Annotated in this window: 96 protein-coding genes (1 of these 96 cut by a window edge); 46 read left to right on the plus strand and 50 right to left on the minus strand. The window is 71.5% G+C overall.

The window, feature by feature from the left end; translation table 11 throughout:
* From fxsT to ABZU32_RS16130, 4 genes are all read right to left on the minus strand, one after another.
* A partial coding sequence (fxsT, locus tag ABZU32_RS16115; RefSeq protein WP_354922644.1) for an FxSxx-COOH system tetratricopeptide repeat protein occupies positions 1-2,376 on the minus strand: 2,376 nt, incomplete at its 3' end.
* Positions 2,377-2,421: 45 nt separating this feature from the next.
* On the minus strand, positions 2,422-2,895 hold the full coding sequence (locus ABZU32_RS16120) for a toll/interleukin-1 receptor domain-containing protein (RefSeq protein ID WP_354922647.1): 474 nt from the start codon (positions 2,893-2,895) through the stop codon (positions 2,422-2,424).
* A gap of 212 nt (positions 2,896-3,107) precedes the next feature.
* Positions 3,108-3,311 carry a DUF397 domain-containing protein gene (locus tag ABZU32_RS16125; protein ID WP_354922650.1) on the minus strand — a complete coding sequence of 68 codons (204 nt, stop codon included), beginning with the start codon at positions 3,309-3,311 and terminating at the stop codon, positions 3,108-3,110.
* A 10-nt stretch (positions 3,312-3,321) separates the two neighbouring features.
* Positions 3,322-4,173 carry a helix-turn-helix transcriptional regulator gene (locus ABZU32_RS16130; protein ID WP_354922653.1) on the minus strand — a complete coding sequence of 284 codons (852 nt, stop codon included), beginning with the start codon at positions 4,171-4,173 and terminating at the stop codon, positions 3,322-3,324.
* 335 nt (positions 4,174-4,508) lie between these two features.
* On the opposite strand from ABZU32_RS16130, the gene ABZU32_RS16135 reads away from it, so the two are divergent.
* Positions 4,509-5,426, plus strand: coding sequence for an ATP-binding protein (locus tag ABZU32_RS16135; RefSeq protein WP_354922656.1), 918 nt, complete (start codon positions 4,509-4,511; stop codon positions 5,424-5,426).
* Between the two features lie 27 nt (positions 5,427-5,453).
* On the opposite strand, the gene ABZU32_RS16140 is transcribed toward ABZU32_RS16135, so the two are convergent.
* From ABZU32_RS16140 to hppD, 3 genes are all read right to left on the minus strand, one after another.
* Complete coding sequence (locus tag ABZU32_RS16140) at positions 5,454-6,890, minus strand: M1 family metallopeptidase (RefSeq protein ID WP_354922659.1); 1,437 nt, start codon at positions 6,888-6,890, stop codon at positions 5,454-5,456.
* Between the two features lie 32 nt (positions 6,891-6,922).
* Positions 6,923-7,513 carry an RDD family protein gene (locus ABZU32_RS16145; protein WP_354922662.1) on the minus strand — a complete coding sequence of 197 codons (591 nt, stop codon included), beginning with the start codon at positions 7,511-7,513 and terminating at the stop codon, positions 6,923-6,925.
* Positions 7,514-7,756: 243 nt separating this feature from the next.
* Positions 7,757-8,857, minus strand: coding sequence for a 4-hydroxyphenylpyruvate dioxygenase (hppD, locus tag ABZU32_RS16150; RefSeq protein WP_354922665.1), 1,101 nt, complete (start codon positions 8,855-8,857; stop codon positions 7,757-7,759).
* 102 nt (positions 8,858-8,959) lie between these two features.
* Between hppD and ABZU32_RS16155 the strand changes: the two genes are divergently transcribed.
* From ABZU32_RS16155 to ABZU32_RS16165, 3 genes are all read left to right on the plus strand, one after another.
* Positions 8,960-9,439 carry an Lrp/AsnC family transcriptional regulator gene (locus ABZU32_RS16155; RefSeq protein ID WP_354840009.1) on the plus strand — a complete coding sequence of 160 codons (480 nt, stop codon included), beginning with the start codon at positions 8,960-8,962 and terminating at the stop codon, positions 9,437-9,439.
* A gap of 159 nt (positions 9,440-9,598) precedes the next feature.
* On the plus strand, positions 9,599-11,740 hold the full coding sequence (locus ABZU32_RS16160) for a transglycosylase domain-containing protein (protein ID WP_354922668.1): 2,142 nt from the start codon (positions 9,599-9,601) through the stop codon (positions 11,738-11,740).
* Between the two features lie 307 nt (positions 11,741-12,047).
* Positions 12,048-12,656 (plus strand): hypothetical protein, encoded by a 609-nt coding sequence (locus ABZU32_RS16165; protein ID WP_354922671.1) that lies wholly within the window; start codon positions 12,048-12,050, stop codon positions 12,654-12,656.
* 234 nt (positions 12,657-12,890) lie between these two features.
* On the opposite strand, the gene ABZU32_RS16170 is transcribed toward ABZU32_RS16165, so the two are convergent.
* The 4 genes from ABZU32_RS16170 to ABZU32_RS16185 form a co-directional block, all read right to left on the minus strand.
* On the minus strand, positions 12,891-13,247 hold the full coding sequence (locus ABZU32_RS16170; protein ID WP_354922674.1) for a hypothetical protein: 357 nt from the start codon (positions 13,245-13,247) through the stop codon (positions 12,891-12,893).
* A 133-nt stretch (positions 13,248-13,380) separates the two neighbouring features.
* Complete coding sequence (locus ABZU32_RS16175) at positions 13,381-13,731, minus strand: hypothetical protein (RefSeq protein WP_354922677.1); 351 nt, start codon at positions 13,729-13,731, stop codon at positions 13,381-13,383.
* Positions 13,732-13,988: 257 nt separating this feature from the next.
* A complete protein-coding gene (locus ABZU32_RS16180) occupies positions 13,989-15,953 on the minus strand; it encodes a thioredoxin domain-containing protein (RefSeq protein WP_354922680.1) in 1,965 nt (654 codons plus the stop codon).
* A 253-nt stretch (positions 15,954-16,206) separates the two neighbouring features.
* Positions 16,207-17,217, minus strand: a complete 1,011-nt coding sequence (locus ABZU32_RS16185; RefSeq protein WP_354922683.1) for a helix-turn-helix domain-containing protein — start codon at positions 17,215-17,217, stop codon at positions 16,207-16,209.
* A 383-nt stretch (positions 17,218-17,600) separates the two neighbouring features.
* Here ABZU32_RS16185 and ABZU32_RS16190 point away from each other — a divergent pair, with 383 nt between their 5' ends.
* Complete coding sequence (locus ABZU32_RS16190) at positions 17,601-18,542, plus strand: hypothetical protein (RefSeq protein WP_354922686.1); 942 nt, start codon at positions 17,601-17,603, stop codon at positions 18,540-18,542.
* Positions 18,543-18,555: 13 nt separating this feature from the next.
* On the opposite strand, the gene ABZU32_RS16195 is transcribed toward ABZU32_RS16190, so the two are convergent.
* From ABZU32_RS16195 to ABZU32_RS16210, 4 genes are all read right to left on the minus strand, one after another.
* Positions 18,556-19,029, minus strand: a complete 474-nt coding sequence (locus ABZU32_RS16195; protein ID WP_354922689.1) for a deaminase — start codon at positions 19,027-19,029, stop codon at positions 18,556-18,558.
* Positions 19,022-19,711, minus strand: coding sequence for a dihydrofolate reductase family protein (locus ABZU32_RS16200; protein ID WP_354922692.1), 690 nt, complete (start codon positions 19,709-19,711; stop codon positions 19,022-19,024). The genes ABZU32_RS16195 and ABZU32_RS16200 overlap by 8 nt, the downstream gene beginning before the upstream one ends.
* Positions 19,712-20,058: 347 nt before the next feature.
* Entirely contained in the window at positions 20,059-24,408 is a 4,350-nt protein-coding gene (locus tag ABZU32_RS16205) for a cation-translocating P-type ATPase (protein WP_354922695.1), read from the minus strand.
* A gap of 162 nt (positions 24,409-24,570) precedes the next feature.
* The gene (locus ABZU32_RS16210) at positions 24,571-25,020 is read right to left on the minus strand and encodes a hypothetical protein (RefSeq protein WP_354922698.1); all 450 of its coding nucleotides are present in this window, start codon (positions 25,018-25,020) and stop codon (positions 24,571-24,573) included.
* A 332-nt stretch (positions 25,021-25,352) separates the two neighbouring features.
* Here ABZU32_RS16210 and ABZU32_RS16215 point away from each other — a divergent pair, with 332 nt between their 5' ends.
* Positions 25,353-26,498 (plus strand): hypothetical protein, encoded by a 1,146-nt coding sequence (locus ABZU32_RS16215; RefSeq protein ID WP_354922701.1) that lies wholly within the window; start codon positions 25,353-25,355, stop codon positions 26,496-26,498.
* Between the two features lie 18 nt (positions 26,499-26,516).
* Here ABZU32_RS16215 and ABZU32_RS16220 read toward each other — a convergent pair whose 3' ends face one another.
* Positions 26,517-26,855 carry a GNAT family N-acetyltransferase gene (locus tag ABZU32_RS16220; protein WP_354922704.1) on the minus strand — a complete coding sequence of 113 codons (339 nt, stop codon included), beginning with the start codon at positions 26,853-26,855 and terminating at the stop codon, positions 26,517-26,519.
* 149 nt (positions 26,856-27,004) lie between these two features.
* Here ABZU32_RS16220 and ABZU32_RS16225 point away from each other — a divergent pair, with 149 nt between their 5' ends.
* A complete protein-coding gene (locus ABZU32_RS16225) occupies positions 27,005-28,111 on the plus strand; it encodes an RNA-guided endonuclease TnpB family protein (RefSeq protein ID WP_354922707.1) in 1,107 nt (368 codons plus the stop codon).
* A 152-nt stretch (positions 28,112-28,263) separates the two neighbouring features.
* On the opposite strand, the gene ABZU32_RS16230 is transcribed toward ABZU32_RS16225, so the two are convergent.
* Positions 28,264-28,497, minus strand: a complete 234-nt coding sequence (locus ABZU32_RS16230) for a hypothetical protein (RefSeq protein ID WP_354922710.1) — start codon at positions 28,495-28,497, stop codon at positions 28,264-28,266.
* Between the two features lie 178 nt (positions 28,498-28,675).
* Positions 28,676-29,560, minus strand: a complete 885-nt coding sequence (gene mca, locus ABZU32_RS16235) for a mycothiol conjugate amidase Mca (protein WP_354922713.1) — start codon at positions 29,558-29,560, stop codon at positions 28,676-28,678.
* A 132-nt stretch (positions 29,561-29,692) separates the two neighbouring features.
* Here mca and ABZU32_RS16240 point away from each other — a divergent pair, with 132 nt between their 5' ends.
* The 3 genes from ABZU32_RS16240 (at position 29,693) to ABZU32_RS16250 (ending at position 32,683) form a co-directional block, all read left to right on the plus strand.
* Complete coding sequence (locus tag ABZU32_RS16240; protein ID WP_354922720.1) at positions 29,693-30,124, plus strand: DUF4307 domain-containing protein; 432 nt, start codon at positions 29,693-29,695, stop codon at positions 30,122-30,124.
* An 89-nt stretch (positions 30,125-30,213) separates the two neighbouring features.
* A complete protein-coding gene (gene greA, locus ABZU32_RS16245; RefSeq protein ID WP_354840072.1) occupies positions 30,214-30,714 on the plus strand; it encodes a transcription elongation factor GreA in 501 nt (166 codons plus the stop codon).
* Between the two features lie 463 nt (positions 30,715-31,177).
* The gene (locus ABZU32_RS16250) at positions 31,178-32,683 is read left to right on the plus strand and encodes a C40 family peptidase (protein WP_354922723.1); all 1,506 of its coding nucleotides are present in this window, start codon (positions 31,178-31,180) and stop codon (positions 32,681-32,683) included.
* Positions 32,684-32,690: 7 nt separating this feature from the next.
* On the opposite strand, the gene ABZU32_RS16255 is transcribed toward ABZU32_RS16250, so the two are convergent.
* From ABZU32_RS16255 to ABZU32_RS16265, 3 genes are all read right to left on the minus strand, one after another.
* The gene (locus ABZU32_RS16255) at positions 32,691-33,062 is read right to left on the minus strand and encodes a hypothetical protein (RefSeq protein WP_354922726.1); all 372 of its coding nucleotides are present in this window, start codon (positions 33,060-33,062) and stop codon (positions 32,691-32,693) included.
* A 26-nt stretch (positions 33,063-33,088) separates the two neighbouring features.
* Positions 33,089-33,322, minus strand: coding sequence for a hypothetical protein (locus ABZU32_RS16260; RefSeq protein ID WP_354922729.1), 234 nt, complete (start codon positions 33,320-33,322; stop codon positions 33,089-33,091).
* Between the two features lie 185 nt (positions 33,323-33,507).
* Entirely contained in the window at positions 33,508-34,323 is an 816-nt protein-coding gene (locus ABZU32_RS16265) for a nuclear transport factor 2 family protein (protein ID WP_354922732.1), read from the minus strand.
* A 103-nt stretch (positions 34,324-34,426) separates the two neighbouring features.
* Between ABZU32_RS16265 and ABZU32_RS16270 the strand changes: the two genes are divergently transcribed.
* Positions 34,427-35,038, plus strand: a complete 612-nt coding sequence (locus tag ABZU32_RS16270) for a helix-turn-helix domain-containing protein (protein ID WP_354922735.1) — start codon at positions 34,427-34,429, stop codon at positions 35,036-35,038.
* 205 nt (positions 35,039-35,243) lie between these two features.
* A complete protein-coding gene (locus ABZU32_RS16275; RefSeq protein WP_354922738.1) occupies positions 35,244-36,683 on the plus strand; it encodes a hypothetical protein in 1,440 nt (479 codons plus the stop codon).
* 102 nt (positions 36,684-36,785) lie between these two features.
* Here the strand turns inward: ABZU32_RS16275 and ABZU32_RS16280 are convergent, their stop codons facing one another.
* The gene (locus tag ABZU32_RS16280) at positions 36,786-36,986 is read right to left on the minus strand and encodes a DUF397 domain-containing protein (RefSeq protein ID WP_354922741.1); all 201 of its coding nucleotides are present in this window, start codon (positions 36,984-36,986) and stop codon (positions 36,786-36,788) included.
* Positions 36,968-37,780: a helix-turn-helix transcriptional regulator gene (locus ABZU32_RS16285; protein WP_354922744.1), complete on the minus strand. Its 813-nt coding sequence runs from the start codon at positions 37,778-37,780 to the stop codon at positions 36,968-36,970. Before ABZU32_RS16285 ends, ABZU32_RS16280 begins: the two co-directional genes overlap by 19 nt.
* A 287-nt stretch (positions 37,781-38,067) precedes the next feature.
* Here ABZU32_RS16285 and ABZU32_RS16290 point away from each other — a divergent pair, with 287 nt between their 5' ends.
* Complete coding sequence (locus ABZU32_RS16290; protein ID WP_354922747.1) at positions 38,068-38,496, plus strand: ATP-binding protein; 429 nt, start codon at positions 38,068-38,070, stop codon at positions 38,494-38,496.
* Positions 38,497-38,562: 66 nt separating this feature from the next.
* On the opposite strand, the gene ABZU32_RS16295 is transcribed toward ABZU32_RS16290, so the two are convergent.
* On the minus strand, positions 38,563-39,174 hold the full coding sequence (locus tag ABZU32_RS16295) for a TetR family transcriptional regulator (RefSeq protein ID WP_354922750.1): 612 nt from the start codon (positions 39,172-39,174) through the stop codon (positions 38,563-38,565).
* A 1,082-nt stretch (positions 39,175-40,256) separates the two neighbouring features.
* Here ABZU32_RS16295 and ABZU32_RS16300 point away from each other — a divergent pair.
* From ABZU32_RS16300 to ABZU32_RS16315, 4 genes are all read left to right on the plus strand, one after another.
* Positions 40,257-40,778, plus strand: a complete 522-nt coding sequence (locus tag ABZU32_RS16300) for a hypothetical protein (RefSeq protein WP_354840099.1) — start codon at positions 40,257-40,259, stop codon at positions 40,776-40,778.
* Between the two features lie 386 nt (positions 40,779-41,164).
* Positions 41,165-42,949, plus strand: a complete 1,785-nt coding sequence (locus ABZU32_RS16305) for a phosphoenolpyruvate carboxykinase (GTP) (RefSeq protein ID WP_354922987.1) — start codon at positions 41,165-41,167, stop codon at positions 42,947-42,949.
* A 274-nt stretch (positions 42,950-43,223) separates the two neighbouring features.
* Entirely contained in the window at positions 43,224-43,985 is a 762-nt protein-coding gene (locus ABZU32_RS16310) for an isoprenyl transferase (protein WP_354840102.1), read from the plus strand.
* A gap of 311 nt (positions 43,986-44,296) precedes the next feature.
* Positions 44,297-45,565 carry a PhoH family protein gene (locus ABZU32_RS16315; RefSeq protein WP_354840629.1) on the plus strand — a complete coding sequence of 423 codons (1,269 nt, stop codon included), beginning with the start codon at positions 44,297-44,299 and terminating at the stop codon, positions 45,563-45,565.
* Between the two features lie 45 nt (positions 45,566-45,610).
* Here the strand turns inward: ABZU32_RS16315 and ABZU32_RS16320 are convergent, their stop codons facing one another.
* From ABZU32_RS16320 to ABZU32_RS16330, 3 genes are read right to left on the minus strand one after another with little or no spacing between them, the layout of a single operon-like run.
* The gene (locus ABZU32_RS16320) at positions 45,611-46,165 is read right to left on the minus strand and encodes a hypothetical protein (protein ID WP_354840105.1); all 555 of its coding nucleotides are present in this window, start codon (positions 46,163-46,165) and stop codon (positions 45,611-45,613) included.
* Complete coding sequence (locus tag ABZU32_RS16325; RefSeq protein WP_354840108.1) at positions 46,162-47,601, minus strand: HAMP domain-containing sensor histidine kinase; 1,440 nt, start codon at positions 47,599-47,601, stop codon at positions 46,162-46,164. The genes ABZU32_RS16320 and ABZU32_RS16325 overlap by 4 nt, the downstream gene beginning before the upstream one ends.
* Positions 47,598-48,272 carry a response regulator transcription factor gene (locus ABZU32_RS16330; RefSeq protein WP_354840111.1) on the minus strand — a complete coding sequence of 225 codons (675 nt, stop codon included), beginning with the start codon at positions 48,270-48,272 and terminating at the stop codon, positions 47,598-47,600. Before ABZU32_RS16330 ends, ABZU32_RS16325 begins: the two co-directional genes overlap by 4 nt.
* A 402-nt stretch (positions 48,273-48,674) precedes the next feature.
* Here ABZU32_RS16330 and ABZU32_RS16335 point away from each other — a divergent pair, with 402 nt between their 5' ends.
* On the plus strand, positions 48,675-49,394 hold the full coding sequence (locus ABZU32_RS16335; protein WP_354922753.1) for a lytic transglycosylase domain-containing protein: 720 nt from the start codon (positions 48,675-48,677) through the stop codon (positions 49,392-49,394).
* A gap of 222 nt (positions 49,395-49,616) precedes the next feature.
* Positions 49,617-51,617: a glycosyltransferase family 2 protein gene (locus ABZU32_RS16340; RefSeq protein ID WP_354922756.1), complete on the plus strand. Its 2,001-nt coding sequence runs from the start codon at positions 49,617-49,619 to the stop codon at positions 51,615-51,617.
* Here ABZU32_RS16340 and ABZU32_RS16345 read toward each other — a convergent pair.
* Positions 51,590-52,462: a helix-turn-helix transcriptional regulator gene (locus ABZU32_RS16345; protein ID WP_354840119.1), complete on the minus strand. Its 873-nt coding sequence runs from the start codon at positions 52,460-52,462 to the stop codon at positions 51,590-51,592. The genes ABZU32_RS16340 and ABZU32_RS16345 overlap by 28 nt on opposite strands.
* A 224-nt stretch (positions 52,463-52,686) precedes the next feature.
* Between ABZU32_RS16345 and ABZU32_RS16350 the strand changes: the two genes are divergently transcribed.
* Entirely contained in the window at positions 52,687-53,553 is an 867-nt protein-coding gene (locus ABZU32_RS16350; RefSeq protein ID WP_354922759.1) for an oxidoreductase, read from the plus strand.
* A 110-nt stretch (positions 53,554-53,663) separates the two neighbouring features.
* Here the strand turns inward: ABZU32_RS16350 and ABZU32_RS16355 are convergent, their stop codons facing one another.
* The 5 genes from ABZU32_RS16355 to ABZU32_RS16375 form a co-directional block, all read right to left on the minus strand.
* Positions 53,664-54,779 carry a winged helix DNA-binding domain-containing protein gene (locus tag ABZU32_RS16355; RefSeq protein ID WP_354922762.1) on the minus strand — a complete coding sequence of 372 codons (1,116 nt, stop codon included), beginning with the start codon at positions 54,777-54,779 and terminating at the stop codon, positions 53,664-53,666.
* A 313-nt stretch (positions 54,780-55,092) separates the two neighbouring features.
* On the minus strand, positions 55,093-56,529 hold the full coding sequence (locus ABZU32_RS16360; protein ID WP_354922765.1) for a class II fumarate hydratase: 1,437 nt from the start codon (positions 56,527-56,529) through the stop codon (positions 55,093-55,095).
* 15 nt (positions 56,530-56,544) lie between these two features.
* Positions 56,545-59,241, minus strand: coding sequence for a serine/threonine-protein kinase (locus ABZU32_RS16365; protein ID WP_354922768.1), 2,697 nt, complete (start codon positions 59,239-59,241; stop codon positions 56,545-56,547).
* A 42-nt stretch (positions 59,242-59,283) separates the two neighbouring features.
* Positions 59,284-60,636, minus strand: coding sequence for a protein kinase (locus ABZU32_RS16370; RefSeq protein WP_354922771.1), 1,353 nt, complete (start codon positions 60,634-60,636; stop codon positions 59,284-59,286).
* Positions 60,637-60,671: 35 nt separating this feature from the next.
* Positions 60,672-62,327: a fumarate hydratase gene (locus ABZU32_RS16375; RefSeq protein WP_354922774.1), complete on the minus strand. Its 1,656-nt coding sequence runs from the start codon at positions 62,325-62,327 to the stop codon at positions 60,672-60,674.
* Between the two features lie 250 nt (positions 62,328-62,577).
* On the opposite strand from ABZU32_RS16375, the gene ABZU32_RS16380 reads away from it, so the two are divergent.
* The 7 genes from ABZU32_RS16380 (at position 62,578) to iolD (ending at position 69,694) form a co-directional block, all read left to right on the plus strand.
* A complete protein-coding gene (locus ABZU32_RS16380; RefSeq protein WP_354922777.1) occupies positions 62,578-62,898 on the plus strand; it encodes a hypothetical protein in 321 nt (106 codons plus the stop codon).
* Positions 62,899-63,109: 211 nt separating this feature from the next.
* Complete coding sequence (locus ABZU32_RS16385; RefSeq protein ID WP_354922780.1) at positions 63,110-64,102, plus strand: Gfo/Idh/MocA family oxidoreductase; 993 nt, start codon at positions 63,110-63,112, stop codon at positions 64,100-64,102.
* Positions 64,099-65,022 carry a TIM barrel protein gene (locus ABZU32_RS16390; RefSeq protein ID WP_354922783.1) on the plus strand — a complete coding sequence of 308 codons (924 nt, stop codon included), beginning with the start codon at positions 64,099-64,101 and terminating at the stop codon, positions 65,020-65,022. Before ABZU32_RS16385 ends, ABZU32_RS16390 begins: the two co-directional genes overlap by 4 nt.
* 104 nt (positions 65,023-65,126) lie before the next feature.
* On the plus strand, positions 65,127-66,110 hold the full coding sequence (gene iolC, locus ABZU32_RS16395) for a 5-dehydro-2-deoxygluconokinase (RefSeq protein ID WP_354922990.1): 984 nt from the start codon (positions 65,127-65,129) through the stop codon (positions 66,108-66,110).
* Positions 66,103-66,984, plus strand: coding sequence for a deoxyribose-phosphate aldolase (locus ABZU32_RS16400; protein ID WP_354922785.1), 882 nt, complete (start codon positions 66,103-66,105; stop codon positions 66,982-66,984). Before iolC ends, ABZU32_RS16400 begins: the two co-directional genes overlap by 8 nt.
* On the plus strand, positions 66,984-67,856 hold the full coding sequence (iolB, locus tag ABZU32_RS16405; RefSeq protein ID WP_354922788.1) for a 5-deoxy-glucuronate isomerase: 873 nt from the start codon (positions 66,984-66,986) through the stop codon (positions 67,854-67,856). Before ABZU32_RS16400 ends, iolB begins: the two co-directional genes overlap by 1 nt.
* Positions 67,853-69,694, plus strand: a complete 1,842-nt coding sequence (gene iolD, locus ABZU32_RS16410) for a 3D-(3,5/4)-trihydroxycyclohexane-1,2-dione acylhydrolase (decyclizing) (RefSeq protein ID WP_354922791.1) — start codon at positions 67,853-67,855, stop codon at positions 69,692-69,694. Before iolB ends, iolD begins: the two co-directional genes overlap by 4 nt.
* Positions 69,695-70,223: 529 nt before the next feature.
* On the opposite strand, the gene ABZU32_RS16415 is transcribed toward iolD, so the two are convergent.
* Both ABZU32_RS16415 and ABZU32_RS16420 read right to left on the minus strand, forming a co-directional pair.
* Positions 70,224-71,588, minus strand: a complete 1,365-nt coding sequence (locus tag ABZU32_RS16415) for an MFS transporter (RefSeq protein WP_354922794.1) — start codon at positions 71,586-71,588, stop codon at positions 70,224-70,226.
* Between the two features lie 95 nt (positions 71,589-71,683).
* Positions 71,684-72,085: a hypothetical protein gene (locus ABZU32_RS16420; RefSeq protein ID WP_354840159.1), complete on the minus strand. Its 402-nt coding sequence runs from the start codon at positions 72,083-72,085 to the stop codon at positions 71,684-71,686.
* A 192-nt stretch (positions 72,086-72,277) separates the two neighbouring features.
* Between ABZU32_RS16420 and ABZU32_RS16425 the strand changes: the two genes are divergently transcribed.
* The gene (locus tag ABZU32_RS16425; protein WP_354922797.1) at positions 72,278-72,973 is read left to right on the plus strand and encodes a DUF1707 domain-containing protein; all 696 of its coding nucleotides are present in this window, start codon (positions 72,278-72,280) and stop codon (positions 72,971-72,973) included.
* Between the two features lie 44 nt (positions 72,974-73,017).
* On the opposite strand, the gene glpX is transcribed toward ABZU32_RS16425, so the two are convergent.
* A complete protein-coding gene (gene glpX / locus ABZU32_RS16430) occupies positions 73,018-74,052 on the minus strand; it encodes a class II fructose-bisphosphatase (RefSeq protein WP_354922800.1) in 1,035 nt (344 codons plus the stop codon).
* Between the two features lie 154 nt (positions 74,053-74,206).
* Here glpX and ABZU32_RS16435 point away from each other — a divergent pair, with 154 nt between their 5' ends.
* Positions 74,207-74,803, plus strand: coding sequence for a TetR/AcrR family transcriptional regulator (locus tag ABZU32_RS16435; protein WP_354922802.1), 597 nt, complete (start codon positions 74,207-74,209; stop codon positions 74,801-74,803).
* 58 nt (positions 74,804-74,861) lie between these two features.
* Positions 74,862-75,404, plus strand: coding sequence for a DUF4245 domain-containing protein (locus ABZU32_RS16440; protein ID WP_354922805.1), 543 nt, complete (start codon positions 74,862-74,864; stop codon positions 75,402-75,404).
* A 129-nt stretch (positions 75,405-75,533) separates the two neighbouring features.
* On the opposite strand, the gene ABZU32_RS16445 is transcribed toward ABZU32_RS16440, so the two are convergent.
* From ABZU32_RS16445 to ABZU32_RS16455, 3 genes are read right to left on the minus strand one after another with little or no spacing between them, the layout of a single operon-like run.
* Positions 75,534-75,779: an exodeoxyribonuclease VII small subunit gene (locus tag ABZU32_RS16445; RefSeq protein ID WP_354922808.1), complete on the minus strand. Its 246-nt coding sequence runs from the start codon at positions 75,777-75,779 to the stop codon at positions 75,534-75,536.
* A 37-nt stretch (positions 75,780-75,816) separates the two neighbouring features.
* On the minus strand, positions 75,817-77,028 hold the full coding sequence (gene xseA / locus ABZU32_RS16450) for an exodeoxyribonuclease VII large subunit (protein ID WP_354922811.1): 1,212 nt from the start codon (positions 77,026-77,028) through the stop codon (positions 75,817-75,819).
* A 26-nt stretch (positions 77,029-77,054) separates the two neighbouring features.
* On the minus strand, positions 77,055-78,251 hold the full coding sequence (locus tag ABZU32_RS16455) for a hypothetical protein (RefSeq protein ID WP_354922814.1): 1,197 nt from the start codon (positions 78,249-78,251) through the stop codon (positions 77,055-77,057).
* 187 nt (positions 78,252-78,438) lie between these two features.
* Between ABZU32_RS16455 and ABZU32_RS16460 the strand changes: the two genes are divergently transcribed.
* Positions 78,439-79,413 (plus strand): 4-hydroxy-3-methylbut-2-enyl diphosphate reductase, encoded by a 975-nt coding sequence (locus ABZU32_RS16460; protein WP_354840181.1) that lies wholly within the window; start codon positions 78,439-78,441, stop codon positions 79,411-79,413.
* A gap of 28 nt (positions 79,414-79,441) precedes the next feature.
* Here the strand turns inward: ABZU32_RS16460 and ABZU32_RS16465 are convergent, their stop codons facing one another.
* The 3 genes from ABZU32_RS16465 to ABZU32_RS16475 all read right to left on the minus strand — a co-directional run bounded on the left by ABZU32_RS16465 (position 79,442) and on the right by ABZU32_RS16475 (position 82,042).
* Entirely contained in the window at positions 79,442-79,975 is a 534-nt protein-coding gene (locus ABZU32_RS16465) for a hypothetical protein (RefSeq protein ID WP_354922817.1), read from the minus strand.
* 2 nt (positions 79,976-79,977) lie between these two features.
* Entirely contained in the window at positions 79,978-80,517 is a 540-nt protein-coding gene (locus tag ABZU32_RS16470; RefSeq protein ID WP_354922820.1) for a DUF6542 domain-containing protein, read from the minus strand.
* A gap of 112 nt (positions 80,518-80,629) precedes the next feature.
* Positions 80,630-82,042: a DNA recombination protein RmuC gene (locus ABZU32_RS16475; RefSeq protein WP_354922822.1), complete on the minus strand. Its 1,413-nt coding sequence runs from the start codon at positions 82,040-82,042 to the stop codon at positions 80,630-80,632.
* A gap of 73 nt (positions 82,043-82,115) precedes the next feature.
* Here ABZU32_RS16475 and ychF point away from each other — a divergent pair, with 73 nt between their 5' ends.
* Complete coding sequence (gene ychF, locus ABZU32_RS16480; RefSeq protein ID WP_354922826.1) at positions 82,116-83,192, plus strand: redox-regulated ATPase YchF; 1,077 nt, start codon at positions 82,116-82,118, stop codon at positions 83,190-83,192.
* Here ychF and ABZU32_RS16485 read toward each other — a convergent pair whose 3' ends face one another.
* Positions 83,193-84,782, minus strand: coding sequence for a protein kinase (locus ABZU32_RS16485; RefSeq protein WP_354922829.1), 1,590 nt, complete (start codon positions 84,780-84,782; stop codon positions 83,193-83,195).
* An 835-nt stretch (positions 84,783-85,617) separates the two neighbouring features.
* On the opposite strand from ABZU32_RS16485, the gene ABZU32_RS16490 reads away from it, so the two are divergent.
* From ABZU32_RS16490 to ABZU32_RS16540, 11 genes are all read left to right on the plus strand, one after another.
* Positions 85,618-86,439 (plus strand): conjugal transfer protein, encoded by an 822-nt coding sequence (locus tag ABZU32_RS16490; protein WP_354922992.1) that lies wholly within the window; start codon positions 85,618-85,620, stop codon positions 86,437-86,439.
* A 144-nt stretch (positions 86,440-86,583) separates the two neighbouring features.
* On the plus strand, positions 86,584-86,832 hold the full coding sequence (locus ABZU32_RS16495) for a hypothetical protein (RefSeq protein WP_354840636.1): 249 nt from the start codon (positions 86,584-86,586) through the stop codon (positions 86,830-86,832).
* Between the two features lie 38 nt (positions 86,833-86,870).
* Entirely contained in the window at positions 86,871-90,335 is a 3,465-nt protein-coding gene (locus tag ABZU32_RS16500; RefSeq protein WP_354922832.1) for a TcpE family conjugal transfer membrane protein, read from the plus strand.
* A 78-nt stretch (positions 90,336-90,413) separates the two neighbouring features.
* A complete protein-coding gene (locus tag ABZU32_RS16505; protein ID WP_354922834.1) occupies positions 90,414-92,897 on the plus strand; it encodes an ATP-binding protein in 2,484 nt (827 codons plus the stop codon).
* A complete protein-coding gene (locus ABZU32_RS16510) occupies positions 92,894-95,623 on the plus strand; it encodes a hypothetical protein (RefSeq protein ID WP_354922837.1) in 2,730 nt (909 codons plus the stop codon). Before ABZU32_RS16505 ends, ABZU32_RS16510 begins: the two co-directional genes overlap by 4 nt.
* Before the next feature lie 2 nt (positions 95,624-95,625).
* A complete protein-coding gene (locus ABZU32_RS16515) occupies positions 95,626-96,306 on the plus strand; it encodes a hypothetical protein (protein WP_354840205.1) in 681 nt (226 codons plus the stop codon).
* Positions 96,303-97,397 (plus strand): bifunctional lytic transglycosylase/C40 family peptidase, encoded by a 1,095-nt coding sequence (locus ABZU32_RS16520; protein ID WP_354922840.1) that lies wholly within the window; start codon positions 96,303-96,305, stop codon positions 97,395-97,397. The genes ABZU32_RS16515 and ABZU32_RS16520 overlap by 4 nt, the downstream gene beginning before the upstream one ends.
* Positions 97,398-97,955: 558 nt before the next feature.
* Positions 97,956-98,912 carry a hypothetical protein gene (locus ABZU32_RS16525; RefSeq protein ID WP_354922843.1) on the plus strand — a complete coding sequence of 319 codons (957 nt, stop codon included), beginning with the start codon at positions 97,956-97,958 and terminating at the stop codon, positions 98,910-98,912.
* 63 nt (positions 98,913-98,975) lie between these two features.
* A complete protein-coding gene (locus ABZU32_RS16530; RefSeq protein WP_354922846.1) occupies positions 98,976-99,365 on the plus strand; it encodes a (deoxy)nucleoside triphosphate pyrophosphohydrolase in 390 nt (129 codons plus the stop codon).
* Positions 99,366-99,474: 109 nt separating this feature from the next.
* The gene (locus ABZU32_RS16535; protein ID WP_354922849.1) at positions 99,475-102,000 is read left to right on the plus strand and encodes a hypothetical protein; all 2,526 of its coding nucleotides are present in this window, start codon (positions 99,475-99,477) and stop codon (positions 101,998-102,000) included.
* Positions 102,001-102,083: 83 nt separating this feature from the next.
* Positions 102,084-103,358: a hypothetical protein gene (locus ABZU32_RS16540; RefSeq protein ID WP_354922852.1), complete on the plus strand. Its 1,275-nt coding sequence runs from the start codon at positions 102,084-102,086 to the stop codon at positions 103,356-103,358.
* Between the two features lie 520 nt (positions 103,359-103,878).
* On the opposite strand, the gene ABZU32_RS16545 is transcribed toward ABZU32_RS16540, so the two are convergent.
* From ABZU32_RS16545 to ABZU32_RS16575, 7 genes are all read right to left on the minus strand, one after another.
* Positions 103,879-104,661: a succinate dehydrogenase/fumarate reductase iron-sulfur subunit gene (locus ABZU32_RS16545; RefSeq protein ID WP_354922855.1), complete on the minus strand. Its 783-nt coding sequence runs from the start codon at positions 104,659-104,661 to the stop codon at positions 103,879-103,881.
* Complete coding sequence (locus ABZU32_RS16550) at positions 104,661-106,568, minus strand: fumarate reductase/succinate dehydrogenase flavoprotein subunit (protein WP_354922858.1); 1,908 nt, start codon at positions 106,566-106,568, stop codon at positions 104,661-104,663. The genes ABZU32_RS16545 and ABZU32_RS16550 overlap by 1 nt, the downstream gene beginning before the upstream one ends.
* A 9-nt stretch (positions 106,569-106,577) precedes the next feature.
* Positions 106,578-107,393, minus strand: coding sequence for a hypothetical protein (locus ABZU32_RS16555; protein ID WP_354922861.1), 816 nt, complete (start codon positions 107,391-107,393; stop codon positions 106,578-106,580).
* Between the two features lie 234 nt (positions 107,394-107,627).
* Positions 107,628-108,077 carry a response regulator gene (locus ABZU32_RS16560; RefSeq protein ID WP_354922864.1) on the minus strand — a complete coding sequence of 150 codons (450 nt, stop codon included), beginning with the start codon at positions 108,075-108,077 and terminating at the stop codon, positions 107,628-107,630.
* Positions 108,070-109,647 carry an ATP-binding protein gene (locus tag ABZU32_RS16565; protein WP_354922867.1) on the minus strand — a complete coding sequence of 526 codons (1,578 nt, stop codon included), beginning with the start codon at positions 109,645-109,647 and terminating at the stop codon, positions 108,070-108,072. The genes ABZU32_RS16560 and ABZU32_RS16565 overlap by 8 nt, the downstream gene beginning before the upstream one ends.
* Positions 109,644-110,843, minus strand: a complete 1,200-nt coding sequence (locus ABZU32_RS16570; protein WP_354922870.1) for a SpoIIE family protein phosphatase — start codon at positions 110,841-110,843, stop codon at positions 109,644-109,646. The genes ABZU32_RS16565 and ABZU32_RS16570 overlap by 4 nt, the downstream gene beginning before the upstream one ends.
* 152 nt (positions 110,844-110,995) lie before the next feature.
* Positions 110,996-111,934 carry a LysR substrate-binding domain-containing protein gene (locus ABZU32_RS16575; RefSeq protein ID WP_354922872.1) on the minus strand — a complete coding sequence of 313 codons (939 nt, stop codon included), beginning with the start codon at positions 111,932-111,934 and terminating at the stop codon, positions 110,996-110,998.
* A gap of 188 nt (positions 111,935-112,122) precedes the next feature.
* On the opposite strand from ABZU32_RS16575, the gene ABZU32_RS16580 reads away from it, so the two are divergent.
* The 3 genes in view from ABZU32_RS16580 to ABZU32_RS16590 are tightly spaced (at most 55 nt apart) and all read left to right on the plus strand, a layout consistent with a single transcriptional unit that may run on beyond the window.
* Positions 112,123-112,899 (plus strand): succinate dehydrogenase cytochrome b subunit, encoded by a 777-nt coding sequence (locus ABZU32_RS16580; RefSeq protein ID WP_354922875.1) that lies wholly within the window; start codon positions 112,123-112,125, stop codon positions 112,897-112,899.
* Positions 112,896-114,821, plus strand: coding sequence for a fumarate reductase/succinate dehydrogenase flavoprotein subunit (locus tag ABZU32_RS16585; RefSeq protein ID WP_354922878.1), 1,926 nt, complete (start codon positions 112,896-112,898; stop codon positions 114,819-114,821). Before ABZU32_RS16580 ends, ABZU32_RS16585 begins: the two co-directional genes overlap by 4 nt.
* A gap of 55 nt (positions 114,822-114,876) precedes the next feature.
* A protein-coding gene (locus ABZU32_RS16590) for a succinate dehydrogenase/fumarate reductase iron-sulfur subunit (protein WP_354840264.1) crosses the window boundary here: on the plus strand, positions 114,877-115,343 show its 5' portion. It continues 271 nt past the right edge of the window; the window shows 467 of its 738 coding nt (coding positions 1-467); its start codon is at positions 114,877-114,879; its stop codon lies off the right edge, out of view.

Genomic DNA, 115,343 nt, shown 5'->3' on the forward strand with positions numbered 1-115,343 from the left:
GGTGTGTGGGTGTTCGTCGCCGAGGAGTCGGCGGTAGGCGTCGAGTACCTGTTCTGTCATGGTTTGGGCGTGGTCGTATTTGCCTTGTGCGTGGAGGGTGGTGGCGAGGCTGGCGGTCGCGTTGAGGGTGTGTGGGTGTTCGTCGCCGAGGAGTCGGCGGTAGGCGTCGAGTACCTGTTCTGTCATGGTTTGGGCGTGGTCGTATTTGCCTTGTGCGTGGAGAGTGGTTGCGAGGTTGCCAATCGCTGTGAGGGTGTCGAGGTGTTCGGCGCCGAGGACACGGCGACGTACTTCCAGCACCCGCTCCTCCAGGATGCGAGCGCGTCGGTACTGTCCGGCGCTACGGAGGAGAGTCGCCTGGTAGGCCGAAGCGGTGACGGTTTCGAGGTCCTCCGCGCCGAGGACCGAGGTGAACATCTCGACGAGCCGATCCTGCAATTGAGTGGCCTCTGTCCAGTGACCTTGGACATATAGGGCCTCAACGAAATCTCGGCCGGCGCGCAGGGTGTCCACGTCGTCCTCGCCGAGCCTTCGGATTCTGGCCTGATAGACCTCCTCCTGGGCCTGCCGCGCCCCGTGATGATGGCCTTGGCTCAGCAGGATCAGCCCTTGGGTGTTGCGGCAGCGAAGATATTCAAGGGCGTCGGTGGGAAGCTGCTTGGCCGACGTTAGCGCGTCCTCGACGACCGCAGCCGCCCGGTCCGACCTTCCCCGGGTCAGGAGATAGCGCGCGACCCGGTCTAGCAGGTCGATGGTTTCCGTGATGTCGATGTGGAGCCGTCGGGCGTGTTGTGCGCTTGAGAGAGCGTGGGCGAGCAGCGGTTCGCAGGTCGGCCACGACGCGGGATCACGTACCTCACTGGGAAACGCGGTGCTCATTGTCGCGAGCGTGAACCCTGCCCAGCGCGACTCGTCCGCGGCGAGTTCGGCGCGAGTGACGGCCTGCACCATGCGATGGATCGACATGAGGCCGTCACCGGTCTTGGCCAGGGAGTACTCCCGGAGGGCCTGAGTGGCCTCGGTGCGGCGGAACGGGTCGGTCAACGCCTCGGCCAGCTCGGTAGGCATGCCTGGTACCGGAACGAGCCGGTCCAGCGGAATCGCTTCGGCCCCAAGGAATGCGGCGAGGCGAAACAGGGCTACGGCGGCCGGGGATCGGTCGGCCAGGCGGTCGAAGGACACTCGCCATGTGGACGCGATCGTCGCTTGGTGGCTGCTGGTTCGTCCCTGCGTGAACAGTTCCGGCGACTGCTTGTGGAGTTGGTCGAGGTAGTCCGTGGCGGACATTCCGTCGGCGATGACGCTCGCCGCCTGTGCCAGCGCCAGCGGCAGACAGCCCAGGGCCTCCGCCAAGTCCCGTGCCGTGTCGGCGCTCGATATCCCTCCCCAGTGCCGCAGATATTCCACCGCGGCGGGGACGGGGAGGACGTCGAGGTGCCGGAGTTCCGCATGGGGCCATTCCGGCCGCCGGGAGGTGATGAGCACATGCCCTGTATGCTTCTCAGGAAGCAGTGGTAGGAGCTCGGCGGGATCCTCCGCGTTGTCGAAGATCAGCAGCCAGTTCTTGCGGCGGCGCAGTGTCTGGCGAAGCGCCGCTATCGCCTGGTCGTCCTTCTCAAACGGCAGGCCCAGTTCGGTGGCGAGTTCGGCGTAGTCTCCCCGCAAAGTGGCCGGGTCCTCGGCCCGCACCCACCACACCAGGTCGTACGCGACGCCGTGCCGAAAGGCGTATTCGACGGCGACCTGGGTCTTACCCAGCCCACCCAGGCCGATGATCGCCTGGACGGCGGAGGTCGGGCGGTTCGCCCGCAGGGCACGGTACAGATCGGCCAGCGTGTCATCGCGTCCGATGAAACGCGGATCCGGACGGTGCCCGCGAAGTTCGTACACCTCGTGCTCGGTACCAGGAAATCGAACCCGCTTCGCGGACCTGTTGGGGAAGCCATCTCGTGCGACCCGCTCCGCGCGCTCGGCCACCCCGGCCAGCAGTCGGCGCCGGGCCTCTTCCTCGTCGTCCACGCTGCACAGGTCGATCGGCACGAGCGCCGCTATCGTCGGCGGGATGTCGTCGTCGCCCTCGTCCACCCGGATGGGGATCAGGGCTCGTTCCTTGCCCTGGAGGCCTTTGTACTGGGCGGCGGTACGGGCGGCCACCTCCGTGTCATGCTCGGCGGACATGACGTAGAGGGTGTGGCGGCAGGTGGACAGCGCCTCATCGATCTTGTCGAGGCGGTTGTCCCCGGGCCGGATGTCCCACGCCTTGAGGATCACCCCGTATCCGGCGCTTTCCAGTTCAGCCGCGATCCACTCCGCCCACTGCACGTCGGTGTCCGCGTGACTGACGAAGAACTCCGCGGTGTATTCGGTATCCGACACAGAATCTCCTCGGCTCCGCCGTCTGACCTGCTTCTACCGGGTGGATCAAGGGGCCGAAGCGCCAGGGAATCGCGGGTCACGAGGTACTCGGCTCACCGTGTCGGCGACGCCGGTCAGCAGCCGATCGCGGGCCTCGTTCTCCGCTACGCCTACTAGGTCGATGTAGACCAACGGTCCGAGCAATGGGGCGACGTCACATTCGGCGACCCTCACCGGAATGAACCGCCGAGGTTCACCGAGCAACGTCTGGCGATAGGCCGCCGTCCACTCCGCTCGGGTGAAGAGAGAAGCGAGATAGTTGGGCGAGAGCACACCCAGAGTGCGCCGACAGGTCGCCAGAGCGTGGTCCATCTCTGCCATGAAGTTATCGCCAGGGCGGAAATCCCATGCCTGAATGGTAATGGTGTACCCGGCGGTCTCAAGTGCTCCGGCGATCCACGTCGCCCAGCCCTCATCCTTCCCGTTGTAAGTGATGAAGAAGTCCTTCGACCGGCTCACAACCGGACCGTTCTCCGCCATGGTGCCTTCCGCTGACGCTGGGATGGTACGCACAACTCTACGCAACATGCCAGCACGCAACGTACCAATGCCGATGAGGTGGGCGAGATGTCCCATAATGCAGTCCGGATTCCGGATTAAGTGACTGTCGGAAGCCTTGATCAGCCCCTACTGCGCGTCGGTGAGGGCAGAGATCCATGCTCCGCCTATCTCGCCTGGCCCACCCCTGAACGCTACGGGGTGGCGAACCGGCCGGTCTTCGTGTCACTGATGAAAGCTCGCCACTCGGCGACGTTGAATCGCAGCACTGGTCCGCCGGGGTTCTTGCTGTCCCGGACGGCTGTTCCGCCCTCGGGAAGAAGCGCCACTTCCACGCAGTTGTCGTTCGACGTGCTCCGAGAACTCTTGTGCCAGGCGAGCGGGGCGCTGCGGTCCACTGTTTCGCCTCTATTCCTGTTGTAGTCGCTCGTGAAGTTCCGACAGGTACCGTACTGACTCGCCAGGTGGCAATGCCGACGCCTGTGCCTGGCTGAAGGTGAGGGTGTAGCGCTGGATCTCCTCGGGGGTCTCCAGCCAGAGACTGTCGGTCAACGTAGCCAGATGGATCAGGCTCGGATCGTCGGGGGACGGGAAATCCAGGATAACGAATGGGCCGTCCAGCGCGGAGTGAGCGCCCACAGAGTTCGGCAACACCTGGATGGTGATGTTGGGTTGTCGTGCCAGCTCCAGCAGGTGGCGTACCTGGTCGCGCATGACATCACGACCGCCGATCATTTTCAGGAGTGCCGCCTCGTCGATGACCGCTACCAGTGTGGGCGGGTCCTGGCGCCTGAGGATCTCCTGCCGCGTGAGTCTGGCTTGGACGTGCCGCTCAAAGACTGTTTCGTGTAGCACCTGCCCACCTCGGAAGATCGCCATCATGTAGTCCGCGGTCTGGAGCAGGCCGGGGATGACCACGGCCTCATAGGTTCGGATCATGGATGAGCCGGCCTCGAAGTCGGGGAGCGAAGTCCGGAAGACGTCCTGATAGTCGGCCCACCAACCCCGCTGGCGTGACTCGCGGGCCAGAGCGAGCAGTGCATCTCGCCGACGCTCGTCCGTCACTCCGTAGAGATCCAGCAGTCCTCGAATGTCGTGCGGAGCGGGCCGCTTCCATTCGTCGCGTTCCATCCGCGTGATCTTCGAGGGGTCCCAGTCCAACTGCTTGGCCACCTCTGCTGCGGTGAGCCCGGATTCGACACGAAGCTGTCGTAGGGCGGCGGAAAGCCGTCGCCGCTTGACGGTAGGGCTGTTGGACATGGTTCTCCCGGCGTATGGCGACGAATGGAATGTGAAGCTCTAATCGGTCAATTGCCCGTAACTTAAATTACGTCTTGCAAGTTGAGGGCTGCGCCTTCACTATGGTCGCACGACTCGTCGCAAAGAGTGAACGTGTTGTGACGGCAATCCGGGCGGCGTTCATCCAGTGGTGGTGCATTGCGACCACTTTGGGTGTTGTGTTGCTTTGCTGCGAGAGCGTTGAAAGTCACAGTGAATGTCTGAATTGCCAATCTGACTCAAACGCGTAATACGCGAACCGAAATGTCCGGTAGCACAAGCGCGAGCCCCGAGCTGAGCCGGAAAGGAGTGATGGTTTGACCAGGTACGGACACCAGGTGCGGCAGAAGGGGCGTCATCGGCAGGGGGCGGGGTTCGAGCAGGTCGTCCGGCGGCAGTGGGATCTGGCGGAACGAGCCGCCGCCCACCAGTTGGACCTGTTGGAGCCCGGATGGACGGTCCTGTACGGCGTGGGTACGCGCCGCTTCTACGCCCTCGCCACCTGGCCTGCCCCTGAGGCGGTGATCGTTCAGGCGCGGGACACGGACGAACTGCGTCGGCTGATGCGCGAAGCCGAACAGATCACGTGGCTGGGCGGCGAAGCCGGCGTTTCCTCGCTCGTGGCCGACCGCTCCAGTCGGACGACTCGCCCACCGCTGCAAACGTCACGCACTCGGCAAGGAGCCTTGATGCCAGAGACGCCTCACGGTCTTCGCACCGTCTGCTGGGACCTGCCGCACGATCTGTCGATGGTCGGCAAGGTCCGTCGCATCGTCGTCGACACCCTGAACGCCTGGGACCTTCGGGATCTCGCGGATGACATCGTTCTGGTCGTCAGTGAATTGCTGGCGAACGCGGTGACCTACGGAGAGGCCCCGATCCGGCTCTCCTTGTGGGCCGTGCCGGGAGAGTTCTGCGTCCGCGTTACCGATCACGGCCCCGACCGGCCGCGTCACCTGGACCTTGGCCTCGATGCCCTCCACGGACGCGGCCTCGCCATCGTCGCCGCCCTCGCACACGATCACGGCATCACTCCGCTCGCCGGTCGCCACGGCAAGACCGTCTGGGCCCGCTGGAGGCTCGAACTCAGAAACGCCGAGATCACCGCCGGCGACTCGTCCGCCGAGCGGCTGATCGTTCGTGACCTGCCGTTCGTCGGGTTGCTTGAGGCGGAGCCCGATTTCGCGGAACGCTCGGAAGAGAATCTCTCCGTGGAGGACGATCACTCTTTGTGATCGATACACGAGGCCGCCGACCGGCGGCTACTGGAGGGTGGGGCGGGTGGGTTTGTAGAGCCAGGCGTCGAAGAGGCTGGTGAGGGGCTTGCCGCTGAGTTTTTCGGCGAGGGTGACGAAGTCGGCGGTGGTGACGCCGCCGTAGCGGTGCTCGTCGGTCCAGGTGCGCAGGAGCTTGAAGAAGGTCTCGTCGCCGATCTGGCGGCGCAGGGCCTGCAGGGTCATGGCGCCGCGGACGTAGACCGAGTTGTTGAACAGGTCATCGCGCTGGGCGGCGCCCGGGGGGTACTTCCACATCGGCGCTTCCTTGGCCGAGTAGTAGTCCTGGAAGGTCTTGTCGGCGGTGGTGCCGCCGTTGTGCTCGCTCCACAGCCACTCGGCGTAGGTGGCGAAGCCCTCGTTCAGCCACAGGTCCTTCCACCGGGTGATGCTCAGGCTGTCGCCGAACCACTGGTGGGCCAGTTCGTGGGCGATGATGCCCTGGTCGGGCTGGAAGCCGCCGTACATGGGCTTGGTCTGGTTCTCCAGCGCGTAGCCGGCCGAGAAGTCGTCGATGACCCCGCCGGTCGAGGAGAACGGGTAGGGCCCGAACACCGTGGACCAGTAGTCGGTGACCTTGCCCGAGGTCTTGAACAGGAAGCCGAGGTCGTCGCGGAAGGCCGGGTCGGTGGCGGCGTACACCGGGATGCCGCCGGGCGAGCGGCCGGTCTTGACGTCGAACTTGCCGAGCGTGATCGTCGCCAGGTAGCTCGCCATCGGGTGCGTCTCGCTCCAGGAGAAGCTGGAGCGCCCGCCCGAGGTGACCGGGGCGCCGCGCATCTCGCCGTTGGCGACGACCGTGATGCCGCTCGGCACCGTGACGTCGAAGTCGTAGGTCGCCTTGTCGGCGGGGTGGTCGTTGCACGGGAACCAGGTCCTGGCGCCGTTGGGCTCGCTGGTGACGAACGCGCCGTCCTTGGTGGGGATGAAGCCGTAGGTGCCCAGGTTGGAGGAGTTGCGGACGGGGTCGGGCCGGCCGCCGTAGTCGACGGCGACCGTGAACACCGCGCCCTTGGCCAGCATGGCGGCCGGGTCGATGACCAGTTCGTCGCCCTTGCGGGTGAAGGTGGCGGGCCGTCCGTCCACGCTGACCTTGTGGACGGTGAAGCCGTGCAGGTCGAGGTCGAAGCGGGACAGACCCTGCGTGGCGCGGGCCCTGACCTCCGCGGTGCCCGAGAGGTTCTTCACCGCCGGGTCGTAGGAGAGCCGCAGCCCGTAGTGCTCGACGTCGTAGCCGCCGTTGCCGTCGGTGGGGAAGTCGGCGTCGCCGATGCCGGCCGCGCCGATCGTGCCGTCCTTCGACGACCGGGCGTCGGGCGCCTCGCGGGGCGCGGTCGCCCCGTTCGAGGGCGCGCAGGCGTTCAGCACGACGACCCCGGCCGACAGCAGGGCGGTGGTCATCCGCCGTGGACCCTTGAGCTGCATGTCAGGCAGCCTACGTGAAGAACCGCAGGTCATCAGGCGTCTACGACAATGGTGGAGGCGGCTTTGTCGTGCAGGGCCTGCTTTTTTCCGTCGAACAGGATCCACAGCAGGTCGACCAGGCCCAGGCAGCACACCACGCCGAAGATCCCGTAGACGATCTCGCGGACCGCCACCTGCCCGGCCGAGACCCGCTCTTGGGTGGGGAACTGCGCGACCCGCAGGCGAAACAGCCTCTTGCCGACGGTCTGGCCGTTCCAGAAGGCCGTGAGCAGCCAGTAGTACAGGAACCAGACGACCGCGACGCCCAGTCCGTTGACGGTGCGGACGGCCTCCAGGCTGCCGTCGGCGGCCCGCACGGTCAGGGTCGTGGAGAACGGCGAGGTCAGCACGCTCACGATCACGATGTCCAGCAGCCCGGCGAACAGCCGGCGCCAGCGCCCGCCGAGCGGGGCGCCCCAGGGCCCGTACGGCGGTCCGCCCTGGTCGTACCCCTCCCAGGGGCGCGCGCCGGACGGCCCCGCGGGGCCGTAGGGGATCTCCGGGGTCCCATACGGCGGCCCCCCGTGCGGCTCGTGCGGCTCGTCCGGGGGGCCGTCGTACGGTCCGCCTCCTGGTGATCTCATGGGTGACTGATCGCCGGGAAGCGGTGGCGCCAAACCGGGGCGGGGGCGTGCCCCGGTTCGGCGCCGTCCACGGCCGCGCGCGCGGCGCGGCCGTGCGTGGTGCACGGCCATGTCGGGGGGGCATGGCCGCATGTGGTGCACGGCCATGTGGGGGGTCATGGCCGCTTTGGGTGCACGGCCACGTGGGGGGTCATGGCCGCAGGGAAGGCGCGGCCATGGGAGGGCATGGCCGCGCGGGGAGGGTCAGAGGTTGCCGCGCCTGGCCTGCTCGCGCTCGATGGCCTCGAACAGCGCCTTGAAGTTGCCCTTGCCGAAGCCGAGGGAGCCGTGCCGCTCGATGAACTCGAAGAACACCGTGGGACGGTCCTGCACCGGCTTGGTGAAGATCTGCAGCAGGTAGCCGTCCTCGTCGCGGTCCACCAGGATGCGGTGCCGCTTCAGCTCCTCGATCGGCGCGCGGACCTCGCCGATGCGGGCTCGCAGCGCGGGGTCGTCGTAGTAGGAGTCGGGCGTGTCCAGGAACTCCACCCCGGCGGCGCGCATCCGCTCAACGGTGCGCACGATGTCGTTGGTGGCCAGGGCGATGTGCTGGACGCCGGGCCCGCCGTAGAACTCCAGGTACTCGTCGATCTGGGACTTCTTGCGGCTGACCGCCGGCTCGTTCAGCGGGAACTTGACCTTGCGCGTGCCGTTCGCGACGACCTTGGACATCAGCGCGGAGTACTCGGTGGCGATGTCGTCGCCGATGAACTCGGCCATGTTGGTGAAGCCCATGACGCGCTTGTAGAACTCCACCCACTCGTCCATCCGGCCGAGCTCGACGTTGCCCACGCAGTGGTCGATGGCCTGGAAGTACCGCTTGTCCGGCGGCTCGACCAGCGGAGCGGCGGCGACGTAGCCGGGCAGGTAGACGCCGCTGTAGTTGGCGCGGTCGACCAGGGTGTGGCGGGTCTGGCCGTAGGTGGCGATGGCGGCCATGACGACCTTGCCGTGCTCGTCCTCGACGACGTGCGGCTCGGCCAGGCCGCGGGCGCCGGCGGCGACCGCGTGCGCGTAGGCGGCCTCGACGTCGGGCACGTCCAGCGCCAGGTCGATGACACCGTCTCCGTGCTCGGTCACGTGCCGGGCGATCTCGGTGCCGGGGCGCACCGAGCCGCGCAGTTCGAAGCGCGCGCTGCCGGAGGTGAGCACGTACGCCACCTCGTCCCGGCTTCCCGTCTCGGGGCCCTTGTACGCGATCAGGCGCATACCGAAGGCCGAGGAGTAGTAGTGGGCCGCCTGCTTGGCGTTGCCCACGGCGAACACCACCGAGTCCATGCCGTGTACGGGAAATACATCGCTCATGGGGCCACTTTCCGGCCGGATGGCTGGAATGCGCAAGTGTTACCCGAAATGGTGGGCAGATTGCCTAGCGGAGAGCCGGAAGCGCCGGTAATCCTGTACACCATGACGATCGATGAGCTGGACGCCCGTTTGATCGCGCTGCTCGCCGCCGAGCCGCGCGTGGGCATCCTGGAGGCGTCGCGCAGGCTCGGGGTGGCGCGCGGCACGGTGCAGGCGAGGATGGACCGCCTGACGGCGAGCGGCGTGATCACCGGGTTCGGCCCGGACGTGGACCCTGCCGCGCTCGGCTACCAGGTGACCGCGTTCGTCACCCTCCAGATCAGACAGGTCAGCGGCCACGAGCCCGTCGCGGGGCTGCTCGCCTCCATACCGGAAGTGCTGGAGGTCCACACGATCACGGGCGGTGGTGACATGCTGTGCCGTGTGGTCGCGCGGAGTAACGCCGACCTGCAACGGGTCATCGACCTGATCGTGGACGTCGAGGGGGTGGTGCGCACGTCGTCGGTGATCGCGCTGGACACGCCGGTCGCCTACCGGGTGCTGCCCCTGGTGGCGGAGGTCCCACGCCGCCGCGACCGTTGAACGGACCCGCCGCTCGACGGACGGCGCACCGTTACGTATCGTTTACCGTAGGACGATCCGCCCAGCTTACGGGGGTTTGCTGAGCAGTAGATCGGGGGTTGCGCCGTGCGGGACGCAGACAGGAAGCGTCGTTTCAGGCGGCGTCTCCTCCGCCGCTTCGTGATCGCCGGTGGCATCGTCGTGCTCTGCCTGGCCGCCCTGTTCGCCGTGGCCTGGGTGCTCACGCCGATCCCGGACACCACCCAGAAGGACGCGACCGCGCAGGGTTCGCTGATCTACTACCGCGACGGCAAGACCGTGCTCGCCCGGCAGGGCGTCAACCGCAAGAACGTAGACATCGACAAGGTGCCCCAGGTGGTCCGCGACGCGGTCATCGCCGTCGAGAACCGCACGTTCTACCAGGACCAGGGCGTGTCGATCGAGGGCACGGCCCGCGCCATGTGGTCGACGGTAACCGGCAACCAGATCCAGGGCGGCTCGACGATCACCCAGCAGCTCGTCCGCAACTACTACAGCGGGCTGAGCCAGGAGCGGTCGGCCGTGCGCAAGCTCAAAGAGATCATGATCGCGCTCAAGGTCGACCAGTCGAGGTCCAAGTCCTGGGTGCTGGAGCAGTACCTCAACACCATCTACTTCGGCCGGGGCGCGTACGGCGTCCAGGCCGCCGCGCAGGCCTATTTCGGCAAGGACGTCGACAAGCTGACCGCCGCCCAGGGGGCCTACCTGGCGGCGGTGATCCAGCAGCCGTCACGTTTCGCCGCCCCTCGCGGCGCCGACCTTTCCGCCGCCCGGGCCCGCTGGCAGGCGGTGGTCAAGGCCATGGTCGAGACGCGTGCGCTCGACCCCGCCGAGGCGGCCTCGCTGAGCTTCCCCACGCTCGCCAAGCTGAAGAACCCGCTCTCGCTCAACGGGCAGAAGGGGTACGTCCTGGCCCAGGTGCGGGCCGAGCTGAACCGCAGGGGCCTGTCCGACGAGGACATCCAGCAGGGCGGCCTGAAGATCACCACGACCTTCGACAAGAAGCTCATGGCCGCCGCCGAGCGCGCCGTCGAGGAGACCCTGCCCGAGGACACCTCCAAGAAGGTGCGCACCGGGCTCGCGGCCGTCGCGCCCGGCACCGGTGAGGTCGTCGCCTTCTACGGCGGCAGGGACTACGCCGCCAACCAGTACGACAACGCCTTCTCGGCCAAGGTGCAGGCCGGGTCCACCTTCAAGCCGTACACGCTGGCCGCCGCGCTGGAGGACGGCCTTGACCTCAACACCCGGGTGGAGGGCAACTCCCCGATCAGGGTGGCCTCGGCCAAGCAGCCCATCCCGAACTCCGGCGGCGCCTCCTACGGCTCGGCCATCGACCTGGTGGAGGCCACCCGCAACTCGGTGAACACCGCCTTCGTCGACCTCGCGCAGAAGGTCGGGCTGAGGAAGGTCGCCGCGGCCGCCGAGGCGGCGGGCATCCCGGCCGAGCAGATCGCCAAGCAGAAGGACTTCCCGACCTTCCCCCTCGGCACGGCGTCGGTGAGCGCCGTCCAGCAGGCGTCGGGGTTCGCCACGTTCGCCGCGGGCGGCGTCCACAAGGAGGCGCACGTCATCCGCTCGGTGACCGCCGCCAAGGGCAAGACCAGGAAGTTCACCGTCCCGGGGGTGCGTGCCTTCAGCGAGGCCACCGCCGCCGACGCCACCTACGCGATGCAGCAGGTCGTCCAGAGCGGCACCGGCACCGCGGCCCGCCTGTACGACCGTCCGGTGGCGGGCAAGACCGGCACCAGCGACTCCTCCAGCGCGGTGTGGTTCGTGGGGTACACCCCGCAACTGTCCGCCGCGGTGAACATGTTCCGCGACGACAACAAGACCGTGAGCGTCCCCGGGTACGGCGCCCTGTTCGGCGGGTCGCTGCCCGCGCAGGTGTGGCGGGCGTTCATGTCCGAGGCGATGGCCGGCAAGCCGGTGGAGGACTTCCCCGGCTCGGCCTCCTACGACCCCTACGGCCGCGACGGCTGGGGCGGCTGGGGCGACACCGGCTGGAACGCCGACCGCGACACCGGCTCCCCGCCCACCGACCAGCCGACGGCGGGCCCGGACGGGCCGAACGGCCCGAACGGCCCGAACGGCCTGCCGGACGCGACCCCGCCGACCCATGACCCGGGCGGCCCGGACGGCGACCGTCCCGACGCGCGGAACGCCCCCGACGGAGACCCGAACGGCGGCGGTCCCGAGGGCGGCCCGGACGGCGGCCCCAACCCGCCCAACCCGCCCGACCAGCAGGGGCCCGACGACCTCCCCGCGGACGTCCCACCCGGCTGACGCCGCCGTACGACCTTCACCCCCGGACGGCCCCCACGGCCGATCACGGCGCCTCCGGCCGCGGCCTTCCGCTGATCACGGCACCTTCGGCCCCGGTCTTTCGCTGATCGGACGCCCCGTCACCGCCGCCTCGCGAGCCGGCCGTCGCCCCCTGCCCCGGCAGACCACGACCTGCTCCTGGTAAGGGAGAAGTACGCACATGGTGGCGGTATTTGTTCATCGAGGCGCAGGTCCGCCCGCCCGTACCGTTTCCGGCGGCCGCTTGATCGCGGCGGCAGTTCACAGAAGATCGTGGGAAAGAGGAAACGTGAGATTCACCAATGCCTTCCGCGTGTGCGGCATGGCCGTGGCGGCGGGAGCGGTCGTGCTGGCCGCAGCGCCCGCGGGGCTCGCCGGCACGGCCGCGGCGTCGGCCCCGGCGGGCGGCAAGGTCATCAACCTCGCCCAGCTCGCGGCGCAGCGCGACGGCGCGAGTGCCAAGGTCGCCGGCAACTGCTCGGAGGGGGGCCTGGCCTCCATCGGCGCCGGCTTCCTTCGGGTCACCGCCGAACTGAAGTACGAGGGGGACACCAACAACGTGCTTCGCGCCCGGTCCGGCTCCACCGGTGACTGGGAGAAGTTCAGAATCTGCAACGAAGGCAAGTATTGGACGATCTATTCGTTGGCCGCCAAGCGTTATGTGACCGCCGAGATGGGCTACACGGGCCGCTTCACGGGCCTTCTCCGGGCGCGCGGGCTCAACGTCAACGACTGGGAGAAGTTCTGGGTCGATTGCACCCAGTCCTACTGCACCATAAAGTCCCTGTTCAACAACAAGTACGTGTCCGCCGAGGTGGGGTACACCGGCGCCGACTACGGGATGCTGCGGGCGCGCTCGACGACCGTCAGCGACTGGGAGAAGTTCCAGGCCGCCTGATCGCCCGGCCGTGACCAGGGACCAGAACCGCACGATCTGAGATAACGATCGCGCAAGAGAGCTGAGCGGGAGGTGAGACTGTCACACCTCCGGCTCAGCCCGGTCTTCGGCCCGGTGTCACCCGGGGAGATCGCCGCAGCCCCACGACCCCTCACGACCCGCGAGGGCCGGGGCGGCCGGGGCGCCGGGTGCATCCGGCCCACTGCCCCGGGGCTCAAGGACGGGATCGGCCTGTCAGCGGTACGTCACGTGCCCTCTCCACGTGGCGGCGTCCTGCTCCGCCTTCGCGGCGGTGGTCAGGATCGTGTAGCCCACCTGGGCGAGCTGCTGCGCCTTCAGCTCCGCCGCCTTCAGGGCGAGGATCTGGGTCGAGACCGGCGCGGAGACCCAGCTGCACGGGGTGGCGCAGGCCCGGGCCACCCCGGCCCGGACGTCCTCGCCCACGGCCGCCGCGCCGGTGGGAACGGTGGCGGCACGGGCACCGGCCGCGGGCAGGGCGGACGACGCGGTGGCCGCTGAGGGAGCGAGAACCGCTCCCATCAGGCCTCCGAGAACCAGGGCGTTGCCGATGACGCTGTACGCGATGCGCACGGTACATCCTCTCGATCGATGCGAATGAGACGCCTTCCGGCGCCTGTCGGTCGCTGAACGGCCGCGCGGCTCGCACTCGTGCCGAGCCGGCGTGACGCGGGACTTGCCTGCCGTCCAAGGGCCCGGAGGTCCGTCAGGCCCAGTAGAGGTAGTAGTAGCCGCCACCGTTTCGGTAGCAGGCGTCGACCGGGTCGACGGGATACCCCTTCGCCCGCTTCACCGCCTTGTCGAGCTGGCATTTCGCGAGGGTGCCGAAATCTCCCACGTAGTTCCAGGTGCTCATCACGGACGCGGTGACGGCTCCGGCGGGTGCCGTGGCGGCACTGGTCCCGGCACTGGTCTGGGTGGTGCTGCTCCCGGCGGTACTGGTCACGAGGGCGCTGGGCCCGGCGGGCGCCGCGGTGCTCGCCCCGGCCGCCGCCGGGCTCGTGAGCAGCGCCGCGCCGGCCATCGCCGAGACGGTCGTCGCGATCAGTCTGTTCATCCGCATTCCTATGGCCTCCTTCTCCGTCGCAGATCCGGCGTGCCGTGCGCGCTCTCGACGTCGGCGGCGGCACGGCCCGCTCGGTGTTCCAGGTCTACCGAGGGCCCTCCCGGGCCGGCCATGATCGGCCGCGATCCTGTCCTTCCACTTGGGATCCGTGTCGGTTCTGCCGGGTGCGCGGAGAACGAGGCGTCGTCGAGCGTCGCGGGCACGCCGAAGGCGGAGGTGCCGGGCGGCCTGGTGAACGGTGGCCCGCGTCAGGAGATGGTGCGCAGTTCCTTGGACAGGTCGGCGGGGGTGGTCACCGGCATGCGGCAGGCGAAGTTGCGGCAGACGTACGCGGCAGGCCCGCCGTCGATCAGGCCGCGGCCCTCCATCAGCGGCACCCCGGCGTCGCCGAGAGCGATCACCGTGCCCGGGACGCCCGCCATGAGCGCGGCGCGGTGCAGCGCGGAGGTGCGCGGGTCGTCGAGGGCGCCGGTGATCGCGACCTCGACCGGCCCGGCCAGGGCGGCCTCGGCCACGGCCAGCCCCCATCCGGCGAAGCGCGCGTGCCGGTCGGCGAGCGTCGTGACCGTGCCCAGGGCGGCCTCGGCGGCCTCTCTGTGACGTTCCGACCCGGTGAGCGCCGCGTACGTCAGCAGGGCCCCGGCCGCGGCGAACTGCCCGGATGGCGTCGCCCCGTCGGTCGGGTCCTGGGGCCGCTGGAACAGCCGCTCGCCGTCGTCGGCGGTGTCGTAGAACCCGCCGCGCCCGTCGGGGAACCGGTCGAGCACCGTGTCCAGCAGGGCGCCCGCCTCCCGGAACCACCGCGACTCTCCGGTGACCCCGTACAGGGCGAGGAACCCCTCGGCGACGTCGGCGTAGTCCTCCAGCACTCCCGCGTTGGCGCCCACCCGGCCGTCCCGCGAGGTGCGGGCCAGGCGTGAGCCGTGCAGGTGCACGCGGACGAGCAGCTCGGCGGCGGCGCGCGCCGCCCCCACCAGGTCGCGCCGGTCGAACAGCGCGCCGACCTCGGCCAGGGCGGCGATGGCGAGCCCGTTCCAGGCGGCCACCACCTTGTCGTCGCGGCCGGGCCGCACCCGGGCCGAGCGGGCTTTGAGCAGTGCTTTGCGGACGTCGGTCAGCATCGCCTGGTCGACCGGGTCCGACAGCAGTTGCAGCACCGAGGAGCCGTGCTCGAAGGTGCCCTCCTCGGTCACCGAGAACACCGAGGCGGCCCAGGCGCCGCGCTCCTCGCCCAGCGCCTCCCGCAACTGCCCGGGCGTCCAGACGTAGAACCTGCCCTCCTCGCCCTCGCTGTCGGCGTCCAGGGCCGAGGCGAAGCCGCCCTCCTGGGTGCCCAGCTCGCGCAGCAGCCACTCGGCGGTCTCCAGCGCGACGCGCCTGGCCAGCGGGGAGCCCGAGGCGCGCCACCAGTGGGCGTACACCCGCATCAGCAGGGCGTTGTCGTACAGCATCTTCTCGAAGTGCGGGACCACCCAGCCGGCGTCGACGCTGTAACGGGCGAAGCCCCCGGCGAGCTGGTCGTACATGCCGCCGCGCGCCATCGCGTCCAGCGTCTTCTCGGCCATCGACACCGCGCGGGGGGTGCCGTGCCTGAGCAGGAACTCCAGCACCATCGACGGCGGGAACTTGGGCGCGCCGCCGAACCCACCGCGGGCCGGGTCGAAGGTGCGGGAGAGGTCCTGCACCGCCCCGTCGAGCACCTCGCGCGTCGGCGTGGACCCGCGCGGCAGCTCCGCCCCCTGGCTCAGCGCGTCGACCACCTGGGACCCCTGGGCGAGCACGGCGTCGCGCTGCCCGGTCCACGCCTGCGACACCCCGGCCAGCAGTTGCTGGAAGCGCCGTCGAGGGAAGTAGGTGCCGGCGTAGAAGGGATGGCCGTCGGGGGTGGCGAACACGGTCATCGGCCAGCCGCCCTGGCCGGTCATCGCGGTGGTGGCGCTCATGTAGACGGCGTCCACGTCGGGACGCTCCTCGCGGTCGACCTTGACGTTCACGAACAGCTCGTTCATCATCTTGGCCGTCTCGGCGTCCTCGAAGGACTCGTGGGCCATGACGTGGCACCAGTGGCAGGCCGAGTAGCCGACGGAGATCAGCAGCGGCACGTCGCGCTCGCGGGCCTCGGCGAAGGCGTCCTCGCCCCATTGATGCCAGTGGACGGGATTGTCCGCATGCTGCAGCAGGTACGGGCTCGTGGCGTCCTTCAGCCGGTTCATGGGACCTCTCCTGCGTCGGCGGAGCGTGCGTCCTGCGCGGGGCCGGCCGGACGGCGTGCCTGGTCATCCTCCCGCGCGATCCGTCTCACAGTAGACGGGCGCTCGACGGCCGCCACGGGGGGCGTGCCCACCGCGCGTCCTTCCCCGCTCACCTGTTCTCACTTCCCGGCTCGGGCCCGCTATCACCTCACCGCGAGGACGAACGCGTTGTGCCGTCGCCGCGGGCGGCGGCCGTCCGTGCCGTTACGACGTCTCACCCGGGCGCGTCGGGGTCCCACCAGCCGCGCCGGGCGGCCAGGACGCCGGCCTGGAAGCGACTGGTGGCCGACAGCCGAACCATGAGCGCCTGGATGCGGCGCTGGACGGTGCGGTGGCCCATGTCGAGCTGCCGGGCGATCGCCTCGTCCGGCAGGCCGAGGGCCAGCAGCGAGACGATGCGCCGCTCCTCCTCGCTGAGCGGCGGATCGCCGGGCGCGCCCGCCGGGTCCCCGTTCGCGGTGGCCTGGCCCGGCAGGAACGGCTGCGACTGGCGCCACAGCATCTCGAACAGGGTGGACAGGGCGTCCAGCAGCGAGGAGGGATGCACCAGAATGCACGAGTCGAGGACGCGGGGCGTCGCCCGCAGGGGGATCAGCCCGAGGTCGTCGTCGGCGAGGATCATCTTCATCGGCACGTTCGCCAGGACGCGGATCTCCTCCCCGGCGGCGACGCCCTCCTCCAGGTGGCGGGCCTGCCCGGCGGTCCGCAGGGTGCCGTGCTCGTGGATGAAGCGCCGCCGCACCGTGTGCTCCAGCACGTTCACCCGCGAGGAGACCCGTTCACCGCCGATGGCCCGCGCGTACGGCGGGGCGTCGATGCCGCGGACGACCTTCTGGGCCCGGCGCAGCAACTGCTGTCCCGACCTCGCCACCGCCTCGGGGCCGGAGATGACCTCGATCAGCTCGGAGGCGTCCCCTCCGAAGCGGGCCCTGCGGTGGCGCTCGCCCAGGTGGTGCGCGAGCGCGCGCACACGCTTGATGTCGCGCTCACGCGACAGCAGCAGCACCTCGATGGCGGTCTGCGGGGGCAGCGCCGCGTAGCGCACCGGCTGGCCGGGCACCCGGGAGATCAGCCCGCGGTCCTCCAGGCGCTGGAGCACCGCGCCCATCACCTCCCGGTCGACGGTGGTGACCCCGGCGAGCTCGTCGGCGGTGAGCGGGTTGCCGTCGATCAGTGCCAGGTACGCTTCCTCGCCCCAGTGGTCGACCCCGAGGACCTCGAGCACGGTGACACCTCGCTCGCGCGCTCGCCGGCCGCCGTCCGTGAAAGGGGCGGCTCAGGCGGTGGCGGTGACCAGCAGGGCGATGCCCAGAAGCACCACGATCGGGATCAGCCACATCACGGCCTCGATCGCGAATTCCTTGTACATGCGTCTTCCTCTCCCTGGGGATGATCGGGTGTGCCGTGAATGGCCCGCCGTGCAGCTTAACCGGACAATACGCGAGCTCCGACCCCCGGGCACGGATATCGGCCCACCCTCCCGCGCCTCTGCTCTCCACGGGGTGGACGGTGCCTTGACGAGAGGCGACAAGGGATTCACAGTCGTGATCAGTGGCCACTGATCAGCGTGCACGTCTCCCGCCGTCCCCCCTGCCATGAGGATGTGTCATGACGCTTGCCGAGTCCGCGCGCGGCGGCCCCCTGGCCCCGGCCGACGAACCGCCCGCCCACCGAGCCCGCCTGGTCGTGCTGAGCGTGCTCGCCGGAGCGGCCCTCGCCGCTCTGTGGTCCTTCCACTTCGTCGACAGCGTGATCGGGGACAACGTCGCCAACACGCTGCTCGGTCACGACGCCAAGGGCACCGCGATCACCGGCGTGGTCGCGGGCGCGGTCTTCGCGTTCGTCTCGGGCCTGGCCGGCACGTTCACCGCCTGCAACGTCGCGGCGTTCGGGGCGGTGGTGCCGCTGGTGCGCGAGGGCGCGTCCTGGCGCGACCGGCTGGGCGCGACGCTGCGCCCGCTCGGCCGCCTCGCGATCGGCATGGTCGTGGTGAGCGGCCTGTACGGCGCCGTGGGCGCCCTGCTCGGCGAGCGGCTGCCGCAGTTGTCGACCGCGACCGTGGGCAACGGGCTGCCCGTGCGGCTGATCCAGGCGTCGGTGGTCTTCGGCGTCATCGGGCTGGTGTTCGTCTGGCTCGGCCTGGCCGCGCTGCGGCTGGTGCCCGACCCGCTGGCGGGCCTGGAGCGCCGCTTCCCGGGCGCGCGCCTGGTCGTGCTGGGCGCGCTGGTGGGCGGCTTCCTCATCGGCCGCCCGTTCCCGCTGTTCCACAAGCTGTTCACCTACGCCGCGCAGACCCACAACCCGCTGTACGGCGCGGCCGTGTTCGTCCTGCAGTCGCTGGGCAACATCGTGGTGATGGCGGTGCTGTTCACGCTGCTCACGCTGGCGGGCCGGGGCCGGTTCGCCCGCTGGCTGGTGGCCGAGCCCAGCCGCCTGGTGACGGTGACCGCCGCGGCCTTCCTGGTCGCCGGCGCCTTCACCGTCATCTACTGGGACGTCCGCCTGCCCGCCATGTTCGGCTACGGGTGGTACCCGACGGTTCCCTGGTGAGGGCCGCCCGCGGTCAGCGGGTGAACAGGTGGGCGTTGACCTCGCGGGCCGCGGCGGCGAGGCCGGGGTGCTCGACGACCTCGACGCCGGCGTCGCGGAGGGTCTCGGCGCCGGTGCAGTCGACGAACACGTCGGGCTCGCGCCAGGCGAAGACGACGCGGGGAACGCCCGCGGCGATGATCAGCTCGGTGCAGGTGCGGGGACGCGAGGCGCGCCTGGTGCACGGTTCGAGCGAGCTGTAGAGGGTCGCCGAGGCGAGCCGGGGGTCGCCGGGGACGATTTTGGCCAGGGCGGCCTCCTCGGCGTGGTCGTGCGGGTCGCCCTCGCGGGAGTGGCCGGTGGCCAGGACGGTGCCGTCACCGGCCACGACGACGGCTCCCACGGCGAAGGCGGTGGTGGAGACCGGGCAGCGGCGCGAGAGCTCGATGGTGCGCTCCAGCCACCGCCGGTCGTCCTCGGGGGCGGGGGTGGCCGGGGCGTCAGGCATCGGAGGGCTCCGGAGGCAGGTAGCGGAGGAGGACGACGTCGCCGATGGGGCGCGCCTCGGCGAGCCGCATCGGCCGGTCGTGGCCGTAGGGGAAGGACGCGCCGCCGACGAAGCGGGGAGCGGCGGGGTCGCCGACCAGGAACGGGGCGACGACCAGGTGCAGCTCGTCCACCAGCCCGTGGGCCAGGAAGAGCGTGTGGACGGCGGTGCCGCCCTCGACCATGAGCCGGCCGACCCCGCGCGCGGCCAGGTCGGCGAGCACGCCGGGAAGGTCGAGCGGGTCGCCGGCGTCGACGACGGTGGCCACGCCGGAGAGGGTGCGGCGGACCCGCCCGGCGGACGGGCCCGTGACGTACACGATCTTCTCGGCGTCGCCGAGTGCGAAGAAGCGGCGTGCGGGGTCCAGGTCGCCGCGGCCGGTCAGCGTGACCTTGACCGGGGTCTCGGTGAGCCCGCGCCGCACCCGTTCGGCGCGGCGGGCCGCGGATCGCACGACGAGCCGCGGGTCGTCGGCGCGGATGGTGCCGGCGCCGACGAGGATCGCGTCGCAGCCGGCGCGCACCTCGTCCACGCGGTCGAAGTCGGCCTCGTTGGACAGGGCGAGCGGCGCGCCGGAGGCGTCGTCGATGAAGCCGTCGATCGACATCGCCACCGACAGCAGGACGTAGGGCCGCTCACCCACTGTGCGTCTCCACGCCTCAATCATGGCGGGTCGCGCGGTGACGGGTGAGCGGGAGGCGGGCGGACCGGCGCGGGACCGGTCGAGACCGGCCGGACCGGCCGGACCGGTCGAGACCGGCCGGGACCGGTCAGGGCGGGGTCAGGCGGCTTCGGGAAGCGCCTTGTCCACCCAGCTCTGGACCAGGCGGATGACCAGGGCCTCGACGAGGATCACGGCCGCCTTGGCGAGCACCGTGGCAAGGAAGTTGTACACCATAACCTCACAGGAAGGGGACTTCGAGTGCTTTATACAGGATTACGCATCTATGTAGCTAGATGTCCGTCTGTGAGTGTACGAAAGATGAACGTTCAGTGACCAGCGTCGCCGAAGTAGCGAGACGGTTCCACCAGGCGTCCCACCAGCCCCGCGGCGACCCCGCTGCCCAGGCCGATCGCCCATCCGAACGGGCCCACCGGCCGGCAGCCGAACAACCGGCTGACCCCGGGCGTCGAGACGGCCAGGACCAGGCACGCCATTGAGGCCGAGGTGGCCAGCATGACCGTGCGGTCGCGCCCGCCCACGGCCAGGGTCTGCACGAGCTGCGCCGACACCAGGCCGATGAGCCCCACGGTGTCGGCCCGCCCCTGCGAGCCGGTGGAGCGCGCGAACAGCCAGGCCGCGGTGGCCGCCGCCGCGGTCGTCACGGCGCGGGCGTAGATGTCGCGGGTGAGCGCCGCGCCCAGCGACGCCTCGGGACCCTCCTCCAGCAGCTTCTCGGGGCTGGTCGCGCTCGGCGGCCTGATGGCGATCGCCAGGGCCGGCAGCATGTCGGTGAGCAGGTTGACCAGCAGCAACTGACGGGCGTTCAGGGTGTTGCGCCCGGCGATCAGGTTCGACCCGACGGTGAAGACGATCTCCCCGAGGTTGCCGCCGAGCAGGATGCCGAGCGCGTCGCGCACCGAGCTCCACATGGCGCGGCCCTCGACGATGGCCTCGACGATCGTCTCGATGCGGTCGTCGGTCACCACCACGTCGGCGGCGGCGCGCGCGGCCGGGGTGGCCCGCGAGCCGAGCGCCACGCCGACGTCGGCGAGCCGGATGGCCGGAGCGTCGTTGGCGCCGTCCCCGGTGACCGCCACCACCTTGCCCGCCTTCTGCAGCCCGGCGACGATGCGCGCCTTGTGCGCGGGGGTGACCCGCGCGAAGACCGACACACCCGGCAGCGCCTCGGCGAGCGCCTCGTCGTCGATGCGGTCCAGCTCCGGGCCGGTCATGATGTGCAGGCCGCCCAGCAGGTTCAGCTCGGCGGCGATGGCCTCGGCGGTGCTCGGGTGGTCCCCGGTGATCATGACGACCCGGACGCCCGCGCGCGTCAGCCGGTCGACGCTGCGCGCGGCGGTCGGCCGCACCGGGTCGGCCAGCCCGAGGAACCCCAGGAAGCACAGCTCGCCGACGGAGGCCTCGTCCAGCTCGCGCAGGTCGCCGGCGCGTCGCTCGGCCACGGCCAGCACGCGGTACCCCTGCTGGGCGAGCTGGTCGACCTCCTTGATCAGCGACTGCGCCGCCTCCTCGTCCAGGGGCAGCACCGCGCCGTCGGTGAGCAGCGTGCCACACCGCGTGAGCACCACCTCGGGGGCGCCCTTGACGCTGAGCAGGCGGGAGCCTCCCGCCGGGTCGGTGGTGCCCAGCACGGCGTGGAAGCCCCTGGCCGGCTCGAACGGCAGCTCGTCGATGCGCTGCCAGGCCGCCAGCCCCTCGGCCGGCAGAACGCCCGCCTTCCTCGCCCCCTCCTGCACGGCGCGGTCGGTGAGGTGCGGGACGGCGCGCTCGCCGTCGATCTGCGGGCCCGCGCGCAGCGCCGCCGCGAGGATCCGCCGGAACTCCGGCGGCAGCTCGTCCACGGGGTGCTCCACGCGGCCGTCGGAGACGCGGCCCAGGGTGATGTGCCCCTCGGTGAGGGTGCCGGTCTTGTCGAAGCACAGCACGTCGACCCGGCCGAGCGCCTCGATGGTCGAGGGGTTGCGCACCAGCGTCTCGCGGGTGGACAGCCGCCGCGCCGCGGCCAGTTCGGCGACGGTGGCGATGAACGGCAGCCCTTCGGGGACGGCGGCCACGGCCAGGCTCACCGCGGGCGCGACGGCGGCGGCCAGCGGCGTGCGGCGCAGCAGGTTGGTGGCCATCAGCACGACGCCGGACCCGAGCGCGGCCGGCATGATCTGGCGGCTCAGCGCCCGCAGCCGCAGCTCCACCCCGGTCGGCGGGGCCTCCTCCGCGCCCATCTCCGCCGTGCGCCCGGCCTCGGTGGCCGTGCCGGTGGACACCACCACCGCCAGGCAGTACCCGGCGGCGACCGTGGTGCCCTCGTACACCATGGAGCTGCGGTCGGCCACGGCCAGCGCGGCTGTCGGCGCCACCGACTTGGTCACCAGCTGGGACTCGCCGGTGAGCGGCGCCTCGTCCACCTCCAGGCCGCGCGCCTTGATCACCCGGCAGTCGGCGGGCACGGCGTCGCCCGCCCGCAGCTCGATGACGTCGCCCCGCACCAGGTCGTCGGCGGTGGCGTCCACCGGCCCCTGCGGGCGGCGCAGCCGCACCGGGACCGCCGTGGCGTCGGTCAGCCGGGTCAGCGCCCGGTCGGCGTTGGTGCGCTGCGCGCCGCCGATCAGCCCGTTGACGCCGAGCACTCCGGCGATGAGCACGGCGTCCAGCGCCGAGCCCACGGCGGCGGACAGGCCCGCCGCGGCGGCGAGCACCGGGGTCAGCGGGTTGGCCAGCTCCTCGGCGGTCGCGCGCAGCAGCGACGGCGCCGCGGCGGTCTCCTTGCGGCTCGGACCGTTGCGGCGGCGCGCGGACTCGGCCTCCGAGAGCCCGGACGGGGTCGAGGACAGCCGTGCCAGCACGTCCTGCGCGGGCAGAGCGTGCCACGGGGTGCGGTCCACCCGCATGGGCAGCCCGCCCCGGCCGAGGTTGCGGGCCGACCACACGCCCATGACCAGGGACGCGAGCGAGGTGCAGTCGCTGACGAGCTGCACACGGCGCACCGACCCCGCGGCCGAGCCGACGACGGTGAGCCCGGTGCCGAGGGCGGCCCCGCCGGCGGAGACCTTCACGCTGCGGCCGCTGGTCGTCCTGGCCACGCGCAGCGACCGCAGCAGCAGGTGCGCGACGTCCGGCCCGCCGATCACGTCCGCGTCCCACGGAGGCCGCCCCCCGGAGGCCAGCACGCCGATGCCCAGATCGGCCTCGCCCAGGCCGCGCCGCGACCGCCCGCTCACAAGGGCGACGCCGTGCCCCTCCACCTGCAGCTCCCTGATGGACGCGGCCAGCCGGTGGCCGCCCTCCACCTGCCGCCGGACGCCCAGGCGCGCGGCCAGCCCGGCGTCGTCCCCGGCGAGGACGACCTCGCACCTTTGCGCGGCGTCGATGAGCGCCTCGGCGTAGGGATGGGTCTCGGGCACCATGCCGACCACGGCGACCGTTTCGCCGCGACAGGTCACCGAGACGGGGCGGATGCCGCCCTCCTGCCAGTCCGACGCTCGCGCCGGCGGCGCCGCGGCCGGTTCGGCCGCCCAGTCGCCCTGCTCACGACGCACCGTGACGTCCGCGCCTTCGAGCAGCATGTAGACGCGGGCGTGCAGCTCGTCGGCGGGCACGCCGGCGCCGGAGGCGAGTGTGATCACCTCGTGGATGGTCCAGGAGGGCATCGTCAGGGTCCGCGCGTCGAACACGACCGTGTCGACGCGGTCCATGGCCCGCACGGCCTCCCGGTGCAGGACCAGCCCGCCGCGGTGGGCGACGGCCCGCCCGATCGCGCTGACGAAGGCGTCGCGTCCCAGCCGCGCGGCCTTGGGGGTCTGGGCGATCAGCATCGCCAGCGCGCGCTCCTGGTCGCGGCTGATGACCGAGGTGACCCCGTAGGAGGCCAGCGCGCCCACGCTCAGCCCGTCCGCGTACCGCTCGATCGGCCCGTAGGGCATGGGGACGGGGCGCAGGGACAGCTCGCTCCTGATGTGCTCGTAGGCGCCCTTGTGCTGGGCGAACTCCTCTTCCCTGACCCGCCACGCCCGCCGGCCGGCCACGGCCTCGGCCAGGCGGCCGGCCGCGGACAGCGAGTCGATGAACAGCCCGACGGGGCGCAGGGCGAGCGTCTGGGCGGTGAAGCGGGTGTAGGCCCAGATCACGTCGGCGGTCGGCCGCCCGACGCGGCGTTCGAGCTCGTGCCGGACGCGGGGGGTGGACTCCACGAGCTGGAGCAGGGCCGGCAGCGCGGAGGGCACCCGGGCGACGTGCGTCACCTGGCCGACGAGGGTCACGCCGGCGCCGAGCAGCCCCGCGCCGAGCTCCAGGACCGCGCGGGCCTGGTTCTCCACCGCGTGCCGGCCCTTCCGGCCGTCGCCGCCGCGCCGGGGGACGTCGTGCTCGTCGATGATGGACAGGAGCTTGCCGACGTCGGCGCCGTCGCGCTCGCAGGCGATGTAGACGAAGCCGAGGGCGCCGTTGACCTCGGCCCGTCCGGCGCCGGCGATCTCGCAGAGGCGCTCCTCGAGCAGCCCGGCCTCCTGGGAGGTGCCCGGGGCGCCGAGGTTGCGCAGCTCGATGCGCAGGCCCCCCGGGCACTCGTGGACCTGCCGGGGGAAGGGCAGCGCCCCGCGCACCGTCTCCGGCAGCAGCGACGCCAGCAGCCCTATCGGCCCCCTCAGCTCACGAAGCAGGAACACAACGCCTCCAGGGCCCCCGTGCCAACACGCCGATCAGGCCGCCCTTGCGCGCGGCCTGATCGTTCGACCCTAAGTATGCCCAGGTCAGGCGGTTGAACCCTCTCTGCGGCGCTTTGCGATTTCGTGGCGAAGCGCGCGGCGGGGACCCGCTGGAGGCGGGTGTCAGGCGGTGCCCGGCTGCGGGCCGCCCGTGGACTTCTGCGCCGCCGTACGCGTGGAGCGCGTGGACGTCCGTGCGGTGCCCGTGGCGCGGCTGCGGGTGGAGGGGGTCGCCGTGCGGCCGGAGGCGGTGCCGGCGCGCGCCCGCGTGGCCCGGGGCGTCGCCGGCTGCTCGGCCGTGGTGTCCTGCGCGGCCCGGCCCTGCATCCGGCCCTGCATCATGCCGCCTTGCTCGCCCATGCCGCCCTGGTGCCGCATCGCCCGTGACGCGATGGCGGTGCTGGCGCCGACGACCACGGCGATCGGCCACTCCACCAGCCCGAGGGCCGCGAGCAGGCCGAGACCGCCGTAGTACATCAGGCGCTCCGGCGGCGGCAGGAAGGTCCTGGCCGTTTCCACGGCCCGGTTCATCTCCTGCCCGCGCGCGCCGGACGGACGCGACATCCCGGGCATGCGTGGCATCCTCGGCATGTGCGGGCGGTGGACGTGGAGGCTGACCACGGGTGTGTCCAGCTGGATGAGATCGCCGTTGGACGTGGATCCCGATGGCGCGCCCCGGCTTTCTCGCGACGTCTGGCTCACTGTCATGGCCCCCTCCTCGGGTCGGAATTCAGCTCCTCTTTTCACCCTTTGCCCACTTCAGCGGCACTCACCAGGGCCTTTCGTCACCATCAGTGCTTGTTGTCCTATTCATTTGGTTGGGTCGACCCGTGCGCGCCACGCGTCCGGCCTGGCAGAACGGTCCCGCTGTCGCCGTCCGGCCCGGGGGCGTAGGCTCACGGGACGTGACAGTCGATCTGGGCTTCGTCAGCGAATACGCAGGTAGACCCGCGGCCCACCTCACCCGGCGGGACGTCGCCCGGGCCCTGCTCGCCGTACCGAGCGGCCAGGCGCTGGTGGCCGTCCCCGACCTCCGCCGCGCGATGCTGGCGGCGGGCAACCCCCTCTCGGCCGCGTTCTGGGACTCCGCCAAGGCCACGCTCGCCGGCATCGAGAACGGCGTGGCGACGGTCGGCGACGTCCAGAGATGGCTGGAGGCCACCGGCACCGAGCCCATCCTGATCACCCGCGGCTACTTCGTGTGGCCCGAGGAGGGCGAGCGCGGCCCGGTGGCGACCGAGCTGCACGAACGGCTGGTCGCCCACCTGGAGGAGCACGTCAGGATCGGCGAGATCGACCCCGACCGCCTGGTGGCCGGCGACGCCGAGGCCCGCGAGGTCTACGAGCGGGTCCAGGACCACTGGCTCGCCACGCCCCTGCCCGACGGCCGGGTGCCGAGCAGCGCGGTCGGCGAGGAGGTGGACGAGGAGCTGTTCGCCACCTGGGACGAGGAGGAGGCCTTCGCCCTCGGCGAGCTGCGCCGGGTGCTCGCCGACCTGCCCGAGCCCGACCTGCCCTCCGGCGAGCTGGCGGCCGCGGCCCGGCGGTTGCGCGCCCTGCTGGCCGAGCCCGGATACCCCGGCAACGTCCTGCGCGCGTGCTCCGGCCTGGAAGGCGAGCCGCTGCCCGAGGACGACACCGAGCTGTGGCTCATGGTCGCCGCCGGGGTCGCCTCACCCGTCTCCGACCTGCAGGACGAGGACGAGCACCAGTTCTGGGACCTGGAGGGCGAGCTGAGCCAGGAGGACGCCGCGCTGGCCGCCCTGTGCACCATCCACCACGCCGACTGGCTCGCCACCGTCGCCGCCCTCGCCCGGCGCGGCCCCGGGGTGCTCGCCTCACCCGAGCGCATCGCCCGGCTGGTCGCCGAGTCCGACGACATCGACGTCGACATGGACGACCCGGAGGACCTGGAGACCACCGAGACGCTGTTCACCACGGTCACACCGCTGTGGCGGGAACTCGGCATCGTGGACGACAGGGCCGTCCTGACCCCCCTCGGCTGGTGGGGCCTCCCCAAGTCCCTCGAACGCGCCTGGTCCCCCGAATAGCCTTTGTCGCGCTGAAGGTCAGTGGGAGGGTTCCACGGGCTGTGCGGGGTCTACGGGCTCGGCGGAGGCGGCCCTGGCGACCAGGTCGCCGTACTCGGGGTGGCGCTCGATGTAACGGGCCACGAACGGGCACAGCGGCACGACGGGGACCCCGGCCGCACGCGCGGCGTCCAGCGCGCCGCGCACCAGGCGGCTGCCAAGCCCCTGCCCCTCGAACTCGTCCTTGATCTCGGTGTGGGTGAACACCAGCCGGCCGCCCCTGTGGCGGTACTCGGCGAAGCCGGCGAGCCGGCCGCCCACCGTGACCTCATAGCGGCCGGCGTCCGGGTTGTCGGTCACCTCGACCGTCTCATTCATTGAAGACCTCCGAAGAGACCCCCCGCGTTCAGGCGGGGGAGGAATCGGACCCCTGGGAGCAGGACAGGGGTAGGAAGTTCGCCATGAGGCGAACGCCCGTATCGAACAAACGCGCGATTGTGGGCTGGTGGCGCGGTAGGGTGTGCGGCGTGGTGCAGATCGTGAAGCGGGCCTACAAGTACCGCTTCTACCCCACCGCTGAGCAGGCCGAACAGCTCACGCGGACGTTCGGGTGCGTGCGCTTGGTCTATAACAAGGCCCTGGAGGAACGCACCCGCGCCTACACCCAGGAAGGCCGCGGTGTCTCCTATGTGGAGTCCTCGGCGCGCCTGACCGAGTGGAAACACAGCGACGAGTACGACTTTTTGTCGCAGGTGTCGTCGGTGCCGTTGCAGCAGGCGCTGCGCCACCTGCAGGCGGCGTTCGCGAACTTCTTCGCCCACCGGGCCAAGTACCCGACGTTCAAGTCCCGCAAGAAGTCGCGGCTGTCGGCCGAGTACACCCGCTCGGCGTTCCGTTGGCGCCAGGGCCGGTTGACGCTGGCGAAGATGGACGCGCCGCTGGAGATCGTGTGGTCGCGCCCGTTGCCGCAGGAGGCCGAGCCGTCGACGGTCACGGTCTGCCGGGATGCGGCGGGGCGGTGGTTTGTGTCCCTCCTGGTGGAGGAGAAGATGGCGCCACTGCCGCCGATCGAGGCGTCGGTGGGTGTGGACGCGGGCATCACGGCGCTGGTCACGCTGTCGACCGGGGAGAAGATCGTCAACCCTCGGCATGAGCGGGCCGACCGGCGCAGGCTGGCCAAGGCGCAACGGGCGCTTGCCCGTAAACAGAAGGGATCGGGCAACCGGGCCAAGGCCCGGCTGCGGGTGGCGAAGGTGTATGCCCGGATCGCCGACCGGCGCCGGGATCATCTGCACAAGGTGACCACACGGCTTGTTCGCGAGAATCAAGTGATCGCCGTGGAAGACCTGACCGTTCGCACCATGGTCAAAAACCGTTCGCTGGCACGCGCCATCAGCGACGCCTCCTGGCGGGAGTTGCGGGGCATGCTGGAGTACAAGGCGGCCTGGTACGGGCGCACACTGGTGGTCGTAGACCGCTGGTTCCCCTCCTCCAAGCTGTGCTCGGCCTGCGGAACCCCGCAACAGGCGATGCCGCTGAATGTCCGGGAGTGGACCTGTGCCTGCGGCGCGGTCCACGACCGGGACGTCAACGCGGCCAAGAACGTGCTCGCCGCCGGGCTGGCGGAGAGCTGAAACGCCTGTGGAGCCGGTGTAAGACCTCAACGAGAGTCCTCTCGGGCGGGCGACCGGCAGTGAAGCAGGAAACCTCACGGGCGACCGTGGGAATCCCTCCTTCAGCAGGGGGAGAAGGTCAACTGGAGCTTCCTCTCGGACGACGACGACGGTCAGCGCGAGCCGTTGGGCCGCGGCTCGGTCTCCGTCGTCTCGGCACGGTCGGCCTTGTCCAGATCGGCTTGGCGCGGAACCTCGATCTTGGAGATCTGCTTGTTCATCGACTTCACCAGGAAGTACAGCGCGACACCGATCGCGGCCACGACGAGGAAGCCGATGAGCCCGGGGCCGACCGGCGGGGGGGCGGCCCCCTGTGCGGCGGCTGCGTGTGCGGCGATATCAGTCACACCTCAAGTCTGCCACCCGGGGGCCGCCCCCTCCTCAGCGGTCGGCGCGCCGGCCGCACGGCCCGGTCTTGCCGTAGCCGAACGGCCGGCGCGCGTCAGCTCAACGGCCGGCGCGCGACCTCAGTGGCCCGCGCGACCTCAGTGGCCCGCGCGTCACCTCAATGGCCGGCGCGTGACCTCAGTGGTCGGCGTGGGCCACCTCTTCCGCGCGGATTCCGGTGAACAGGTCCTCCTCCGGCAGGTCGGTGTCCACCAGCGACCGGGCCAGGTGGTAGTCCTCGGTCGGCCAGATCTCCTCCTGCAGGTCGCGCGGGCACACGAACCAGAAGCCGTCCGGGTCCACCTGGGTGGCGTGGGCCAGCAGCGCCCTGTCGCGGGTCTCGAAGTACTCCCCGCACGGCACCCGCGTGGTGACCTCCCACTTCTGCGGGCGGTCCTCCCAGCGGGCGATCCAGTCGCCGTAGGGCGAGCCGATGCCGCGCTCGGTCATCGCCTGGTGCAGGGCCTCGAAACGCGCCCGGGTGAATCCCATGTGGTAGTAGAGCTTGAGCGGCTGCCACGGCTCGCCGAGGCCGACATAACGGTCGGGGTCGCCCGCGGCCTCGAACGCCTCCACCGACACCTTGTTGGTCATGATGTGATCGGGGTGCGGGTAGCCGCCGTCGTCGTCATAGGTCAGGATCACATGCGGCCGGAACTCGCGGACGGCCGCGACGAGCGGGGCGGAGGCCACCTCCAGCGGCTGCAACGCGAAGCATCCCTCGGGCAGCGGCTCGCTCTCGTCGTCCGGCAGACCGGAGTCGATGAAGCCCAGGAAGCTCTGCCGCACGCCCAGGATCTCGCGTGCCCGCTCCATCTCCTGGCGGCGCACCTCGGTGATGTTCTCAAGGATGTCCGGCAGCTCCATCTTCGGATTCAAGATCGAACCGCGCTCACCGCCGGTCAGGGTGCAGACCAGCACATCAGCGCCTTCAGCCACATAGCGCGCCATCGTGGCGGCGCCCTTGCTGGACTCGTCGTCAGGGTGGGCGTGTACGGCCATCAATCGCAGTGGTGCACTCACGGGTCGGTTTCTCCTCAAGTGTCCGGGCCGGGCTCCCCCAGTGGGGCTCTTCTGGGGGCGGCGCGTAGAGCGGAGCCTCCGCAGGGGACAATTGTCTCGTGCAACGACAAGGGACCGCTGGGAGATTCCACCATGACCGATAGACCCGTCGGTTCGCACGTGGACCAGCCGATCCTGGGGACCCCAGACTCCTTTCCGGAGCGTCGGCCCACTTCCGGACGCGCCGGGCGAACCATTGCCTTCGTCATCATCGGGATCTTTATCGCGATCGCGATGGGCGGCTGGGGGTACGTCATGATGACCGCGCGGGGTAATCCCGACGTGCTCACGATCGCTTTCACGGTCGACGGCCCGAACTCGGTGACGATAACCTTCCAGGCGCACAAGCCCGCCGACCGCACGTCCGTCTGCCGCCTGCGGGCCACCGACGTGGATCATGTGGAGGTGGGCGCCCGCGACGTCACGATCCCCCCCGGGGAGGAGGACGTCCGGCTGACCGAACGCGTCGACACCAGCTCGCGCGCCACTTCGGGCAGCGTGCAGTACTGCTATCTCGTACAATGAGACTTTTGGGAAAGCGTCCGACCGGGTTAATTTGTTAGTCTCCCGGAATTCGGACGCTCGCAACTCTCACGAGTACGCAAGGAGAACCCGTGGTCGACTCCCGCCAAGAGAACGTCACCTGGCTGACGCAGGAGGCGTACGACCGCCTGAAGGCGGAGTTTGAGCATCTCTCCGGGCCCGGGCGCGTCGACATCGCCAAGAAGATCGAAGCCGCCCGCGAAGAGGGCGACCTCAAGGAGAACGGCGGATACCACGCCGCGAAGGAGGAGCAGGGCAAGATGGAGGGTCGCATCCTCCAGCTCCGCCAGCTGCTCGACCAGGCGAGGGTGGGCGAGGCCCCCCGCGCCGAAGGCGTCGTCGGTCCCGGCATGACCGTGACCATCCGGTTCGACGGCGACGACGACGAGGTCACCTTCCTGCTGGCATCCCGCGAGGAGAGCGGCGCCCCGATCGACGTCTACTCGCCCCGCTCCCCGCTCGGCGCGGCCATCAACGGCAAGAAGATCGGCGAGAGGGCCACCTACACCCTCCCCAACGGCCGGCAGAACACCGTGGAGATCCTCGAAGCCGTCCCCTACATCGGCAACTGACCCGTCCCGCACCGGCCGGCCGGTCGGCCCGCATCCCGCGTCCGAGCGCCGGACGGTCCGCGTCCGGTGGCCGGTCAGGCGGGGTTCTCGCCCGAAGGCAGCCTGCCGGCCGCGTCCGGCGGGCGCACGGGCGTCCGCGCCCTGATCCATCGTCCATCCAGATCCGCCGGAGCCCGGCTCCGGCGGATCGCCGCTGTCGGGCCTGCGGGCCACCGCAGGGCTTGGCGGCGAAACGCCGGACACCCGGCCCGGGGTCAGGGACAATCGGGCATTGACGGGACGACTTAGGCGCGACCCTCCGGAACCACCTGGACGTTCCGGCGGACATGCGGCACGCTCTTTGGTGCCCGCACGACACGGCTTCGGTGGCCGGCGACGGCTTCGGCATCCGGACCACGGTGACCACGGCAACGACGGTGACCACGGCAGCGACGGCAGAGATGACGGCGAGAAGGGGGAGAAGGTGCTCGATCGGCGACCGCGTGGCTCGACCGCCGTCCGAGAGACCCTCACCCGCAGCCTGGGGTCCGTCCAGGGCTACCTGAGCGGCGCGCTGGCCGAGGTCCGCGAGGACCTCAGCTACCACCCGCGCATTCCCCGCCGGCGCCGCGCCAGGGCCAGGCTGCGCCGCCGCACGGTCGCGGTCGTCGCCACCGGGCTGGTCGCCGTGCTCGCCACCGACCTCACGGTATTCGGCGAACTGAGCGCCAGGGAGGCGCGGAGCGCCGCGGCGGCACGCGTGCAGGCCGGGCAGCGCGTTCCCGGCTACCTCCCCGCCGCCCGCGGCCTCACCGTCACCCGTGCCCCCGCGACGACCCGCGCCCCCGGCGCCACGGGTGCCGGGGGCGGTCCCGCCACCGCGCCAACGGCCGGAGCTCCGGCGGCGAACGGCTCCACCTCCGCCGAGGGCTCCACCGGTTCTACCTCCGCCGACGGCTCGTCCGGCTCGCGTAAGCTCCCCGCCGGCGACCCGCCGCAGACGGCCACGAACACCCAGGTCGCGCCGCTCGCCGTCCTGCGCAGGCCGCACCTGTTCGTCGTCGCGCCGCGCTCCCTGTCGGCGGCGAGCGTCCGCAGGGTCAAGGCGAGCAAGGGCGTCAGGGCGGTGGAGGTCGTGGACGCCGCCGACGTCATGATGGACGGCAAGCGCGTGCAGACCATGGGGGTCGACCCCTCGACCTTCCGCGCCTACACCCCCCGTGCCACCGCCCGCTCCGACGTCCTGTGGAACAGCGTCGCCGCGGGAGACGTGGCGGTCTCCTTCACCCTGGGCAGCGACGGAGGGGTGGCCCTGGGCTCCACCGTGAACGGGGGAGGCAGGAGCCTGCGCGTCGGCGCGTACGCGACCATGGGCATGGGCATGATCAACGCCGTCGTCTCGCGGGGCGTGGCCACGGCGCTCGGCATCCCCAGGGACAACGCGCTGGTCGTCAGCGCGCCCGGCGTCGACTCGACCCGGCTGCGCCTGCGGCTGCTCAAGGTCCTGCCCAAGGGCAGCCAGGTCGCCCTGATCAACCCGGTGCTCACCCCGCCCACCCAGTCGCGCACGAACTGGCCGGCCAGCTCGTTCATGTCCGCCGACCAGCTCCGCGTCGCCCTGACCGCCGCGGCGAGCAAGCTCGGCCGCCCGTACGTCTGGGGCGCCGAGGGACCCGACACCTTCGACTGCTCCGGCCTGGTGCAGTGGGCCTTCGCCCAGGCGGGCGTGCGGATGCCGCGGGTGACCCACCAGCAGTGGGTGACAGGACCGCAGATCCCTCTGTCGCAGGCCCAGCCGGGAGACCTGCTGTTCTGGCGCAGCGACCCGACGAACCCTGGCTACATCTCCCACGTGGCCATCTACTGGGGCAACGGCAAGATGTTGCAGGCCCCCCGCACCGGCGACGTCGTCAAGTTCTCCCCCGTCTCCACCAGAAACCTGGCCGGCGTCGTCCGCGTCAGCCCCTACGTAGCCGCCCGCGTCCGCTGACGGGAGCTCAGGACCGCTGAAGGTGGCCGCGGCGTGGATCCGGCAGACCGAGGAGCATCGCACTGTCGTCTTCGGTGACACCCGCCTGACGCAGCCGGGTCGCCACCTCGACGGCCATCCTGCGAAGATGGGCGCGCTCTTCCTGATAAGAGGCGAAAAGCTCCCGTGGTACGCCTGGTATCTCGTAGACGTACTCCACGGAGACGGGAACGTCTTCAGGCACGTCAAGGACGAAGTGCTTGACCGCTTCCACCTCTTCGAAGAGCTCCGCGAGTGTGCGGCCGCTCACTCCGGAGCGGATGGAGCCGTCGACGGGATCGGCCCCCCAAACAGTGATACCCGTGTCGACCGTCTTTTCGAGGGTGACTCGGAACTGCACGCGGCGAGGAGTCGGCACACTCGCGGTCATCGCAACCAGCCCTCTCCGAACACGTGCTCCAGATCGCGTTCGAGGTTGACGAGCACTGTGGACCGAAGATCGCGGACGGGGACGATGGCACGGCCGACCACGATCTGAGCCCGGTCATAGAGCAAGAGTAGGCGAACGGACCGGCCCGTCTCAGCCCACTCGACACGCAGCGAGGATTCGCGGGCAAGCTTGTAGATCCGATCGCGGATCTCCTGATAGCTGCTCAGCACGCGGCCACGGTAATGAGACGCAACGGAATCGTCCGGGGAATCGTCGCCTGGGACTCCAGAAGGTCAGGCTGCCGGCCGCGCTGACAGGAGCCCTTTCTGACGCCCCTGGTGGCGGCGTGCAACGCCCGCCGGGGTGGACGCTCGTTCCGTTCGCGGAGCGGCGTACGTTCAGGATGGTGGCGGCGTCACACTTCGCGGCCCAGGGCGGCTGTGGCCGCTGGGATGTTGACGTAGTCGCGCAGGCGTGCGATCTGTCCCTCGCGCACGGTGAGGACGACGATGTTGGGGAGGGTGAACTCGCCGGTGGAGGCGCTGGTCCCAAAGGCCTCCTGCTCGACGATGATCGTTTTTGGATCGCCGGTGTCGTGGACGGCGAGAGTGCGGTAACGCTCGTACTTCAGCGGGTTGTCCTTCCAGCCCGCGGCGATCCAGGTCACGATCGCGTCGCGGCCCTCAAGGCGGGACGGCAGGCCGGGGGCGGTGAACGGGAACTCGTGGACCGCGTCGGCCGCGTACAGACGGCTCATGTCGTCGGCCGACTGGCTGACGGAGGCTTGGCGCCAACGTTCCAGAACCTCGTGCGGGCCGGCTTCTTGCTTTCGCCCGCCGAGCGGCGCCCGCCTGGCGGTCACCTTGCGGTAGTGGATCTTCCAGCCGTCGGGCCGGCGGGTGATGACGTCGTCGTAGACGACGCTGCCGGCGGTTCCGTCGGCCTTGATGCCGATCCCTTTCGACCGGGCCCTCGCGGAGTGCTCGTCGATCTGAGTGATCACGATGTTGGTGACGTGGTGGCCGACCGGGTTGGCGTCGCCCAACGCGAGCGCCGCGTCACGTATGGCCGCGGTCCCGTGCAACGCCCCTAAGCCGAGGTCGCCCACGTCATAGGTGACGTCGGGAGTGAGCAGCTCAAGCGCTTCATCGAGCTCGCCCGCGTCCGTGAGGTGGCCGTGGAGATTGATCAGGTCGTTGATGTCGATTCGGTCCTGCTCCGACAGCGCCATAGGGGCGGCCCTCCATGCCGTAAGGTGAATCACGTCGTTAAGGTGAGACGTGGTCCGGTTAGGCGGAGGACGTTACCGGACTGTGTCCCCGGTTAGCAAGGATGTGGTGATCGCGCTGGCAGACCAGGAATCGCGGCCGCGTGACGGACGTCCGAAGCGTGCGGACGCCCGGCGCAACTACGAGCAGTTGGTCGAGCAGGCGCGACGGGCGTTCGCCGAGTTCGGCGTGGACGCCTCCCTGGACGAGATCGCCCGGCGGGCAGGGGTCGCCAGCGGAACGCTGTACCGGCATTTCCCCACGCGGCTCGACCTCGTCGAGGCGGTGCTCGGCGAGCAGATCGCCGAGTTGGTCGACCTCGGTCGCGGACTGATGAGTGCCGAGGACCGATTCGACGCGCTGTTCACGTGGTTGCGCGCCACCCTCACGCATTCCTTGACCTACCGGGGCCTCGCGGCCGCCGTGATGAACTCGGCGCTCGACCGCGGGAATGGCCTGGTGTCGAGCTGGCATGCCGAGATGTTCGAGGTGGGAACCGCGTTGCTGGCGCGGGCACGTGAGGCGGGCGTGATCGCCGCCGATGCGGACGAAGCGGATGTGCTGAAGATGGTCGGCGCCATCGCCTGGGCCGTCCGGGACGCCGCGGACGGCCCGGCCCAGGCCGACCGCCTGCTCGCCCTCCTCATGAACGGCCTGCGCCTGGACGATCGTCGCTAAAGGTGCAAATCCTCGTAAATGGCCTATCTATTCGTGCTCCGCTGTACGGACATATCCATACTCGGGGGTCGAGACCGGATTTCGCGCGGTTAGTGTTTCCGGACGGTCGAAATGACGGCCGCGTAAGTGCCGCCGAATTGTTAGCTCGATTTCGGCGGGGGTGAGATCTGATGGAACGTACCAATGGCCGGCGGCAGGAGGACGTGTGACCACTCCGAAGATCCCCACCATGGACGACGCCCTGGCGGTCGTCCAGCGAGATCAGCCGGTCAACCGGACTCTGGATCTCCCGCCGCTCCAGATCAAGGTCAAGCATGGTGACATGCTCGGCCTCGGCGACCAGGATGTGACGACCCATCTCGCGAGGATCTACCGGATCGCCGGTCACGCCCCCGCCCTCGCCCAAGAGCTGACCGACACGCAACTGCGCCTCTGGCTGCTGTACGCGGCCAACCTGCTGGCGGAGAACCGCGAGGCCGTCCCCGGGTTCGATTTCAAGGGGGCGCTGACGTGGCTGGTGCGCAACATCCCCGCCGAGCCGGTGATGCCCGCCCCGAACCACGCCGAGTTCGAGCTCCACGTGCTCGGCCGCACCGGGTGGCTGCGGGCGGCGCTGAAGGCGAAGGTGGCCCGGCTTCCCGACCAGGTGCGGCAGCAGGCCGCCGCCTGCTACAGCCCTCCGCCGTCCAACGTCCCGAGCGGGCCCGGTGCCTCAAACGGGCCGAGCGATCAGTCGCCGCCGCTCGACAAGGACCTTCTCCGCAAGGAGCTCCTGCCGAAGCTGCAGAACCTCCTGGTGAACCATGTCGTGCAGTGGCGACGGCAGCCGGGACAGCAACCCCGATTCCAGCAGTGGGAAGACCTGGGCCTGATCGCGCGGCTGGCCCAGGCCGTGGCCTGGCGGATGCTCCAGCCGTACGCGGCGGCCCGCGAGGACGGTCCCTTCTTCACGGGGTTCGACTACTTCTCGAAGATCTACGACAAGACCAGGACGATGCCGAGCGAGCAGGACCTCGTCAAGCACCTGATGAACCGGGCCTATGTGGTCGGCGAGGACACCTCGGCGGGTAAGCCGGTCTTCACCCTCGCCGGATATGACTCCATGCGCTCGGACGACAGGGTCTTCCTGTTCAAGATGCTCGGGCAGTGGATCGCCGACAACTCCACGGCGCGCAAGCTCGCGGTCTACTTCTTCCAGCACATCGGCTCCAACTCCCACGCGGGTGCGGAGGGCGGCGGCGGTGTCGGCCTGGTCACCGAGTTCAGGACCGATCGGCCGGAGTCGCAGGCGCGCTGGGAGACCATCGAGACGATCGTCCACGAGATGGTGCACAACCTCATCCACCCGAACCTCCTCGCGCAGACGGACAAGGTGCGCAGGCCCATGGTGATCAAGGAGGGGTTCATCGAGGTGGTCACCAGGGAGGTGTTCAACTGGATGATCGACAACGGGAGCGAGTCGTCCACGAAACGGCTGATGATGGGGGTCGAGGGGCAACTCGTCCCCCCGGTCAGGAAGACCACGCTGGGCTACGCCGAGAGCGGCGCGTACGCGGACCAGATCTTCCAGCTCGTCGGCCGCGAGCGCTTCCTCACGGCCTTCATGACGGGGGACATCGAGCTGGTCGGCCTGACACCGAGCTGAGCACGTAATCCACAAACCCGCACCGGGGGCCGAACGGCCCCCGGCCTCGGGTTCTCTTGTATCGGCACCGCCACCACTCGCGGCGACCCTGGCACCCCGGGGCTACTCGCCGGCGAGTTCGGTGCTCTTGAGACCGCGAATGAAGGTGCGCCAATCGTCGGAGGAGAAGCGCAGCATAGGCCCTATGGGGTTCTTGCTGTCGCGCACCGCCAAGCCACCAGCGAGGGACGCGACCTCCACGCAGTTGCCGCCGTTCCCGCTGCTGTAGGACGACTTGCGCCAAGTCAGATTTGCGATTTCCACGTCTCTGCCACCTTTTTCATCAGCTCGAGGGACTGCTTCATCGGCAGGGCCTCAGCCCGGAGGGCTTCCCACAGGCGCTTCATGGTCGCCACGTCCGGTGCATGCTCAACGACTTCACCGCTGAGCGCATTGTCCACATAGACAACCTCCCTTCCATCGAAAGTGGCGATGACGAAGGGCCCGGCCAGGCCAGAATAAGCACCCGCCTCCAGCGGCACAATCTGAATGACGACGTCCGGCCGCTGTGCGCGATCGGCGAGATCGAGTAGCTGGTCGTACATGGTCTGGGCGCCACCCACGGGCCGCCGCAGAACACCTTCGTCCAAGACGGCGACGAACATTGGACGGTTGTCGGTATTGAGTACGCGCTGGCGAGCGAGTCGCGCCTCAACCTGGTCATCGACGTCGAATGTCCTACCCGAGCTCGCGATGATCGCTCGGGCGTATGACTCGGTCTGCAACAAGCCGGGTACTACCAGGGCTTCGTAGGACAGAAGTGAGATGGCGGCCGACTCGATCTGGAGCCACTTGCCGAGCCATTCGGGGGGCATGGCCTTGCAGACGAGGTCTTGGGCGAGGCGGGTGAGGATGCCGCCGGTTTCGAGGGTGCGGTCGCAGCGTTCGGCGAAGTCGGGCTTGGGGACTCTGCGGGCCGTCTCGACCATGGCGACGAAGGACGGCGAGTAGCCGACGATCGCGGTGGCGAGTTGAGCCTGGCTGAGGCCGGCGGACTCGCGGGCCTGTCGCAATTCCCTGGCGAAGAATTCGAGCGGTGTCATGCGGTTGCCGTTCACGATGCCCCTCACAGGTGTTCACGGAATCGTCGCCGATGTCACCCTTCCGGGGTACACGCGGCCTCTTCGGCCGGACCCTAAGACGCTGGTAGGGAACATGGGAAGGGGTAAGGGAAATCTGTGGAGTTCCGTCGTACGGAAGAACGGTGTGTGGGTCTCTCCGTGTCCTCGGCGCTGAATGCATTCAGCCGGATATGTCGATCCCTCGATATTAGGTCCGTTTTGTACGTGCGAATACGAGCCATTACCCGAATGTCCCACCGTCACTGCAACGGTAAGGAGTGCCGATGCCGGAGATGTCGGACGGTCTTCGTGTCGCCTGCTGGGAGATCCCGGGCGACGCCTCGGTCGTGGGCAAGGTCCGCGCCATGGTGAAGGAGGCTCTCGGCGGGTGGCAGCTGTCCTGTCTCGCGGACGACGTGACCCTGGTCGTCGGGGAACTGCTGGCGAACGCGATCTCCTACGGCGAGCCACCGATCAGGGTCTCGCTGTGGGCGGGGGACGGCGACCTGTTCGTGTGGGTCACCGACCACGGCGCCGGACGGCCGCACCGCCTGGACCTCGGGCTGGACTCCACGCACGGGCGCGGCCTGGCCATCGTCGCGGCTCTCGCCCACGGTCACGGCGTCACCCCGCTGACCGGCGCCACCGGCAAGACCGTCTGGGCCCGATGGAGCCACTCCAGTGCACGACACCACGACCGCCCCGGCAAATGATCATGGGTGTGGCGGCGCTTGGTGCGATGGTCCTGTCCATCGTGACCACGGCCAGGTAGGACCGGCTCAGAGGGGCAGGCCTTCTTCGAGGAGGCCGAGGACGCGGTCCATCAGGTCGGCCAGGGGTTCGGTTCCCTCGGACTCGATCCACAGCTCGATGGCGGCCATCCAGGCGCCCATGACCGCGCCGGTGAAGACGCGCAGCCGGAAATCGTCCTCCGGGACACCGGTGCGCTGGGCGATGGCGTTCCTGAGCGTCGCCATGGTGGCGATCTGTCCTTCCACCTGACGGGCGCGCAGAGCGGGAATCGACCACACGAGTTCGATGCGCCGCAGCATCGTGTCCTTCTCCTGAGGGAACACCTCGTCGAAGACCTGGCGGATCGTCGCGCGCAACGCGGCCAGCGGGGTGAGCGTCGCTGGCTGGGCGACGAACGCGGCGGCGATCACCGGGTCGTAGTCATCCTGGATCACCACGTCTTCCTTGGTGGGGAAGTAGCGGAAGAACGTGCTCGGCGAGACCTCCGCGGCCTCGGCGATCTGCTCGATCGTGGTGCTGTCGTAGCCCTGCTCCACGAACAACCTCATGGCGTGCTCCTGGATCGTCCGCCGGGTCTTGGCCTTCTTGCGCTCGCGGAGGCCGGGATACCGCTGCTGGGCGTTCGCGGGAGAGCTCATCTTCCAATTCTCGCGTGACCGAGCCGGGCCTCCGCCGCCCAAGGCGCCGACTTCGGCGCACAAGGGTCGACTCTGCCGCACAGGGGCCGACTCCGCCGGACAAGGGGCGACTTCGCCGCACAAGGCGCCGACTTCGCCGTACCCCTTCCCGCCGTCGCGGCGCCTGTGGTGGTCCGGGGTGGTGCGGTGGATGGCCGTCCTCGGCGGCGGCATCGGATGGTCGCCGCGAAGGGGGTGCCCGACAGGGCCGCCACTCCACTGTCGGCGACGAACATCCGGGTGAGCAGCCGTACCGGCCCACTCACCTGTGTGGGGGTGGGGTTGTCGGGTGGGCTTCCTGTGCCGGCCCACTCACCTGTGGGGAGTGGGGCTGTTGGATGGGCAGCCGTATCGACCCACCCACCCACCCGCCCGCCTGCATGCGGGTGGGGTTTGTTGGGTGGGCAGCAGTGTTGGACCACTCATGTGCTTGCGGGGTGGGGTTGTTGGGTGGCTTCCCGTACCGGCCCATCACCTGTGGGGGTGGGCTGTTGGGTGGGCTTCCCGTGCTGGCCCACCCACCTGCATGCGGGGTGGGGCCGTTGGATGGGCAGCCGTATCGACCCACCCACCCACCTGCATGCGGGTGGGGTTTGTTGGGTGGGCTTCCCGTGCCGGTCCACCCACCTGGGTGCGGTGTGGGGCTGTTGGGTGGGCAGCAGTGCTGGAGCACTCACCTGTATGCGGGGTGGGGCTGGTGGTGGGTAGCAGTGCTGGAGCGCTGATCTGGGTGCGAGGTGGGTTGTTGGATGGGCAGCCGTGCCGGCCCACCCACCTGCATGCGGGTGGGGTTTGTTGGGTGGGCAGCAGTGTTGGACCGCTCACGTGCTTGCGGGGTGGGGGCGTTGGGTGGGCAGCCGTGCCGGACGCTCGCCTGTCGGGCGGGGTGGGGCTGTTCGGGGGTGCTGGTCACGGGCGGGGCGAGGTCCTTGGCGTTCTTGGTCAGTGGCGCGACGGGGGATAGCTGATAGTCGCCTTCAAGAGATGGCAGTGGCCGGGGGCCTCCTCTTGAGGCGATCGAGTAGGGGTGTAATCCTGATTACATGGAAACAGACGAAACAGTGATCACGTCATGGTTCATCGGACGCCTGCCGGAGGAGTGGTTCACCGGACAGCCTGAGTTCGTGATCGACCGCGAGGAGATCGCGGTCATCGGCACGCTGCCGGTGCCCGAGGCCGCCGAGGCGACCTCCGGGGCCGAGCGGGCCGCCCTGCTGGACGGGCACATCGGGCGTTACCGCGAGGAGACCCGCGAACGCCGCATCGAGATCGCACGCGAGGCCGAGCACCGCTTCCGCCGCAAGGTCTCCTGGGGCGTCTCCTGCGAGGACCGGACAGTGATGTTCACCACCCTCTCGATCCCGGTGATGACCCGGCTCAGGCAGCAGGAACGGCGGGTGCTGGACACCCTGGTCGCCGCCGGGGTCGCGCGCAGCCGCAGCGACGCCCTCGCCTGGTGCGTCCGCCTGGTGGGCGGCCACACCGACACCTGGCTCGCTGACCTGCGCGATGCCCTCCAGCAGGTCGACCGCGTGCGCTCGGAAGGCCCTGACGTGACCACGTAGATTGGTGCAAACCAATCTTTTGAATGGCCTAGACCATTTCCAGTGGTTTATACCAATGACACCTTCCGGTGCCGGCGGGCGATCGGCCCGCCGGCCGGAAAGCGGCTCTCCAATCTTCGGCAAGATGGTTAAACTCCCGGGAAACCATCGGGGTCCCTGCGCGTTATGACGCCGCTCGGATGGGCAGTGCGCAGGGCTGACGACGGCTGTCCCGAATTCACCGGCACGAACGGAGTCGAAATAGCAGGCGCCGGATCTCCTCTTTTGAGGGGCTCTTGAACCTCTGTTTCCACGACTGGTCTATGCCAATTGGATTCGGCGCGGTCCGTCGTTGATGATGTTTGGCCTGAGAGTAAGGAGCCGGCTCCGTGTCACTTTCCATTGAAATGACCGCCCCGACGTCCCATGCCGAGCTCGCCGCCTGGGTCAGAGAGATCGCCGAGCTCACCCGCCCCGACCGCGTCGAGTGGTGTGACGGGTCGGAGGCCGAATGGACGCGCCTGACGAACCTTCTCGTCAAGCAGGGCACGCTCACGCGACTCGCCGCGCGGCCCAACAGCTTCCTGGCGACATCGGACCCGAGCGACGTCGCCAGGGTGGAGGACCGCACGTTCATCTGCTCGGAGGACCCGCGTGACGCGGGCCCGACGAACAACTGGATCGCGCCCAAGGAGATGCGCGCCACCTTCGACGAGCTGTTCCGCGGCTGCATGCGCGGGCGCACGATGTACGTCGTGCCGTTCTGCATGGGCCCGCTCGGCGGCGAGATCTCCCAGTTGGGCGTGGAGATCACCGACTCGCCCTACGTGGCCGTCTCGATGCGCGTCATGACCCGCATGGGTGACCAGGCCCTGCGGCTGATCGAGGAGCGCGGAGAGTTCGTCAAGGCCGTCCACTCGGTCGGCGCCCCGCTGGCGCCCGGCCAGGAGGACGTCCGGTGGCCGTGCAGCTCCACCAAGTACATCAGCCACTTCCCGGAGACCCGCGAGATCTGGTCCTACGGCTCCGGCTACGGCGGCAACGCGCTGCTCGGCAAGAAGTGCTACGCGCTGCGCATCGCGAGCGTGATGGCCCGCGACGAGGGCTGGCTCGCCGAGCACATGCTGATCCTCAAGCTCACCCCGCCGGACGGCGAGTCCCGCTACGTCGCGGCCGCCTTCCCCTCGGCCTGCGGCAAGACCAACCTGGCGATGCTCCAGCCGACCATTCCCGGGTGGAAGGTCGAGACCGTCGGCGACGACATCGCCTGGATGCGTTTCGGCGAGGACGGACGGCTCTACGCCATCAACCCCGAGGCCGGCTTCTTCGGCGTCGCGCCCGGGACGGGCCGGTCGACCAACGTCAACGCCGTCAGGACGCTCTGGGGCAACAGCATCTTCACGAACGTGGCCCTGACCGACGACGGCGACGTGTGGTGGGAGGGGCTCACCGACGAGCCGCCGGCGCACCTGACCGACTGGCGGGGACGCGACTGGACGCCCGCCTCGGGCGAGCCGGCCGCCCACCCGAACGCGCGGTTCACCACTCCGGCCTCCCAGTGCCCGACCATGGCTCCCGAGTGGAACGACCCCAAGGGCGTGCCGATCTCGGCCATCCTGTTCGGCGGGCGCCGCGCGACGGCCGTGCCGCTGGTGACCGAGTCGTTCAGCTGGCGCCACGGCGTCTTCCTCGGCGCGAACGTCGCCTCCGAGAAGACCGCCGCCGCCGAGGGCAGGGTCGGCGAGCTGCGCCACGACCCCTTCGCGATGCTGCCGTTCTGCGGCTACAACATGGGCGACTACTTCGCCCACTGGCTCAAGATCGGCCAGACGGGCGATCCGGGCAGGCTGCCGCGCATCTACTACGTCAACTGGTTCCGCAAGGACGCCTCCGGCCGCTTCCTGTGGCCGGGCTTCGGGGAGAACAGCCGGGTGCTCAAGTGGATCGTCGAGCGGCTGAACGGCCGGGCCGGCGCCGTGGAGACCCCGATCGGGCTGCTGCCGACGCGCGACGCGCTGGACACCGAGGGCCTCGACATCGCCGAGGAGGACCTGGCCACGTTGCTCTCGGTCGACCGGGAGGTGTGGAAACAGGACGCCGCGCTGATCCCCGAGTACTTCGCGACCTTCGGCGACCAGCTGCCGAAGGGGCTGTGGAAGGAGTACCACTCCCTGGTTGACCGCCTGGGATGACGCTCGGGCCGTGAGCGGGTGTCAGCGCGCGAGCGACGACGGTGCGCGAGCGACGGTGCCCCGGCGACCGGCATCGACCGGCCGACATCGACCGACCGGCGTCCACCGGGTGCCGTCGAGCGCGCGATCAAGGGCGAAGTGGTCCATTCGCCGCCCGTTCCCCGTTCCGGGAAGCAACGGCAACCCAAAGCGGGGGGCGGGCACGGGTCCGGGCACGTGATAATTGCCTGTTGTCAACGTCCGACAGCGGACGGGCGGCGAAGAGGAGGTCTCCATGGGCGTGCGCGATCTCGTGTACCGGCTGTACGAGCGCCGTCTGGAGACCAAGCTGTCCGGCGACCAGATACCCCGGCACGTGGGCGTCGTCGTGGACGGCAACCGCCGCTGGGCCAGGGCCATGGGGCTGCGCGACGTCAGCCACGGCCACCAGAAGGGCGCGGACAAGATCTCCGAGCTGCTGGTGTGGTGCCGCGAGGCCGGCGTGGAGATCGTCACGGTGTGGTTGCTCTCCAACGACAACCTCTCGCGGCCCAAAGAAGAGCTCGACCCGCTGGTGGAGATCATCGAGGACACCGTGCAGGGCCTGGTGGCCGGCGGGTGGCGGGTGAACCCGGTCGGAGCCCTGGACCTTTTGCCCGATCGCACGGCTCGCATCCTTAAAGATGCGAAAGAAGTGACATCACGCCGTCCTGGCCTGATTGTGAACGTTGCAGTTGGGTATGGAGGAAGGCGTGAGATCGCTGATGCGGTGCGCTCCCTCCTCCAGGAGCACGCCAGCAAGGGCGCGAGCATCGAGGAACTCGTCGAGGTCCTCGATGTTGAGCACATCGCGGAGCATCTCTACACGCGCGGCCTCCCCGACCCGGATCTCCTCATCCGCACGTCGGGAGAGCAGCGACTCTCAGGATTCCTGCTCTGGCAGAGCGCTCACTCCGAATTCTACTTCTGCGAGGCCTACTGGCCTGACTTCCGCAGAGTCGACTTCCTGCGGGCGCTGCGGTCGTATGCCGCGCGGCACCGGCGGTACGGAAACTGAAACACCCCGTGAACACCCCCTATCAGCCCTGGTCCGGCTGTTGGGTAGGGGGCGTCCACGACGTACCGTAAGGAGTAGGCAGTCCATACGGCCTACTTCGGGAGAGGGTCCGCCCTTGCGTCGCCTTTTGACGAGGAGGGCCGGGATCCGGCGTCGCCTCGCGCAGGTGGGGGCGCACGATCGGGCCCGGTCCGCTCACCACCTCATAGGCAGGGCGCTGACTCCTGGCGCCCGGGGGAGAACGCGTGGCAGTGTCCTCGAGCAACCCGTCCACTACCTCCAGTAGCCTCACGCCATCGAGGCGCACGTACATAGTGGACACCTCTGTCCTGCTGGCCGACCCTGCGGCGATGAGCCGCTTCGCCGAGCACGAAGTCGTCCTTCCGATCGTCGTGATCACCGAGCTGGAGGCCAAGCGCCACCACCCCGAGCTCGGTTACTTCGCCCGCAAGGCGTTGCGCTTCCTCGACGATCTTCGTGTGCGGTACGGCCGGCTGGACGAGCCCATGCCGATAGGCGAGGGCACGATCAGAGTCGAACTGAACCACAGCGACCCCGCGATCCTGCCGGCCGGTTTCCGGCTCGGCGACAACGACACCCGCATCCTGACCGTCGCCCGATCCCTCGCCGCCGAGGGCCACGACGTGGTGCTGGTGTCCAAGGACCTGCCGATGCGGGTCAAGGCGGCCTCCATCGGCCTGTCCGCCGAGGAGTACCGCGCCGACCTGGTGGTCGAGTCCGGCTGGACCGGCATGGCCGAGCTCCAGGTCACCACCGATGACGTCGAGACGCTGTTCGAGCACGGCACCGCCGAGCTGGAGGAGGCGCGCGAGCTGCCGACCCACACCGGCCTGCGCCTGCTGTCCAGCAGGGGCTCGGCGCTCGGGCGCGTGCAGCCCGACAAGTCGGTGCGGCTCGTGCGCGGCGACCGCGAGGTGTTCGGCCTGCACGGCCGCTCCGCGGAGCAGCGCATCGCCCTGGACCTGCTCATGGACCCCGAGGTGGGCATCGTCTCCCTCGGCGGCCGCGCCGGCACGGGCAAGTCCGCCCTCGCGCTGTGCGCGGGCCTGGAGGCGGTCCTCGAGCGCCGCCAGCACCGCAAGGTCATCGTCTTCCGCCCCCTGTACGCGGTCGGCGGCCAGGAGCTCGGCTACCTGCCCGGCTCCGAGAACGAGAAGATGGGCCCGTGGGCCCAGGCGGTGTACGACACGCTCGGCGCCGTGACCACGCCCGAGGTCATCGAGGAGGTCCTCGACCGGGGCATGCTGGAGGTCCTGCCGCTCACCCACATCCGCGGCCGGTCCCTGCACGACGCGTTCGTGATCGTGGACGAGGCGCAGTCGCTGGAGCGCGGCGTCCTGCTGACCGTGCTGTCGCGCATCGGCGCCAACTCGCGGGTCGTGCTCACCCACGACATCGCCCAGCGCGACAACCTCAGGGTCGGCCGGCACGACGGCGTGGTCGCCGTGGTCGAGAAGCTCAAGGGCCACCCGCTGTTCGCGCACGTCACGCTCACCCGCTCCGAGCGCTCCCCGATCGCCGCGCTGGTGACCGAGATGCTGGAGGACATCACCCCCTGACGCCGCCCGCCCGTCTCCGCCCGCCCGCGGTTCGCCGGCGGGCGGTCACGGGGGCAGGTTGACGCCGGGCGCGGCCAGGTCGTGGTACTCGCGGCAGGTGTGCTCGCCCAGCGCCAGCGGCCCCTTGGGCGTCGTCTGGGTGATCTTCACGGCCCAGATCTCCTCGCGCAGCCGCGCGGTGCAGGTGATCTGGGCCATCGCCGTCCTGCCGAGCCGGCCGGGCCCGTTGACGATCACGTGCAGCCGCAGGCCCACCGGGTTCTCCGGGTCGTTGCGCACGCCGCTGTCCACCCCGTACCGGCCGAGCACGCTCTGCTCGACCGTGAAGGACGACAGCGCCGACCCCAGGCCGTCCCCGGACCGCTTGCTCACCTCGAACAGCGCCCTGATCACGTCCTCGGCCGCGTTGGAGGCCGTGGACACCTGCTTGGCGGCCAGCCGCCCGTCCCGCAGCAGGTAGACGTTCGCGATCGCGCCCTTGGCGCTGATCACCGGGGCCGGGCCGGCGTCGACCACCCCCGTCGGGTCCACCCCGCAGGCCGCCGTCCCGGCCAGCAGCGCACCGAGCGCCGCCGCCGCGATCCTCCGGCGCACTCTCATGAGGAGGGGATCCAGACCGTGAACTGCGTGCCCGGGTCGCACAGCTCCACCCTGATCGTCCCGCCGTGCAGCTCGGCGTTGGCCTTGGCGATGGCCAGGCCCAGCCCGCTGCCCTCGCTGCGTGCCCGCCCCGCGCCCACCTTGTAGAAGCGGTCGAAGACGTGCGGGAGGTCCTGACGCGGGATGCCCTTGCCCCGGTCGCGCACCTTCACCTCGAGGCCGCTGCGCAGCACGCGCGCGGCGACGCTCACCGGAGGAGCGCCGTGGAGCAGGGCGTTGCCCATCAGGTTGGCCACGATCACGTCGAACCGCCGGGGGTCCAGCGAGAACGACAGGCCGCGCGGCACGTCCAGGCGCACCCGCCCCGTCCAGCCCCTGATCTCCAGGCAGTCGGCGAGCGCCATGCCGACGTCGACGTTCTCCCTGGTCAGCACGGCCGCGCCCGAGTCGAACCGGCTGGCCTCGATCAGGTGCTCCACCAGCACCCTGAGCCGGTTGATCTCGCGGACCACCAGGTCCACGGCCTTGCCCGCGTCGGGCGGCAGGTTCGCGGCCTCCTCGGTGAGCATGTCGGTCACGGCGGTCATCGCGGTCAGGGGCGTGCGCAGCTCGTGGGAGACGTCGGCGACGAACCGCCGGGACATGGCCTCCAGGGCGCGCAGCTCGGACACCGTCTGCTCCAGGGCGCCTGCGGCGTCGTTGAACGTCGCGGTGAGCCCGGCCAGCTCGTCGCGGCCGTGCACGGGCAGGCGGGTGTCCAGGCGTCCGGCGCCCAGGGCGCGGGCCGCGTCGCCCAGCCTGCGCACCGGCCGCAGGACGCTGCGGGCGGACACCAGCGCGACGGTGAGCGCGACCGCCAGCGTGATCCCCGACGCCTGGCCGAGCGCGGTGCGCAGCCGCGCCAGGACGCCCTCCTCCTCCTTCAGCGACACGAACACGTAGATCGTCATGCCGGTGGGGCGCACCGCGCCGGTGCGGGTCCGCCGGTGCACCTGGGTGCCGATCAGCAGCCACGGGTCGTCCTTGATCAGCAGCCGCTGGCGGACCATGCGCTCGGCGGCCTGGTGGCGCAGCTCCGCCGGGACGTCGTCCAGCCCGAACGTCGTGCCGGTGCTCAGCCGTTCCTGCTCGCCGTACTTGAGGATCACCTGACGGTCCGGCCCGCCGAGGGACTCGGCCAGGTTGGTCAGGTCGCTGTCGGTCACCACCGCATCGGTGGGCCACAGCAGGTCACTGGTGCCGAGCGGCAGCGCGATGCGCTGCAGGACGTCGCGGACGTCCACGACGGCGCCGGTCTCGGCGCGGTCCAGCAGCGCCCGGCGGACGAGCTGGTAGCCGATCCCCGCCACCAGGGCGGAGGCGGTCACCGCGACCAGGACGAAGGTGATGACCAGCCGGCCGCGCAGCCCGGTGGGACGCCGCAGGACGAGACTCACGGCGGGCTGAACCGGTAGCCGAAACCGCGCACCGTGTGGATGTAGACGGGTTCGGCGGGAACGGGCTCGATCTTCGCGCGGATGCGCTGGACGCAGGCGTCCACCAGCCGGGAGTCGGCGACGTGGTTGTGGTCCCAGACCGCGCGCAGCAGGTAGCGGCGGTTGAGCACCTGCCCGGGGTGCCGCACGAGCTCCAGCAGCAACCGCAGCTCGGTGGGGGTGAGGTGGACCTCGCGTCCCCCCAGGGTCACCTTGAGCGCCCCCCGGTCCACCACCAGGTCGCCGAAGCTGATGCGGTCGGCGGAGGCCGACTCCAGGCGGCGCAGCACCGCCCGGATGCGGGCGTCCAGCACCCGCGGCTCCACCGGCTTGACGACGTAGTCGTCGGCGCCGGCCTCCAGCCCGACGACCACGTCCAGATCGTCCCCGCGCGCCGTGAGCAGGATGATGGGCAGGGAGTCCAGCCTGCGGATGCGGCGGCACACCTCGACCCCGTCGATGCCCGGCAGCATGACGTCGAGGATCACGATCTCGGGTCTGCGGGCGCGCACGTGGTCCAGGGCCTCCTCGCCGGTCGCGTACGCGGTCACGGAGTGCCCCTGGCGGGTCAGGGCCAGCTCGAGGCCCGTCCGGACCGAGGGGTCGTCTTCGACGAGGAGGATGCCGGCCATCCGCACATTATGGCCGAAACCCCGTTACCTCCTTAGGTGTCACAGAACTGTGACATGGCCCGCATGGGAACCCGACAGTAAGTCGTCACGCTGAGGGCGTCCGCGGCCGTCCCGTCTCGCGCGCCCGCGCGCCGAGGGCGGGCACGGTGCGGGCCGGGCATCCGGTCCGCCCGCGCGGACGCGCCTCCGGGGCGGACGATCGCCCCGCCGCCCTCCGGATCGGGGGTCTGGAGGGCGGGCCGGCGGCAGCCGGGGGCGCCGTGTGACGAAAATCACATCGGCCGGGGAAACCGCACGTTACTCGCCGGTTAGCCACGTAACCGTCAAATAACTTTTACGTTTGGGTTGCGGACCACCCCCCAACTCACGGCAAGCTCATAGGCCGTGAGCTCAGGTCAGCAGGTGAGAGACAGGCGAAGCAGGCGGGACGGCGGCGACGACGCCGCGCCGCCACGTGGCCGTGTCGAACAGCGGCCCGCGCGCAAGTCATGGTTCACCCCGAAGCGCGTCGTGGTCATCGGCCTCTCCTTCGCCGTGGTCGCCGCGCTCGGCGTCTTCACCGTTCAGACGATGCGGGAGAACGCCGCCACCCCCGCGACCCCGCTCAGCCTGAACGAGCTCACCCGCATGTCCGACCCCTTCGCGCCGGACGCCGAGGCCGACGCCCTCAAGGCCGTCGCCGCCCAGGCGCAGCGCGAGCGCGACATCAAGGCCGCCCGCAGCAAGTCGGCGCCCAAGTGGGACTCGGTGAAGATCGTCAAGTCCGCGCCCGGCGGTGGCGGCTTCGCCGCGCACGCCTTCCCGCCCGGTTCCCAGCCCAACCCCGGCAGCAACAAGGCGCTCGGCCAGGAACTGGCCGCCGCGCGCGGCTGGGCCGGCGAGTGGGGCTGCCTGGAGAAGCTCTGGGACCGCGAGAGCCACTGGAACGAGCGGGCCATGAACCGCAGCAGCGGCGCCTACGGCATCCCCCAGGCGCTGCCCGGCAGCAAGATGGCCAGCGCCGGCGGCGACTGGCAGGTTAACGCCGCCACCCAGATCAAGTGGGGCCTGGGCTACATCGCCGCCCGCTACAAGACCCCCTGCGGCGCCTGGGCGCACTCCCAGGCCACCGGCTGGTACTGATCGCCTCGCGGTCCGTCCGCCGCAACCGATCCACTCCCGTTGGTCGAGCTGAGCCGATACCGGCCGGCCGCCCGGCGGTCCGTCCGCCGAGCCGGTCCCGCCCGCGGCCGGGCGCCACGCCCGGTGCGCCGGTCATGATCCGCGCGAACTCTTAGTCAGGGTTGTTCGAGGTTTCGGCAAGCCTGGGGGCGCGCGGGCGATGCGCGGCGGCACGCTGGCCGCATGGGTGTGAAGGTCAGCGTGGTGGTGCCGGTAGCGGAGCCAGGCCCGGACGATGACGCGTTCGACGCGTGCGTGCGTTCGCTGCTGGAGCAGACGATGCCGTCGGACGAGTACGAAGTGATCTTCGCGGACGACAGGTCGGACGACGGCACGCGCGAGCGCCTCGACGCCGTCGCGGCCGTGCGGCCCAACGTCCGGGTGCTGCACCTCGAACACACCGGCTCGCCCGTGCGCGGACGCAACGTCGGACTGGCCGTGGCGCGCGGCGAGTACGTCTACCTGCTCGGCCAGCGCGACCGCCTCGAGCGGGTGGCGCTGGAGGCCATGTACCGCATGGCCGCCGAGACCGACGCCGACGTGCTGATCGGCCGGCTCGTCCAGGGCGACAACCCGCCGCCGCGGGCCTTCTCCCGCAACCGCGAACGCGCCGACGTGCTGCGCGACCGCCTGCTCGCCCTGCCGACGGCGCACAAGCTGTTCCGCAGGAGCTTCCTGGACACCCGCGAGATCCGCTTCGCCGACGTCGACCCGGAGCTGTCGGAGCAGGCGTTCGTCCTTGCGGCCTACCTCACCGCGAAGGTCATTACCATCCTCGCCGACCAGGTCTGCTGCCACCTGGGCGCCGAGCCCGAGCGCCCGGCCGACCCGGCGGCGCTCGTCGAGGGCGTCCGCGCGGTCTTGGCCGTCGCCGACGCCCACAGCGACCCGGGGGAGCAGCGCGAGCGCCTGTACGCCCACCTGTTCCGCACGGCCGTGCTGCGCCCGCTCGGCGGACGCCGGCTGCTGTCCGCGCGGCCGGACCAGCGCTCGGCGTTGTTCGCCGCGCTGCGCGACCTGACCCGCGAACGCTTCCCCGAGGCGCTGGATGCCGGTCTGCCGGTCCATCTGCGCGCGCGGGCGGTTCTGCTCAGAAGTGGTGAACTCAGGCGCCTGGTGGCCCTCAGCGAGGCTTCCAGGGGCATCTCCCTGCGCGCCGAGCTACGCGAGGTGCGCTGGGACGACGACGTCCTGCTGCTCGACCTGGCCGTGGAGATCGTCGACGCCGAGGGGACGCCCATCGCCTTCCGCGCGGACGGCGACCGGCTGCTGTGGACGCCGCCGCTGGACGGGTTCACCCTCCCGCCGCGGCTGGCCGACGTCACCGAGTCGGTGGAACGGGCCCGCATGGAGGTCTACGTCCGCCACGCCGACCACGGGCTGATCTTCTTCCTGCCGGTGTCCGGCGAGATGTGCCGGTCCCAGGAGGGCGACCGGGTGCGCCTGTGGGCCGTCGGACGGGCCCGGATGGACGTGGGCACCGCCGCGCTCGGCCGCCCGCTGCGCCCCGGCGAGTGGGAAGTGCACGTCCGCATGCACACCGGCGTCGACCATGCCCGCACCCGGGTCGCCGGGCACCGCGGCGCCCAGCTCAGCTGCGTCGGCGTCCTGGCCGGGCGGCCGAGCAGGCTGGTCATCCCCTGCTGGTCGGAGCAGCGCGAGCTCAGCGTCTGCGTCGAGCCCAGATCCTTCGCCGAGTCGATCGTGCTCGTCTCGCCGGCGGCCGCGGTCACCCACCGGGACGGGAGCGTCTTCGTCGTCCTGCCCGTCCCGTACGTCCCGCCGAGCGGCGGCCCGCCGGCCGAACTGGTGCTGCGCCACCTGGTCAACCGCGGGCGCGTCGTCAGCGTGCCGGCGCTGGTCGAGCCCGGAGTGCCCGGACGCTATCCGGGGCAGCTCGTCGCCAAGGTCGCCACGCGCCGGTTCGCCGGCGAGGGGCACATCGGGCCGGGGGTGTGGGCGCCGCGCCTGCGCGTCGACGGCAAGGAGGCCGACCTGCGGTTCGTCCTGGAGATGGCCAGAGGAGGCCGGGTGCGCGTCGAGGCCGGCGCGGAACCCGGAAGGCTGCTCCCGAAGCGCTCGTCGCTGGCCAGGACCCTCACGCGCCTGCCCGGCGGCAGGTACCTGCTCCGCATGGCCCACGCCGTCCAACAGCGCTACCTGCCCTCCGCCCCGGAGGAGTAGAGCGGCGAGCCGGGGTCGCCGGCTTCTGTGGTGGCGGCGTAGGAGCCGAGCAGCGCCAGCGCCTGGGCGGACTCCGACCCAGGCTCGGCGTGGTAGACCACCAGGAGCTGGCCGTCCACGCCGTTGAGCGCCAGCTTCTCGCGCCGCAGGTGCAGCGTGCCCACCAGCGGATGCAGCATGTGACTCGTGCCGCCGGCCCGGCGCTCGACGTCGTGCCGCGCCCACAGCTTGCGGAAACGCTCACTGCGCAGCGACAGCTCGCCCACCAGCGACTCCAGCCGCGGATCACCGGCCGCGTCGGGGCCGGCGCTCGCGCGCAGCCCGGCCACGACGGCCTTCGTCGCCCGCTCCCAGTCCTGGTGCAGCTCGCGGTCGGCCGGGTCGAGGAAGAGCGCCCGCAACACGTTGACGCCCGGCCGGAAGTTCGGCGAGAGCGCCTGGGCGATCGGGTTGGCGGCCAGCACGTCCATGTACCTGCCCTGCACGAACGCCGGCATGGTCAGGGAGCCGAGCAGCATGGCGACGCCCGCGGGCACCCGCTCAGGAGGGGTGCGGGGGGCGCGTCGCTTGCGGGGCCGCGCCAGCTCGTGCAGGTAGGCGGCGCCGTCCGCGTCGAGCCGCAGCGCCGAGGCGAGGGCGTCCACCACCTGGGCGGAGGGACACTGATCTCTGCCCTGCTCCAGGCGCAGGTAGTAGTCGGAGCTGATCCCGGAGAGAAGGGCGAGCTCTTCGCGCCGCAGGCCGGGCACCCGCCGGCGACCGCCGGGCACCAGGCCGACGTCCTCGGGACGCACCAGTTCACGACGCGCACGGAGGTACTCGCCGAGCGCGTTTTTGCTGTCCACGGCACAAATCCTACGAGTCCTGGACGAAATTAGGCTGTCCCTGCGAGTCCCAGGAACCGCGCGGCATCCTCTGACTCCCGAGTCGTCACCCAGACTCGTGCCGTGGGCCGCCGCCTCTCGGCGACGCCCCACCCGTCGGCCCGCCCCCCGCCCACCCGGGCCGGGCCCGACCGCGCCCCGTGCGGCGGCGGTTCCAAGGAGACCTGAGGAAAGAAGACGAGATCATGACCACCACGACTCCCGGCGGCAGCCTGACCCTCGCCGAGGATCTCACACTGAGCCGGATGGGCTACGGCGCGATGCAGCTGGCCGGACCCGGGGTGTTCGGCCCGCCGAAGGACCGCGACCAGGCCGTGGCGGTGCTCCGCGAGGCCGTACGGCTCGGCGTCACCCACATCGACACCGCCGACTTTTACGGCCCCGCCGTCGTCAATGAGCTGATCAGGCAGGCCCTGCACCCCTATCCGGACGACCTCAGGATCGTCACCAAGGTGGGCGCCACCCGAGGCGGCGACGGGTCGTGGATCATGGCCCGCTCGCGGCAGGACCTCATCGACCAGGTGCACGCCAACCTCACCCACCTCGGCGTCGAGGCGCTCGACGTGGTCAACCTGCGCGTCGGCGGCCACACCGAGCCCACCGAGGAGCCGCTGGCCGAGTCGTTCGGCGTACTCGCCGAACTGCGGCGGCAGGGCCTGATCAGGCATCTCGGCGTGAGCGGCGTCACCTCGGCCCAGCTCACCGAGGCGCAGGGCGTCGCCCCGGTGGTGACCGTGCAGAACCTCTACAACATCGCCCAGCGCGGCGACGACGCGCTGGTGGACCGGTGCGCGCGGGAGGGCATCGCCTTCCAGCCGTTCTTCCCGCTCGGCGGGTTCACGCCCCTGCAGTCGGACGCCCTGGACCAGGCGGCCGCGCGGATCGGCGCGACGCCCCAGCAGGTGGCGCTCGCCTGGCTGCTGCGGCGCTCGGCCACCATGACGGTGATCCCCGGGACGTCCTCACCGGACCACCTGCGCGAGAACATCGCCGCCGCCGACCTCGTCCTCACCGAAGACACCCTCACCGCCCTCGACGCCATCGGAGCCTGACCCGGCCCCCGCGACGCCGCCCGGCGCCCTCTGACGTCCTGAACGCTCCGGCCCGACCAGACGGCAGGGCCGGGGACGGGCCGGTGCGCGGAGGTCCACGGTCTAGGAGGTCATGGGGGTGGGGCCAGTTCGATCTCGTGCGGGGCGTCGGGGGCGGAGAAGGCGAGCAGCCGGGCGCCCTCGTCCTGGACGGCGGAGACCTCGCCGGCGGACAGCCGGGTGAACGGCTGGACGACCAGCCGGGCCATGCCCCTCGCGCCCTTGCCGGCCCTGGACTCGGTGATCTTCCAGGAGGCCCGTGCCACGCCGTCGACCAGGACGCTCGCCCGGATGATGCCGTTGACGGTGAACAGCGCGGGACGGTGCTCGGCCGCCACGACCCGGGAGCCGTCGGCGTAGGACAGCAGCAGGTTGTCGAACTCGGGCAGGAACCGCACCGGCGCGGGGACCCCGGGATCGGGGCGCGGGGCGTCCGGCAGGTCGTACAGCGTGGCCCCGCGCTCGTCGCGGAACACCCGCAGCGCGGGCCCCAGCCGGTCGACGACCTCCTGCAGGCGGGTGAGGCCCGACCACTTCTGCACGTCGGCCACCGTCGCCGGCCCGAAGGCCGAGAGGTAGCGCAGGACCATCGCGTCGGGAGCCGCCGACGCCGCCATCGGCCGGCCGAGCCAGGCCTCGGCCGTGGTGACCGTCGGCCGGCCGCTCTTGCCCCAGACGGCGCGGGGCGGCACCTGCACGAGCGGCAGGTGGGTGCGGACGATGTTGAGCAGCGCCTGGCGGTCGAGGCCCGGCCACCGCTCCATGAGCAGGCGGCCCAGCTCGCCGGTGTCGCGCGGCCGCTCTTCGACCAGGGCGCGGCCGAAGGCGACGACCTCCTGGACGTCGAGGGCGGCGAGCTGCCCCGCGTGGGCCGCGCGCAGGGTGCGTTCGAGCATGGGCTGGACCACCGGGCGCAGGGCCAGGCAGTCGGCCGCGCTGACCAGGTGGACCGTGCTGCGCATGAGCGCGAGGCGCACGACGCCGCGGTCGATGAGCAGCTTGGACAGCTCGTCGGGCTGGAAGCCGGAAAGGCGGGTCCACAGCCCGGTGTACGGCGGGAACGGCGCCTGGGCCTGCATGCCGACCAGGCGCTCGACGGCCTCCAGCGCGGTCAGTGAGGCCCGGCGCAGCAGTAGCTGCCGTTCGAGCGTGGCGCGGTTGAGCGCCCTGGTGTCCAGCACCGTCATGACCGACCTCCTCGTGCCGCCGCCTCCTCGGCGACGCGGCCGGCCGGCCCCTGCCGCCCGTCCACACCCCGCACCCTAATCACCCCGACCGACAAATCCGTGACCCTCCGGCGGGGTGGAGCCCCGGGGCCGGAACGACGACCACCCCCACCGACGATCCCGGGCCCTCTGGCGCGGTGGAGCCCAGGGGCCGGAACGGCGCCCCGGGATGCTCGCGGGTCACGACGGTAGGGCGCCCCCGATTCGCTGGTCGCGACGGTACGGCGGCCCGGTTCGCGGTCACGGCGGTACGGCGCCTTGGGCGGTTCGCGGGTCAGGACGGGCCGGGGTCCTCGGGAGCGGGGTCCTCGGGGGTGGTGGGCTGGGGCGGGCGGGTCATGGCGAGGACGTCGAGGGCGGCGTCGAGGGCCTCCTCGGTCAGCTTGCCCGAGGCCACGTGGCCGCGCTCGATCACGACCTCACGGATGGTCCTGCGCTCCTTGAGCGACTGCTTGGCGATGCTCGCCGCCTCCTCGTACCCCAGGTGGCGGTTGAGCGGGGTGACGATGGACGGCGAGGACTCGGCGTACTCGCGAAGCCGCTCGGGGTTGGCGGTGAGCCGGTGGACGCAGCGGTCGGCGAGCAGCCGGGACACGCTGGCCAGCAGCCGCGTGGACTCCAGCACGTTGCGCGCGATCACCGGCATCATCACGTTGAGCTCGAAGTTGCCCGAGGCCCCGGCGAAGGTCACGGCGGTGTCGTTGCCGATGACCTGGGCCGCCACCATGCACACCGCCTCGGGGATCACCGGATTGACCTTGCCTGGCATGATCGACGAGCCCGGCTGGAGGTCCGGCAGGTTGACCTCGCCCAGCCCCGCTCTCGGCCCCGAGCCCATCCAGCGCAGGTCGTTGGCGATCTTGGTGAGGGACACCGCGATCACCTTGAGCTGCCCGGACAGCTCGACAAGGGCGTCACGGGCGCCCTGCGCCTCGAAGTGGTCGCGCGCCTCGGTGAACGGCAGCTCCGTGGCCTCCCGCAGCTTCTCGATCACCTTGGCGGCGAAGCCGGGCGGGGTGTTGATGCCCGTCCCGACCGCCGTCCCGCCCAGGGGCAGCTCGGCGACGCGCGGCAGCGTCGCCCGCAGCCGCGCGATGCCGTTCTCGATCTGCGTCGCGTACCCGCCGAACTCCTGGCCGAGCGTCACGGGCGTGGCGTCCATCAGGTGGGTGCGCCCGGCCTTCACCGTCGTGCCGAACACCTCGGCCTTCTGGCGCAACGCGACGGCCAGATGGTCCAGCGCGGGCATCAGCTCGTAGACCACGTCCACCGTCGCCGCCACGTGGATGGACGAGGGAAACACGTCGTTGGACGACTGCGAGGCGTTGACGTGGTCGTTCGGGTGCACCGGCCGGCCCAGGCGCTTCTCGGCGAGGGTGGCGATCACCTCGTTGGCGTTCATGTTGGACGAGGTGCCCGACCCGGTCTGGAAGACGTCGATCGGGAACTCGTCGTTCCACTCGCCCTCGGCGACGTCGGTGGCCGCCTCGGAGATCGCCTCGGCCATGTCGGGCGTGAGGACGCCCAGCTCGCCGTTCACCTCGGCGGCCACGGCCTTGATCAGCCCGAGCGCCGCGATGTGGGCGGGCTCGAGGCCGCGCCCGGATATCGGGAAGTTCTCCACCGCCCGTTGCGTCTGCGCCCGCCACTTGGCCGCGGCCGGGACTTGCACTTCGCCCATCGAGTCATGTTCGATCCGGAAATCCTCCATGACCCCAGTCTTGCTCTACGAACCCCCGGGCGTGTCCTCGCGGGCCGGTCGGAACGAAGAGAGCACGGCGTCGCGCTGGGCGTGCTGTGCCTGCCAGCGCGCGTCGGGCGCCGACCAGGAGATCGCGTACAGCGAGCCGCCCGGCACCGACACCCAGCGCGACAGCACGCGCGTCGAACCCGTGGCCGAGGTGTAGCGGAACTCCCAGTCGGCCACGTCCGTCCCCGTGTACGGCGCGGGGCGGGTCGCGGCCAGGCGGATGAGCGCGTACCCGGGGTAGGTGCCGGCCGCGAGCGCCCGGGCCTGGGCGGCCTTGGCGGAGTTCAGCACGTCGGCGGAGCCGTCCGCCGACCGGGCGACGCGGACCGCGCGCGCATCGCCGGGGGCGGCGAAGGCGACTCCGGAGCCCTTGGCCACCGCCCGCAGGGGGGCCGGCACGTCGATGGCGAAGCCGGACCTGTCCATGTAGCGGCGCATCCCCGGCGCCGGTGCGGCGCCCTCCCCGGCCTGGCCGGCGGCCGACGACACCTCCTCCGCCGCCGCCCCGGGAGTCGCACCGCCCGCCGTCCCCGGGGACGCGTTGTCACCCGTCCCGGGAGTCGTGCCGTCCGCCGTGGCCGGGGAGGCGCCGTCCCGGGTACTGAGGTCGGCGCCGCCTCCTGGACCGAGCGTCGTGCTCGCGCGCGCATCGACGGCGGTGGCGGGCGCCTGGACGGAACCGGCTCCGGCGGGCGCCTTCGCGCCGCCGGGGCGCGACGGCGAACCGCCGCCGGAGACCGCCGAGGCGACGAGCATGACGATGGTGGCCAGGCCGAGCAGGGCGACGACCACCAGGACGATCATCCCGACGGGGCTGCTGCCCCTCGGCGGCGCGGTGCCCTGGAAGGAGAACAGATCGGTGCCGAGGCCGCTGGGCGGGGTCGCGACGTCCCCGTCCCCGCTCCACGCCCCGCCCGGCCCGGTCGGCGGATGAGAGCCGCCCGGCACACCGGTCCCGCCGGGCACACCGGTCCCGCCCGGTCCGCCCATGAGGCCCGGACCGCCGGGACCGCCGGGACCGCCCGGACCGCCTGACGAGGCGGGGCCACCGAGGCCGCCCGCGCCGTCCGGCGCGCCCATGCCGGCCGAGTACGGCGCCGCCGGTTCGCCGGGTGCGTACGCTCCCGGCCCGGGACGGGCGCCCGGCGCCCGCGAGGCGGGCGGCATCCCGGCCGGGGCGCTACCCGGCCGTCCAGGCGCGGCGCCCGGCGGCCGGCCGGGTCCCCCGGACGCGGGGCCGGGCGGCGGAGAAGCGGGTCCGTGCGGCGGGGACGCGGGGCCGTGCGTCCGGGAGGGGGCGGGGGGCGCGGCGGGAAGCGGGCTGACCACGGTCGCCTGGTCGGCCCCGGCGGCTCCCGCGGGGCCGTCGGACGGCTCGTCCGTCCCGGGAGGCCGCCCAGGGCCGCCAGGGCCGCCAGGGCCGCCAGGGATGCGCAGGCCGCCCTTGGGACGGATGACCATCATGGTCTGGTCGGTGTCCGGCTCACCCTCGGCGGACGCGGCGGCGGCCTGGGCCTTGGGGACGGTGGTCTGCGGGTCGGGGACGGGGGCCTGGACCTTCGGGACGGTGGTCCGCGCGTCCCGCCCCTCGGCGGCGGATGCCTGACCTGTGGCGGAGGAGTCGCGCGGACCGGCGTCCCGTCCCGTGGCGGCGGAGGCCCGCCGGTCGGACTCCGGAGTGGAGGAGGCGGCGGGGCGCGGACCGGAGGGCGAGGCGGCCGGGGACGGCGCCGGAGCGGACGGCGACGTGCCCGAGGTCGATGACGGAGCGGAGGGTGACGCGCCGGGGGAGGGGGTCGGGGTGGGGCGGGATCCGGCGGGGGTGGACGCCGGGGAGGGCGGCGGGGCGGAGGAGGTCTTGGCCACGCGGCGGAGCATGGCGACGGCCAGGTCGAAGCTGAGGCGTTTGGTGTGGTCCTTCTCCAGCAGCCCTTCCAGCGCGGGGCGCAGCGGCCCGGCCTGCGTGGGCGGGTCGGCCTGCTCGGTCATTAAGGCCGCCAGGGTCTCGCTGACCGACTTGCGCTCGTACGCGGGACGTCCCTCGACCGCGAAGTACAGTGTCGCGCCCAGCGACCACAGGTCCGACTCGGGGCCGGTGTGGTCGCCCCTGGCCCGCTCGGGCGCGGTGTAGCCGGGGGAGCCGATGACCATGCCGGTCCTGGTGATGTTGCTGTCGCCCTCGGACTTGGCGATGCCGAAGTCGGTGAGGACGACCCGGCCGGTGTCGGTGAGCAGCACGTTGCTGGGCTTGACGTCGCGGTGCAGGACGCCCTGCTTGTGGGCCGCGCCGAGCGCCCCGAGCAGGTCGAGCCCGATCTCGGCGACGAGCCGTGGCGGCAGCGGGCCCTCCTCGTCGACCACCTGCTCCAGCGACCGGGCTTCGACGAGCTCCATGACGATCCACGGGCTGCCGTCCACCAGGATGGCGTCGTGGACGGTCGCCACCGAGGGATGCACGATCTTGGCGGCGTTGCGCCCCTCGCGGATCATGCGCTCGCGCAGCTCTTCGCGCTGTTCCTTGGTGAGACCCGAGTCGTGCCGGATCTCCTTGACGGCGACGTCACGGCCGAGGAGGCGGTCGTGCGCCCGCCAGACCGTGCCCATCGTCCCCCGCCCGAGGGCGGCGATCAACTCATACCGGTCGGCGAGCAGCCGCCTCTGCTGTTCGGGCATGACTAAGAAGATAGCGATAGTGCCTTGAGCCTTGCTTTCCCCTTACTTACGCATATTTCTCGGCCAAAACCGACGGGGAAGCACCATCCGCACGATATCGGACAGCTGGCGGATCATCTGGCCCACTTCGGGGTTGGCCGGAGCGCGCCGGCGACCGGCCGCGGGGTCCACCGGTTTGCGGTGCACGCCCTCGGCGGGCCTGCGCGGCCCACGCGGCGCAGGCACGGGGGCCGGGCTCTCGGAGGGCCTGTCGGAAGGCGCGGTGAACGCCCGTTCGGGCCGGGCGTCCGCGCGGTGCTGGCCTCGGTGCGCCGTGCGGCGCGGCGAGGTCGACACCCGGCCGCCGCCGTCCCGAGGCCCGTCGCCCTCGCCGGGATCGCCGTTCGGGGAGTCGTGCGGCCCGCCCCGTCGTCCGCCCCGCACGGTGTCGTGCGCGCCCATCGCGGCGTGCGGCGCCTGCGGGCCGCCGGACGACGTCACCGGCGTGCGGCCCGTGCGCTGGGCGGGACCGCCGAGCGGCTCCTCCGCCGAGCCTCCGGCGGCGACGCGCGCCAGCATGAGCGAGGCGCGCATGCCGTCGAGCCGCGCGTCCGGGTCGATCTGCAGCAGGCCGCTCAAGATGGGGGCGAGCGGCCCGGCGCGTTCCATGGGGATCGGCTCGCCGCTGGTGAGCGCGGCCAGCGCGGCGGCGGCCGTGCGGCGTCCGTGCAGGCCCCGGCCCTCCACCGCCGTGTACAAGGTGGCGCCGAGCGACCACAGGTCGCCCGCGGGGCTGGCCCGGTCGCCGAGGACCCGCTCGGGCGCGATGTAGCCGGCCGAGCCGAGCACGATGCCGGCCTGGGTGATGGACGCGTCGCCTTCGAGGGCGGCCAGGCCGAAGTCGGTCAGTACGGCGCGGTCCTCGGTGACCAGGACGTTGCTGGGCTTGACGTCGCGGTGCAGGATGCCCTTGGCGTGCACGGCGCGCAGCGCCCCGAGCACCTGGCGGCCGATCTCGGCCACGCGGCGCGGCGGCAGCGGCCCCTGCTCCTTGACCATCTCCTCCAGAGACTGCGCGCGCAGCAGCTCCATGACGATCCAGGGCCGGTCGTCGTCGGTCACGACGTCGAAGACGGTGATCACCGACGGGTGGGCGACCATGGCGGTCGCCCTGCCCTCGCGTTCGGTGCGGGCGCACAGCTCGGCCCGCAGCTCCTCGTCCAGCACGAGCGGGAGGCGGACCTCCTTGACAGCCACGTCACGGTCCAAAAGGACATCGTGGGCGCGCCAGACCGTGCCCATGCCGCCACGCCCCACCGGCTCCACAAGCCGGTATCGCGAGGCTAGCTCGTATCCGACTGGCGCGCGCATGGGTGGCAGCTTACCGATTTGTTCATCGCCGCCTGTAGAGGCCATGCCGATTCTCTGTTGAGATCTTCGGTCAGATTTGGTCAGGTTCGGCGACCGATCGTGAGCACGGGACCACTGGTGTCCTGGAAGAAGTCGTCACCCTTGTCGTCCACCACGATGAAGGCGGGGAAGTCCTCCACCTCGATCTTCCAGACGGCCTCCATGCCGAGCTCCGGATACTCGATGACCTCGACCTTCTTGATGCAGTCCTGCGCGAGGCGGGCCGCCGGGCCGCCGATGGAGCCGAGGTAGAAGCCGCCGTGCGCCCGGCACGCCTCGGTGACCTGCTTGGAACGGTTCCCCTTGGCCAGCATGACCAGCGAGCCGCCCGCCGCCTGGAAGCGCTCCACGTAGGAGTCCATGCGGCCGGCCGTCGTCGGGCCGAAGGAGCCCGAGGCGTACCCCTCGGGCGTCTTGGCCGGTCCGGCGTAGTAGACCGCGTGGTCCTTGAGGTACTGCGGCATCTCCTCGCCGGCGTCCAGCCGTTCGGCGATCTTGGCGTGCGCGATGTCGCGAGCCACGACCAGCGGGCCGGTCAGGGACAGCCGGGTCTTGACCGGGTACCGCGACAGCTCGGCGAGGATCTCGGCCATCGGCCGGTTCAGGTCGACCGGCACCACGTCGTCCGACAGGTGCTCGTCGGTGGTGTCGGGCAGGAAGCGGGCGGGGTCGGTCTCCAGCTTCTCCAGGAAGACCCCCTCCGGCGTGATCTTGGCCAGGGCCTGCCGGTCGGCGCTGCACGAGACCGCGATGGCCACCGGGCAGGAGGCGCCGTGCCGGGGCAGGCGGATCACCCGAACGTCGTGGCAGAAGTACTTGCCGCCGAACTGGGCGCCGATGCCGAGCCTCTGCGTCAGCTCGAAGACCTTCTTCTCCATCTCAAGGTCGCGGAAGCCGTGGCCGGAGGTCGAGCCCTCGGTGGGGATCGCGTCCAGGTAGCGGGCCGAGGCGTACTTGGCGGTCTTCAGCGCGTACTCGGCGCTCGTGCCGCCCACGACCACGGCCAGGTGGTACGGCGGGCAGGCGGCGGTGCCGAGAGAGCGGATCTTCTCCTCCAGGAACTCCAGCATCCGCTTCTCGTTGAGGACGGCCTTGGTCTCCTGGTACAGGAACGACTTGTTGGCGCTGCCGCCGCCCTTGGCCATGAACAGCAGCTTGTACTCGTCGGGGTGGCCGTGCGGGTCCTCGGCGTACAGCTCGATCTGGGCCGGCAGGTTGCTGCCGGTGTTCTTCTCGTCCCACATGGTCAGCGGGGCCATCTGCGAGTAGCGCAGGTTCAGCTCGGTGTAGGCGTCGTACACGCCGTGCGCGATGTGCTCGGCGTCGGCGCCGTCGGTCAGCACGTGGCGGCCGCGCTTGCCCATCACGATGGCGGTGCCGGTGTCCTGGCACATGGGGAGCACGCCGCCGGCCGAGATGCTCGCGTTCTTCAGCAGGTCGAGGGCCACGAAGCGGTCGTTGCCGCTGGACTCCGGATCGTCGATGATCTTGCGGAGCTGGGCGAGGTGGGACGAGCGCAGATAGTGGGAGATGTCGTGGATCGCGGTCGCGGTCAGCAGCCGGAGCGCCTCCGGGTCCACCTCCAGGAACGTGCGGCCCGCCGCCTCGACCTTGCGCACCCCCTCCGCCGTGATCAGACGGTACTCCGTCTCATCCGGACCCAGCGGGAGAAGGTCGGTGTAGTCGAACTCGGGCATCGCTCGTGCTCCTCCGTAGTGTGGCGTGCTCGCCGCCGTCCTGTTGCAGGGTAAGGCTCTCCGTGGTCGCCCGCCGACCCGGGGCCGCGCCGTGCCGGGGCCCCGGGCGGGGAATCTGTGGTGGCCGGGCCGTGTCACCTGGGGCATTCGTGGGAAGGAGATGACGTCCGCCGGTAGGGCACCCTCCGAAGGTCGATAAGTGCGCGTTCGATAATGGACGTAGGCACGTGTCCGAGATCGGGGGGAAATCATGGACCCGGGCTACATCGTGGTGGTCATCTTCGGCGTGTCGGTGGTCGCGGCCGTCCTGGGCGTCGCGCTCGTCACCATCGTGCTCCGCGGCATCAGGGGCGAGCCGGTCCAGTGGCCGGTGGCCCCCGACGGCCGGGCCCGGCGGCGCGAGATCGAGACGCGGCGGCGCGAGGGCATCGAGAGCGGCGAGGGCGCGGGTCCCCGCGAGGGCGGCGAGCACCCGGAATGGACCGGCAGGGACCTGGCCGGCGACGACCTGCGCCCGGCCGGCGCCCGTGACGAGAAGCACGCCCTGCCGGGGCGGGCGCGGTGGTGGTGAGCCGCGCCACGCCTCCCCTGCGACGGGCCCGGAACTCTTCCACGGGGCTGCCGGGCCCGTCGGCCGTCCGCCCCCCTGGCCTCCCCTCCGGGTGGCCGGCCGCCATGAGGATAGATCGTCCGAATGTCAGGACAAAGTCTTGACTCGCGGCATTCTGATCCTTAGAACTGGGGACGAACCGTCATGAGGTGATCGGAGCGCCGGAGGCAGTATGCGTGTGGGTCTGTTGGGTCTTGGCCGTATCGGCGCGTTCCACGCGATGACGCTGGCCGCCCACCCGGAGGTGGACGAGCTGATCGTGTCCGACGCGGACGAAGTCAGGGCGAAGGAGGTGGCCGGCCGGGTCGGGGCGCTCGTGGGGGACGCCTTCCAGACCGACGCCGTGGTCGTCGCCACCCCGACCTCCACTCACGCCGAGCTGATCCTGCGGGCCTGCGAGGCCGGCGTCCCCGTCTTCTGCGAGAAGCCCGTCGCCCCCACCATCGAGGAGACCGCGCGCGTCCTGCGCGCCGCCGACCGCAGCGGCGTGCTCGTGCACATCGGCTTCCAGCGGCGCTTCGACGCCGGGTACGCCGAGGCCCGCCGAGCGCTGGCCGGCGGCGAGCTCGGCGACCTGCACCGCGTGCACATGCTCACCGCCGACCCGCGCCCCCCGGCCGCCGAGTACATCCCGCTGTCGGGCGGCATCTACCGCGACTGCCACATCCACGACTTCGACATCCTGCGCTGGGTGACCGGCCGCGAGGTCGAGTCGGTCTACGCGACGGGCGCCAACCGCGGCGCCGCGTTCTTCGCCGAGGCGGGCGACGTGGACACCAGCGCCGCCCTGCTCACCCTGGATGACGGCACGCTCGTCACGCTCCAGGGCTCCCGCTACAACGGCGCCGGGTACGACGTCCGCATGGAGCTGGCCGGCACCCGGCGCACCCTCTCGGTCGGCCTGGACGAGCGGCTGCCCCTCGCCTCGGCGGAGCCCGGGGTCGCCTTCCCCGGCGGCGAGCCGTGGCCCGACTTCGGGGCGCGCTTCGAGCCGGCGTACGTGGCCGAGATCGGCGCGTTCCTGGCGAGCGTGCGCGACGGCGGGCCCAGCCTGTGCGGCGTCCGCGACGCGCTCGCGGCGCTGCGCGTCGCCGAGGCGGCCGAGCTGTCGCGCCGTGACGGACGTCCCGTCCGCGTCGCCGAGATCGCCCAGGTGACGGCATGAACGACCCGACCGGAGAGGTGAACGTGAGCCGCACGACGGAGACCGGCCAGGGCGGGGCCCTGCGCATCGCGGGAGCGCCGATCAGCTGGGGCGTGTGCGAGGTGCCCGACTGGGGTCACCAGCTCGACCGCGAGCGCGTCCTCGGCGAGATGCGCGCGCTCGGCCTCACGGCCACCGAACTCGGGCCCGACGGGTTCCTGCCGCCGTCCCCCGGGCACCGCCGCTCGCTGCTGGACTCCTACGGCCTGCGGGCCATCGGCGGTTTCGTCCCGGTCGTGCTGCACGAACCGGCCTACGACCCGGTGCCCGAGGCGAAGGCGATGTTCCGCTCCTTCTCCGAGGGGGACGTGGACACCGTCGTCCTGGCCGCCGCCACCGGCGCCGACGGCTACGACGAACGCCCGGCGCTGGACGCCGAAGGCTGGGCGACGCTGCTCGGCAACCTCGGGCGGCTGCTGTCGGAGGCCGAGCCGTTCGGCCGCGCCGTCACGCTCCACCCGCACGTCGGCACCATGATCGAGACGCGGGACGAGGTCGACCGGGTGCTCGACGGCTCGGCGATGCCGCTCTGCCTGGACACCGGTCACCTTCTCATCGGGGGCACCGACCCGCTCGACCTGGTGTCCAGGGCAGCAGCAAGGGTCGCACACGTGCACCTCAAAGACGTGGACGCCACGCTCGCCGAGCAGGTCCGCACCGGAAAGCTGACCTACACCGACGCCGTCCGCGCCGGCGTCTACCGCCCCCTCGGGCGCGGCGACGTGGACGTGGCCGGCATCGTCGCCGGGCTCGGCGCGGCCGGCTACCAGGGCTGGTACGTCATGGAGCAGGACGTCGTGCTGTCCGGCGAACCCCCGCGGGGAGAAGGCCCCGAGATCGCGGTCCGCGAGAGCCTCGCCTACCTCGCGGCGCTCTCATGACCGAACCCCGTCCCGGGATCGGTCACAGGGTCATGAGCGAACCCCGTCCCGGGATCGGCCAGAGCGTCATGAGCGAACCCCGTCCCGGGATCGGCCAGAGCGTCATGAGCGAACCCCGTCCCGGGATCGCCCACGGCGGGGACGCCTTCGAGGTGCTCACGATGGGCAGGGTCGGCGTCGACATCTACCCGCTCCAGGTCGGCGTGTCGCTGCGCGAGGTGGAGACCTTCGGCAAGTACCTCGGCGGCAGCGCCACCAACGTCGCGGTCGCCGCCGCCCGGCTCGGCCGCAGGGCCGCGGTGATCACCCGCACCGGGGCCGACCCGTTCGGGGCCTTCATCCACGACGCGCTGCGCTCCTACGACGTGGACGACCGGTACGTCACCGAGGTGCCCGGGCTGCCGACGCCGGTGACCTTCTGCGAGATCCGCCCGCCGGAGGACTTCCCGCTGTACTTCTACCGCTTCCCCAAGGCCCCTGACCTGGAGATCCGCGCCGGAGAACTCGACTTCGCCGCCGTCAGGGACGCCGACCTGTTCTGGGCGACGGTCACCGGGCTGTCCCAGGAGCCGTCCAGGAGCGCCCACTTCGCCGCCTGGGAGGCGCGCGGCCGGGCGCCGCTGACCGTCCTGGACCTGGACTACCGCCCCATGTTCTGGGAGTCGGCGCGGGCCGCGGGAGAATGGGTGCGCAAGGCGTTGCGGCACGTCACGGTGGCCGTGGGCAACCTGGAGGAGTGCGAGGTCGCCACCGGCGCCCGCGAGCCGCGCGAGGCCGCCAGGGCGCTGCTCGACATGGGCGTCGAGGTCGCCGTCGTCAAGCAGGGCTCCGGCGGCGTGCTCGGCATGACGGCGGAGCGCACCGTGGAGGTCCCGCCCGTGCCCGTCGAGGTCGTCAACGGGCTCGGCGCCGGCGACGCGTTCGGCGGCGCGCTCTGCGACGGCCTGCTCGCCGGGCGTGACCTGGAACAGACCCTCCGGTACGCCAACGCGGCCGGGGCCATCGTGGCCGGACGCCTCGCCTGCGCCCCGGCCATGCCCACAGTCAAGGAGGTCGAGGCCGTGCTCTCGGGGGAAGCCCATGCGTGACGAGGACCGCAGGAGCCTGGCGGAGTACCGCGCCAGGCATCCGGAGAAGATCGCGCAGGCCGCGGCCGAACGCCGCCGTAGGCCGTTGCTGCGCGACCGCGGCCAGCTGCTCATCATCGCCGCCGACCACGCCGCCCGCGGCGCGCTCAGCGTTCGGGGCCGCCCGATGGCCATTGCCAGCCGCGTCGACCTGCTCGACCGGCTGTGCGCGGCCCTGGCCCGCCCCGGGGTGGACGGCCTGCTCGCCACCCCCGACATCGTCGAGGACCTGCTGCTGCTCGGCGCGCTCCACGACAAGGTCGTCATCGGCTCGATGAACCGCGGCGGCATCCACGGCAGCGCCTTCGAGTTCGACGACCGCTTCACCGCCTACGACACCGACTCCATCGTGCGGATGCGGCTCGACGGCGGCAAGATGCTGTGCCGCGTCGGGCTGCGCTCGCCCGAGACCGCCGTCACGCTCGAATCGTGCGCGCGCGCCGTCACGAGCCTGGCCGGACAGGGCCTGATGGCGATGATCGAGCCGTTCTGGTCCCACCGGGACGAGGGCGTGGTCCACCACGACCTGTCGCCGGAGGGCATGATCCACGCCATCCACGTCGGCCAGGCGCTCGGCGCCACCTCCGCGCACACCTGGCTGAAGATCCCGGTGATCGCCGACATGGAGCAGGTCATGGACGCCACCACCCTTCCCACCCTGCTGCTCGGCGGCGATCCCACCAAGGCGCCCGACGAGGTGTACTCCTCGTGGGGCAAGGCGCTGCGCCTTCCCGGCGTCCGGGGGCTCGTGGTCGGGCGCGCCCTGCTCTACCCTCCTGACGACGACGTGGCGGCGGCCGTCGACACCGCCGCCGGGCTGCTGGAGGTGTCCTGATGTCCTACATCCCCGCCGGCTCGACCGCCGCCGCTCCCTGGGCGCTGCGCGTGACGCCCGAGCTCGCGGGATGGACCTACGCCGGGTTGCGCGCGCTCAACCTGTCCGGCGAGACCGTCGAGTTCACCACCGGCCCGGAGGAGATGCTCGTCCTGCCGCTTTCCGGGTCGTGCACGGTCGAGTGCGACGGAGAGCGCCTTTCGCTCCACGGCCGCCCGTCGGTGTTCGAGGGCGTCTCCGACTTCGCCTACGTGCCCGTGGAGGCGACCGTCCGCGTCACCGGGGAGGGCCGGTTCGCCCTGCCGTCCGCCCGCGCCACCCGGCGGCTCCCGGTGCGGTACGGGCCCGCGGGCAAGGTGCCGGTGGAGGTCCGGGGGGCCGGGCAGGCCAGCCGGCAGGTCAACAACTTCTGCGCGCCGGACGCGTTCGAGTGCGACAAGCTCGTCGCCGTCGAGGTCCTCACCCCCGAGGGCAACTGGTCGTCCTACCCTCCGCACAAGCACGACACCCCCGGCGAGGGCGAGGCGGTGCTGGAGGAGATCTACTACTTCGAGGGCGGCCCCGGCTACCAGCGGGTGTACGGCTCGCCGGGCAAGCCCATCGACGTGCTCGCCGAGGTCGGCTGCGGAGACGTCGTGCTCGTCCCGCACGGCTACCACGGCCCGTCGATGGCCGCCCCCGGCTACGACCTGTACTACCTGAACGTCCTGGCCGGCCCGGCCGGCGAGCGGTCCATGGCCTTCTGCGACGACCCCCGCCACGCCTGGATCCGCGCCGGCTGGCAGGGGCAGGCCGTGGACCCCCGCGTCCCCATGACCACGGCCACCGCGAACGGCCCCGACGGCACGAGCGAGACGGAGACCCCGGCATGACGACGATACGGCTCACCGTCGCCCAGGCGCTGGTGCGGTTCCTCGCCGAGCAGTGGAGCGAGCGCGACGGCGTCGAACAGCGGCTCATCGAGGGCTGTTTCGGCATCTTCGGCCACGGCAACGTCGCCGGCGTCGGGCAGGCCCTCGCCGAACAGGGAGGCGGGCTGCGCGACCCGCTGCCCTACTACCTGGCCAGGAACGAGCAGGCCATGGTGCACACGGCCGTGGGCTTCGCCAAGGCGCGCAACCGCCTGTCGGCCTTCGCCTGCACCTCCTCGATCGGCCCAGGCGCGACCAACATGGTCACCGGCGCCGCGCTGGCCACGATCAACCGCATCCCCGTGCTCCTGCTGCCCGGCGACATCTTCGCCACCCGCGCCGCCGGCGCCGTCCTGCAGGAGCTGGAAGACCCCCGCTCCTACGACGTCAGCGTCAACGACTGCCTGCGGCCCGTGTCGCGCTTCTTCGACCGGATCAACCGGCCCGAGCAGCTCCCCGCCGCCCTCATGGCCGCCATGCGCGTGCTCACCGACCCCGCCGAGACCGGCGCCGTCACCATCGCCCTGCCACAGGACGTCCAGGCCGAGGCCCACGACTGGCCGGTCGAGCTGTTCCGCAGGCGCGTCTGGCACGTCGCCCGGCCCCTGCCCGACTCCGCCGCCGTCGAGCGCGCCGTGGAGGCGATCAAGGCGTCGCGGCGGCCGGTCATCGTCGCGGGCGGCGGCGTCGTCTACAGCGAGGCATGGGACGAGCTGGCGCGGTTCGCCGAGGAGCACGGCATCCCGGTCGGGGAGACCCAGGCCGGCAAGGGCGTCCTGCCCTATGACCACCCGCGCGCGCTCGGCGCCATCGGGCACACCGGCACGGCCGCCGCCAACGCCATCGCCCGCGACGCCGACCTGGTCATCGGCGTCGGCACCCGGTACACCGACTTCACCACGGCCTCGCGCACGCTGTTCGGGGACGTGCCCTTCGTCAACCTCAACGTCACCGCCTTCGACGCCGCCAAGCACTCCGCCGTCATGCTCGTCGGCGACGCCCGCGAAGGGCTGGCCGTCCTGGACCTCGCCGGCTGGAAGGCCGACCCGTCATGGACGTCCCGGGCCGCCGAGCTGGGGCGCGAATGGCAGGACGAGGTCGCGAAGCTGTACGCGGGCGACGAGCTCACCCAGCCGGTCATGCTCGGCGTCGTCAACCAGGTCGCCGGCGCCGACGGGGTGGTCGTCAACGCCGCCGGCTCCATGCCCGGCGACCTGCACAAACTGTGGCGGGCCCGCGACCCGAAGGCCTACCACGTCGAGTACGGCTACTCCTGCATGGGCTACGAGATCGCCGGCGGCCTCGGCGTCAAGCTCGCCGCTCCGGAGCGCGAGGTGTTCGTCCTGGTCGGCGACGGGTCGTACCTCATGATGGCCCAGGAGATCGCCACGGCCGTGCAGGAGGGCGTCAAGCTCGTCATCGTGATCGTGGACAACCACGGCTTCGCCTCCATCGGCGGCCTGTCGGAGTCGGTGGGCGCGCGGCGGCTGGGCACGGCCTACCGGGCGCGGTCGGCGGACGGCCGGCTGGAGGGCGACTTCCTGCCCGTCGACCTGGCGGCCAACGCGGCCAGCCTCGGCGCGGACGTCCTTCGCGCCTCCGACCCCGATTCGCTGCGCGTCGCCCTCACCAAGGCCCGCGAGGCGACCGGCACCACCGTCGTCCACGTCGAGACCGTCCCCGGCCCCTCCCCGCGGACCACCGCCTGGTGGGACGTCCCCATCGCCGAGATCTCCACCACCCCCGAACTCCACAAACGCTACGAACACCAAAAACGCACCCAACGCCCCTACCTGTAACCCCCTCATCACCCTCGCCCCCACCACAAACCCCCACACCCCGTCCGCCACTCACGGCCTCCATCGGGGCGCCGCGGCGGCGAGTCGCAGTACGGCGAAGCCGGCGCCCTGCTACGGGGCTGCACACCCGTCCGCCACTCACGGCCTTCATCGGGGCGCCGCGGCGGCGAGTCGCAGTACGGCGAAGCCGGCGCCCTGCTACGGGGCTGCACGCGCCCTGTCCGCCACTCACGGCCTCCATCGGGGCGCCGCAGCGGCGAGTCGCAGTACGGCGAAGCCGGCGCCCTACTACGGGGCTGCACACCCGTCCGCCACTCACGGCCTCCATCGGGGCGCCGCGGCGGCGGGCCGCAGTACGGCGAAGCCGGCGCCCTGCTACGGGGCGCAACAGGCACAGCTTCGTCCGAAGGTCGCCGGGTGTCCCGCCGTACTTCGGCGCCGATACCGCCGACCACCTTCCCCCCGCGTCGGCGCCGACGAGCGACACCGGTGACCAGGCGGGGGAATGCGCCGGCGGGCCTGGGGTTGATCAGGCTTCGGTGGGTCCGGTGCGTCCGGTGGGTCCGGGTCGGGTGGGTTGGGGGGCCGGATGGGAGGCTTTGGGGTGGAAGCCTCGGGCGAGGGCGATGATGGCGGTGGCGAGGATCAGGGGGGCGGCGAAGGCGATCTGGTAGTCGGCGGCCTCGGCGATGCCGCCGACGAGGGCGGCTCCCACGATGAAACCGACGTAGTTGAACATGTTGACCCGGGCGATGGCGACGCCCGTGCCCGCCGGGTCCAGCCGTCCGGCGGCCGAGAAGGATTGCGGGGCCACCACCGACAGGCCGACCCCGGCGAGGCCGAAAGCCACGATGGCCAGCGGCTGGTCGGGCGCGGCGACGATCCCGGCGAAGCCGAGCGCGGCGAGCGCGCCGCCGATGCGGACGATCGCCGCGGGTCCGTACCGTCGCACGGCGAAGTCGCCGCCGACGCGCACGACGAAGGTGGCCGCCTGGTAGGCCCCGAGCGCCAGCGGCACGACGGCCGCCGTCGCATGCATGATCTTCTCCATGTAGACGGAGCCGAAGTTCGAGATCGACGCGTCGCCCACGTACAGGAAGGCCATCGCCAGGCACAACGGCAGGATCGGCCCCCACGGCACCCGCACCCCGCCCGCGGCCCGCGCGCGCCCGTTCCCCGCCACGGCGGCGGGGACGACGTCCGTGACCGGTACGGCGGGGACGGCGTCCCTGACCGGTACCGCGGCGGGGAAGGCGTCAGCGCCCGCCACGGTGACCGGCGTGGCATCGGCCGCCGGACCGGTGTCGCCTGCCGGTGTGGCGACGTGTTCTTCTTCGGCCGTGAACAGGGTGCGGCCGGCGATCAGGGCGATGGCGACGCCGACGACCATGGCGACGGTGAAGATGGCCGGCAGGGTCAGCCGCATGGCGCCTCCCACCGACGCCCACCCGGCCCCGACGACCGCCGCCGCGCTCCACAGGGCGTGGAAACCGGTGAGGATGGGGCGGCCGTACCTGCGCTCGGCCGTGACCGCCTGCATGTTCATGCCGGCGTCGACGGCGCCGAGACACAGGCCGAACAGCACGTTGGCCGCGACGAGCTGCGGCACGTCGGCCGCCAGGCCGGCGCACACCACGGCGAGTCCCGCCGCCGGCTGGGCGGCGCGCAGCACCCGGCGGCTGCCGTACCGCTTGGCGATCTCGCCGGCGAGCACGCTGCCGACGCCCGCGATCACGGGGACCACCAGCAGGAGGATCGACAGTTCGCCGTCGCTCAGGTGGTGTTTCTGCTGTAGCTGGGCCACCTGGGTGAGCAGAGTGGCGAAGGTCAGACCCTGGACGAAGAAGACCGCGAAGGTGGAAAGGCGCGCACGCCGGTCACGGGGGGTGGGCACTGCGGCTCCGGAAGAACATGAGGAGGGTTCAAGATTGGCCAAGGCTACGGTCGCGCCCCCCGCCGGTCAATGGTCTGTTGACGCCGCTCCAGAGGTCAGGGCCACACCCGGTCGGTCACGGGGGTGTCGGGGGACGGCGAGATGCGCACCGCTCGCGTCTCCTGCACCGAGAACTCGTCCACCACGTGCCGGTTGTGTACCAGGAAGCCGACGAGCCCGGCGACGGCCTGCACACCCTGGTCGGCGCGGGCGTGGCCGGTCAGCAGGTAGATGTAGGGAGCGGAGAGCTTGTCCAGCAAGAAACGGCTGCCGTGCCGGTGGACGTCCTTCAGGGCCTTGATGGGGATGGGGCGGCGGGAGGTGAACCACACGGCGACGTCCCACATGGGGACCTCAGGCTCCTGCGTGGCCGCGTCCTCGTAACAGGCGACGCAGCCCCGGCGGGCGTCCTGCCCGTGGGGGCACGCCCAGAAGGCGGCATCGTCCCGGTTGTTCACGGTTTCGGCTCCTTCGTGGACGGGTCGGCGGTCATCACGGGCGGCCGCCAATGGAGCAAGGCGGCCTGAACAGGGCCGAGGTACGATTCTGACTGATCTCACGGCTCAATGTGCTTTTCCCCGGCCGTGTTCCTCCAGGTGACCTGTGGTGAGGGGTAGGTCCGGGGTCGGCTCGGGAGTTAGTGTCGAGGCGTGGAAGCCGAGCGCGGAGCGCACTACGACCGTTGGAACGGCCGCTGGCAGCAGCAGGGGGCTCCCGTGCTGCGGCAACTGCTGGCGGGTTTCATCGCCGCCGGCCGGTCCAACGCCGGCGGGCCCGCGCCCCAGGAACTCAGGGCGTCCGACGACGACCGCGAACGCGTGGTCACCGTGCTGCGCGACGCCGTCGCCGACGGCAGGCTCACCCACGACGAGCACGAGGAGCGCGTCGAGGCGGTGTTCGCCGCCCGCACGCTCGGCGAGCTGGCCGTCCTCACCGCCGACCTGCTGCCCGAGCACCTGCAGCCGCTGCGCGCCGACGGGCGTCCGGTGATGGCGCTGTTCCGCTCCGAACAGCGCGAGGGCCGCTGGGTGGTCCCCTCGCACTACTCGGTCACGGCCGTCGGCAGCGGCGTCACGCTGGACCTGTGCGAGGCGCTGCTGCAGAGCAGCCACATCACCGTGCAGGCCACCGTCGTCGGCGCCACGCTCACGCTGATCGTCCCCGAGGGCGTGCGGGTGGTCATCCCGGCCTCGGCGGTCGTCGGCGGGAAGCGGAACCAGGTGCCCGAGACGACCGCGCTGGACGCGCCCGTCATCGAGGTCACCGGCGTGATCATGATGGGCAACGTCGTGGCCAAGTCGCCCAGGCCGCCGAGACGCGGCTGGGCGCGCCGCCGCAGGCCGTAGCGCCGCCGCAGGCCGTAGCGCGGCGGACGGCGGGCGGCCGGTGATCAGGTGGCGGTGTCGAAGTTGATCGCGCTGTAGGCCCGGAGCTTCCAGAGCTGGTGCTCGCTCTCGACCTTGCGCACCGTGCCCGACCTGCCGCGCATGACCAGCGAGTAGGTGACGGCGACCCCGCCGCGATAGCGGACCCCGCCCATCAGCTCGCCGTCGGTGATGCCCGAGGCGGCGAAGAACACATCGTCGGAGGTCACCAGGTCGTCGGTGGTGAGCACGCGGTTCAGGTCGTGCCCGGCCTCCAGCGCCCGGCGGCGCTCGTCGTCGTCCCGCGGCCACAGCTTGCCCTGGATCACCCCGCCCAGGCACTTCAGGGCGCAGGCCGCGATGATGCCCTCGGGGGTGCCGCCGACGCCGAGCATCAGGTCGACGCCGGTGTCCCGGCGGGCCGCCATGATCGCGCCGGCCACGTCGCCGTCGGTGATGAACTTGATGCGGGCCCCGGTGTCGCGGACCTCCTTGGCCAGCCGCTCGTGCCGGGGCCGGTCGAGGAGGACCACCGTGACGTCCGACCGCGAGCAGCCCTTGGCCCGGGCGACGGCGGCGACGTTCGCGGCCACGGGCGCGTCGATGTCCACCGCGTCGGCGGCCTCCGGGCCGGTCACCAGCTTGTCCATGTAGAACACCGCCGATGGGTCGTACATCGACCCGCGCGGGCTCACCGCGATCACCGAGATCGCGTTCGGCATGCCTAGTGCGGTCAGCCGCGTGCCGTCGATCGGGTCGACCGCCACGTCGCACTCGGCGCCGCTGCCGTCGCCCACCCGCTCGCCGTTGTAAAGCATCGGCGCGTTGTCCTTCTCGCCCTCGCCGATGACCACGGTGCCGTCCATGGAGACGGTGTTGATGAGCTGGCGCATCGCGTTGACCGCCGCGCCGTCGGCGCCGTTCTTGTCCCCTCGGCCGACCCAGCGGGCCCCGGCCATCGCGGCGGCCTCGGTCACGCGGACCAGCTCAAGGGCCAGGTTGCGATCGGGCGCGCGCTCCTCGGTGGCCAGCGCGGCGGGTACGGACGTCTCTTCCGACATGGTGCGAGCCCCTCTGAGTTGGATGATGGCGATCGGGACGCCCTGTAGTGGACCTACCAGGTTCCCCGCCGTCTAATCCAGGCGTCGTGATGCGGACGCCGTCACGATCGTAGTTGTCCCCCTTCGGCGGCCGACGGAGGGATACTGTCACCGCATGAGCAGCGACACGGAACGACCGGTGACTGTGCGCACCTCCGAACGCGGCGCCGCCACGCGAGGCGCGCTCCTGGACGCCGCCAGAGAGATCTTCGTCACACGGGGCTTCGCCGACGCGGGGGTCATCGATGTCGTCTCCCGCGCGGGGGCCAGTGTCGGCAGCCTCTATCACCACTTCTCCGGCAAGGCCGATCTCTACCTGACCCTGTTCGAGGAGTTCCAGGGCCGTCAGACGCAGCGCACCAAGCAGGCCGTCCAGGCCGCCCGCGGCGACGGCGAGACCGACCCGATGCGGCTGTTCATCTCCGGCGCCCGCGCCTATCTGGAGGGCTGCTTCGACGAGCGCGAACTGGCCGCGCTGTTCCTGCGCGGGGACGGGCCGCCCGGCTTCGAGGTGATCATGCGCGACCGCATGCGCCAATGGGCGCGCCGCAACGCCGCCCTCTTCGAGGAGGACAAGGGCCCCCTGGTCATCGTGGTGACCGGCGCCCTGGCCGCCGCGGTGTCGGAGGTCGTGCTCTCGCAGGACGTCGCCGCGGCGCGGAAGTTCTCCGAGGAGGTCCTGGCGATCATCGGGCAGATCCCGCGCCCGTAGTCCGCGCCGCGCGGGCTGAGTCGGGGGGCGCCCGCCGCGGCCGGTATTCTCCCTGGCTGTGCGCCGATTCACCCAAGGGTTCTACGGGTACGCGTTCGCCGTGCTCTTCTGCCTGGCGATCGTGGGCATCTTCCTGCTCATAGCGCCCCAGAGCCGCGAAGAGCACATCCCGCGGGTGGACTACACGATCACCGTCGCCAACCTCCGCCGCGTCGCCCCGTATGAGGTGCGGGTGCCCGACCCGGTGCCGGCCGGCTGGGTGCCCAACAGCTCCGAGGTCGACCAGAAGGGGCACGTCACCTGGCGGCTGGGGTTCGCCACCGCCAAGCGCTCGCACGCCCTGCTCGCCCAGAGCGACGAGCCCGGCCAGGCGTTCGCGAGCCGGCTGGCCAACACCGACAAGAGCACGGGAAGCCGGCAGATCGGCGGCCAGACCTGGCAGGAGCGCTACCGCCCGGACAAGAAGCAGCGCTCGCTCGTGCTCGTCCAGCCGGGCGTGACCGTCGTGGTCACCGGTCTGGCCGACTGGGACGAGCTGACACAGCTCGCGGGCTCCCTCAAGGCGCAACCCAAGATCACCGCCACCCCCACGGCGAGCTGAGCCCTTCCTCGAAAGGGCGGCCGAACCCCGCCTCGGAAGGCGAGCTGATCCCTGCGGCGGAAGGGAAGCCGGACCCCGCCTCGGGAGGCGAGCCGAGCCCTGCCTCAGAAGGGGAGCCGAGCCCTCGCCTCAGAAGGGGGTGTTCTCCGCCTCTGCCTGGGACTCGGGGGCCTCGCGACGGGCCATGGCCGCGGCCAGCCTGACCCGCGCGCCCTGCAGCCACTCCTCGCAGATGGCGGCGAGCTTCTCGCCCCGTTCCCACAGCTCGATCGACTGCTCCAGGGTGAGGCCGCCGGCCTCCAGGCGCCGCACGACCTCGGTCAGCTCCTCGCGGGCCTGCTCGTACGACGGCGTCCCGTCTTTCTCCTCAGCCACGGGTCCCACCCTATGGGCATCCGGACCCGCCGGCCGGTCAGGTGGCGGGCTTGTCCACGGTGACCTCGACCCGGCCGTCGGAGAAGCGCAGGCTCAGCCCGTCTCCGGACGTCAGGCCCGCCGCCTGCCGTACGACGTCGCCGGAGGGCAGTTGCACGATGGCGTAGCCCCGTTCGAGCGTCGCGGCGGGCGACAGCGCGACGAGGCGGGCCCGCAGGTGCTCCAGGGAGTCCTCGGCCCGGTCGAGGGAGGAGGTGAGGCAGCGGCGCGCCCGGTCGCGAAGGCCCTCCACCTGCTCCGCCCGGCGCTCGACCTCGCGGACCGGGTCGGCCAGCGAGGGACGGGACCGCAGTGCCGCCACCCAGGACAGCTCGCGGTCGAGCCGGCCGCCCACCACGCGCCGCCCCCGGTCGCGGAGCTGGCGCACCAGGGCGAGCTGCTCGCCGACGTCCGGGACGACCTTCTTGGCGGCGTCGGTCGGCGTCGAGGCGCGCACGTCGGCGACCAGGTCCACCAGGGGATTGTCCTGCTCGTGGCCGATGGCGCTCACCACCGGCGTGCGGCAGGCGGAGACGGCGCGCACCAGAGACTCGTCGGAGAACGGCAGCAGGTCCTCAAGGGAGCCGCCGCCCCGCGCGATGATGATCACGTCGATCTCGCGGTCCAGGTCGAACCTGCGCAGTGCCTCGGTGACCTCGCCCACGGCGTACGGCCCCTGGACGGCGACGGCCTCGACCTTGAACCGCACGGCGGGCCAGCGGCGGCGGGCGTTCTCCAGCACGTCGCGCTCGGCCGCCGAGTCGCGCCCGCAGATCAGGCCGATGGTGCCGGGCAGGAAGGGCAGGCGGCGCTTGCGCTCGGCGTTGGCCAGGCCCTCGGCGACGATGACCTGCCGCAGCCGCTCGAGCCGGGCCAGCAGCTCGCCGATGCCCACGGGACGGATCTCCAGGGCGGTGAACGCGAAGGAGCCCCGGTTGACCCAGAAGTCCGGTTTGACGAGCACAACGACCCGTGCGCCGTCCACCGGCCGGGGGACGGTCGCCTCGTAGACGTTGCGCGGGCAGGTCACGCGCGCCGACACGTTGGCCACCGGATCGCGCAAGGTCAGGAACACCGTGCCGCCACGCGACGACAGCTCGGTGATCTGCCCCTCGGCCCACACGGTGCCGAGCTTGCCGATCCACTGGGCCACCATCTGCAGCACCGACCGGATCGGCAGTGGCTGCTCGGGTGAGGTCTTGGCCGTCATGCGGGCAGCCTACAAACCGTCCTTGGCTATTCGGCCGCTTCGAGCTTCGCCAGGCGCTTGGCGTACATCTGCACGATGTCGTCCCGCGCGGCGGTCTGCCGCTCGTACTCGATCAGCGACCGGATCTGGTCGGCGGACTTGCCGCGGAGCCGGGCGCGCAGCGAGGCCATGGTCATCTCGGAGTAGCCGGGCATCGGCTCGGCGAGCGTCGGCGTGTCGCCGGCGGGGGAAGGCGCCGCGGAGGCGACTTCGGCGGCGGTGGTGGTCACGGCGTCGGCGAGCTTGCCTTCCGGGGTCTTGGCCCTGCGCGCCCGCGGCTTGGGCGCGGCGGTCTCGCCGGTGGCCGTGCTCTCGGTGCTCTCGGCGCTCTGTGCGGCCTTGGCGGCCTTGGTGGTCCTGGTGGCCCTGGCCTTGGGTTCGGCGGGGGAGGTCCCGGCCTTCGCGGCGGACGCGGCCGTGCGGGGCTTGGCGGCGGCCCGCGACGCGCGCTTCGCGGGCGCGGCGGGCGCCTCGGCCGCGGGCTCGGCCGTGACACCGGCGGGCGCGGCGGGCGCCGCGGGCTCGGGCGCGACGGCGGGCTCGGCGGTGGCGGCGGCGGGTTCCGGAGCAGCGGCCGGCTCGGGGGCGGCGGCGGGCTCGGCGGTGGCGGCGGCGGGTTCCGCGGGCGTGGCAGCGGGCTCGGTGACAGCGGACTCCGCGGTGGCGGGCTCCGTGGCGGGCTCGGCGGCGGCCGGTTCCGCGGCGGCCGGGGCAGGAGTCCCGGCGGCGGGCTTCGCGACGGGAGCCGGGGGCGCGGCCTCGGCGGGAGCCACGGACGCGGACGCGGACGCGGCCGTGGTCGGGGCCGTGGTGGCGGCGCCGTCCGAGGGCTTGGCGGCCGCGCCGTTCTGGTGGTCGGCGGACACCCTGGGCCGGGGGGCGAAGATGACCGGCTCGCGCCTGGCGGGCTTCTCCTCCCGCTCCTCGCGCTCGTCCATGACGACCTGCGGGGACGTCACGCCGGAGGCCCGCTCGTCGGCGGCGGCCTTGTCGTCGTCGCTGATGAGCCGCTTGATGCCGGTGCGGACGCGGTCGCCCAGCATCAGGGCCTGCCCGACCCCGCTGAGCGCGGTCTGCAGCACGTTGAGCGGCAGGTCCTTGGCCTTCTCCTTCAGTTCCCGGGGGTCTGTGACGGTTTGCCGGACGTTTTTGGCTATGGTGCGGACGATGTCGGTCAGTGACATGCCGGCTCCCTCAGAGGGTCTGATATTGGACGACCAGTCTGATCGGACTGGACCGCATGAGGTCAAGGGGCGGACGGACAGGGCCGTCGCACACGCACCCAAGCATAGGAAAGCAGATATACCGTGCGTGCCGCCGGAACCCGGGCCCACGGCCACCCAGGACGGCGAGAGCACATACCATGAGCACATGATTTCGGAGACCTCTGCGAGCCGACGTGTCCTGGTGGCCAAGCCACGCGGTTACTGCGCGGGGGTCGACCGCGCCGTGCAGGCCGTCGAGAAGGCTCTGGAACGCTACGGCGCCCCCATCTACGTCCGTAAGCAGATCGTGCACAACACCCACGTCGTCAAGACGCTCGAAGAGCGCGGCGCGGTCTTCGTGGAGGAGACCGAGGAGGTCCCCGAGGGCGCCATCGTCGTCTTCTCCGCCCACGGCGTGGCCCCGGCCGTCCACGAGGAGGCCGCCCGGCGGTCGCTGAAGACGATCGACGCCACCTGCCCGCTGGTCACCAAGGTCCACAACGAGGCCAAGCGCTTCGCCGCCAAGGACTACGACATCCTGCTCATCGGCCACGAGGGCCACGAGGAGGTCGAGGGCACCGCGGGTGAGGCCCCCGAGCACATCCAGCTCGTCGACGGCCTCGACGGGGTCGGCCGGGTCCAGGTGCGCGACCCCGAGCGGCTCGTCTGGCTGTCCCAGACCACGCTGTCGGTCGACGAGACCAACGAGACGGTGACCCGTCTGCGCGAGCGCTTCCCGAACCTCATCGACCCGCCGAGCGACGACATCTGCTACGCCACGCAGAACCGCCAGGTCGCGGTCAAGGAGATCGCGCGCGAGGCGCAGCTCGTCATCGTCGTCGGCTCCACCAACTCCTCCAACTCCAAGCGCCTGGTCGAGGTCGCCAAGGACGCCGGAGCCGACGCCTCCTACCTGGTGGACAACGCCTCCTTCATCCAGGACGCCTGGCTGGAGGGCGTCACCACGGTCGGCGTCACCAGCGGCGCCTCGGTGCCCGAGGAGCTGGTCGAGGGCGTGCTGGCCCGGCTGGCCGAGCGCGGCTTCGGCGACGTCGAGGAGGTCGAGTCGGTCCCCGAGAACGTCCGCTTCGCCCTGCCCCACGAGCTGCGCCGCGACCTGCGCCCCGCCGCCTCCCGCTGACGGCCCTTTTCCACCTCCGGCCGGCGGGTCAGCGGGTGCCGAGGACGGCGCCCAGCGCGTCGGGCACCAGCGAGGTGTCGATGACCAGGTCGGCGCGGTCGCGCACGCGGTCGGCGGCGAAGTAGGCCCGTTCCTGGCGGGCCCAGCGCTCCCAGTGCGGCCGGTAGGCATCGCCGTCGCGGCTCAGCGCCCGCGTGCGGCGCACCTCGGGCGGGGCCTCCACCCAGATCAGGCGCGAGAGGTACGGCGCGGCGGCCACGGACCCCGCGCCGGCGCCCTCGACCACCAGCGGCGACGGCGAGGGCACCTCGTGCCACTCGGCGTACGCGCCCCGCGTCCAGTCGTAGCGCCGCCAGCGGGCGGGACGGCCCTCGGCGCGCGGGCGCAGGATCCACCGGACGAGCCGATCGGCGCCGCCGAGCAGCCCGTCCCAGCCCGGGTACAGGTCGTCCATGTGGACCAGGGTGGCGCCCAGCTCGCCGGCGAGCGCGCCGCCCAGCGTCGTCTTGCCCGACCCCGACGGCCCGTCCACGGCGATGACCCCGGCCGGGCGCCCGCGCACGGTCAGGCCTCGGGCTCTCGTGGCGTGCCGTACACGCGGGGCTCGAAATAGCCCTCGGGCTCGGGGACGTAGCCCTGCTCGGCGCCCGGCCTCGCTCGGCGGGGAGCTCCGGCCGCGGTGGCCGCGGAGGTGGAGCGGCCGGCCCGCAGCTCGGCGCGCAGCTCGCTGACGTTGTCGGGCAGCCCACGGAACCAGGCGACGGCCAGCACGAGCGCGGAGCCGCCGAACAGCCACGGCGCGGCGGCCGACAGCCCGGTGAACAGGCCGAGACCGAGCGCCTGGAGCAGCGACGGCGCGCCGAACCCGCCGAACAGGGCGCTCACCAGGGTGGCGGCGAAGAACACCAGCGGCGGGGCGACCACCAGCGCGAGCAGGTCACGCGGCTGGACGAGCAGGACGGCGGCCAGGCACGCGGCGCAGAAGACCAGCCCGATGACCAGCATCGACCCGGTCGGCCGGGAGGCGAGCGTCGCGACGAAAATGAGCGCTACGGCACCGCGGGCGGTCAGCCTGACCCCTGGTCGCGCTCGCTCCTGTGCCACCACCGCCGCCCCCTCCGGGCCCGGGCCCCACGGCCGCTCCGGCCGGCCTCATGACAAGTCTCGCGTCAACTTACCGTTCAGGCGAGGGGCCGGGAACGTGCTTGCCGTCTCTTCACCAGCGGCTGGCGGCGTCTCTGCCTCCCGTCCCTGCCCGCCGTCCCTCCGCGTCCCTCCGCGTCCCTCCCTCACCCGCCGGCCCGCCGTCGCCGGGCATTCCGCTCTCGTCTTCCGGTTCTCCGTCGGGGGACGCGTCCGCTTCGCCGGGGAAGGGCTCATCGCCGATGAGCTCGGGCATGGAGGGGGTGCGGGGGAGGTCCTCCACCAGGTCGGGCTGGGGGAGGGGGGCGTCGACCACGCCCAGGTCGTTCAGCCTGCGCGCCGTGACGAGCACGCGGCCCTCCAGCGAGCCGACGGTCTTGTTGTAGGCCACGACGGCCCGGCCGAGCGCCTTGCCCACCGCGTCGACGTTGCGGCCGAGCGCCCCGAGCCGCTCGTACAGCTCCTTGCCCAGGTCGAACACCGCGCGGGCGTTCTCGCTCAGCGCCTGCTGCTGCCAGGCGTACTGGGCGGTGCGCAGCATGGTGATCAGCGTCGTCGGGGTGGCGATGTGCACGCGCCTGCGCATGGCGTACTCCAGCAGCCCCGGGTCGCGCTCGAGCGCAGGGGCCAGGAACGCCTCGCCGGGGATGAACAGCACCACGAACTCGGGGGCCGGGCTGAACGCCTGCCAGTACGTCTTGGCGGCCAGCCGGTCGACGTGGTCGCGCAGATGGCGGGCGTGCGCGTCCAGCCTGACCTCCTGCGCCCCCGCCTCGGCGGCCTCCGCGGCCTCCAGGTAGGCGGCCAGGGACACCTTGGAGTCCACGACGATGTTCTTGCCGCCCGCCAGGCGGACCACCATGTCGGGCCGTACGACGCCGTCGGCGGTCACGGCGGACGCCTGCTCGTCGAAGTCGCAGAACCGCGCCATGCCCGCGATCTCGGCGACCCGCCGCAGTTGCAGTTCGCCCCAGCGCCCGCGCGCCTCGGGGCGGCGCAGGGCGCGCACCAGGGCGCCGGTCTGCGCCTTGAGCTGCTCGGAGCTGTGCCGTACGAACTCCATCTGCTTGCCCAGCTCGGCCTGCGCCACCCGCTGCCCCGTCTCGCTCTCGCGGAGCTGCTCCTGCACCTTGGCCAGGGTCTCGCGCAGCGGGGCGACCAGATTCTCGACGGCCTGCCTTCGCTGCTCCAGGTCGCCCGCGGCGTCGGCCCTGGAGGCGGCGAACCGGCTCTCGGCCAGCTCCAGGAAGCGCAGGTTGTTGACGTCCAGCGCCCGGTTGGACAGCGACTGGAAGCGCTGGGTCATCTGCTCCTCGACGTAGGCGACCTTCTCGTCGGCGGCCTGCGCGCGGGCCTCGGCCAGCGCGAGCCGGCTCTCGGCGCCGGCCAGCCGGGCGGCCGCCCGCGACCGGGCGAGGGCGAAGCCGATGACCAGCCCGGCGGCCAGCCCCACCGCCAGCTGGAAGGCGAGTGCCATCACGTCCATCTCCGCATGATTCCAGGCCCATCGCCCCCACGGGTGTCAGGAACGGCGCCGGGGCACCGTAAACTCGGCGAACGTGAGCTTGAGCATCGGCATCGTCGGCCTGCCCAACGTCGGCAAGTCCACGCTTTTCAACGCGCTGACCAAGAGCGGCAACGCCCTCGCGGCGAACTATCCGTTCGCCACGATCGAGCCCAACGTGGGCATCGTCGGCGTGCCGGACTCCCGGCTGGCCGCACTGGCCGAGATCTACTCCTCCGCCAAGATCATCCCGGCGAAGGTCGAGTTCGTCGACATCGCGGGCCTGGTCAAGGGCGCCTCGGTCGGGCAGGGGCGGGGCAACCAGTTCCTGGCCAACATCCGCGAGACCGATGCGATCTGCCAGGTGATCCGGGTCTTCACCGACCCCGACGTCACGCACGTCGACGGCGACATCTCCCCGAGCCGCGACATCGAGACGATCAACACCGAGCTCATCCTGGCCGACCTGCAGACCATCGAGAAGGCCCTGCCGCGGCTCACCAAGGAGTCGCGGACCAACAAAGACCGCAAGGCCGTCCTGGAGGCCGCCGAGGCCGCCTCCAAGGTCCTGGACGGCGGCACGACGCTGTACGCCTCCGGCATGGACCTCACCGACCTGCGCGAGCTGCACCTGCTGACGGCCAAGCCGTTCCTGTACGTGTTCAACCTCGACTCCGACGAACTCGCCGACGAGGGGCTGCGCGCCCGCCTGTCGCAGGTGGTGGCCCCGGCCGAGGCGGTGTTCCTGGACGCCAAGATCGAGTCCGAGCTGGTCGAGCTGCCCGACGACGAGGCGCTCGAACTGCTGCAGTCGGTGGGCCAGGAGGAGTCGGGCCTCACCCAGCTCGCCCGCGTGGGCTTCGAGACGCTCGGCCTGCAGACCTACCTGACGGCCGGGCCGAAGGAGACCCGGGCCTGGACGATCCGCAAGGGCGCCACGGCCCCCGAGGCCGCCGGGGTCATCCACACCGACTTCCAGCGCGGGTTCATCAAGGCCGAGGTCATCTCCTTCGACGACCTGGTCGAGGCCGGCTCGATGCCCGCCGCCCGCTCGGCGGGCAAGGCCCGCATCGAGGGCAAGGACTACGTCATGCGCGACGGCGACGTGGTGGAGTTCCGCTTCAACGTGTAGTCATCGATATGACTCCAGGTTGTCCGCCACCCACGTCGCGGCCAGGTCGGGACGGCGGTACCCGGGCGTGCGCAGCGTGAGGTACACGACGGCCGTCATGTTGTCCTTACGGAAGAGGACCTGCGTCCGGTAGATGTGGGTGCTGACGATGACCTCGCCTCGGGTGTGGCTGAAGGCCTCGTCGCCCACGGGCGGTCCCTGGCGGACCCGCGTCCCAGGGTTCCTTCTCGGCTCTTCCGCCATGCTGGTGCGCGTGGCGGCGAAGAACGAGTGGGCGAAGTCCGATGTCGCCGAGCGGATCAGCGTCAGATTGACGAAGACCCCGATGTCCTCCCTTATCCACATGCAGGAACCGTGGGTCTGGAACTGGCGTTTCACCGGAGTGCCGAGGAGCCGCCCGGCCTGCTGGGCGGTCAGCAGCGAGCAGGCCTCCGGGTCTCCCTTGTACAGGCCCTTCTCGGCCTGGACCGGGGACGAGCGCGCCGCGGAGCTCTTTGGCGCGGCGGTGTTTCCTCTCGGCGTCGTCGTCGGCGTCTTCAGCCACACGCCGCGGGTCGCGACCCCGGCCGCGGTGACCATGACCACCGCGAGTATCGATCCCAGAAGCACCGACTTGCCGCGCGGCGTCGGCCGTCGGGGTGGCACGGAGCTCGAAGAGGGTTGGGTGGTCGGGACGCCGCTGCCCTGCCCCGAAGGCGTCGCCGGGCCTGCCGGGATCAGGTAAGGCGGACCGCCGGGCCTGGGGAGGTGCATGGGCGGTGGCGCGGCACCGGCCGCGACGGGCCGTAGCTGCCGGATCGCCTGGTCGCCGGTGGCCCGCCGAGCGGGATCCTTTTCGAGCAGGCCGGCCAGAACGGGCGTGAGGGGCCCGGCTCGCCTCATCGGATGGGGTTCCTGCATGAGCACGGCGGCGAGCACGGCCGTCGGATTCTCCCGCGAGTAGGGGGCATGGCCCTCGACCGCGGTGAACAGAGTGGCGCCGAGCGACCAGAGATCGGACGCCGGCCCGTCGACCTCGCCCCTGAGCCGCTCGGGGGCGATGAACCCCGGTGAGCCGGTCAGCATGCCGCTCTGGGTGAGAGACGGGTCTCCGGACAGGGTGGCGATGCCGAAGTCGGTGAGTACGACCCGGCCCTCGTCGGTGACCAGGATGTTGGCCGGCTTGAGGTCCCGATGGAGGACGCCGGAGCTGTGGGCGGCGCCGAGGGCGTCGAGCAGGCGCAGCCCGATTTCGGCGACCCGCTGCGGGGGCAGCGGTCCGTGATCGCGGATCAACTGGTGGAGCGAGCGGCCCTGGACCAGTTCCATGACGATCCAGGGCCGCTCGTCGTCGATGACGATGTCGTGCACGGTGACGATCGAAGGGTGAGCGCGCAGCCGGGCCGCCGCCCGGGCCTCGCGCAAGGTGCGCTCGCGCAGTTCGGCGCGCGTGCCCTCGTCCAGGTCGGGCGGCAGCCGCACCTCTTTGATGGCGACGTGCTGGCGCAGCAGGTCGTCGGAGGCCAGCCAGACGGTTCCCATGCCTCCCTTGCCGAGGAGGGAGATGAGCCGATAGCGCCCGACGAGGAAGCGAGGGGATGGCGTATCCACAGAGGGCAACATAGTGCGAGGCAGCGGGGTCGGCCGTGCGGCCGTCACCCATCACGAAACGCGCCTGACGGTGCGTGAGCCTGTGACCTGCGGATAGTAAGGCGTGGCCGTCAGGTGATCGGCAGGGCGGCGCGCCCCGCGTACTCTCCAGTGTTTGGGTCGGTCATGCGCTCCGCCGGGGCCGCCGGCCATGTACGTGCCGCCGCGCGCCCGACCGCGCGGGCGGCCTGGCGGAAGGGAGGCAGTGCGTGCGGGCACTTCGCGACCTCCCCATGGATCGGCGAACGCGATCCCATCATCTGCCTGAGCAGCGGTTATGCCTCCACAGCATGTCCGGTTCACGATGGTTTCTTGTCAGGTGCGAGCTTTGTCCTTAATGCGAATCTCGTCGGGGAGGTGAGTCCAGGCTCGCGGACGAACAAGGGCACTCTGTCCTGCGTGAACTCGGTAGTGGCGTTCCTGATACCGGAGGAAGACCGACTTGGTCTGCTACGGCGATGCCTGCACCATGGGCGTGGCTTTCCTGGAACAATTGGTGAGGCCGCTAAAGTGAATACTTCACCATGGATAACAGGATCGATAGTAAGACGACACCGCGCCAGCCGGGGGGATCGGCGCGAGCGGAGGCGTGATGGCTCGCAGGTCAAACGTCCAGCACGGTCCGCGGACCGCTGGCGAACCCGAGCATTCGACGTACCCTCCCTCGCCCTACGACCCGGACCTTGACCCCGTGCCGGGTCGCGTACGCAGCGCGCCACGCCGTGGCGGGTGGTCCGGTGGGGGCGGGCGCTGGCTCGTGTGGACGGGCAGAGCGGTGCTGTGGGCGTTGATCATCGTGATCGTCGTCAACGGCGTCCGCGCGCCCATCGAGCGCATCACTCAGGGTGACCAGCCCACCGGCGCGCCGGCCGCGCCCACGGGCACGGGCTTCCCGGAGGCCGACGCCGCCGCGTTCGCCAGCCAGTTCGCGCTCGCGTATTTGAATTACGACGCCGCCAAGCCCGACGACCGGGCCGAGCGATTGAAGCCTTTTCTCCCGGTAGGGGCGGACACTCAATTCGGCTGGGACGGTGTGGGGCGAATGTCCGCCGGTAATTTCCAGCTTTCTGGCATTGAAGTGAGTGACGCGCAAAATGCGGTTGTGACGCTTTTCGCCCAGTCCGGCGCGCAGCGCTGGAAGCTCTCGGTCCCGGTCTACTACTCCGAGGGCAAGTTCGTCGTCTCCGGTCAACCGGGGCTGATGCCCGCGGGCGGCCCGGCGAACCTGCCCCAGCTTCCGCAGGCCGACCACGACGACACCGCGGAAAACGAGCTGCGACCGCAACTCGAGAACTTCTTCAAGGCCTATGCGGCCGGCGATCCGACCCAGTTGCAGCGTTATGTCATCCAAGGCGAGACGCTCGACGGTTTCGACGGAAAGGTCACACTGGCCGAGCTGAAGAGCGTCAGCGCTCCTCCGGGCGGCGCCACCCGCGAGATCACCGCCGTGGTCAAGTGGACGTTCGCCCAGGGCGCGGCACCGTCTCCGGCCGCCACCTCGGGCGACCAGGCCGGAGGCACCGGCGCGCTTGACCAGGCCTACCGGCTCACGGTGGTCAAGCAAGGCGGCAACTGGTACGTCAAGGACATTCGCGGCGGGACACGGACCGTTGAATGAGACCGCGGCGGCTATGGGAGGCGGCGAGGGAGCGGCCAAGGAAGCGCGACGATCCCCAGCGGGTCGGCCGACCGGCGAGCGCGACCATGAGCAGGAGGACCAGAGTTGATAGTGAAAATGATCGTGGAGAACGCGCTGGAGGTCATGACGCCGTCGGCGCCACCGACCGGCGGCGTGAACACCGCGGGGCTCGCGGACTTCCTCCGGAGGTTCTTCGCCCCGCTGTTCCTCGTCGTGGTCTCCGTCGTCGCCATTTTCTTCCTCTTCACGCGGGAGATCACCAGATTCGTCCAGTTCATCATTCTGGCGGTCGCGATCGGTGTGATCTTCTACGTGCCCAACGTCATCGAGGTGACGGCCAGGGCGATCGCGGGAGCGCTCGGCATCAGATGAGCGCGACCAGGTTGCCGTGACAGGGAGAGGAGGATCGGGTGGACCTGCCTACCTATACCAATATCTGGCGCATTGAGAAGCGGCTCTACAAGCTGTACGACCTTCGGCTGCCGATGCCGCTTCCGATCGTCTGGATCGGTGTGTTCTTGGGCGTGCTGGTCCCCTGGTCGGTGCTCCTGCGCCTTCTCCAGGTCCCCATGGAGATGCCCTGGCACGTGCTGTACCTGGTGCCTCCGGGCATCGTGACGTGGCTGTCCACCCGGCCGGTGATCGAGAGCAAGCGGCTCAACGAACTGCTCCAGTCCCAGCTCCGCTACTTCGGCGAGCCGAAGACCTGGTGCCGCCTGGCGCCGGCCGACGAGCCCGACGAGATCACCTTCACCGCCAAGGTCTGGCGGTCGGCTCCGCAGGCCGCGCTCCTTGCCTCGGCCGAGACCGCGAAGCCCGCCTCCAGGTCCCGGCGCGGCGCCCGCGCCAAGCCCAAGCACACCGCCCCCCGCAAGCGGGCCGTCCCGTCCTGGGCCCCGGCACGGCAGGTCCCCTCCATCAAGGCACGCCCGGGCGAGGTGCGCCCGTCCGTGGCCGCCGCCGCGGCGGCCGTGACCTCGCTGCCGGCCGCCGAGCCCCCCGCCCGTCAGGCCGAACGCCCCCGCGTCACCCGGGGAACAGCCGCCGCCCAGCCCGCCGCGGCCCTCCCCGCCATCGCACCCCCCGTCCACGACCCCGCGACCCGGGCGACCGGCCCCGCGACACCCACCCCGGCCACGCCCGCCACCGGCCCCGCGACGTCCCCTCCGGGGTCCGGCATCGGCCGCGCGACACCGGCCATCGGCCCCGCGACGTCCGCTCCCGGGTCCGCCATCGGCCCTGCCACACCGGTCATCGGCTCGGCGACGCCGGTCTCCGGCCTCACCCCGGCCGGCTCCGAGGCTCCCGCCGGTCCTTCACGGCCTCGCGTCTCCACCCCTGATCGCATCGTCGTCCGCCGCGATCCGGCCCCTGACCGGCTCGTCGTCCCGCGCCTGCCCTCGCCGGGCCGCCCCGCCCCCGAGCGGGGCCTCTCACGCGACCGGGTCACCGAGGCGCAGGGCCTCTCACGCGACCGCGCCCTCGAGGCGCAGGGCCCGTCAGGTGGTGACCGCGTCGCTGAGACACAGGGCCCCTCAGGCGACCGCGTCGCTGAGGGACGGGGCCTGTCGCGTGAGCGTGCCTCCGAGCGGCAAGGGGTCTCGCGTGACCGTGCTCCCGAGCACCAGGGCCTGTCGCGTGACCCTGCCTCGGAGCGGCAAGGGGTCTCGCGTGACCGTGCCGCCGTTCCGCCGGAGCGGTCCGGCGCGAAGGCCGAGGCGACTCCCGCCCCGGGCCAGGGCATCTCGGCCACCCCGCCGCCGATAGGCACCGAGGCGCTGCGCCGCCTGCGCCGGCTCGCGGCCTCCGCGGAAAGCCGCGGCACGACCAGCATCCCCGGCAGCACCCCTGCCTCGGGTATCGGTCGCCTCGGCATCCCTGCCGGGGGCATCCCCGTCCCGGGCGCCCCTGCCCCGGATCCGGCCGCCACGGCAAGCCCGGCAAGCCCGGCAGGCACGACAAGCACGACAAGCACGTCCCCCACTGCTGGTGCGGCGCGCACAGCGAGTACGCCGGCCTCGGCTGGTGCGGCGCCCACGACGGGCACGCCGTCCTCGGCTGGTGCGGCGCCCACGGCCGGTACGCTCCCCGCGGCAGGCACGGCGGATACGGCGCCCGCAGCGGGTACGGCGGATACGGCGCCCGCAGCGGGTACGGCGGGTACGGCGCCCGCGGCAGGTAGGGAGGGCACTGCCGCCACGGCGGGTACGGCGGGTGCTCCGGACGCTTCTCGCGTCGCAGGGCCCGCCGGCGTCGCCGGGACCGCCGTGACCGGGCGTCCTGGGGTGGAGCCGAGCCAGGGCGAGCCGGTGGCCGGTACGCGGGCCGGTGCCGGAGAGACCGACGTCCGCGAGCAGCACCGCAAGGGGCAGCCGCCTCGTGCCACCGCCCCGCAGTACCGGCTGCCCGAGTCTCGTACGGTCTGGCCGGTCTCCCGCACCCGCCCCTCCGAGACTTCCCCCTTCGAGACTCCCGCCTCCGAGCCACACCCCTCCCGGGCCCTCACTTCGGAGCGTCCGTCCCAGAGCCCCGCCTCTGAACCGCGCTACTCCGAGGCCCCGGCTTCGGCGCCGGGCGCGTCTCAGAGCCCCGCTTCCGAGCCGCGTCTGTCCAAGGCCGCGTCTCAGAGCCCCGCTTTCGAGCCGCGTCCGTCCGAGGCCGCGTCCTTCGCCCCGCGTTCCTCCGAGGCGGCCGGTTCGCGGTCGGAGCCGGCGCCGCGCCCGTCCGAGGGGGCGGGTGGTCGCGGGGCCGAGGGCATCGGGGCCGAGGGTGTCGAGGCCGAGGCTCCGAGGACCGCCGTGCCGCGGGTTCCGGCGCGGCCGGCCGCGCGCGAGCAGGCGGCGCCGCCGCTGTCCATCCGCGCCGTGCCCACGGGTCCGGGCGCGCCCGCCGACCCGGCGGCGCCGTCGGTCCCCGTGCCCGTGCCCCGCCCGGGAGACGAGCCGCGCGTCCGTCGCGTCGAGTCCGTCGTCGGGCGCGACCAGTCGGGCGGCTGGCGACGGCTGGCCCAGGTGGTGGTCGGCGGCGGCGGCCCGAACCGCAACGACGGCATCGAGATGGACGAGGCCAGGGCCCGCACGACGCTCGCGGGCAGCCGCCGCGTCGTCGTCCTCGGCTGCACGGGCGGTGCGGGACAGACCACGACCACGCTGATGCTCGGCCACACCCTGGCCCGCTACCGCGAGGACCGCGTGGTCGCGGTGGACGCCAACACCGGCGACCACACGCTGACCGGCCGCATCGCCACCGACTCGCCCGAGACGCTGACCTCGCTTCTGGCCGGGCTCGACGGTGTGAGCGGCTACCTGAGCATGCGGGCGTACACGACGCGCTGCGAGTCGGGCCTGGAGGTCGTCGGCTCCGACTCCGACGCGGCCGCGGCCCGGCGGCTCGCCGACCGCGGGTTGTTCTCCGACGAGCGTCTCGCGCACGCCATGCGCGTGCTGGACCGCCACTACAGGCTGATCATCGTCGACCCGGCCGCCTCGATGGCGGCGCGCATGCTCGCCCACGCCGACCAGCTCGTGCTGGTGGCCCCCGCCAGCGAGGACGCGCCGGACGCGGTTGCGATGACCTTCGACTGGCTCGACGGGCACGGCTCCACCGAGTTGCGCCGGCGCGCGGTCATGGTGATCAACGGCGTGAGCCGGCGGAGCATGGCCGGGGTGGAGCAGGCGGAGGCGGTGGCCCGCGGCCGCTGCCGCGCCATCGTCCGCGTCCCGTGGGAGGACGAACTGGCCCCCGGGCACGCCGGCCCGGTCCAGCTCGCGCATCTGCGGGCCTCGGGACGCAGGGCGTACGTCGCCCTCGCGGGAGTTGTGGCAAGCGGCCTGGCGGTGGCGAACCGCCCGAGCGAGGAGGAAGTGGCCCAGTGAGCAGCATGCCGGCGCGGTGCGGGGAGGTAGTGGCTCAGTGACCAGCAAGCCAGCGCGGTGCGGGGAGCGGTCCGCCTGATGGGAAGATCGTCGCGGTCGAGGAGCAGGCTGGCCGTACGCTACTTCGACGATCGGATCCTCCTCACCGACACGTCGGCATGGGCGTATTTCCGGCTTCCGACGGTCAGCTACGAGTTCGTGACCGCCGAGGAGCGGGAGGCGCTGGCCACCAACATCACCATCGCCCTGGCGGCGATCCGCATGACCGACGCCGAGGTGCATCTGCGGGTGGCCCACCGGGCCTATCCCGCCGCCGAGTGGGCGATGGCGCTGAACGCGACCTCCGACGAGGGCGAGGGCTGGCGCGACTACCTGGAGGAGATGTACCGCCACGTCTGGGCCAAGGACTTCTGGACCAAGGAGGTCTACCTCGGCGTGCGGCTCGGACCGCGGGGCGCGCAGCTCGGCACGGGCGTGCTGGCGCAGTTGCTCGGCTACTACCAGCGCGGCGAGAAGGGTCTGGGCCTGGACGACGACCACGTCCCGGACGCCGAGATCGACAAGTGGACCGTCCAGGCCGAGCGACTGGGCCGCGCCCTCGGCTCCAGCGCCCTGTACGCGCGCCACGCCAGCTCCGGCGAGATCGCCTGGCTGTTCCGGCACGCCGCCTCCGGGTCGCTGGGCGACCCGCCGTCCTCGGCCACCCCGTCCAGGCGGTGGGGGAAGGGCGAGATCGAGTCGCTGGTCGAGGGGCAGATCCACAACGGCCGGTCGTTCCTGCGCGTCGAGCAGCCCGAGGGCGACTCCTACGTCGCCCACCTGTCGTTCGCCAGGTTCCCCGACCTGATGCCGTTCCCGGACGGCGAGCCGTGGCTGCACTTCATCGACCAGTTACCGTTCCCGGTCGAGGTCAGCTCGCGGATGCGCCTCATCCCGCCCACCAAGGCGAGCAAGGACGTCGCCCGCAAGCTGGCGCACGCCCGCGACATGGACATCCACATTCGTGAAGCGGGGGCCGAGGCGCCGATCGCCCTGGCCGAGCAGATCGACGCGGCCCGCATGCTGGAACACGGCATCACCAAGGAGCGCCTGCCGTTCGTCTACGGGTGGCACCGGCTGATCGTGGCCGCGCCGAGCCAGGAGATCTGCCTGCAGCGGGTCGAGGCGGTCGTGGAGCACTACCGCGACATGGGCATCGACATCGTCAACTCGACCGGCGACCAGTTCTCGCTGTTCTGCGAGGCGCTGCCGGGCGAGCGGGTGCGGGTCAACGCCTACGCCCAGCGGCAGCCGCTGCGCACGATCGCGGGCGGCATGGCGACGGCCACCGTCGACCTCGGCGACCGCATCGACGAGACCGGCGCCGGGTGGGCCGGCCCGTACATCGGCGAGACGCTCGGCCGGGCGCGGTCGATCGTCCACTTCGACCCGCTCGTGGCCGCGACGCGCAACCGGCCGACGGCCATCGCCATCACCGGCGAGCCGGGCGGCGGCAAGACGACCCTGGCGCTGCTGCTCATCTACCAGATGGCGGTGCGCGGGGTCACCGTCGCGGTCATCGACCCCAAGGGCGACGCCGAGTCGCTGGTCCAGCTCCTGCAGAAGCGTGGGCGCAAGGCCCGCATCATCCCGCTGGGCTCGGCGGCGCCCGGCCTGCTGGACCCCTTCTCGTTCGGGGACGACATCGCGGCCAAGAAGACCATGGCCACCGAGACGCTGCGGCTGCTGCTGCCGCGCATGTCGGAGGAACGCGAGTCGGCGATGATCCAGGCCGTCGCGACGGTGTCCAACGGCGCCGACCCGTCGCTGGGCAAGGTCGTCGACCACCTGGAGCAGGCCGAGGACGCCGCCTCGCGCAACCTCGGCGCGGTGCTGCGGTCCATGGCCGAGATGCACCTGGCCCGGCTCTGCTTCGACCCCTCCGGTGGCGACCAGATCGACTCCGAGGGGTGGACCACGGTGTTCACCCTCGGCGGGCTGACCCTTCCCGACGTCGCCACGGCCCGGGACGACTACTCCTACGAGCAGCGCCTGTCGGTCGCCCTGCTCTACCTGGTGTCGCAGTTCGCCCGGCGCCTGATGAACGGCCTGGACCGCCGCGCGCCCAAGGCGATCTTCCTGGACGAGGCGTGGGCGATCACCTCGACACCGGAGGGCGCCAAGCTGGTGCCCGAGGTGTCGCGCATGGGCCGTTCCAGGAACACCGCGCTGGTGCTGGTCTCGCAGAACGCGGGTGACCTGCTGAACGAGCAGGTCACCAACTGTCTGTCCTCGGTGTTCGCCTTCCGCTCGACCGAGCGCGTCGAGGTGGACCACGTGATGGCGCTGCTGGGTGTGGAGCCCTCCGAGGAGCACAAGGCCGCGTTGCGGGCGCTGGGCAACGGCGAGTGCGTCTTCCGCGATCTGGACGGCCGCGCGGGCCGCATCGGGGTGGATCTCATCTCCGAGGACCTGCTGCGCTGGCTGGACACCAATCCGACCCACGACAGGCCCGGCGAGGGCGCGCATGATCCTCGCGGGCGGACCAACAGGCCGGGAGCTGCGCAGGAGGTGCGGTCATGAGTCACCTTGGAAGCGGCGGCAGGACGTCCGTGTGGCGTGCGGGCATGGCGAGGGCGTCGGTGTGGCGTGCGGGCATGGCGGGAGCGTCGGTGTCGCGTGCGGGCGCGGGGAGGGCGGCGGTGTGGCGTGCGGGCGCGGCGAGGGCGTCCGGGCGTCGCGGAGGCGCGGCGGGCGAGGGTGGACGCGGCAGGCGGCTGCGCCGCAGGGTCGTGCTGATCCTGGCCGTTCTCGTCGGCATCGTCGTGCTGCCCATCGCGTTCTCGCCGACCGTGGCGGGTGCGGCCGGCCCGTGTGACCTCTCGCCGGACCTGTCACCCGAGATCGTGGGCGGCGGCATGGACGGCCTGGTCAAGCCGCCCCCGCCCGACTCCGCCTCCGGCGGCGCCGGCGCGACCGGGACGTCCCCGGCCGCGCAGAACGCGGTCCCCGGCGTCTCCCCGGCGCCGCAGGGCGGCACGTCCGCGACGGTCGGCAAGGCGGCGGTCCCCGAGCCGCTCACCAACTACGACCGGTACGGCATGGCCGGCCAGTTCTGGCACACCTACGGTCTGGGGTGCAACGACGTCGCGGCGGTGCTCGGCAACGCCTGGGCCAACTCGGTGTTCTCCTGGGCCAAGGACATCGACCGCATGACGATCACCACCTACCAGGCGGCGGCCACCGAGGGACCGCTCCAGTCCATCAAGGACGTGGTGGACGACATCGTCACCAACCTGGCCGACGCCATGTACTGGCCGTACCTGCGGGTGATCGTCCTGCTCGGGGCGGTCTGGCTCGCCTGGTACGGGCTGATCCGCAAACGCGCCAGCACCACGGCCGAGGGCGTCATCTGGATGATCCTCGCCGTCACGGTCGCCGTGTGGTTCTTCAGCCGCCCCGGCGACTTCACCGGCCTGGGCAAGACCGTGACCGACAAGACGGCCGAGGTCGTCAACTCGGCGTTCAGCGGGCTGCCGGGCGCGGGCGGGGCGTCCTGCCTGCCGACCAAGGGTCAGGCCAATCCCAAGGCCGGGCCCGGCGGCTACGGCCAGAACGGCACGCCGGGCGTGGACCAGAACGCCGACGCACTGTGGTCGACACTGGTCTGCAAGCCGTGGCTGATGGGCGAGTTCGGCACGGCCGACGCCAAGGCGCCGGTGGTGGCGGTGATGGGGCCGAAGCTGCTCGACATCCAGGCCACCGACCTGCAGGAACAGGTCTCCGGGCAGAAGCAGGCCTCCGGCGCGCACCAGACGAGGTACGAGGAGGAGGTCGCCAAGCCGCTCGAGAGCACCTCCATGTTCTTCCTCTTCCAGGGCAAGGACTGGACCACCCGGCTCAGCATCGCCATCGGGGCGCTCATGGCCGCCATGGTCGCGGGCGTGCTGATCTTCCTGGTCGCGGTGTCGCTCATCGCACTGAAGATCGGGTTCCTGCTGCTGCTCATCCTGGGCCCGGTGTTCCTGCTGCTCGGCGTGCACCCGGGCTCCGGGCGGATCATCGCGATGCGCTGGGTCGAGATGCTCGTCGGCACGCTGCTGAGACAGGCGGTGCTGGCCTTGGTGCTCGGCGTGCTCGTGTACGGGTACGCGCTGATCATCTCCACGAACCTGCCGTGGGGCATGCAGATCATGTTCATCGCGCTGCTCACGATCGCCGTGTTCTTCTACCGGCGTCCCTTCCAGCACCTGTTCGCGTCCATGGACGGGCACACGCTGGCCACCCGCATGCTCGGCGAGGCGGCCTCCGCGCCGACCCTGTCGCGCGCGGCGAACGCCCTGCCGCCGGTCGCGGCGGCCCGCATGGGCCGCTGGGGCCTGCGCAAGGCCGAGCCGGTCATCAACGCGGCGGCCATGGCGGGCGGGGGAGCCGCCGCGGCGGCGGCCGCGTCCGGGGTCGCCCAGGGCCGGGTCAGGGGCGAGGAGGCCGCCGCGGGCGGCCCGCAGCAGCAGGGCACCCGCGTGCCGGTGGGCGCCCAGCCCGCCCCGCTGGACGCCGACGGGCAGGCGGGCGCGCGGCGCAGGGCCGCCGGGCGCGGCACCGCCATCCCGCGTCCCGGAGCGGCGCCGCCGCTCAACCTGTCGGGACGCGCGGGCAGGGCGGGCGGCGGCCAGACGAGCCCCCGGCCGCCGACGCGCACCGGCGCGGGCGGCGGATCGCCCGCTTCGGCGGGCTCCAGCGGTGGCGGTGGCGGCGGCGGTTCGGTGGGCGGCTGGTTCGGCGGCCGGTCGGGCGGCTGGGCGTCCCGGTCCTCGGCGGCGGGCGGCTCCTCCGGCGGGTCGTCGGGCGGGTCCTCGGGTGGCGGGTCGTCCCGCCGGTCCGAGGCGCCGCGCGCGGCGCGTTCCACGGCCGGCGGCCCCCGCGGCCTGTCCGGCGGCGGCTCCTCCGGCGGTTCGGGTGGTTCCTCCGGTGGTTCGGGTGGCCTGTTCGGCGGAGGCGGCTCATCGGGCCGTTCCTCCGGCGGCCTGTTCGGCGGCGGCTCGTCCGGCCGCTCGTCGGGCGGCTCCTCCGGCAGGTCGTCCGGCGGCTCCTCGCGTTCGTCCGGCGGGTCGTCGCGTTCGTCCGGCGGGCTGTTCGGCGGCGGCTCGGGCGGCCGGTCCTCCAACGGGTCCTCGCGGGGCGGGCGCTCGGACGGCGGCCGCTCTGAGGCCCCGCCCCTGTGGTTGCCACCGCGCTCGGGCGGCGGGCGCGGTGAGGACGAGTCCGCGCCGTTCTGGCTGCGTCCGGGCGACGGAGACAAGGACTGACGATGGCGCAGGTGAACGACCGGCGGGGTCTCGTCTTCGCCGGGGTGGTCGTCGCCCTGGCGGCCGTGGGCATCTATCTGTCGATGCGCCCGGCCTCCGGGGGCGACGGCGAGCTGCCGCCCGGCGTGGTCACCACCACGACCGCGGCGCCGCCGCCGTCCTCAGCGGCCTCGCCGGCGCCGGCGATCACCCCCGGCACGTTCGACATCTACGGCTACCTGCCGCTCTCGCGCGAGCAGATCGCCCAGGCGGCCGACACCGCCCAGCGGTTCGCGGCCTCGTACGCCACCTACCGCTACGACGAGGACCCCGCCTCCTACGCCGAGCGGTTGAAGGCGTTCACCACCGGCGAGTTCGGCGCCGTCCTGGCCCGTGACGTGACCACGCCGGCCACCGTGGAGCAGAACCGCGCCGACGAGGTCGTCTCGCAGGGCACGGGCCGGCTGAAGTCCATCCGCGACATCTCGGCGGGGTCGATCGTCCTGGTGGTGACCGCGGCCCAGCGCATCACGGCCAAGAGCGGGCCGCAGAACCGCAGCGCCGACTACGCGGTCACCCTCACCCAGGTCGGCACCGACTGGCGGGTCTTCGACCTGCAGCCCGCCGACGCCGGCCAGGACGGAGACCCCGGAGGGGCCGACACGGGGGAGAACGGGGACACCGGCGAGGGGACCACGCAGTGACCTCACGGGTGCGCGTCGCGCTCCTCCTGGGGCTGGCCGGAGTCGTGCTGATCACGCTCGTCATGGCGCCCATGCTCATGAGCACCTTCCCCTCCTTCCTCGGCGGCGGAAGCGGCGTGACCACCGACTGCGCGAACGGCGACAGCGGGGTCGTCAACGTGACCAACGTGTCCGACACCGCCCGCTCCGACATCCCCGCCGACTACCTCCAGCTCTACAAGAAGCACGGCAAGAAGATCGGCGTCCAGTGGACGGTGCTCGCGGCCGTGGGCAAGCGCGAGACCGACCACGGCCGGTCCACCCTCGCGGGCGTGAAGAGCGGGACGAACTACGCGGGCGCCGCGGGCCCCATGCAGTTCCTGATCAGCACGTGGGGCGGCAAGGCGAAGATCAAGATCCCGTCGAAGTTCAGCGGGTACGCCTCCGACGGCGACGGCGACGGCTGGGGCGACGTCTACAACCCGGCCGACGCCATCCTCGGCGCCGCCAAGATGCTCAAGCGCAACGGCGCTCCCGGTGACCTCAAACGCGCGCTGTTCGTCTACAACCACGCCATGTGGTACGTCGAGCAGGTGCTGGAGATCGCGCGCCGCTACGCGACCAGCGGCACGCTCGACCTGCCGCCCGAGGCCGACCCCGACTGCGACCCCCCGATCGTGGAGGCCGCTCCGGACCAGGTCGTCCGCGAGATCCTCGCCTACGCGCTGGCCCAGCGCGGCAAGCCCTACATCTGGGGCGGCACGGGACCGGCGGGGTTCGACTGCTCGGGGATCATCTACATGGCCTACCGGTCGGCCGGGCTGTCCATCCCGCGCACCACCTTCGGCCAGTGGCCGTTCGGCGTGAAGATCAAGAAGGGCGAGGAGCAGGCCGGCGACCTGGTCTTCTTCAACGCCGGCCCGGGGACGTCGTCCGACAACCCCGGGCACGTCGGCATGGTCGTCTCTCCGGGCAAGATGATCGAGGCCCGGTGCACCCTCTGCGGCCCGATCAAGGTCACCACCTACCGCGAGCGCCCCAACATCGTCGGCTACACCCGCCCCCTGCGCAACGAGGACGTCCTGGCCCAGCTCAAACGCCTGCGCACCTGACCCGCGTGCTCGGCGCCTCCCTCCTGGCCGAACCACATCGACGAGGCGTGCGACGCCTCCAGGAGCGTTCCGGCGACCACGACGGCCATGAGCGGCGCCAGAACGGCGAGGACGGCCCCCGCGGCGCCCCGCCGGGGACCGATGAGGTTCCCCGCCGTGGTCGTGATCCGCGGGATACGCGGTAGATCGCCGGGCGGGGGCGGGACACTGCTAGCGTGGCCGACCGGCACTTGAAGGGACGACCGGGGAGGCCGCGTGGCGCAGTGGTCGGGGGATCCGAACGAGCCGGGCGACCGGCGTCCACACGGCGGACCGCCGCAAGGACATCCGCTTCCGGGACCGCCGCCTCAGGGGCATCCGCTTCCGGGACCCCCGCCTCAGGGGCATCCGCTTCCGGGACACCCACCGCAGGGTCCGCCGCCGCAGGGTCCGGCACCGCAGGGTCCGCCGCCGCAGCCGACCTGGTACCCGCCGCCCCAGCCGCCGTACGCGCCGCGGCAGGGCTACCCGCCGCCGCCCCCGCCCCGGCCGAAGAAGAAGGGACGGGCGGTCCTGGCCGTGGTGGTGTCCTTGGTCGTGGTGTGCGGGGTGGCGACGGGCGGCTGGCTGGTCTGGCGCAACCTGAGCGGCGGCGCCGGGCCGGACGCCGGCCGGTCCGGGCTCGAGGCGCTCAAAAAGGGCACGCTCACCGCGCAGGACGTCGCGAAGATCGACCCGGCCGCGCTCTTCTTCGCGAGCTTCAAGGCGACCGCCATGCAACCGGTCATGCGCATCACCGAGGAGTCGTACACCGATCACGGCAGGTTCCAGGCCGCCAAGCCCGACTACGTCTGGGAGAGCGGCTTCGACTACCGCACCAAGCAGTGGCGCCTGGCCTGGGGAGCGGCCGACCAGGGGGCTCCGATGTCGGTCTGCGTCGACGGCCACGCCTACCTGTACAGCTACCGCTTCAAGAACTGGACCGACCGCGGCACCGGCGACCCCATGTGCCAGACGAAGTCGGCCTACCGCTACATCACCGACAACCTCTCCTGCGGCGGCATGACCGCCGCCCAGGCGGACGCGTGGATCGCGCACCTGCGGGAGGAGTACAAGGGCCTGGTCAACCCGGCCGCGCCCCGGCTCGCCGAGGTCAAGGGCAGGCAGTACCTCCGGCAGGTCGTGGACATGACGCCGGTCAAGCGGGCCGACGGACTGTACTACGGCGGGCAGGCGCTGATGTGGTCGTTCAAGGCGTCGGGCCTCGACCCGCAGGCGCACCCCTACAGCTACCGCGGCGCGATGAACAGCGGCTACCACGCGGTCTACTACATCGACCCCCGTTCGCTGCTGCCCGCCTACTCCGAGATCGAGCAGACCCCGGGGCGCGGTTCGGACGGCGGCCCCGTGGCCGGGGGCGGCTGGTACAAGTGGCGGGTCCGGTACCACCTGCCCGGCGGCCTGCCCGAGATCACCCCCGGCGGCCCGCCGCCGCGGCCGAAGGTCGACTGGGGGATCGATGGGGGTCACCCTTGATCTGAGCGCCGGTTGGCGGCCTCCGGCGGCGCGATCCGGGCAGACTCCCTAGTCTTTACCCGCATGGAGAAGATTGTTGTGGCGGCGGCCATCGTCGAAGGGGGCAGACTGCTGGCCGCCCAGCGCGCGGGACCGCCGGCGATGGCCGGCGGGTGGGAGTTCCCCGGCGGCAAGGTCGATCCGGGAGAGAGCGACCAGGAGGCGCTGATCCGCGAGTGCCACGAGGAACTCGGCGTCGGCATCGCGGTGGGCGACCGTGTCGGCGGCGACTGGCCGCTGAGTCCCGGGTACGTCATGCGCGTCTGGCTGGCCCGGCTCACCTCCGGCGTGCCGCACCCCCTTGAGCACTTGGCGCTCCGGTGGCTCGCTCCTGACGAGCTCTACGACATCGCCTGGTTGCCCGCCGACCTACCGGTCGTCCGGGTCGTGGAAGATCTGATCCCCCAGGGTTGAACGCCGCCGAGGTGTGAGATAACAGTCACGGACAGTGATGTGTTTGTCGCGCATCGTATCGGGGGAACGGGGTTCTGCGGTGGCCGGTTGGTGGCAACGTGCTCGGGTGATGTCCGTCGTCGGAGTCGGCGCCGGCGCGCTGGTACTGGGAAGCGGCACCTCGCCGCTCCTCGCGCGCGCGGCGGAACGCGGGTCGATGGACCCGCCGGAGTCCGTCGATGCCGCCAAGCTCACCGTCCGCCTGATGCTCGCCGGGCGGCCTGCGGAGAAGGCGGGGCCGGTCCGGGCGGGGGACGTCCTGCACTTCCGCGTCCGCCTCGACGCGCAGACCGGGCGGGCCAGGGTGGCGGTGTCCGCCAGCCCCGAGGGGGCGCTGTCCTCCGTCGGCTGCGAGGACCTCGCCCGCACGCCGGTGCGGCCCGACGCGCGCCTGCGCGTGTGCGATTTCAAGGAGGTCGCCGGCACCAAGGACGTCGACGTCGCGGTGCGGGTGCCGCACGAGGCGGAGCAGGTCGGCGTCACCGCCATCGCCCACCTGCGCGACCCCGCCGGCGTCCAGTGGATCCGGCGCACGGCCGAGGCCAAGCTGCTCATCGACGACAAGGGGTTCGGGGACCTCAAGGCCACCGACGGCCTGCTCCCCGGTCCGGCCGCCAGCCAGTCCCCGGGCAAGATCCCGCCGGACGGCGTCGCGGCGGGCGAAAGCGGACCGGCGGGCGGCGAGGCACGCGGTGACGGCACCGCCCTTCTGGCCGATCACGCGGCGTGGGGCGTGAAGCCCGGCGGCAGGCGCTCCACGGCCGGCGGCGACGATGACGACCCGGAGAACATCGGCGCGACGACCGGCACGGGCGACACCACGGGCGACACCACGGGCGACACCACCGGCGGCGACACCCGCGACCTCGGCGACACGGATGACGCCGATATCTCGGCCGACAAGCCGGGCACGTCCGGCAAGCAGATTCCCGCGGCTCCGGCGTCACCGCCCCAGCGCCCCGACGCCCGCCCCCGCACCCCGTCAGCAGGCCCCACCGGCCCCGAACCGGCACAGGGCTCCGGGTCCGAGCAGGCCGGAGCCGACCACAAGGCCAAGCCCGAGAGCCCGGCCGCCAAGCCGGGCTCCGTGCCCGAACTCGCCGGAGGCCGTCCCGCCGAAAGCGTCGCACCTCCCTTGCTCGCGAGCCTTGAGGCCGTGGTCCCCTCGGTCGATGATCGTGCCGTCGTGGGCGCGGAGCCGGGTGGCCGTGAGGCCGAGGAGGCGGCGGTCGGCGGCCGTGAGGTCGAGGGATCGGCGGCCGGTGATGGTGAGGTCGCGGGGTCGCCCGCCGGCGGTCGTGAGGCCGGAGATTCGGCGGCCGGCGAGGGTAAGTCCCACGGCAAGACGGGCAAGACGGGCAAGCGGCATCGGGCGATCAGGCCCGAGGCGTCACGGGCCATGGCCGGGACGGACTCCGGCGACGCGCGTCCGGACGCGGTCGTCGCCGGACCGATGCCGTCTCTCCCGCACCCGGCCCCGGGTGTCCCGGCGCAACCCGATCAGCGGCTTCGTCCCCGTTCCGCGTATTTCGCCGGCCCGGCGCACCTTCCCGGCCCCATGCCCCTTGTGGCGCCGGCGTGGGCGCCCCGGGCGATGCCGCCGATGGGCACCGGCGTACGGCTGCCCCTGGCGATGCCGCCCGCGCCGGTGCCGAGTCCCGCGCAGGTCAGGGGCCCGGTCATCGCTCCGGGCGCGGGCAGGGCCCCGAGCGCGAAGGCGGCGCCGCGCGTCCAGCCCTACGGCGGGGTCCCCGGGCAGGCCGGGGCGCGGGGCCCGATTGCCGGGCAGGCCGGGACGGTCATCGCGGGCCGGGTCCCCGGCCGGGCGCCGGGCGCCGTCCCCGGGCAGGGCCGTGCTGAGACGGGCGTCCCGGGCAAGGGCCATTCGGGGACGGGCGTGCCGGGGCGGACCAAGGTGCAGGGGCGGGGGGCCGTCGCCGGCCAGAGCGGTGCGGGACGGATGCTTCCCGGACAGGTGGGGACGGTTCCGCTGGCGGCGGGAGCACGGCCGGGCGCCGTCCAGCCCCGGCCGGGGCAGGCCATGGGCGCCCCGGGTGGCATAGCTCCGGGTGGTGTGCCGGGCGGCGGCGCCCCGGGCGGTGTTCCGGGTGGTGTTCCGGGCCTCGTCGGTCCGGGGGGCGTGCCGGGAGCGGCTGTTCCCGGGGCGGCCGTTCCAGGGGGCGTTCCGGGCATCGTTCCCGGGGGCGTCCCCGGGGGTGTCCCGGGCGGTGCTTCTGGGGCCGGCGTTCCCGGCGCTCCCGGTGCTCCGGGGGCCGGTCCGCGGGGCGCGGCCGGGTCCGCCGTCCCGGGGGGCGGTACCGGGGCAGGCGCGGGGGTCGCTCCTGGGGCGGTCCTGCCGGGCGCCGTGCCCGGAGGAGGGCCACAGGGGTCCTCGGCGGGGGCTCCGCTGCCGCAGGATCCTCGCCCCGCCAGGCAGGGGCTGATGGCCGATGCGGGGGACGACGATCTCGAAATGGTCCGCGGACTGCCCGCCGCCGGGGCGGCGGTGGTGATCCTGGTCGGCGCGCTGTGGTTGCAGATGAGGCTTCGGCGCAGGTTCGCGGCGCGGAAAACCGGGGAGTCGAAGGAGCTCTGAGGCTCAAACACCCTTTACTGTTACTTTGGCCGGTCTAGACTTTCGTAGTGATCGGCAGGGTGGCACCTCGGAAGGCGGCATCGGTGAGCGGACGCGTGCATGTGACGGCCGTGTCCGCGGTGTTGGGGGCGCTCGGCCTGACCGGCGTCGTCCTGCTCGCCACGGCGCCGATGACCGCGCCCCGGGCGAACGCGGCCCAGGTCGTGATGGCCGACCCCACTGACCAGGTGGAGCCGACCGACCCGACCATCACCGACGACCCCGGGGCCGGCCCGCTGGACACTCCGGAGCCCGATCCCACCGTGACGGTGACGATCACGACGAGCCCTGACCCGACGGTCACCCGCACCAGGACCGTCACCCCGCGGCCGACCAAGACGGCGACGAAGCCCCCCAAGCCCAAGCCGACCGCGACGGCGACCAAGACGGCTCCGCTCGCGCCGCCGCCCACCCTTGAGAGCACGCCGTTCAACACCGCGCCGGCGATCCCGTCCAGCGCGCCGCTCATCACCCCCTCCACCCAGCCCGTGGAGACGCCGGCGCCCGACCCGATGGTGTCGCTGGCCCTGGCGAGCCCGACGCCGACGCCGAGCCCCTCGGAGTCCCTGGACGCGGCCGCGTCGTTCGACGACCCGACGCCCGACTCGGTGCCGATCGAGATCCGCAACGCCTCTCCCGAGTACGACCAGCTCACGCTGAGCAGGAAGCTCGCCATCCCCGGCGTGCTGCTGGCCGTCCTGGTGATGCTCGGCGTGCTGATCTTCGAGGGCCGGGTGCGGCGGCTGGCGCACGCGGCGGCGGTACGCAAGGCGGGCCCGCGCTCGCCGGGCAGGCACCGCGGCGACGAGCTCCCCGCCGGCCTGCCGATGCCGGGCTACCCGATCTACCACGGCGGCACGGCGTACGCGCCGATCATCAGTTTCGTCCCGGTGCAGGGCTATCCAAACGTGCCCGGCGCGCCCCAGGGGTACGGCGCCCAGGACCCGCAGGGGTACGGCCTGCCGTACGACCCTCATGGGTACGGCGACGCGTACGGCGTGGTGTACGAGCAGGGGCACCCCGGGTACGGGCACCCGGGCGACGGCGGCCCGATCGCGCTGCCGGCCGGGATGACCGGCGCCGCCGAGCCGTGGCCCCGTGCGGACGCCCAGGGGCCCGCCGGTCCCGGCGCGGGTTCCGGCCTCGCCATGCCCGGCACAGGGCCGCAGAACGGCGATCAGCTCGCTCCAGGGCCATGGTCGCCGGACGCCGGCGCGCGCGACACGACCCTGCAGGCGCCGCTCCCCGGCGCCGTCCCGGCCGACAAGCCGAGCGCCGGCCTCCTCGGCCTCTTCGGCCGCCTCCGCCGCAAGGGCTGACCCACGGCGGCCCGTCTCCGCGGCGGCCTCTGCCACGGCCGTCCGCCTCCGCCGTTAGGGCTGGTCCGCCGCGAGAGTCGGTCACCGTCGTAAGGGCTGGTCCGCCGCGAGAGTCGGTCACCGTCGTAAGGGCTGGTCCGCCGCGAGAGTCGGTCACCGTCGTAAGGGCTGGTCCGCCCCGAGAGTCGGTCACCGCCAGGTCCGCCTGCCATGCACCGGTGACGCCGGACGCGGCGCGGCGAAATCCCTGCAATGCCGTCGGAAACGGAACAGCTGGTCGGTGACCACATACGTTCACCGGGCGCGGCTCTCCACCCTCGGCCACGTGCTGCACTGATCGGCGCCGGGTCGGCGGGTCGTGGTACGGCGATGCCGGCGCCTGCTACGGCGCCCGAGCCGGTGAACGTTCGTGGACAGCGCACTAGATACGAGTCCGCCGGAAACCGACCGGCCTGAGACGAGGCCGTCGGAAACGGACCAGCCCGAGACCGGCGGTCTCGGGCTGGGGGGTGGGCTGCGGTCAGCCGGTCTTGCCGGTGGTGGAACCGGACGCGCCGGAGCGCTTGAAGATCTTGTTGCCGAGCCAGACCAGCGGGTCGTACTTGCGGTCGACGACGCGCTCCTTCATCGGGATCAGCGCGTTGTCAGTGATCTTGATGTGCTCGGGGCAGACCTCGGTGCAGCACTTGGTGATGTTGCAGTAGCCGAGGCCGTGCTCCTCCTGCGCCGACTGCTTGCGGTCGGCCACGTCGTAGGGGTGCATGTCCAGCTCGGCGATGCGCATGAGGAACCGCGGGCCCGCGAACGCCGCCTTGTTCTCCTCGTGGTCGCGGATCACGTGGCAGACGTTGTTGCACATGAAGCACTCGATGCACTTGCGGAACTCCTGGGACCGCTCGACGTCGATCTGCTGCATGCGGTACTCGCCGGGCTCGACGCCCTGCGGCGGGGTGAACGACGGGATCTCCCGCGCCTTCTGGTAGTTGAACGACACGTCCGTGACCAGGTCCTTGATGACGGGGAAGGTCCGCATCGGGGTCACGGTGATCGTCTCGTCCTCCTCGAAGGTGGACATCCGCGTCATGCATCCCAGCCGGGGCCTGCCGTTGATCTCCATCGAGCAGGAGCCGCACTTGCCGGCCTTGCAGTTCCAGCGCACCGCCAGGTCGGGGGTCTGCGTGGCCTGGAGCCTGTGGATGACGTCGAGGACCACCTCGCCCTCGTTGACCTCGACGACGAAGTCCTCGAGCTTGCCCTCGCCGCCTTCGCCGCGCCAGATGCGGAACTTGGCCTTGTAACCCATCAGGACTCCTTAACGAGCGCGTCGTAGTCCGCCAGCTCCTCGGCGGTGACGTACTTACTGAGCTCCGCCCGGTCGAACAGTTGGATCAGGTCGTCGCGCATGGAGGGCTGATCGGCCTCCTCGACGGTGACCTCGCCGTCGGGGGTGACCGCGCACCGCAGCAGCCGGCGGCGCCACTCGGCCGACATGGCGGGGAAGTCGTCGCGGGTGTGCCCGCCCCGGCTCTCCTCGCGGATCAGCGCCGCGCGCGCCACGCACTCCGACACCAGCAGCATGTTGCGCAGGTCGATGGCCAGGTGCCAGCCGGGGTTGTAGATGCGCCCGCCCGGCGCGCCGGTGTTGGCCGCGCGCTCCTTGAGCTTCTCGACGACCTCCAGGGCCTCCTTGACCTCCTCGGCCTTGCGGATGATGCCGACGAGCTCGTTCATGGTGCGCTGCAGCTCGTGGTGCACCTCGTAGGGGTTCTCCCCGCCGGTCCGCGAGAGGGGGGCCACGGCCTCGATCTCGGCGCTCTTCATCGTCTCGGCCGGGGTGACCGGACGGGCGGCGAGGCCGTCGATGTACTCGGCGGCGCCGGCGCCGGCGCGGCGTCCGAACACCAGCAGGTCCGACAGCGAGTTGCCGCCGAGCCGGTTGGAGCCGTGCATGCCGCCGGAGACCTCGCCGGCCGCGAACAGGCCGGGCACCGAGGAGGCGCCGGTGTCGGCGTCGACCTCCACGCCGCCCATGATGTAGTGGCAGGTCGGGCCCACTTCCATCGGCTCGGCGGTGATGTCGACGTCGGCCAGCTCCTTGAACTGGTGGTGCATCGAGGGCAGCCGCTTGATGATCTCGGCGGCGGGCAGCCGGCTCGACACGTCCAGGAACACCCCGCCGTGCGGGGAGTTGCGTCCCGCCTTCACCTCGGAGTTGATCGCCCGGGCGACCTCGTCACGGGGCAGCAGCTCCGGAGGGCGGCGGTTGTTCGCCTGGTCGTCGTACCAGCGGTCGGCCTCCTCCTCGGTGGTGGCGTACTTGTCCTTGAACACCTCGGGGATGTAGTCGAACATGAACCGCTTGCCCTCGGAGTTGCGCAGCACCCCGCCGTCGCCGCGCACGGACTCGGTGACGAGGATGCCGCGCACCGACGGCGGCCACACCATGCCGGTCGGGTGGAACTGGATGAACTCCATGTTGATCAGCTTGGCCCCGGCGAGCAGCGCGAGCGCGTGCCCGTCGCCGGTGTACTCCCAGGAGTTGGAGGTCACCACGTAGGACTTGCCGATGCCGCCGGTGGCCAGGACCACCGCGGGGGCGTCGAAGCAGATCAGCCGGCCGGTCTCGCGCCAGTAGCCGAAGGCGCCGCTGATGGCGGCCTCGGGGCCGGGGCCGTCCTTCAGCAGCTGGGTGATCGTGCACTCGGCGAAGACCTTGATGTAGGCCTCGGGGTCGCCGTGCAGCTTCTCGTCCTCCTGCTGGAGGGCGACGACGCGCTGCTGGAGGGTGCGGATCAGCTCCAGGCCGGTGCGGTCGCCGACGTGGGCCAGGCGCGGGTACTCGTGGCCGCCGAAGTTGCGCTGGCTGATCTTGCCGTCCTTGGTGCGGTCGAACAGCGCGCCCCAGGCCTCCAGCTCCCAGACCCGGTCGGGGGCCTCCTTGGCGTGCAGTTCGGCCATGCGCCAGTTGTTGAGGAACTTCCCGCCGCGCATGGTGTCACGGAAGTGCACCATCCAGTTGTCGGCCGGATTGACGTTGCCCATGGCCGCCGCGGCCCCGCCCTCGGCCATGACCGTGTGGGCCTTGCCGAACAGGGACTTGCAGACGATGGCCGTTCGCTTGCCCTGCTGCCGGGCCTCGATCGCCGCCCGCAGGCCCGCGCCGCCCGCTCCGATGACGACGACGTCGTATTCGTGACGCTCGATATCCACTGGTGTTCCTTACGCGAACGGGAAGTTGACGATGCCCTTGGCGACGAGCCGCACGTAGAGGTCGGCGATCATGACCGAGTACATGGAGAGCCAGGCCAGAAGCATGTGCCGCCGGTTCAGCTTGGAGACGAAGGTCCACATCTTGTAGCGCACCGGGTGCTTGGAGAAGTGGTTGAGCCGCCCGGCCGTGATGTGCCGGCAGGAGTGGCAGCTCAAGGTGTACGACCAGATCAGCACCACGTTGATCCACAGGATGACCGTGCCGAGGCCCACATGGCCCCAGTTGCCGTTCGCGTCCCGCAGGGCCAGCACCGCGTCCCAGGTGAGCACCAGGGCGATGAGGATCGCGCCGTAGAAGAAGTACCGGTGGATGTTCTGCAGGATCAGCGGAAGGCGGGTCTCACCGGTGTACTTCTTGTGCGGCTCGGCCACCGAGCAGGCGGGCGGCGAGAGCCAGAACGCGCGGTAGTAACCCTTGCGGTAGTAGTAACAGGTGAGACGGAAACCGGCCGGCAGGCCGAGGATCAAAATGCCGGGCGGCAGCGTCCACCAGTCGCCGAACGGCGCGAGCCCGAGGAACCGCGCGCCCTCAGGGCAGGAGGTCGCGAGGCAGGGCGACGAGAAAGGGGCGATGTAGGGCTCGATGAAGTAACTTTTATCGAAGATCGCCCAAAAGCCGTAGACGAGGAATGACGCGAGCGCCGCGAAGGTGATGGCCGGTGCGAGCCACCATCGGTCCGTGCGCAGGGTGCGGGCCGTGATCTGGGCCCGCTGCTTCCTCTGCCCCGGTTCGTTGATCGGCCGGCCGGCCGTTGTCTGGGTCATCGGAGAACTCTCCACCTCCCGCGGACCCCTCTGGTGTCAAAGGTGAGGGTCCGAGGCTTTCACGTAGGGCTGGATGCCGCGCGCGTCGTGGTTCGCGCCGGTCGCACAGCCGCGCGCGGGCCGGTGGGGCTCTACGTTACGACCCTGGGTACCCCGCGTGTGAGAAGGGTCACTCACTTTTTCCGCCGACCTCGTGTGATTCCTGTCACGTCCCTGTCACCCCCGTGTCAGGGGCTACAGACGTTGACCGTTCTTTGGCAGTTTCACGACCGTCACGAAGAAATCGTCGATCTGACGGACCACTTTGATGAACTGGTCGAAGTCGACCGGCTTGGCCACGTAGGCGTTGGCGTGCAGGTGGTAACTGCGCAGGATGTCCTCCTCGGCCTCGGAGGTCGTGAGCACCACCACCGGGATGCTCCGCAGGGCGGCGTCGGCCTTGATGTCCTCCAGCACCTCTCTGCCGTCCTTGCGGGGCAGGTTGAGGTCGAGCAGGATCAGGTCGGGCCGCGGCGCGTCGAAGTAGGGGTCCTCCTGGCGCAGGAAGGCCATGGCCTGCTCGCCGTCGCTGACGACGTGGAGCTTGTTCTGCACCTTGTTGTGCTCGAACGCCTCCTTGGTCAGCAGGACGTCTCCAGGGTCGTCCTCGACGAGAAGGACGTCGATGAAGCGGTAGTCATCCATGCTGATCTCCAGTGATCGCGGGCAGGGTCCAGCGGAACGTGGTGCCGGGGTTGCCGGGGTCTGGCTCGTCCAGCCAGATCTTGCCGCCGTGGTACTCGACGATCTTCCTGCACAGTGCCAGGCCGATGCCGGTTCCGGGATACACGTCCCGTGGGTGCAAGCGCTGAAATATCAGGAAGATCCGATCAGCGTACTTGCTGTCGATGCCTATGCCGTTGTCCGCGCAGGCGAACTCCCACATGTCACCCTCCTGCCGGGCGGAGATGTGGACGCGCGGAGTCCGTTCCGAACGGAACTTCAAGGCATTGCCAATGAGGTTCTGCAGAAGCTGGGCGAGCAGCACGCGGTCCCCGAACACCGTGGGCATCGGGTCGTGCGAGACGACGGCGTCGGTGTCCTCGATCTTCGCCGAGACGTTGCCCACGGCGGTGTCCAGCACCTTCTCCATGTCCGTCGGGGCCTTCTCGCCGCCCACCCGGCCCACACGGGAAAGGTTCAGAAGATCGTTGATGAGGAGTTGCATACGCTTGGCGCCGTCGACGGCGAAGGTGACGTACTGCTTGGCCCGCTCGTCGAGCTGGTGGCCGTACCGCTGCTCCAGCATCTGGGTGAAGCTCGCCACCTTGCGCAGCGGCTCCTGAAGGTCGTGACTGGCCACGTAGGCGAACTGCTCCAGCTCGGCGTTGGAGCGGCGCAGCTCGGCCGCCTGGTCCGACAGCAGCCGCTGGGCCTCGGCGGCGCGGCGCCACTCGCGCAGCATGCGCCCGCGCATGGCGTCCACGCGGCCCGACAACTCGGCCAGCTCGGCCGGCCGGCGCACCTGGAGCTGGTGCTCGAAGTCGCCCAGCGCCACCGCCCGCACCTGGTGGGTGAGCTGGGAGATCGGCCGCAGCACGATGTACCTGACGATGAGCGTGAAGGCCACCGCCGCGCCGACGAAGACCAGGCCCATCGCGATGAGCACGAAGTAGAAGAACTTCCAGCCCGCCTCGATGCGCGCGCTGCCGACGTCGTGCAGGTCGCCGAGATGGTCCTGCTGCTCCGACAGGGCCGCGCGCACGGCGCCGAAGCGCAGGGTGTTGACGGCGGCGTAGGTGGTCGCGGTGCCGGTCTTCAGCGTGGGCACCTTGGCGATGACGACGTCGGCGTAGTCGCGCCGCCACGCGGCCGAGGCGACGGTGAGCCGGTCGAAGTCGGCGCGGACCGCCGGGTCGGCCATGCGGGTCACCAGGGCGGAGAGCCGGGCGGTGGCGGCCGCCTCGGCCTGCAGACCCTGCCGGTAGTCGCGCAGGTACTGCTCTTCGTTCGTGCGTCCGAAGGCGCGGATGGAGCTCTCCTGCGTCGACAGGGCGGTGGAGATCTCCAGGGTGTGCAGGACGGCCGGGTCGATCACGTCGACGACCGACACGCGGGCGACCCGCAGGCGCTCGACGGTCATGACCGTGACGGCGGACCCGAGGGCGAAGGCCAGCGCCACGAGCATCCCGGTGATGGCGAACCACCGTCCGAGGGGCAGGCGCCCGACGCCGCTCGGCGGTGCGGGGGCGGGGAGGGGCGCCAGGTCGGTCATGGCGGGGGCCTGCGGCCGACCAGCACGGCGGCCAGATCGTCGCTGAGCGCGTCCCTGTGCATCTCCTGGACCGAGGTGATGATGCGGTCGAGGTCGATCTCGCCCTGCTCGCGGATGAGGCGGATGAGCCCCTCGGTGCCGAGCAGGTCGGGCCCGCCGCCCACCGTCGCCTCGATCAGGCCGTCGGTGTAGAGCAGCATCGACCAGTCGTCGCCGAGCTCGAGGTCGATCGTGGCCCAGTCGACGTCGGTGAAGATGCCGAGCGGAGGACCGGAGGGCGTGTCCGGCACGACGTCGAGGACGCCGCCGTCGACCCCGCCGCGCACCCACACGGGGGGCGGGTGCCCGACGACGTGGAGCTTGGCGGTGCGCAGGCCGGGGTCGATGGTGACCGTGCACATGGTGGTGAAGATCTCAGGGGACTTGCGTTCGTTGCGCAAGACGGCTTCCAGGGTCGTCAGCAACTCGGTGCCCGTGTGGCCGGCCAGCACGAGCGTGCGCCAGGCGATGCGCAGCGCGACGCCGAGCGCCGCCTCGTCCGGGCCGTGGCCGCACACGTCTCCGATGACCACGTGCACCGCCCCGTCGGGGGTCTGGACGGTGTCCCAGAAGTCGCCCGCCAGCAGGGCCTGGCGGCGTCCGGGCAGGTAGCGGGCCTGGTGTTGCAGCCCGTCACGCGCCAGCTCGGGCTTGAGCATGGGGACGGGCAGCAGGCCGTGCTCCAGGCGGGCGTTCTCGCGGCTGAGGTGCTGGGCGTCGGCGAGCTTGCGCTGGGCGAGGTCGGCGCGCTTGCGCTCGATGGCGTAGCTGATGGCGCGGGCCAGCAGGCGCTCGTCGACGTCCTGCTTGACCAGGTAGTCCTGCGCGCCCACGGCGACGGCCTCGACGCCGACGTGGGCGTCGTTGAGCCCGGTGAGCACCAGCACGGCGGTGTCCGGCGCCATCGTGATCACCTGGCGGAGGGCCTCGAGGCCGGTGGCGTCGGGCAGCGACAGATCGACCACCACGCACTGGACCTCGTCGGTGAGCCGGTCGCGGCTCTCGGCGAGGCTGCGCGCCCAAATGATCTTAGGAGGCGTCGCCGCACCGGCGAGCAGCTCCTCGACGAGGAACGCGTCTCCCGCGTCGTCCTCGATGAGGAGGATCGTCTGCATCTCGTGGGGCGCCGCCGGCGTGCCGGGCGAGAGCGCGGTCACTGCTTCCTCTTGTGACGTGATGACTGACCTTGCCTGTTGCCCTGCACCATATAGCGAAAGTCGTTCTGACGCATGGAAGTGAAAAACCCTGACTTGGGGGTCCGAATAGGAAATGAAACGCCGTGCACGTACCGATCTGTAACCCCCACGCGTTACACGGCCGGCAGCTCGGCGAGCACCACACCCTGCGGCAGCGACCCCTCCTCCGCGGCTTGCGACAGATAAGAGAGCAGCGTAGCGCGGAAGGCCTGAGCCGCCCGGGTCGGTTCGACGTCTTTGCGGTGAGCGAGCGCTATCGTGCGGCCGAGCCCCGGCGGCGCGAGCGGGGTGCCGGCCAGGCCCGGACGCCCGTCCAGCACCATCGAGGGCACCACGGCGACGCCCAGCCCGGCCTCCACGAAGCGCAGCACGGCGTCCATCTCGCCGCCCTCGACGGCGAACCGCGGCTCGAACCCCGCCTGGCGGCAGGCGTTCAGGGTCGCCTCGCGAAGGTCGTAGCCGCGCCGGAACATCACCAGCGGACGGCCGCGCAGCTCCTCGATGCGGACGTAGGCCCTGCGGCCCGTGGAGCCGGACGGAGAGGCGACGACCAGGTTCTCCTTGAGGATCTCCTGCGTCACCAGGGACGGGTCGCTGCTCTGCAGCGGCAGGATGATCAGCGCGAGGTCGAGCTGGCCCCGGGCGAGGTCGCGGACCAGGTCGCGCGAGCCGCCCTCCTCCACCAGCAGGTCGATGCCGGGATAGTCGCGGTGGAAGCGGGCCAGCGCGTCGGCCAGCAGCCCGGCGCACAGGGACGGGGTCGCCCCCAGGCGCACCCGGCCGCGGCGCAGCCCGGCCAGTTCGGCGACCTCGCGGCGGGCGGTGTCGGCGTCGGCCAGCATGCGGCGGGCCAGGGGCAGCAGCGCCTCGCCGGCCGGGGTCAGCGTCACGTTGCCCCGGGCGCGGCTGAACAGGGCGGCCCCGAGGTCGGCCTCCAGGGACTTGATCTGCTTGCTGAGGGAGGGCTGGGCGAGGCGCATGCGCTCCGCCGCGTGCGTGAAGTGCGAGGTCTCGGCCACAGCCACGAAAGACGCGAGTTGCTGTAGCTGCACGTCTCACAGCGTACGGGGACGGCTCCGGCATCTCCCAGGTCGGCCCGCCCGCTGTGAGATTGCTCGCATCGGCGCCGGGCACGCGGACGCGCCGTGCCCGGCGAGCCATGGGGGATAGCGCCTGGCTATGGAGACCAGGCGTTTCATGACTTGGACGCCTGGACGCCCCATCTCTACCGTCGGAAGACGTGACATCGACGATAGACCGAGGCGCCGCCACCGCTGTGGTGACGCCGCGCACCTCGCCCCCCAGGTCCTCCAAGCGCCCCGGCGCGCGCCATGGGCGGCGGCAGGGCTTCCTGCGCTCGTCCAACGGCAAGAAGGCCGTCATGGCCGTCAGCGGCGCCGTGCTGGTGCTCTTCCTCATCGGTCACATGATCGGCAACGCCAAGCTGTTCCTCGGCAGGGACACCTTCAACTCCTACGCCGAGTGGCTGCGCACCGTCGGCGAGCCGGCCCTGCCGGCCCGCACCGTGCTGACCCTCACCGAGATCGTGCTCGCCGCCGCCGTCGTGCTGCACATGTGGGCGGCGGTCTCGCTGGCCCGCCGCGCGGCCAAGGCGCGGCCGGTCAAGTACGCGGCGAAGCGGAAGTCGCAGGCGGGCGGCTACGTCGTGCGCACCATGCGCTACGGCGGCGTCATCATCGTGCTGTTCGTCGTCTGGCACCTGCTCGACCTGACCTTCGGCGCGGTCAACCCCAAGGGCTTCGCCGCCACCCCGTACGACCGCGTGATCGCGGGCTTCGACCCCTCGCGCTGGTGGGTGACCGCCTTCTACGTCGTCGCCCTGATCATGATCGGGCTGCACCTGCGCCACGGCCTGTGGAGCGCCTTCCAGACCCTGGGCCTGGCCGGCGGACGCAGCCGGCACCTGCTCAACGCCGGCGCGGCCGTGCTCGCCGCCGTGCTGGTCCTCGGCTTCCTCGCCGTCCCCATCGCCGTGACGATCGGAGCAGTCAAGTGAACTACACGATCGGCGACCCGATCCGCGACACCAAGGCCCCAGAAGGCCCCATCGAGGACCGCTGGGACAAGCGGCGCTTCTCCGCCAAACTGGTCAACCCGGCCAACAAGCGCAAGCTCACGGTCATCGTCGTCGGCACCGGCCTGGCGGGCGGCTCCGCCGCCGCGACGCTCGGCGAGCTGGGGTACAAGGTCAAGTCGTTCTGCTACCAGGACTCGCCCCGCCGCGCCCACTCGATCGCCGCCCAGGGCGGGATCAACGCGGCCAAGAACTACCGCGGCGACGGCGACTCGATCTACCGGCTGTTCTACGACACCGTCAAGGGCGGCGACTTCCGCGCCCGAGAGTCCAACGTCTACCGGCTCGCCCAGGTCAGCGTGAACATCATCGACCAGGCGGTCGCCCAGGGCGTGCCGTTCGCCCGCGAGTACGGCGGCCTGCTCGACACCCGCTCCTTCGGCGGCGCGCAGGTGTCGCGCACCTTCTACGCGCGAGGCCAGACGGGACAGCAGCTCCTGCTCGGCGCCTACCAGGCGCTGGAGCGGCAGATCGCCGCCGGGACCGTCGAGATGCACACCCGCCACGAGATGCTCGACCTGGTCGTCAGCGACGGCCGGGCCCGCGGCGTGATCGTCCGCGACCTGGTCACCGGCGAGATCGAGACCCACCTCGCCGACGCCGTCGTGCTGGCCACCGGCGGGTACGGCAACGTGTTCTTCCTGTCCACCAACGCCAAGGGCTGCAACACCACGGCGATCTGGCGGGCCCACCGGCGCGGCGCCTACTTCGGCAACCCGTGCTACACCCAGATCCACCCCACCTGCATCCCGGTCAGCGGCGACTACCAGTCCAAGCTGACGCTCATGTCGGAGTCGCTGCGCAACGACGGCCGGGTGTGGGTGCCGGTGCGCAAGGGCGACGACCGGGCGCCGGGGGACATCCCAGAAGACGAGCGCGACTACTACCTGGAGCGGATCTATCCCGCTTTCGGCAACCTGGTGCCGCGCGACATCGCCTCCCGCGCCGCCAAGAACGTCTGTGACGAGGGCCGCGGCGTCGGACCCGGCGGGCTCGGCGTGTACCTCGACTTCGCCGACGCGATCGGCCGGCTGGGCCGCGAGGCCGTCGAGAAGAAGTACGGCAACCTCTTCGAGATGTACGAGCGCATCACCGGCGAGGACCCCTACACCCGGCCCATGCGCATCTACCCGGCCGTCCACTACACCATGGGCGGTCTGTGGGTGGACTACGACCTGCAGTCCACCGTCCCCGGCCTGTTCGTGATCGGCGAGGCCAACTTCTCCGACCACGGCGCCAACCGGCTCGGCGCCTCCGCGCTGATGCAGGGGCTCGCCGACGGCTACTTCGTCCTGCCGACCACGCTCGGCGACTACCTGGCCGGCGGCCCGTTCGGCGAGGTCGGCCAGGCGGACGTGGACGAGGCGATCGGCCAGGTCACCGGCAAGATCGGCCGTCTGCTGTCGGTCGACGGCACCCGCACCGCCGACTCCTACCACCGCGAGCTGGGCAAGCTCATGTGGGACTACTGCGGCATGGAGCGCACCGAGGAGAGCCTGCGCAAGGCCCTTGAGCGCATTCCTGAGCTGCGCGAGGAGTTCTGGAACAACGTCAAGGTGCCGGGCGAGGGGGAGGGCCTGAACCAGGCGCTGGAACGGGCCGGGCGGGTCGCCGACTTCTTCGACCTGGCCGAGCTGATGTGCCTGGACGCCCTGCACCGCACCGAGTCCTGCGGCGGCCACTTCCGCGCCGAGTCGCAGACCGAGGACGGTGAGGCCCTGCGCGACGACGAGGGCTTCGCGTACGTGGCGGCGTGGGAGTACGGCGCCGGCGGCACGCCGGTGCTGCACAAGGAAGAGCTCGAGTACGAGTACGTCAAGATGACCCAGCGGAGCTACAAGTGAGCGCGGTCACGCGTCCTGAGCCCCGCCCTGCGACCGAGGAACGGTAAGCGGAACCATGAACCTCACCCTGAAGGTCTGGCGGCAGAACGGCCCCGCCGACAGCGGACGGATGGTGACTTATCAGGTCACGGACGTGTCGCCGGACATGTCCTTCCTGGAGATGCTGGACGTCCTCAACGAGCGGCTCATCCTCGAAGGCGACGACCCCGTCGCGTTCGACCACGACTGCCGCGAAGGCATCTGCGGCATGTGCGGCATGGTCATCAACGGCGTCGCCCACGGCGAGCAGCGCGCCACGACCACCTGCCAGCTCCACATGCGCCACTTCGAGGACGGCGCCACCGTCACCATCGAGCCGTGGCGCGCCGCGCCGTTCCCCGTGGTCAAGGACCTGGTCGTCGACCGGAGCTCCTTCGACCGCATCATCCAGGCCGGCGGCTTCATCTCCGTGCCCGCGGGCTCGGCGCCGGACGCGCACAGCGTCCCGGTGAAGAAGGACGACGCCGACTCGGCCTTCGACGC

The organism is Sphaerisporangium sp. NPDC005288, from assembly GCF_040607475.1.
GTDB classification, from domain to species: Bacteria; Actinomycetota; Actinomycetes; order Streptosporangiales; family Streptosporangiaceae; genus Sphaerisporangium; species Sphaerisporangium rhizosphaerae.

Excerpts from the sequence above, each read along its gene's own strand:
- ABZU32_RS16180 (WP_354922680.1), bottom strand. The coding sequence starts at position 15,953 with ATGAACCGGCTGAAGGACGCCACGAGCCCGTACCTGCTGCAGCATGCG.
- ABZU32_RS16435 (WP_354922802.1), top strand. The coding sequence starts at position 74,207 with ATGAGCAGCGACACGGAACGACCGGTGACTGTGCGCACCTCCGAACGC.
- ABZU32_RS16565 (WP_354922867.1), bottom strand. The coding sequence starts at position 109,647 with ATGACCGACCTGGCGCCCCTCCCCGCCCCCGCACCGCCGAGCGGCGTC.
- ABZU32_RS16495 (WP_354840636.1), top strand. The coding sequence starts at position 86,584 with ATGACGCCGTCGGCGCCACCGACCGGCGGCGTGAACACCGCGGGGCTC.
- ABZU32_RS16360 (WP_354922765.1), bottom strand. The coding sequence starts at position 56,529 with ATGGAGGATTTCCGGATCGAACATGACTCGATGGGCGAAGTGCAAGTC.
- ABZU32_RS16295 (WP_354922750.1), bottom strand. The coding sequence starts at position 39,174 with ATGAGCTCTCCCGCGAACGCCCAGCAGCGGTATCCCGGCCTCCGCGAG.
- ABZU32_RS16190 (WP_354922686.1), top strand. The coding sequence starts at position 17,601 with ATGACGCTTGCCGAGTCCGCGCGCGGCGGCCCCCTGGCCCCGGCCGAC.
- ABZU32_RS16505 (WP_354922834.1), top strand. The coding sequence starts at position 90,414 with ATGGGAAGATCGTCGCGGTCGAGGAGCAGGCTGGCCGTACGCTACTTC.
- ABZU32_RS16530 (WP_354922846.1), top strand. The coding sequence starts at position 98,976 with ATGGAGAAGATTGTTGTGGCGGCGGCCATCGTCGAAGGGGGCAGACTG.
- ABZU32_RS16400 (WP_354922785.1), top strand. The coding sequence starts at position 66,103 with ATGCGTGACGAGGACCGCAGGAGCCTGGCGGAGTACCGCGCCAGGCAT.
- ABZU32_RS16545 (WP_354922855.1), bottom strand. The coding sequence starts at position 104,661 with ATGGGTTACAAGGCCAAGTTCCGCATCTGGCGCGGCGAAGGCGGCGAG.
- ABZU32_RS16145 (WP_354922662.1), bottom strand. The coding sequence starts at position 7,513 with ATGAGATCACCAGGAGGCGGACCGTACGACGGCCCCCCGGACGAGCCG.
- ABZU32_RS16210 (WP_354922698.1), bottom strand. The coding sequence starts at position 25,020 with ATGCCCGGGATGTCGCGTCCGTCCGGCGCGCGCGGGCAGGAGATGAAC.
- iolB (WP_354922788.1), top strand. The coding sequence starts at position 66,984 with ATGTCCTACATCCCCGCCGGCTCGACCGCCGCCGCTCCCTGGGCGCTG.
- ABZU32_RS16375 (WP_354922774.1), bottom strand. The coding sequence starts at position 62,327 with ATGCCCGAGTTCGACTACACCGACCTTCTCCCGCTGGGTCCGGATGAG.
- ABZU32_RS16390 (WP_354922783.1), top strand. The coding sequence starts at position 64,099 with ATGAACGACCCGACCGGAGAGGTGAACGTGAGCCGCACGACGGAGACC.
- ABZU32_RS16340 (WP_354922756.1), top strand. The coding sequence starts at position 49,617 with ATGGGTGTGAAGGTCAGCGTGGTGGTGCCGGTAGCGGAGCCAGGCCCG.
- ABZU32_RS16355 (WP_354922762.1), bottom strand. The coding sequence starts at position 54,779 with ATGACGGTGCTGGACACCAGGGCGCTCAACCGCGCCACGCTCGAACGG.
- xseA (WP_354922811.1), bottom strand. The coding sequence starts at position 77,028 with ATGACGGCCAAGACCTCACCCGAGCAGCCACTGCCGATCCGGTCGGTG.
- ABZU32_RS16475 (WP_354922822.1), bottom strand. The coding sequence starts at position 82,042 with ATGGACGTGATGGCACTCGCCTTCCAGCTGGCGGTGGGGCTGGCCGCC.
- ABZU32_RS16350 (WP_354922759.1), top strand. The coding sequence starts at position 52,687 with ATGACCACCACGACTCCCGGCGGCAGCCTGACCCTCGCCGAGGATCTC.
- ABZU32_RS16320 (WP_354840105.1), bottom strand. The coding sequence starts at position 46,165 with ATGAGAGTGCGCCGGAGGATCGCGGCGGCGGCGCTCGGTGCGCTGCTG.
- ABZU32_RS16365 (WP_354922768.1), bottom strand. The coding sequence starts at position 59,241 with ATGCCCGAACAGCAGAGGCGGCTGCTCGCCGACCGGTATGAGTTGATC.
- ABZU32_RS16515 (WP_354840205.1), top strand. The coding sequence starts at position 95,626 with ATGGCGCAGGTGAACGACCGGCGGGGTCTCGTCTTCGCCGGGGTGGTC.
- ABZU32_RS16455 (WP_354922814.1), bottom strand. The coding sequence starts at position 78,251 with ATGTCACTGACCGACATCGTCCGCACCATAGCCAAAAACGTCCGGCAA.
- ABZU32_RS16310 (WP_354840102.1), top strand. The coding sequence starts at position 43,224 with ATGGGCGTGCGCGATCTCGTGTACCGGCTGTACGAGCGCCGTCTGGAG.
- glpX (WP_354922800.1), bottom strand. The coding sequence starts at position 74,052 with ATGTCGGAAGAGACGTCCGTACCCGCCGCGCTGGCCACCGAGGAGCGC.
- ABZU32_RS16195 (WP_354922689.1), bottom strand. The coding sequence starts at position 19,029 with ATGCCTGACGCCCCGGCCACCCCCGCCCCCGAGGACGACCGGCGGTGG.
- ABZU32_RS16300 (WP_354840099.1), top strand. The coding sequence starts at position 40,257 with ATGGAAACAGACGAAACAGTGATCACGTCATGGTTCATCGGACGCCTG.
- ABZU32_RS16460 (WP_354840181.1), top strand. The coding sequence starts at position 78,439 with ATGATTTCGGAGACCTCTGCGAGCCGACGTGTCCTGGTGGCCAAGCCA.
- ABZU32_RS16535 (WP_354922849.1), top strand. The coding sequence starts at position 99,475 with ATGTCCGTCGTCGGAGTCGGCGCCGGCGCGCTGGTACTGGGAAGCGGC.
- ABZU32_RS16510 (WP_354922837.1), top strand. The coding sequence starts at position 92,894 with ATGAGTCACCTTGGAAGCGGCGGCAGGACGTCCGTGTGGCGTGCGGGC.
- ABZU32_RS16175 (WP_354922677.1), bottom strand. The coding sequence starts at position 13,731 with ATGAACAGACTGATCGCGACGACCGTCTCGGCGATGGCCGGCGCGGCG.
- ABZU32_RS16140 (WP_354922659.1), bottom strand. The coding sequence starts at position 6,890 with ATGCAGCTCAAGGGTCCACGGCGGATGACCACCGCCCTGCTGTCGGCC.
- hppD (WP_354922665.1), bottom strand. The coding sequence starts at position 8,857 with ATGAGCGATGTATTTCCCGTACACGGCATGGACTCGGTGGTGTTCGCC.
- ABZU32_RS16380 (WP_354922777.1), top strand. The coding sequence starts at position 62,578 with ATGGACCCGGGCTACATCGTGGTGGTCATCTTCGGCGTGTCGGTGGTC.
- ABZU32_RS16130 (WP_354922653.1), bottom strand. The coding sequence starts at position 4,173 with ATGTCCAACAGCCCTACCGTCAAGCGGCGACGGCTTTCCGCCGCCCTA.
- ABZU32_RS16240 (WP_354922720.1), top strand. The coding sequence starts at position 29,693 with ATGACCGATAGACCCGTCGGTTCGCACGTGGACCAGCCGATCCTGGGG.
- ABZU32_RS16290 (WP_354922747.1), top strand. The coding sequence starts at position 38,068 with ATGCCGGAGATGTCGGACGGTCTTCGTGTCGCCTGCTGGGAGATCCCG.
- ABZU32_RS16385 (WP_354922780.1), top strand. The coding sequence starts at position 63,110 with ATGCGTGTGGGTCTGTTGGGTCTTGGCCGTATCGGCGCGTTCCACGCG.
- iolD (WP_354922791.1), top strand. The coding sequence starts at position 67,853 with ATGACGACGATACGGCTCACCGTCGCCCAGGCGCTGGTGCGGTTCCTC.
- ABZU32_RS16560 (WP_354922864.1), bottom strand. The coding sequence starts at position 108,077 with ATGGATGACTACCGCTTCATCGACGTCCTTCTCGTCGAGGACGACCCT.
- ABZU32_RS16120 (WP_354922647.1), bottom strand. The coding sequence starts at position 2,895 with ATGGCGGAGAACGGTCCGGTTGTGAGCCGGTCGAAGGACTTCTTCATC.
- ABZU32_RS16305 (WP_354922987.1), top strand. The coding sequence starts at position 41,165 with ATGACCGCCCCGACGTCCCATGCCGAGCTCGCCGCCTGGGTCAGAGAG.
- ABZU32_RS16330 (WP_354840111.1), bottom strand. The coding sequence starts at position 48,272 with ATGGCCGGCATCCTCCTCGTCGAAGACGACCCCTCGGTCCGGACGGGC.
- ABZU32_RS16220 (WP_354922704.1), bottom strand. The coding sequence starts at position 26,855 with ATGAATGAGACGGTCGAGGTGACCGACAACCCGGACGCCGGCCGCTAT.
- ABZU32_RS16265 (WP_354922732.1), bottom strand. The coding sequence starts at position 34,323 with ATGGCGCTGTCGGAGCAGGACCGAATCGACATCAACGACCTGATCAAT.
- ABZU32_RS16370 (WP_354922771.1), bottom strand. The coding sequence starts at position 60,636 with ATGGCCTCTACAGGCGGCGATGAACAAATCGGTAAGCTGCCACCCATG.
- ABZU32_RS16555 (WP_354922861.1), bottom strand. The coding sequence starts at position 107,393 with ATGACCCAGACAACGGCCGGCCGGCCGATCAACGAACCGGGGCAGAGG.
- ABZU32_RS16155 (WP_354840009.1), top strand. The coding sequence starts at position 8,960 with ATGACGATCGATGAGCTGGACGCCCGTTTGATCGCGCTGCTCGCCGCC.
- iolC (WP_354922990.1), top strand. The coding sequence starts at position 65,127 with ATGAGCGAACCCCGTCCCGGGATCGCCCACGGCGGGGACGCCTTCGAG.